Origin of the sequence: Cytobacillus massiliigabonensis (genome assembly GCF_900199725.1) — a bacterium.
Taxonomy (GTDB): Bacteria; Bacillota; Bacilli; order Bacillales; family Cytobacillaceae; genus Cytobacillus; species Cytobacillus massiliigabonensis.
Genome location: NZ_LT904904.1, coordinates 2,268,609 through 2,383,951, shown reverse-complemented (window position 1 = coordinate 2,383,951; position 115,343 = coordinate 2,268,609). Strand labels below are relative to the sequence as shown.

120 protein-coding genes and 2 pseudogenes (1 of these 122 only partly in view) are annotated in these 115,343 nt (G+C 36.9%); 34 read left to right on the top strand and 88 right to left on the bottom strand.

What is annotated here, in order from left to right:
- From C1726_RS22930 to C1726_RS22910, 5 genes are all read left to right on the top strand, one after another.
- Window positions 1-1,727 carry the 3' portion of a heavy metal translocating P-type ATPase gene (locus tag C1726_RS22930; RefSeq protein WP_102275275.1) on the top strand. 172 nt of this gene lie to the left of the window's left edge, so only the last 1,727 of its 1,899 coding nucleotides appear in the window; its start codon lies off the left edge, out of view; the stop codon is at window positions 1,725-1,727.
- A 2-nt stretch (window positions 1,728-1,729) separates the two neighbouring features.
- Entirely contained in the window at window positions 1,730-2,419 is a 690-nt protein-coding gene (locus C1726_RS22925) for a Crp/Fnr family transcriptional regulator (protein ID WP_216629080.1), read from the top strand.
- 214 nt (window positions 2,420-2,633) lie between these two features.
- Window positions 2,634-3,002 carry a GntR family transcriptional regulator gene (locus C1726_RS22920; protein ID WP_102275274.1) on the top strand — a complete coding sequence of 123 codons (369 nt, stop codon included), beginning with the start codon at window positions 2,634-2,636 and terminating at the stop codon, window positions 3,000-3,002.
- Window positions 2,995-3,873: an ATP-binding cassette domain-containing protein gene (locus tag C1726_RS22915; protein ID WP_102275273.1), complete on the top strand. Its 879-nt coding sequence runs from the start codon at window positions 2,995-2,997 to the stop codon at window positions 3,871-3,873. The genes C1726_RS22920 and C1726_RS22915 overlap by 8 nt, the downstream gene beginning before the upstream one ends.
- Window positions 3,870-4,586 (top strand): hypothetical protein, encoded by a 717-nt coding sequence (locus tag C1726_RS22910; protein WP_102275272.1) that lies wholly within the window; start codon window positions 3,870-3,872, stop codon window positions 4,584-4,586. Before C1726_RS22915 ends, C1726_RS22910 begins: the two co-directional genes overlap by 4 nt.
- A 54-nt stretch (window positions 4,587-4,640) precedes the next feature.
- Here C1726_RS22910 and C1726_RS22905 read toward each other — a convergent pair whose 3' ends face one another.
- Window positions 4,641-5,396 carry an exodeoxyribonuclease III gene (locus C1726_RS22905; RefSeq protein WP_102275271.1) on the bottom strand — a complete coding sequence of 252 codons (756 nt, stop codon included), beginning with the start codon at window positions 5,394-5,396 and terminating at the stop codon, window positions 4,641-4,643.
- Between the two features lie 157 nt (window positions 5,397-5,553).
- Between C1726_RS22905 and C1726_RS22900 the strand changes: the two genes are divergently transcribed.
- The 3 genes and pseudogenes from C1726_RS22900 to C1726_RS22890 all read left to right on the top strand — a co-directional run.
- Complete coding sequence (locus C1726_RS22900) at window positions 5,554-6,000, top strand: OsmC family protein (protein WP_102275269.1); 447 nt, start codon at window positions 5,554-5,556, stop codon at window positions 5,998-6,000.
- Window positions 6,001-6,109: 109 nt separating this feature from the next.
- Entirely contained in the window at window positions 6,110-6,538 is a 429-nt protein-coding gene (locus C1726_RS22895; protein ID WP_102275268.1) for a cell wall hydrolase, read from the top strand.
- A 135-nt stretch (window positions 6,539-6,673) separates the two neighbouring features.
- Window positions 6,674-7,402 (top strand): annotated as a pseudogene (locus C1726_RS22890) (MFS transporter); the annotation flags it as partial.
- Between the two features lies 1 nt (window position 7,403).
- Here C1726_RS22890 and C1726_RS22885 read toward each other — a convergent pair.
- A pseudogene (locus C1726_RS22885) lies at window positions 7,404-7,682 on the bottom strand (exodeoxyribonuclease III); the annotation flags it as partial.
- A 157-nt stretch (window positions 7,683-7,839) separates the two neighbouring features.
- On the opposite strand from C1726_RS22885, the gene C1726_RS22880 reads away from it, so the two are divergent.
- The 3 genes from C1726_RS22880 to C1726_RS22870 all read left to right on the top strand — a co-directional run bounded on the left by C1726_RS22880 (window position 7,840) and on the right by C1726_RS22870 (window position 10,453).
- Entirely contained in the window at window positions 7,840-8,286 is a 447-nt protein-coding gene (locus C1726_RS22880) for an OsmC family protein (protein ID WP_102275269.1), read from the top strand.
- Window positions 8,287-8,395: 109 nt separating this feature from the next.
- Window positions 8,396-8,824: a cell wall hydrolase gene (locus C1726_RS22875; protein ID WP_102275268.1), complete on the top strand. Its 429-nt coding sequence runs from the start codon at window positions 8,396-8,398 to the stop codon at window positions 8,822-8,824.
- Between the two features lie 135 nt (window positions 8,825-8,959).
- Window positions 8,960-10,453: a nitrate/nitrite transporter gene (locus tag C1726_RS22870; RefSeq protein ID WP_102275267.1), complete on the top strand. Its 1,494-nt coding sequence runs from the start codon at window positions 8,960-8,962 to the stop codon at window positions 10,451-10,453.
- A gap of 169 nt (window positions 10,454-10,622) precedes the next feature.
- Here the strand turns inward: C1726_RS22870 and narI are convergent, their stop codons facing one another.
- The 10 genes from narI to C1726_RS22820 all read right to left on the bottom strand — a co-directional run bounded on the left by narI (window position 10,623) and on the right by C1726_RS22820 (window position 20,722).
- Window positions 10,623-11,315, bottom strand: coding sequence for a respiratory nitrate reductase subunit gamma (gene narI, locus C1726_RS22865; protein WP_102275266.1), 693 nt, complete (start codon window positions 11,313-11,315; stop codon window positions 10,623-10,625).
- A gap of 83 nt (window positions 11,316-11,398) precedes the next feature.
- The gene (narJ, locus tag C1726_RS22860) at window positions 11,399-12,001 is read right to left on the bottom strand and encodes a nitrate reductase molybdenum cofactor assembly chaperone (RefSeq protein ID WP_102275265.1); all 603 of its coding nucleotides are present in this window, start codon (window positions 11,999-12,001) and stop codon (window positions 11,399-11,401) included.
- Complete coding sequence (gene narH, locus C1726_RS22855; RefSeq protein ID WP_102275264.1) at window positions 11,998-13,500, bottom strand: nitrate reductase subunit beta; 1,503 nt, start codon at window positions 13,498-13,500, stop codon at window positions 11,998-12,000. Before narH ends, narJ begins: the two co-directional genes overlap by 4 nt.
- On the bottom strand, window positions 13,490-17,173 hold the full coding sequence (locus C1726_RS22850) for a nitrate reductase subunit alpha (RefSeq protein ID WP_102275263.1): 3,684 nt from the start codon (window positions 17,171-17,173) through the stop codon (window positions 13,490-13,492). The genes narH and C1726_RS22850 overlap by 11 nt, the downstream gene beginning before the upstream one ends.
- Window positions 17,154-17,450: a hypothetical protein gene (locus C1726_RS22845; RefSeq protein WP_102275262.1), complete on the bottom strand. Its 297-nt coding sequence runs from the start codon at window positions 17,448-17,450 to the stop codon at window positions 17,154-17,156. The genes C1726_RS22850 and C1726_RS22845 overlap by 20 nt, the downstream gene beginning before the upstream one ends.
- A gap of 14 nt (window positions 17,451-17,464) precedes the next feature.
- Complete coding sequence (locus C1726_RS22840; protein WP_102275261.1) at window positions 17,465-17,776, bottom strand: hypothetical protein; 312 nt, start codon at window positions 17,774-17,776, stop codon at window positions 17,465-17,467.
- Window positions 17,777-17,816: 40 nt separating this feature from the next.
- Window positions 17,817-18,242 (bottom strand): hemerythrin domain-containing protein, encoded by a 426-nt coding sequence (locus C1726_RS22835; RefSeq protein WP_102275260.1) that lies wholly within the window; start codon window positions 18,240-18,242, stop codon window positions 17,817-17,819.
- A 224-nt stretch (window positions 18,243-18,466) separates the two neighbouring features.
- On the bottom strand, window positions 18,467-19,195 hold the full coding sequence (locus C1726_RS22830) for an AAA family ATPase (protein ID WP_102275259.1): 729 nt from the start codon (window positions 19,193-19,195) through the stop codon (window positions 18,467-18,469).
- An 82-nt stretch (window positions 19,196-19,277) separates the two neighbouring features.
- On the bottom strand, window positions 19,278-20,048 hold the full coding sequence (locus tag C1726_RS22825) for a CPBP family intramembrane glutamic endopeptidase (protein ID WP_102275258.1): 771 nt from the start codon (window positions 20,046-20,048) through the stop codon (window positions 19,278-19,280).
- A gap of 14 nt (window positions 20,049-20,062) precedes the next feature.
- Window positions 20,063-20,722 carry a TetR/AcrR family transcriptional regulator gene (locus C1726_RS22820; RefSeq protein ID WP_180968278.1) on the bottom strand — a complete coding sequence of 220 codons (660 nt, stop codon included), beginning with the start codon at window positions 20,720-20,722 and terminating at the stop codon, window positions 20,063-20,065.
- A 240-nt stretch (window positions 20,723-20,962) separates the two neighbouring features.
- On the opposite strand from C1726_RS22820, the gene C1726_RS22815 reads away from it, so the two are divergent.
- Entirely contained in the window at window positions 20,963-21,871 is a 909-nt protein-coding gene (locus C1726_RS22815) for a MerR family transcriptional regulator (protein ID WP_102275256.1), read from the top strand.
- Window positions 21,872-21,955: 84 nt separating this feature from the next.
- On the opposite strand, the gene speD is transcribed toward C1726_RS22815, so the two are convergent.
- On the bottom strand, window positions 21,956-22,768 hold the full coding sequence (gene speD, locus C1726_RS22810; protein ID WP_102275255.1) for an adenosylmethionine decarboxylase: 813 nt from the start codon (window positions 22,766-22,768) through the stop codon (window positions 21,956-21,958).
- Between the two features lie 198 nt (window positions 22,769-22,966).
- Here speD and C1726_RS22805 point away from each other — a divergent pair, with 198 nt between their 5' ends.
- Entirely contained in the window at window positions 22,967-24,106 is a 1,140-nt protein-coding gene (locus tag C1726_RS22805; protein WP_235822828.1) for a CAP domain-containing protein, read from the top strand.
- A 34-nt stretch (window positions 24,107-24,140) separates the two neighbouring features.
- On the opposite strand, the gene C1726_RS22800 is transcribed toward C1726_RS22805, so the two are convergent.
- From C1726_RS22800 to C1726_RS22760, 10 genes are all read right to left on the bottom strand, one after another.
- Window positions 24,141-24,416 (bottom strand): hypothetical protein, encoded by a 276-nt coding sequence (locus tag C1726_RS22800; protein WP_102275254.1) that lies wholly within the window; start codon window positions 24,414-24,416, stop codon window positions 24,141-24,143.
- Window positions 24,401-24,661, bottom strand: coding sequence for a CGCGG family putative rSAM-modified RiPP protein (locus C1726_RS22795; RefSeq protein ID WP_102275253.1), 261 nt, complete (start codon window positions 24,659-24,661; stop codon window positions 24,401-24,403). The genes C1726_RS22800 and C1726_RS22795 overlap by 16 nt, the downstream gene beginning before the upstream one ends.
- Before the next feature lie 169 nt (window positions 24,662-24,830).
- Entirely contained in the window at window positions 24,831-25,466 is a 636-nt protein-coding gene (locus tag C1726_RS22790) for an FMN-dependent NADH-azoreductase (protein WP_102275252.1), read from the bottom strand.
- Between the two features lie 33 nt (window positions 25,467-25,499).
- Window positions 25,500-25,649, bottom strand: a complete 150-nt coding sequence (locus C1726_RS26365; protein ID WP_180968277.1) for a hypothetical protein — start codon at window positions 25,647-25,649, stop codon at window positions 25,500-25,502.
- Window positions 25,650-25,850: 201 nt separating this feature from the next.
- On the bottom strand, window positions 25,851-26,549 hold the full coding sequence (locus C1726_RS22785; protein WP_102275251.1) for an ABC transporter ATP-binding protein: 699 nt from the start codon (window positions 26,547-26,549) through the stop codon (window positions 25,851-25,853).
- A 1-nt stretch (window position 26,550) separates the two neighbouring features.
- Window positions 26,551-27,504, bottom strand: coding sequence for an ABC transporter permease subunit (locus tag C1726_RS22780; RefSeq protein ID WP_102275250.1), 954 nt, complete (start codon window positions 27,502-27,504; stop codon window positions 26,551-26,553).
- A gap of 38 nt (window positions 27,505-27,542) precedes the next feature.
- Window positions 27,543-28,016, bottom strand: a complete 474-nt coding sequence (locus C1726_RS22775) for a nitrous oxide reductase accessory protein NosL (protein WP_102275249.1) — start codon at window positions 28,014-28,016, stop codon at window positions 27,543-27,545.
- Complete coding sequence (locus C1726_RS22770; RefSeq protein ID WP_102275900.1) at window positions 28,006-29,367, bottom strand: right-handed parallel beta-helix repeat-containing protein; 1,362 nt, start codon at window positions 29,365-29,367, stop codon at window positions 28,006-28,008. The genes C1726_RS22775 and C1726_RS22770 overlap by 11 nt, the downstream gene beginning before the upstream one ends.
- Before the next feature lie 166 nt (window positions 29,368-29,533).
- Entirely contained in the window at window positions 29,534-30,598 is a 1,065-nt protein-coding gene (locus C1726_RS22765; protein WP_102275248.1) for a multicopper oxidase domain-containing protein, read from the bottom strand.
- Between the two features lie 528 nt (window positions 30,599-31,126).
- Window positions 31,127-31,714 (bottom strand): DUF1836 domain-containing protein, encoded by a 588-nt coding sequence (locus tag C1726_RS22760; protein ID WP_102275247.1) that lies wholly within the window; start codon window positions 31,712-31,714, stop codon window positions 31,127-31,129.
- A 141-nt stretch (window positions 31,715-31,855) separates the two neighbouring features.
- Between C1726_RS22760 and trhA the strand changes: the two genes are divergently transcribed.
- Window positions 31,856-32,503, top strand: a complete 648-nt coding sequence (gene trhA, locus C1726_RS22755) for a PAQR family membrane homeostasis protein TrhA (RefSeq protein ID WP_102275246.1) — start codon at window positions 31,856-31,858, stop codon at window positions 32,501-32,503.
- 40 nt (window positions 32,504-32,543) lie between these two features.
- Here trhA and C1726_RS22750 read toward each other — a convergent pair whose 3' ends face one another.
- Together C1726_RS22750 and C1726_RS22745 are read right to left on the bottom strand one after the other, a co-directional pair.
- Entirely contained in the window at window positions 32,544-32,801 is a 258-nt protein-coding gene (locus C1726_RS22750; RefSeq protein ID WP_102275245.1) for a hypothetical protein, read from the bottom strand.
- Window positions 32,802-32,893: 92 nt separating this feature from the next.
- Window positions 32,894-34,264: an aldehyde dehydrogenase gene (locus tag C1726_RS22745; protein ID WP_102275244.1), complete on the bottom strand. Its 1,371-nt coding sequence runs from the start codon at window positions 34,262-34,264 to the stop codon at window positions 32,894-32,896.
- 130 nt (window positions 34,265-34,394) lie between these two features.
- Here C1726_RS22745 and C1726_RS22740 point away from each other — a divergent pair, with 130 nt between their 5' ends.
- The 5 genes from C1726_RS22740 (at window position 34,395) to C1726_RS22725 (ending at window position 39,779) form a co-directional block, all read left to right on the top strand.
- Complete coding sequence (locus C1726_RS22740; protein WP_102275243.1) at window positions 34,395-35,927, top strand: spore germination protein; 1,533 nt, start codon at window positions 34,395-34,397, stop codon at window positions 35,925-35,927.
- Window positions 35,928-35,937: 10 nt separating this feature from the next.
- On the top strand, window positions 35,938-37,047 hold the full coding sequence (locus C1726_RS22735) for a GerAB/ArcD/ProY family transporter (protein WP_180968276.1): 1,110 nt from the start codon (window positions 35,938-35,940) through the stop codon (window positions 37,045-37,047).
- Window positions 37,022-38,272 (top strand): Ger(x)C family spore germination protein, encoded by a 1,251-nt coding sequence (locus C1726_RS22730; protein ID WP_102275241.1) that lies wholly within the window; start codon window positions 37,022-37,024, stop codon window positions 38,270-38,272. Before C1726_RS22735 ends, C1726_RS22730 begins: the two co-directional genes overlap by 26 nt.
- A 1-nt stretch (window position 38,273) precedes the next feature.
- The gene (locus C1726_RS26360) at window positions 38,274-38,432 is read left to right on the top strand and encodes a hypothetical protein (protein ID WP_180968275.1); all 159 of its coding nucleotides are present in this window, start codon (window positions 38,274-38,276) and stop codon (window positions 38,430-38,432) included.
- Between the two features lie 147 nt (window positions 38,433-38,579).
- Window positions 38,580-39,779 (top strand): MFS transporter, encoded by a 1,200-nt coding sequence (locus C1726_RS22725; RefSeq protein WP_102275240.1) that lies wholly within the window; start codon window positions 38,580-38,582, stop codon window positions 39,777-39,779.
- A 68-nt stretch (window positions 39,780-39,847) separates the two neighbouring features.
- On the opposite strand, the gene C1726_RS22720 is transcribed toward C1726_RS22725, so the two are convergent.
- The 5 genes from C1726_RS22720 to C1726_RS22700 form a co-directional block, all read right to left on the bottom strand.
- Window positions 39,848-40,933 (bottom strand): Ger(x)C family spore germination protein, encoded by a 1,086-nt coding sequence (locus tag C1726_RS22720; RefSeq protein WP_102275239.1) that lies wholly within the window; start codon window positions 40,931-40,933, stop codon window positions 39,848-39,850.
- The gene (locus tag C1726_RS22715) at window positions 40,917-42,014 is read right to left on the bottom strand and encodes a GerAB/ArcD/ProY family transporter (RefSeq protein ID WP_102275238.1); all 1,098 of its coding nucleotides are present in this window, start codon (window positions 42,012-42,014) and stop codon (window positions 40,917-40,919) included. Before C1726_RS22715 ends, C1726_RS22720 begins: the two co-directional genes overlap by 17 nt.
- Before the next feature lie 30 nt (window positions 42,015-42,044).
- Window positions 42,045-43,520, bottom strand: coding sequence for a spore germination protein (locus tag C1726_RS22710; RefSeq protein WP_235822827.1), 1,476 nt, complete (start codon window positions 43,518-43,520; stop codon window positions 42,045-42,047).
- Between the two features lie 193 nt (window positions 43,521-43,713).
- A complete protein-coding gene (locus tag C1726_RS22705; protein WP_102275236.1) occupies window positions 43,714-45,198 on the bottom strand; it encodes a class I adenylate-forming enzyme family protein in 1,485 nt (494 codons plus the stop codon).
- A gap of 14 nt (window positions 45,199-45,212) precedes the next feature.
- Window positions 45,213-45,596 carry a MerR family DNA-binding protein gene (locus C1726_RS22700; RefSeq protein WP_102275235.1) on the bottom strand — a complete coding sequence of 128 codons (384 nt, stop codon included), beginning with the start codon at window positions 45,594-45,596 and terminating at the stop codon, window positions 45,213-45,215.
- A gap of 96 nt (window positions 45,597-45,692) precedes the next feature.
- Between C1726_RS22700 and C1726_RS22695 the strand changes: the two genes are divergently transcribed.
- Window positions 45,693-47,306: an acyl-CoA dehydrogenase family protein gene (locus C1726_RS22695; protein ID WP_102275234.1), complete on the top strand. Its 1,614-nt coding sequence runs from the start codon at window positions 45,693-45,695 to the stop codon at window positions 47,304-47,306.
- Between the two features lie 61 nt (window positions 47,307-47,367).
- Here the strand turns inward: C1726_RS22695 and C1726_RS22690 are convergent, their stop codons facing one another.
- Together C1726_RS22690 and C1726_RS22685 are read right to left on the bottom strand one after the other, a co-directional pair.
- The gene (locus C1726_RS22690) at window positions 47,368-47,826 is read right to left on the bottom strand and encodes an SRPBCC family protein (protein WP_102275233.1); all 459 of its coding nucleotides are present in this window, start codon (window positions 47,824-47,826) and stop codon (window positions 47,368-47,370) included.
- Between the two features lie 22 nt (window positions 47,827-47,848).
- Window positions 47,849-48,421, bottom strand: a complete 573-nt coding sequence (locus tag C1726_RS22685; RefSeq protein ID WP_102275232.1) for a GNAT family N-acetyltransferase — start codon at window positions 48,419-48,421, stop codon at window positions 47,849-47,851.
- 535 nt (window positions 48,422-48,956) lie between these two features.
- Here C1726_RS22685 and C1726_RS22680 point away from each other — a divergent pair.
- On the top strand, window positions 48,957-50,864 hold the full coding sequence (locus C1726_RS22680; protein WP_102275231.1) for an endonuclease MutS2: 1,908 nt from the start codon (window positions 48,957-48,959) through the stop codon (window positions 50,862-50,864).
- A gap of 240 nt (window positions 50,865-51,104) precedes the next feature.
- On the opposite strand, the gene C1726_RS22675 is transcribed toward C1726_RS22680, so the two are convergent.
- The 8 genes from C1726_RS22675 to C1726_RS22645 form a co-directional block, all read right to left on the bottom strand.
- On the bottom strand, window positions 51,105-52,160 hold the full coding sequence (locus C1726_RS22675; protein WP_180968324.1) for a DmpA family aminopeptidase: 1,056 nt from the start codon (window positions 52,158-52,160) through the stop codon (window positions 51,105-51,107).
- A 26-nt stretch (window positions 52,161-52,186) separates the two neighbouring features.
- Window positions 52,187-53,155, bottom strand: coding sequence for a bile acid:sodium symporter family protein (locus tag C1726_RS22670; RefSeq protein WP_102275229.1), 969 nt, complete (start codon window positions 53,153-53,155; stop codon window positions 52,187-52,189).
- A gap of 74 nt (window positions 53,156-53,229) precedes the next feature.
- A complete protein-coding gene (locus tag C1726_RS22665; protein ID WP_102275228.1) occupies window positions 53,230-53,706 on the bottom strand; it encodes an SRPBCC family protein in 477 nt (158 codons plus the stop codon).
- A gap of 69 nt (window positions 53,707-53,775) precedes the next feature.
- A complete protein-coding gene (gene htpG / locus C1726_RS22660) occupies window positions 53,776-55,656 on the bottom strand; it encodes a molecular chaperone HtpG (protein WP_102275227.1) in 1,881 nt (626 codons plus the stop codon).
- Window positions 55,657-55,847: 191 nt separating this feature from the next.
- Window positions 55,848-56,459, bottom strand: coding sequence for a TetR/AcrR family transcriptional regulator (locus C1726_RS22655; RefSeq protein ID WP_102275226.1), 612 nt, complete (start codon window positions 56,457-56,459; stop codon window positions 55,848-55,850).
- 24 nt (window positions 56,460-56,483) lie between these two features.
- Complete coding sequence (locus tag C1726_RS22650) at window positions 56,484-57,239, bottom strand: GTP pyrophosphokinase (protein ID WP_102275225.1); 756 nt, start codon at window positions 57,237-57,239, stop codon at window positions 56,484-56,486.
- 21 nt (window positions 57,240-57,260) lie between these two features.
- A complete protein-coding gene (locus C1726_RS26830) occupies window positions 57,261-57,389 on the bottom strand; it encodes a hypothetical protein (protein ID WP_268877044.1) in 129 nt (42 codons plus the stop codon).
- Window positions 57,390-57,699: 310 nt separating this feature from the next.
- Window positions 57,700-58,677, bottom strand: coding sequence for a ring-cleaving dioxygenase (locus C1726_RS22645; protein ID WP_102275224.1), 978 nt, complete (start codon window positions 58,675-58,677; stop codon window positions 57,700-57,702).
- A gap of 179 nt (window positions 58,678-58,856) precedes the next feature.
- Here C1726_RS22645 and C1726_RS22640 point away from each other — a divergent pair, with 179 nt between their 5' ends.
- The 4 genes from C1726_RS22640 to C1726_RS22625 all read left to right on the top strand — a co-directional run bounded on the left by C1726_RS22640 (window position 58,857) and on the right by C1726_RS22625 (window position 63,344).
- Window positions 58,857-59,552, top strand: coding sequence for a response regulator transcription factor (locus C1726_RS22640; protein ID WP_102275223.1), 696 nt, complete (start codon window positions 58,857-58,859; stop codon window positions 59,550-59,552).
- Entirely contained in the window at window positions 59,545-60,549 is a 1,005-nt protein-coding gene (locus C1726_RS22635) for a sensor histidine kinase (RefSeq protein ID WP_102275222.1), read from the top strand. Before C1726_RS22640 ends, C1726_RS22635 begins: the two co-directional genes overlap by 8 nt.
- A gap of 103 nt (window positions 60,550-60,652) precedes the next feature.
- Window positions 60,653-61,414, top strand: coding sequence for an ABC transporter ATP-binding protein (locus tag C1726_RS22630; protein ID WP_102275221.1), 762 nt, complete (start codon window positions 60,653-60,655; stop codon window positions 61,412-61,414).
- Window positions 61,404-63,344: an FtsX-like permease family protein gene (locus tag C1726_RS22625; RefSeq protein WP_102275220.1), complete on the top strand. Its 1,941-nt coding sequence runs from the start codon at window positions 61,404-61,406 to the stop codon at window positions 63,342-63,344. The genes C1726_RS22630 and C1726_RS22625 overlap by 11 nt, the downstream gene beginning before the upstream one ends.
- Window positions 63,345-63,404: 60 nt before the next feature.
- Here the strand turns inward: C1726_RS22625 and C1726_RS22620 are convergent, their stop codons facing one another.
- The 4 genes from C1726_RS22620 to C1726_RS22605 all read right to left on the bottom strand — a co-directional run bounded on the left by C1726_RS22620 (window position 63,405) and on the right by C1726_RS22605 (window position 67,159).
- On the bottom strand, window positions 63,405-64,568 hold the full coding sequence (locus C1726_RS22620; RefSeq protein WP_102275219.1) for an aminotransferase: 1,164 nt from the start codon (window positions 64,566-64,568) through the stop codon (window positions 63,405-63,407).
- A complete protein-coding gene (locus C1726_RS22615) occupies window positions 64,568-65,068 on the bottom strand; it encodes an Lrp/AsnC family transcriptional regulator (RefSeq protein ID WP_102275218.1) in 501 nt (166 codons plus the stop codon). The genes C1726_RS22620 and C1726_RS22615 overlap by 1 nt, the downstream gene beginning before the upstream one ends.
- 283 nt (window positions 65,069-65,351) lie before the next feature.
- A complete protein-coding gene (msrA, locus tag C1726_RS22610) occupies window positions 65,352-66,311 on the bottom strand; it encodes a peptide-methionine (S)-S-oxide reductase MsrA (RefSeq protein ID WP_102275217.1) in 960 nt (319 codons plus the stop codon).
- A 98-nt stretch (window positions 66,312-66,409) separates the two neighbouring features.
- The gene (locus C1726_RS22605) at window positions 66,410-67,159 is read right to left on the bottom strand and encodes a glucose 1-dehydrogenase (RefSeq protein WP_102275216.1); all 750 of its coding nucleotides are present in this window, start codon (window positions 67,157-67,159) and stop codon (window positions 66,410-66,412) included.
- A gap of 677 nt (window positions 67,160-67,836) precedes the next feature.
- Here C1726_RS22605 and C1726_RS22600 point away from each other — a divergent pair.
- Window positions 67,837-68,736 carry a helix-turn-helix domain-containing protein gene (locus tag C1726_RS22600; RefSeq protein ID WP_102275215.1) on the top strand — a complete coding sequence of 300 codons (900 nt, stop codon included), beginning with the start codon at window positions 67,837-67,839 and terminating at the stop codon, window positions 68,734-68,736.
- Between the two features lie 44 nt (window positions 68,737-68,780).
- On the opposite strand, the gene C1726_RS22595 is transcribed toward C1726_RS22600, so the two are convergent.
- From C1726_RS22595 to C1726_RS22580, 4 genes are all read right to left on the bottom strand, one after another.
- Window positions 68,781-68,963 (bottom strand): hypothetical protein, encoded by a 183-nt coding sequence (locus C1726_RS22595; RefSeq protein ID WP_102275214.1) that lies wholly within the window; start codon window positions 68,961-68,963, stop codon window positions 68,781-68,783.
- A 138-nt stretch (window positions 68,964-69,101) separates the two neighbouring features.
- Complete coding sequence (locus C1726_RS22590) at window positions 69,102-69,659, bottom strand: GNAT family N-acetyltransferase (RefSeq protein ID WP_102275213.1); 558 nt, start codon at window positions 69,657-69,659, stop codon at window positions 69,102-69,104.
- 269 nt (window positions 69,660-69,928) lie between these two features.
- The gene (locus tag C1726_RS22585) at window positions 69,929-71,278 is read right to left on the bottom strand and encodes a radical SAM/SPASM domain-containing protein (RefSeq protein WP_102275212.1); all 1,350 of its coding nucleotides are present in this window, start codon (window positions 71,276-71,278) and stop codon (window positions 69,929-69,931) included.
- A 133-nt stretch (window positions 71,279-71,411) separates the two neighbouring features.
- Window positions 71,412-71,966 carry a helix-turn-helix domain-containing protein gene (locus C1726_RS22580; RefSeq protein WP_102275211.1) on the bottom strand — a complete coding sequence of 185 codons (555 nt, stop codon included), beginning with the start codon at window positions 71,964-71,966 and terminating at the stop codon, window positions 71,412-71,414.
- A gap of 114 nt (window positions 71,967-72,080) precedes the next feature.
- Between C1726_RS22580 and C1726_RS22575 the strand changes: the two genes are divergently transcribed.
- The gene (locus tag C1726_RS22575; RefSeq protein ID WP_102275210.1) at window positions 72,081-72,665 is read left to right on the top strand and encodes a LysE family transporter; all 585 of its coding nucleotides are present in this window, start codon (window positions 72,081-72,083) and stop codon (window positions 72,663-72,665) included.
- Window positions 72,666-72,932: 267 nt separating this feature from the next.
- Entirely contained in the window at window positions 72,933-74,303 is a 1,371-nt protein-coding gene (locus tag C1726_RS22570; RefSeq protein ID WP_102275209.1) for an amino acid permease, read from the top strand.
- Between the two features lie 459 nt (window positions 74,304-74,762).
- Here the strand turns inward: C1726_RS22570 and C1726_RS22560 are convergent, their stop codons facing one another.
- Window positions 74,763-75,089, bottom strand: a complete 327-nt coding sequence (locus C1726_RS22560; RefSeq protein WP_102275207.1) for a general stress protein — start codon at window positions 75,087-75,089, stop codon at window positions 74,763-74,765.
- Between the two features lie 235 nt (window positions 75,090-75,324).
- On the opposite strand from C1726_RS22560, the gene C1726_RS22555 reads away from it, so the two are divergent.
- Window positions 75,325-75,579, top strand: coding sequence for a GlsB/YeaQ/YmgE family stress response membrane protein (locus C1726_RS22555; RefSeq protein WP_102275206.1), 255 nt, complete (start codon window positions 75,325-75,327; stop codon window positions 75,577-75,579).
- Between the two features lie 120 nt (window positions 75,580-75,699).
- Here C1726_RS22555 and C1726_RS22550 read toward each other — a convergent pair whose 3' ends face one another.
- The 6 genes from C1726_RS22550 to C1726_RS22525 all read right to left on the bottom strand — a co-directional run bounded on the left by C1726_RS22550 (window position 75,700) and on the right by C1726_RS22525 (window position 79,419).
- Window positions 75,700-76,131: a hypothetical protein gene (locus C1726_RS22550; RefSeq protein WP_102275205.1), complete on the bottom strand. Its 432-nt coding sequence runs from the start codon at window positions 76,129-76,131 to the stop codon at window positions 75,700-75,702.
- A 223-nt stretch (window positions 76,132-76,354) separates the two neighbouring features.
- Window positions 76,355-77,137 carry an RNA polymerase sigma factor SigB gene (sigB, locus tag C1726_RS22545; protein WP_102275204.1) on the bottom strand — a complete coding sequence of 261 codons (783 nt, stop codon included), beginning with the start codon at window positions 77,135-77,137 and terminating at the stop codon, window positions 76,355-76,357.
- On the bottom strand, window positions 77,103-77,585 hold the full coding sequence (gene rsbW, locus C1726_RS22540) for an anti-sigma B factor RsbW (RefSeq protein WP_102275203.1): 483 nt from the start codon (window positions 77,583-77,585) through the stop codon (window positions 77,103-77,105). The genes sigB and rsbW overlap by 35 nt, the downstream gene beginning before the upstream one ends.
- The gene (locus tag C1726_RS22535) at window positions 77,582-77,914 is read right to left on the bottom strand and encodes an STAS domain-containing protein (RefSeq protein WP_102275202.1); all 333 of its coding nucleotides are present in this window, start codon (window positions 77,912-77,914) and stop codon (window positions 77,582-77,584) included. Before C1726_RS22535 ends, rsbW begins: the two co-directional genes overlap by 4 nt.
- Before the next feature lie 193 nt (window positions 77,915-78,107).
- Window positions 78,108-78,332, bottom strand: coding sequence for a hypothetical protein (locus C1726_RS22530; RefSeq protein ID WP_102275201.1), 225 nt, complete (start codon window positions 78,330-78,332; stop codon window positions 78,108-78,110).
- Window positions 78,333-78,477: 145 nt separating this feature from the next.
- Entirely contained in the window at window positions 78,478-79,419 is a 942-nt protein-coding gene (locus tag C1726_RS22525; RefSeq protein WP_180968274.1) for a magnesium transporter CorA family protein, read from the bottom strand.
- Window positions 79,420-79,573: 154 nt separating this feature from the next.
- Here C1726_RS22525 and C1726_RS22520 point away from each other — a divergent pair, with 154 nt between their 5' ends.
- Window positions 79,574-79,978 carry a hypothetical protein gene (locus C1726_RS22520; protein ID WP_102275199.1) on the top strand — a complete coding sequence of 135 codons (405 nt, stop codon included), beginning with the start codon at window positions 79,574-79,576 and terminating at the stop codon, window positions 79,976-79,978.
- A 65-nt stretch (window positions 79,979-80,043) separates the two neighbouring features.
- Here the strand turns inward: C1726_RS22520 and C1726_RS22515 are convergent, their stop codons facing one another.
- On the bottom strand, window positions 80,044-81,345 hold the full coding sequence (locus tag C1726_RS22515) for a hemolysin family protein (RefSeq protein WP_102275198.1): 1,302 nt from the start codon (window positions 81,343-81,345) through the stop codon (window positions 80,044-80,046).
- Window positions 81,346-81,429: 84 nt separating this feature from the next.
- A complete protein-coding gene (locus tag C1726_RS22510) occupies window positions 81,430-82,938 on the bottom strand; it encodes a mechanosensitive ion channel (RefSeq protein ID WP_102275197.1) in 1,509 nt (502 codons plus the stop codon).
- A 153-nt stretch (window positions 82,939-83,091) separates the two neighbouring features.
- On the opposite strand from C1726_RS22510, the gene C1726_RS22505 reads away from it, so the two are divergent.
- On the top strand, window positions 83,092-83,397 hold the full coding sequence (locus C1726_RS22505; RefSeq protein WP_102275196.1) for a hypothetical protein: 306 nt from the start codon (window positions 83,092-83,094) through the stop codon (window positions 83,395-83,397).
- Window positions 83,398-83,484: 87 nt separating this feature from the next.
- Here C1726_RS22505 and C1726_RS22500 read toward each other — a convergent pair whose 3' ends face one another.
- Window positions 83,485-84,168, bottom strand: coding sequence for a peptidylprolyl isomerase (locus C1726_RS22500; RefSeq protein ID WP_102275195.1), 684 nt, complete (start codon window positions 84,166-84,168; stop codon window positions 83,485-83,487).
- A gap of 256 nt (window positions 84,169-84,424) precedes the next feature.
- Here C1726_RS22500 and C1726_RS22495 point away from each other — a divergent pair, with 256 nt between their 5' ends.
- The gene (locus C1726_RS22495) at window positions 84,425-85,855 is read left to right on the top strand and encodes a hypothetical protein (RefSeq protein ID WP_102275194.1); all 1,431 of its coding nucleotides are present in this window, start codon (window positions 84,425-84,427) and stop codon (window positions 85,853-85,855) included.
- A 107-nt stretch (window positions 85,856-85,962) separates the two neighbouring features.
- Here the strand turns inward: C1726_RS22495 and C1726_RS22490 are convergent, their stop codons facing one another.
- The 24 genes from C1726_RS22490 to C1726_RS22375 form a co-directional block, all read right to left on the bottom strand.
- Window positions 85,963-86,940, bottom strand: a complete 978-nt coding sequence (locus C1726_RS22490) for a 5-oxoprolinase subunit C family protein (RefSeq protein ID WP_102275193.1) — start codon at window positions 86,938-86,940, stop codon at window positions 85,963-85,965.
- Window positions 86,941-87,825 carry a 5-oxoprolinase subunit B family protein gene (locus tag C1726_RS22485; protein ID WP_102275192.1) on the bottom strand — a complete coding sequence of 295 codons (885 nt, stop codon included), beginning with the start codon at window positions 87,823-87,825 and terminating at the stop codon, window positions 86,941-86,943.
- A gap of 19 nt (window positions 87,826-87,844) precedes the next feature.
- A complete protein-coding gene (locus tag C1726_RS22480; RefSeq protein ID WP_102275191.1) occupies window positions 87,845-89,893 on the bottom strand; it encodes a sigma 54-interacting transcriptional regulator in 2,049 nt (682 codons plus the stop codon).
- 101 nt (window positions 89,894-89,994) lie between these two features.
- Window positions 89,995-90,624, bottom strand: coding sequence for a nucleotidyltransferase family protein (locus tag C1726_RS22475; protein WP_102275190.1), 630 nt, complete (start codon window positions 90,622-90,624; stop codon window positions 89,995-89,997).
- Window positions 90,621-91,439 (bottom strand): XdhC family protein, encoded by an 819-nt coding sequence (locus C1726_RS22470; protein ID WP_102275189.1) that lies wholly within the window; start codon window positions 91,437-91,439, stop codon window positions 90,621-90,623. The genes C1726_RS22475 and C1726_RS22470 overlap by 4 nt, the downstream gene beginning before the upstream one ends.
- Before the next feature lie 16 nt (window positions 91,440-91,455).
- Window positions 91,456-91,800 carry an XdhC family protein gene (locus C1726_RS22465; protein ID WP_102275188.1) on the bottom strand — a complete coding sequence of 115 codons (345 nt, stop codon included), beginning with the start codon at window positions 91,798-91,800 and terminating at the stop codon, window positions 91,456-91,458.
- A gap of 69 nt (window positions 91,801-91,869) precedes the next feature.
- Window positions 91,870-92,733 (bottom strand): FAD binding domain-containing protein, encoded by an 864-nt coding sequence (locus C1726_RS22460; protein ID WP_102275187.1) that lies wholly within the window; start codon window positions 92,731-92,733, stop codon window positions 91,870-91,872.
- A 1-nt stretch (window position 92,734) separates the two neighbouring features.
- Window positions 92,735-95,080 carry a xanthine dehydrogenase family protein molybdopterin-binding subunit gene (locus C1726_RS22455; RefSeq protein ID WP_102275186.1) on the bottom strand — a complete coding sequence of 782 codons (2,346 nt, stop codon included), beginning with the start codon at window positions 95,078-95,080 and terminating at the stop codon, window positions 92,735-92,737.
- Between the two features lie 2 nt (window positions 95,081-95,082).
- Complete coding sequence (locus C1726_RS22450) at window positions 95,083-95,592, bottom strand: (2Fe-2S)-binding protein (RefSeq protein WP_322091010.1); 510 nt, start codon at window positions 95,590-95,592, stop codon at window positions 95,083-95,085.
- 26 nt (window positions 95,593-95,618) lie between these two features.
- The gene (locus C1726_RS22445; RefSeq protein ID WP_102275185.1) at window positions 95,619-96,065 is read right to left on the bottom strand and encodes a CoxG family protein; all 447 of its coding nucleotides are present in this window, start codon (window positions 96,063-96,065) and stop codon (window positions 95,619-95,621) included.
- A gap of 25 nt (window positions 96,066-96,090) precedes the next feature.
- Window positions 96,091-96,855 carry a LamB/YcsF family protein gene (locus C1726_RS22440; protein WP_102275184.1) on the bottom strand — a complete coding sequence of 255 codons (765 nt, stop codon included), beginning with the start codon at window positions 96,853-96,855 and terminating at the stop codon, window positions 96,091-96,093.
- A gap of 5 nt (window positions 96,856-96,860) precedes the next feature.
- Window positions 96,861-98,216, bottom strand: a complete 1,356-nt coding sequence (locus C1726_RS22435) for an acetyl-CoA carboxylase biotin carboxylase subunit (protein ID WP_102275183.1) — start codon at window positions 98,214-98,216, stop codon at window positions 96,861-96,863.
- 88 nt (window positions 98,217-98,304) lie between these two features.
- Window positions 98,305-98,553 (bottom strand): acetyl-CoA carboxylase, encoded by a 249-nt coding sequence (locus C1726_RS22430; protein WP_102275182.1) that lies wholly within the window; start codon window positions 98,551-98,553, stop codon window positions 98,305-98,307.
- Window positions 98,546-99,544 carry a 5-oxoprolinase subunit C family protein gene (locus tag C1726_RS22425; RefSeq protein WP_102275181.1) on the bottom strand — a complete coding sequence of 333 codons (999 nt, stop codon included), beginning with the start codon at window positions 99,542-99,544 and terminating at the stop codon, window positions 98,546-98,548. The genes C1726_RS22430 and C1726_RS22425 overlap by 8 nt, the downstream gene beginning before the upstream one ends.
- Window positions 99,541-100,419, bottom strand: coding sequence for a 5-oxoprolinase subunit B family protein (locus C1726_RS22420; RefSeq protein ID WP_180968273.1), 879 nt, complete (start codon window positions 100,417-100,419; stop codon window positions 99,541-99,543). The genes C1726_RS22425 and C1726_RS22420 overlap by 4 nt, the downstream gene beginning before the upstream one ends.
- Window positions 100,420-100,638: 219 nt before the next feature.
- Complete coding sequence (locus C1726_RS22415) at window positions 100,639-102,063, bottom strand: aldehyde dehydrogenase family protein (RefSeq protein ID WP_102275179.1); 1,425 nt, start codon at window positions 102,061-102,063, stop codon at window positions 100,639-100,641.
- 44 nt (window positions 102,064-102,107) lie between these two features.
- Window positions 102,108-103,439, bottom strand: a complete 1,332-nt coding sequence (locus C1726_RS22410; protein WP_102275178.1) for an aminotransferase family protein — start codon at window positions 103,437-103,439, stop codon at window positions 102,108-102,110.
- Window positions 103,440-103,671: 232 nt separating this feature from the next.
- Window positions 103,672-104,625 carry a ribose-phosphate diphosphokinase gene (locus C1726_RS22405; protein WP_407642060.1) on the bottom strand — a complete coding sequence of 318 codons (954 nt, stop codon included), beginning with the start codon at window positions 104,623-104,625 and terminating at the stop codon, window positions 103,672-103,674.
- Between the two features lie 91 nt (window positions 104,626-104,716).
- Complete coding sequence (locus C1726_RS22400; RefSeq protein ID WP_102275177.1) at window positions 104,717-104,914, bottom strand: hypothetical protein; 198 nt, start codon at window positions 104,912-104,914, stop codon at window positions 104,717-104,719.
- Between the two features lie 28 nt (window positions 104,915-104,942).
- Entirely contained in the window at window positions 104,943-106,193 is a 1,251-nt protein-coding gene (locus tag C1726_RS22395; protein WP_102275176.1) for an ATP-binding protein, read from the bottom strand.
- 66 nt (window positions 106,194-106,259) lie between these two features.
- Window positions 106,260-107,102, bottom strand: coding sequence for an ADP-ribosylglycohydrolase family protein (locus C1726_RS22390; protein ID WP_102275175.1), 843 nt, complete (start codon window positions 107,100-107,102; stop codon window positions 106,260-106,262).
- A gap of 13 nt (window positions 107,103-107,115) precedes the next feature.
- Window positions 107,116-108,144: a multifunctional transcriptional regulator/nicotinamide-nucleotide adenylyltransferase/ribosylnicotinamide kinase NadR gene (gene nadR, locus C1726_RS22385; protein WP_102275174.1), complete on the bottom strand. Its 1,029-nt coding sequence runs from the start codon at window positions 108,142-108,144 to the stop codon at window positions 107,116-107,118.
- Window positions 108,145-108,840 (bottom strand): nicotinamide riboside transporter PnuC, encoded by a 696-nt coding sequence (gene pnuC / locus C1726_RS22380; RefSeq protein ID WP_102275173.1) that lies wholly within the window; start codon window positions 108,838-108,840, stop codon window positions 108,145-108,147. It abuts the gene before it with no gap.
- Window positions 108,841-108,900: 60 nt separating this feature from the next.
- Window positions 108,901-109,683 (bottom strand): NUDIX domain-containing protein, encoded by a 783-nt coding sequence (locus tag C1726_RS22375; RefSeq protein ID WP_102275172.1) that lies wholly within the window; start codon window positions 109,681-109,683, stop codon window positions 108,901-108,903.
- 269 nt (window positions 109,684-109,952) lie between these two features.
- On the opposite strand from C1726_RS22375, the gene C1726_RS22370 reads away from it, so the two are divergent.
- Window positions 109,953-110,162: a hypothetical protein gene (locus C1726_RS22370; protein WP_102275171.1), complete on the top strand. Its 210-nt coding sequence runs from the start codon at window positions 109,953-109,955 to the stop codon at window positions 110,160-110,162.
- Window positions 110,163-110,268: 106 nt separating this feature from the next.
- Here C1726_RS22370 and C1726_RS22365 read toward each other — a convergent pair whose 3' ends face one another.
- The 5 genes from C1726_RS22365 to C1726_RS22355 all read right to left on the bottom strand — a co-directional run bounded on the left by C1726_RS22365 (window position 110,269) and on the right by C1726_RS22355 (window position 114,122).
- Complete coding sequence (locus C1726_RS22365) at window positions 110,269-111,330, bottom strand: C45 family autoproteolytic acyltransferase/hydolase (RefSeq protein ID WP_102275170.1); 1,062 nt, start codon at window positions 111,328-111,330, stop codon at window positions 110,269-110,271.
- A 52-nt stretch (window positions 111,331-111,382) separates the two neighbouring features.
- Window positions 111,383-112,240 (bottom strand): MBL fold metallo-hydrolase, encoded by an 858-nt coding sequence (locus C1726_RS22360; RefSeq protein WP_102275169.1) that lies wholly within the window; start codon window positions 112,238-112,240, stop codon window positions 111,383-111,385.
- A 151-nt stretch (window positions 112,241-112,391) separates the two neighbouring features.
- Window positions 112,392-112,529, bottom strand: a complete 138-nt coding sequence (locus tag C1726_RS26355) for a hypothetical protein (RefSeq protein WP_180968272.1) — start codon at window positions 112,527-112,529, stop codon at window positions 112,392-112,394.
- Window positions 112,530-112,796: 267 nt separating this feature from the next.
- Window positions 112,797-112,880: a putative holin-like toxin gene (locus C1726_RS27000; RefSeq protein WP_407642080.1), complete on the bottom strand. Its 84-nt coding sequence runs from the start codon at window positions 112,878-112,880 to the stop codon at window positions 112,797-112,799.
- A gap of 180 nt (window positions 112,881-113,060) precedes the next feature.
- Window positions 113,061-114,122 (bottom strand): LLM class flavin-dependent oxidoreductase, encoded by a 1,062-nt coding sequence (locus C1726_RS22355; protein WP_102275168.1) that lies wholly within the window; start codon window positions 114,120-114,122, stop codon window positions 113,061-113,063.
- Between the two features lie 187 nt (window positions 114,123-114,309).
- On the opposite strand from C1726_RS22355, the gene C1726_RS22350 reads away from it, so the two are divergent.
- A complete protein-coding gene (locus C1726_RS22350) occupies window positions 114,310-114,834 on the top strand; it encodes a DinB family protein (protein ID WP_102275167.1) in 525 nt (174 codons plus the stop codon).
- A 198-nt stretch (window positions 114,835-115,032) separates the two neighbouring features.
- On the opposite strand, the gene C1726_RS26465 is transcribed toward C1726_RS22350, so the two are convergent.
- On the bottom strand, window positions 115,033-115,343 hold a 311-nt coding region (locus tag C1726_RS26465), incomplete at its 5' end, for a hypothetical protein (RefSeq protein ID WP_216629079.1).

Sequence of the window (115,343 nt, the reverse complement as noted above, 5' to 3'; positions counted from 1 at the left end):
AAACTTTCAGTATTGAATTGCTTGTAACGATTGCCGTTATTGGAGCAATATTCATTGGGGAATACATCGAATCAGCTGCAGTGACTTTTTTATTTCTATTCGGTGCATTACTTGAGACACGCACATTTGAGAAAACTCGCTCATCCTTAAAATCATTAATGGATCTGGCACCGCTTGAGGCAAAGGTGATACGAAACGAACAAACAATCAATTTGCCGCTTAATGATCTACGAAAAGGTGATCATGTTCTTTTCCAATCCGGAGACAAGGTTGCAGTTGATGGAGAAGTAATATCCGGTCAGGCATTTATTAACGAGGCTGCTATTACTGGCGAACCCGTACCTGTTAAAAAAAGTACGGAGGATTATGTTTTTACTGGAACAATCGTTGATAACGGGTATATCGAAGTGATAGCAGATAAAGTTGGAGAGGACACAACCTTTGCCAAGATTATTGAGCTTGTTGAAGAAGCACAGGACTCGAAAGCTAAGACACAGAAATTCGTAGAGAAATTTGCCCATTTTTATACACCAGCAATTGTAATCTTCTCAATTTTTGTCCTGATATTCACGAGAGACTTTGAATTAACACTTACCTTTCTCGTGATTGCCTGTCCGGGTGCACTAGTTATCTCTGCCCCTGTTTCCATAGTTGCTGGAATTGGAAATGGGGCCAAAAATGGCATCCTTATAAAAAGCGGAGAAATAATTGAGAATTTAGCTCGTATAGATGCAGTGATTTTTGATAAAACCGGTACATTAACAAAGGGGCAGCCCGAGGTAATCTCTATATTCACTTATACAATGCAGGAAAATAAATTCTTGCAGCTTGCTGCAGCTGCAGAAACAGTATCTGAACACCATCTAGGTCAAACAATCGTTCAAGAAGCAATAAAAAGGAATCTTCCTATTATTGATAAACCATCCGAAGCTGAAATTATTAAAGGGTTAGGAATTACTGGTATTGTAAATGAACAGACATTTGCTATAGGGAATCGAAAGCTTATGCATAAGGAGGAAATTTATATTTCAAAAGAAATGGAAAGAGCTGCTCTAAAAAGTGAAAAGTTGGGTAACACAGTCATCTTCGCCGCTTTTAACAACGAATTATGCGGTATTATTTCCATTGCCGATCAAATCCGGTCAGAAGCAAAGGAAACCATTAGAAATCTGAAATCAGATGGAATTAAAAAGGTGATTATGCTTACCGGTGATAATCCTCATACGGCTGCACTTGTCGGAAATCAGCTTGGCATCGATTACGTTATGGCTGAAATGCTTCCAGATGATAAGGTTGTAAAGCTTAAGGAATTCCAGCAAGCTGGCTATCGTGTGGCAATGGTTGGGGATGGAATTAATGATGCGCCTGCTATTGCCGCTGCAGATATCGGTATTGCAATGGGTGGAGCTGGCACTGATGTTGCAATGGAAACGGCAGATGTTGTCTTAATGTCCGACAGACTGGATCGTCTCCCTCAAGCACGTAAGCTTGCAAAATCAACAGTCAGAAACATGAAGCAAAATACTTATTTTGCTGTTGGCACCGTTCTCCTTCTCCTTGCAGGTGTTTTATTTAAAAAAGTTTTCCTAGCTTCGGGTATGCTGATTCATGAATTAAGCGTCCTTATTGTCATTGTTAACGCCATTCGACTTGTAAGATATAATAAAGACAAAAGAACAGAGCAAAAACAAATAGCTTCTGTATTCCTATCAGAAAAGGGTGCATAAAATTGAGCAGCTGCAGACACGTAGAGGACGAGAAAAATCAGCTTTGTATCTCAGCAGTCCCTATATTTAATCATTTAAAGCAAGATGAGATGAAGGAGATCGTAAAAACTACACATATGAAAAAATTTTCTCGCGGTGAAATTATTTATGAAGCCGGAGAGAATTCTGATTATATGTATATTCTTCATCGTGGTCGTGTGAAAATTTATTACCTTTCAGAAACAGGAAAAGAACAGCTCATTCGCATCATGGAACCTGGAGATTTCATGGGTGAGCTTTCCCTTTTTTCTAAGAGTACGTTTGACCATTATGCAGGAACAATGGAAAACACAGAAATATGTATCATGCGGCAGCAGGATTTACAGGCATTTCTTTTGAAATGGCCATCCATTTCCTTAAAACTGCTTGATGAATTTAGTAAACGCCTCTTGAATGTGGAAAAACTAGTCAGCGATCTTACTTCTAAGGATGTTGAAAAGCGAACAGCATCTTATCTTGTAAACCAGGCAGAAAAAGAAGGCTCCCTTAGCTTTACCCTTCCCTTAAGCAAAAAAGAGCTTGCCTCCTATCTCGGAACAACACCTGAAAGTATTAGCCGCAAACTAGCTGAATTTCAGGAGCAAGGCTTTCTCATCTTATCTGGGCAAAAAAATATTAAACTTTTGGAATTGGATCAATTACGAAATATATGAACAAACATGGGCATCACATATGGTGATGCCTTTTATTATTAAATATGCCAACTATATATTTCCTGTATTCTAGCTCGTTTAACGTCATAATTCATCCTTTCCCCCATTTTCTTTTTTTCTGTAAAAAAAACTTTTCAAATATTATCCAAATATGTTATAGTTGATTACACAAGTAATCAACTAACCAACAATATTAAAAAAGAAGGAGAGAACTGTGAAATCTACTTTTGATGATTCAAAACCAATTTTCCAGCAAATTGCAGATATGATTGCTGATGATATCGTTGATGGACAGTTAAAAGAAGGAGATCAAGTCGTATCGACTACTGAGCTTTCAAAATTCTATCAAATCAATCGAGCAACTGCACAAAAAGGTTTAGCAATCCTTGTAGATGCTGGTCTCGTATTTAAACAAAGGGGTGTTGGAATGTTTGTTGCAGAAGGTGCCAAAAAGACATTGCTTGCGAAACGCAAACAGGATTTTTATAAGCAGTTTGTTCAGCCCATGTTAGATGAAGCAAAACGGATTCATTTAACGGAAGAGGAGATTATTTATTTTATTAAGGAGGATTCCAATGATTAATGTAAAGAACTTATCGTTTTCATATGGAAATACGCCTGCGCTTACAAATGTCAATTTACTTGAGGAAGAACCAATCATTGTCGGATTATGGGGAAGAAATGGTGCAGGGAAAACAACGTTAATGAAACTGCTTTCCGGTCAAGAAAAGCCTGATACTGGTCAAATACTTGTGCATAATGCATCACCTTATAATAATAGCAACAGTATGAAATACATTAGCTATATGCAAGAAAATCACCCATTTTCTGAATTTTGGAATGTGAACGATGCACTTCGATTCGCTTCCTATTTCAATGAGAACTGGGATCATCATTTAGCAGATGAACTTGTTGAAATGTTCGAACTGCCAAGAAGAAAACGAATAAAAAGTTTTTCAAAAGGGATGCAGACAATGACAACGATGGTGATTGGATTAGCCTGTAAATCACCCATTACGATTATGGATGAACCAACAAATGGCCTCGATGCATATATGAGAAAGGTTTTTTACGATGCGCTGCTTGATACGTATGAAGAACATCCACGTTTATTTATTTTATCCTCCCACCATATTGATGAAATAGAACCAATATGTGAAAAAATTGCTATTGTCGATAAGCAAACGATTACTCAATATGATGAGACAGAAAAGATAAAAATGCTCGGAATCATATTAACTGGTGATGTGTCTTCAATCGAACCTCTAACTGCCCGCAGCAGAATCTTAGATCAGCGTAAATTAGGCAATCAGATGAGTGTCATGTTAGATGAACCGTTCAATGATGAATGGATCTCTAGAGCAGTCCAATTGAATATCAATATTGAGAAAGCACCTCTACAGGACTATCTTGTTAATATTACAAAGAGAAATAAGGAGGCAAAAGGTAAATGAATACATTTAAAGGACCTTTCCGTGTCATTTTCGAAGATTTGCGTATTCAGTTTTATATATTGACTGGTGCAACCCTTGTCCTATCGCTTGTCTATTTAATTATAGGAAAAATATTGGCATCACACGATACATTTACTGTTGGCGCAAGCTTTGGACCTTATTATAGCTTGTTTTTGTACTATCCTTTCTTAGCATACACTAAAGCATATAAATATACGATTTCTTTAGGCGGTACGAGAAAACAGTTTTTACTTAGCACAATAGCAAACACTGGAATATTTCTATTAATGACCACATTGATCTTGAATGCATTTTATTTACTTACTGACTATTTAGCTAATAAGGAAATTATTTCAGCTAAACTAATTCATATGGGTGATTTAGTAAAAGGAGCTAGTCCCCTTCTCTATCCTTGGATCGATTTACTTTGGGGGATCATTCTTTTCGGTATCGGATTATTTCTTTGCAGTTGCTGGTATTACTTTGGAACAGTACGAACTATGATTGCTGCAACAATACTTCTCATCCTTGCAATCTCTTATATAGCTTTTGGGGAAATTAGCCCATTCATCCAATTCATGATAAGCAAGCATCTTACTTTTGTTCATATTCTAGCTGGCATTTCTTGTCTTCTAATTTTCTTATCCTATTTCATTATGAGAAACGGTCCTCTTGAAAGATGTACAAAACTAAATTTAAGCATAAAATCTTAACACCAAAAGAAAAGGCTCCATACGATGCCTTTTCTTTTTGGTTACATCAAATTTCTACAATTCCATTTCCAATACAATCGGACAGTGATCACTGCCCATAATTTCACTGTGGATTTCAGCCGCTTGAATCGAATTCTTTAATCGATCGGAAACGATAAAATAATCGATCCGCCAGCCAATATTCCTTTCTCTAACTTTCATCATGTAGGACCACCAAGTATATGCACCCTCTGCATCAGGATAAACATACCTGAATGAATCAACAAAACCGGAATTCAATAGGATCGACATCTTTCCCCGTTCTTCCGTTGTAAACCCGGAATTTCCATGATTAGATTTTGCATTTTTTAAATCAATTTCATGATGAGCGACATTTAAATCCCCGCAATAAATAACTGGTTTTAATTGATCAAGGTCTTGGAGATAGATTCGAAGCTCTTCTTCCCATTCCAATCGATACGAGAGTCGGGCTAAATCCCTCTGCGAATTCGGAGTATATACATTTACTAAGTAAAAATCTTCAAACTCAAGCGTAATAATTCTGCCTTCATTTTCAGTCTCATTATCCCCTACTCCATATTTAACGGAAAGAGGTTTTTTCTTAGTAAAAATAGCCGTTCCAGAATACCCTTTTTTCAAAGCATAATTCCAAAATTGGTAGTAGCCGTCTAAGTCCAGTTCTATCTGTCCCTCTTGAAGCTTTGACTCCTGAATACAAAAAATATCTGCATCAATACTATTAAAATAATCTAAAAAGCCTTTCTTTACACAGGCTCTAAGTCCATTCACATTCCATGAAACAAATTTCATTGTTGAAATACTCCTTATAAAAATTCTATTAGAATACTAGATTAACATGGATCGTTCTTTCATGCATATATTTGATATTCCTAATAGATTTAAGAAAACATGATAAAGCGAATTTTTTAGAAAAATCGTTTATAGTTATAGAAAAGGAGGAATTTACATGGCAGAACATCAATTTCTTTTAAAAGCTCATTGGCCTGGCTTGCGCAATGATGTTGGTAATATTGAAACTGGACAATTGAAAACAAAGGTTTCCATTCCGCCCGAAATGGATGGACCGGGAATAGGAACAAATCCAGATGAAATGCTGCTTGGAGCTGCTGCCACTTGTTACATTATTACGTTAGCTGCGATGATGGAGCGCAGCAAGCTGGAAAAAGTTGATTTAACAATGGAGTCTGTTGGTATAGTTGATGTGACTAAAGGCATTATTACCTATAAAAAAATTATACACCGCCCAGTCATTGTTCTTAAAACAGATGCGACTGATGCAGATTCTGAGCTTGCATTGAAACTTGCAAAAAAAGCGGAAACCTCATGCATGATTTCCCGTGCATTAAAAGGAAATGTGGAAATTGAACTGAATGTTTCAATTTCGAAGGAATAATTATCAGATCTGTTTTTTGAACTCAGCTCTATATGGAATTAAATTAGACAAACATCATTTCATAACCTTAGCAATATGCTAACTGTAGAACATCATTGGTGGTGATTACATGGCAGTTGTTGCACATAATCAATCAGATATTGATTTATTAGCAAGATTGCTTCGGGCTGAGGCTGAAGGAGAAGGCATCCAAGGAATGATGCTTGTCGGTGCTGTAGGCATTAATAGAATTCGAGCAAATTGTTCTGATTTTAAAGGATTAAGAACGATTCCAGATATGGTCTATCAGCCTCATGCCTTTGAAGCCGTTCAAAAGGGATATTTTTATCAAAGACCAAGGGAAAGTGAAAGACGTTTAGCTCGTCGTGCAGTAAGAGGTGAAAGACCATGGCCAGCAAAATATGCTTTATGGTATTTCCGCCCTCCTGGGGATTGTCCGCCAACTTGGTACAATCAACCCCTAGTTGGCCGTTTTAAACTTCATTGTTTTTATGAGCCATTAGCTGTTGAATGTGAAAATGTCTACAATACATTTTAAACATTTATGCTTATTCCGCCTGCGGAGTAAGCATTTTTTTAATTATATGTGTAATGTATGGACAAATCGGTTATAAGTATGAAAAGCGTACATAAACGCAAACTACAAATAGGAATAAATAGAAAGGAGCTTATCATGCAGAAAGGAAATTTCCAGTTAACATTGCAAACATCCAGTCTTGTTCTAGGATTTATGGTCTGGGTCATTCTCTCGTCTTTGATGCCCTATATTTCTGCTGATATTTCACTTACAGCCAATCAAATGACATTAGTGACCGCAACGCCTGTTATTCTAGGGTCGCTCCTTCGAATACCAATTGGATTCTGGACAAACAGATATGGAGCAAGAACCATTTTTACGATTAGTTTTATCATCCTTATCTTGCCTGTATTTATTATTAGCATGGCTAACTCTTTTATCATTTTGATTCTTGGCGGTCTGCTCGTGGGAATCGGAGGAGCTGTTTTTTCAGTAGGAGTCACCTCTCTTCCTAAATATTATCCTAAAGAAAAACACGGCTTTGTAAATGGAATCTACGGTGCGGGTAACATAGGTACAGCCCTAACATCTTTTTTAGCACCTGTCCTTGCTGATTCATTTGGATGGCGCTTAACGATTCAATTTTATATCATCTTATTAATATTAGTGGCACTTTTAAACTTTACACTTGGTGATCGCAAAGAGAAAAAAGTCCATGCCATTTTTTCTCAGCAATTTAAAAGTGTCTATAAAAATCCTAAGCTTTGGCTTCTTAGCCTATTTTATTTTATTACATTTGGATCGTTCGTTGCGTTTACCATATACCTCCCCAATTTTCTAGTTAATCATTTTGGATTAGAAAAAGTGGATGCAGGCTTCCGTACTNCGTAATAATTCTGCCTTCATTTTCAGTCTCATTATCCCCTACTCCATATTTAACGGAAAGAGGTTTTTTCTTAGTAAAAATAGCCGTTCCAGAATACCCTTTTTTCAAAGCATAATTCCAAAATTGGTAGTAGCCGTCTAAGTCCAGTTCTATCTGTCCCTCTTGAAGCTTTGACTCCTGAATACAAAAAATATCTGCATCAATACTATTAAAATAATCTAAAAAGCCTTTCTTTACACAGGCTCTAAGTCCATTCACATTCCATGAAACAAATTTCATTGTTGAAATACTCCTTATAAAAATTCTATTAGAATACTAGATTAACATGGATCGTTCTTTCATGCATATATTTGATATTCCTAATAGATTTAAGAAAACATGATAAAGCGAATTTTTTAGAAAAATCGTTTATAGTTATAGAAAAGGAGGAATTTACATGGCAGAACATCAATTTCTTTTAAAAGCTCATTGGCCTGGCTTGCGCAATGATGTTGGTAATATTGAAACTGGACAATTGAAAACAAAGGTTTCCATTCCGCCCGAAATGGATGGACCGGGAATAGGAACAAATCCAGATGAAATGCTGCTTGGAGCTGCTGCCACTTGTTACATTATTACGTTAGCTGCGATGATGGAGCGCAGCAAGCTGGAAAAAGTTGATTTAACAATGGAGTCTGTTGGTATAGTTGATGTGACTAAAGGCATTATTACCTATAAAAAAATTATACACCGCCCAGTCATTGTTCTTAAAACAGATGCGACTGATGCAGATTCTGAGCTTGCATTGAAACTTGCAAAAAAAGCGGAAACCTCATGCATGATTTCCCGTGCATTAAAAGGAAATGTGGAAATTGAACTGAATGTTTCAATTTCGAAGGAATAATTATCAGATCTGTTTTTTGAACTCAGCTCTATATGGAATTAAATTAGACAAACATCATTTCATAACCTTAGCAATATGCTAACTGTAGAACATCATTGGTGGTGATTACATGGCAGTTGTTGCACATAATCAATCAGATATTGATTTATTAGCAAGATTGCTTCGGGCTGAGGCTGAAGGAGAAGGCATCCAAGGAATGATGCTTGTCGGTGCTGTAGGCATTAATAGAATTCGAGCAAATTGTTCTGATTTTAAAGGATTAAGAACGATTCCAGATATGGTCTATCAGCCTCATGCCTTTGAAGCCGTTCAAAAGGGATATTTTTATCAAAGACCAAGGGAAAGTGAAAGACGTTTAGCTCGTCGTGCAGTAAGAGGTGAAAGACCATGGCCAGCAAAATATGCTTTATGGTATTTCCGCCCTCCTGGGGATTGTCCGCCAACTTGGTACAATCAACCCCTAGTTGGCCGTTTTAAACTTCATTGTTTTTATGAGCCATTAGCTGTTGAATGTGAAAATGTCTACAATACATTTTAAACATTTATGCTTATTCCGCCTGCGGAGTAAGCATTTTTTTAATTATATGTGTAATGTATGGACAAATCGGTTATAAGTATGAAAAGCGTACATAAACGCAAACTACAAATAGGAATAAATAGAAAGGAGCTTATCATGCAGAAAGGAAATTTCCAGTTAACATTGCAAACATCCAGTCTTGTTCTAGGATTTATGGTCTGGGTCATTCTCTCGTCTTTGATGCCCTATATTTCTGCTGATATTTCACTTACAGCCAATCAAATGACATTAGTGACCGCAACGCCTGTTATTCTAGGGTCGCTCCTTCGAATACCAATTGGATTCTGGACAAACAGATATGGAGCAAGAACCATTTTTACGATTAGTTTTATCATCCTTATCTTGCCTGTATTTATTATTAGCATGGCTAACTCTTTTATCATTTTGATTCTTGGCGGTCTGCTCGTGGGAATCGGAGGAGCTGTTTTTTCAGTAGGAGTCACCTCTCTTCCTAAATATTATCCTAAAGAAAAACACGGCTTTGTAAATGGAATCTACGGTGCGGGTAACATAGGTACAGCCCTAACATCTTTTTTAGCACCTGTCCTTGCTGATTCATTTGGATGGCGCTTAACGATTCAATTTTATATCATCTTATTAATATTAGTGGCACTTTTAAACTTTACACTTGGTGATCGCAAAGAGAAAAAAGTCCATGCCATTTTTTCTCAGCAATTTAAAAGTGTCTATAAAAATCCTAAGCTTTGGCTTCTTAGCCTATTTTATTTTATTACATTTGGATCGTTCGTTGCGTTTACCATATACCTCCCCAATTTTCTAGTTAATCATTTTGGATTAGAAAAAGTGGATGCAGGCTTCCGTACTGCAGGTTTCATCGCTCTAGCAACTTTCTTGCGACCTATTGGCGGTTGGCTCGGGGATAAGTTTAATTCTTTTTTAATTTTAGTTTTTGTTTTTTCTGGATTAACATTTGCAGGATTTTTATTATCTTTTACACCCTCCCTTCCTGTTTACACAGTTGGCTGCTTGGCTGTAGCCATATGTGCCGGTATTGGGAATGGGGTAATTTTCAAGCTAGTACCTCTTTATTTTTCAAAGCAAGCTGGAATTGTCAATGGGATTGTTTCAGCAATGGGCGGATTAGGCGGTTTCTTCCCACCAATTATTTTAACCATTTTGCACAATTGGACTGGCCACTATGCCATTGGGTTTATGTCACTATCCGAATTTGCATTAGCAAGTACAATCCTTGTTGTTTGGCTTTATTATCAGGACAAATTGACACTTGCCAATCAAATTGTGGAAAGCACAGGTCAAGGAATTATGGTTACTGATCTCAATGGAGTCATTCAACAAGTAAATCCTGCGTTTACAAAAATGACTGGTTACACATTAGATGAAGCTGTTGGCAAAACGCCAAATATTTTGCATTCTGGAAAGCATAATAAAGAATTTTACAAAAATATGTGGAAAGAAATTGATGAATACGGGTATTGGCAAGGAGAAATATGGAACAAACGAAAAAGTGGGGAAACCTATCTTGAGTGGTTAACGATTAGTACCCTTAAGGACGAAGCAGGTCATCCTCAAAAGCATGTCGCAATGTTTAGTGATATTACACAACAGTGACAATACTAGATAAACTTAAGATATTGCAGGATAAACACAAAGAAATGCTCGATAATTTCAAATTTTTTTTGACAACACCTAACTGATGTTCGATAATGTTTTGTTGCTGTTCGAAAATTTTATCGAATGCAAAAAATAATCACTTTCCAAAACGGAAAGTGATTATTTTTTACGGGCGGCTGTTCTTATATCCATCGCGTGCCCGATATTGCTGTGGTGCACGAGCAGGATAACGGCCAGGAAAGCTGAACATATGAATCAGCTGAGTAAAGGGAATAGCCGCAAATAAAATGAATGAAGATAACACATGCAATTGGAACAATAAAGGAACCGCTGTCATAAGTTCATACTCGGGCTGAAGAGTAAAAAGACTTCGAAACCATGGTCCAATCGTTACCCGATATTCATATGCTACAACCGTTGTATTATAAACAAGAGTCATATACGTTCCTAACCCTGCAACAACAATTAGCCATATTACTGTAAAATAGTCAGCAAATGAAGCATGCACTTTGACTCTTGGGTTAGAAAACTTGCGGATCAGGAGAATAATTAACCCTATTACAACCATCAGACCTGCAATTCCACCGCCTGCTATAGCTCCAAAATGGTAAAGATGATCAGTAACACCAATTGACTCATAAAATTCAATTGGTATCAATACACCCATTACATGTCCAATAAACGCAAAGAGAATTCCCCAATGAAAAAGCAATGAACCGATTCTTAACCACTTTTTCTCAAAAATCTCTGTTGATGGTGCATGCCAGCTCGTCCCGCGAAAGACAAAGCGATAAATAGAAGCAACGACTAATATGGTTCCAAAAATATAAGGAAAAATCCCCCACCAAAAAAATCCCATGTCTGTCCTCCTTAGCAGGTTTCATTCGTATGATTTTAACAATTTCTACCAGTTAAAAGTCCCTGTAATGCGAAAACAAATAATTAACGATAGATCATCGGGTAAGGCAATTCATCTAAATCGGCTTCCTCCCGTTCGTTGAGCAATCGAGCAATCTCTTCTGAACTAGGTGCCTCAAAGACATGGGTCATTAATGAATCAAAAATTTGAAAATATGGGTTGCTGCTTGAAACCTGTGAAAAGATTCGATGGATCGCATAAGCAAGTCTCCGTTTTAAGTGGCGAATTTCCTCGTTTTCAGGAGCTACAGCAAGTAGCTCCATCAGCATCGGAATATAGTCCGTCAATTCTATACCTACCTTTTCAAATCCTAAATCAGCAATTAATCTTTGTAAGCGAATTAACGCATCCCCGCGTCTTCTGCTATCCCCTAATTCTTGGGCTGTTAAATACAATCCTGTTTTCTCTTTATAATCAAAGGTTTCTACATAAAGTTCCTGCAGTTCCTTCAATTCTAATGAAAAAAGCGGCATTAATCGCTGAGACATTTCCTTTTGCAGTTCTTCAGAGGAAATGTATTTTTTTAAATACACATCAATATTTGAACATTCCTCAAAAAATGTTCGGTCGGGGTAATCCAAGAAGCGTGCAGTGACAATAAGCAGCTCTGCTAGTTCTTCTTTCATCCTAGATCACTTCTTTCATAAGGATACGTAACCATTCCTTCAGCAGGTGCTAAACCTTCGATACTGCAAGCCCCTTGACGATAATGTAGGTTAACGTCCATTTCACGTCTTCCTGTTGGGATGACAAAACGTTCATTATATTTTGCTACCCCGAGAAGTCGCGCCATATCCTCTAATTCTTCCATTGTTGTTCCAGCTTCCTGAAGCAGTTTGCTTGTCTTCATTTCATCCATGCCTCCGACCGTTTTCGCTCGCATGTGAACGCGCATCGCAGCCATTTTTAGCAGAACCCTGCGAATGACAGTTGTATCATCAGCAGATAATAACGAAGCTAAATATTCCATCGGTATTCTCATATCATCTACCGCAGGAATATAGCCATCCATGCTTAAATCATGCTCATTTGTAATATGATTCATAATTGGACTTAGCGGCGGTACATACCAAACCATTGGAAGTGTACGGTATTCTGGATGGAGCGGCAATGCAATCTTCCACTTCATTGCCATTTTATAAATTGGTGAATCCTGCGCACTTTTGATCCAGCTCTCATTAATACCTGCTTCACGTGCTTTTTCAATCACATCTGAATCATTTGGATCAAGGAAAACAGATAGCTGTGCTTCATATAAATCCTTAGGATCTTCAACTGATGCAGCTTCCTTTACACGATCCGCATCATACAGCACAACACCAATATAACGAATCCGTCCAACACATGTTTCGGAACAAACTGTTGGCAGCCCCGCTTCTGTTCTTGGATAACAGAAATTACATTTCTCCGCTTTATGTGTGTTCCAATTATAATACACCTTATGATACGGGCATCCATTCATACAGAAACGCCATCCGCGGCAAGCCTCTTGATCCACAAGGACAATCCCGTCTTCATCTCTTTTATAAAGCGCCCCGGATGGACAGGAGGCAACACAGGATGGATTTAAGCAATGCTCGCATATTCGCGGCAAATACATCATGAATGTTTTCTCATATTCCATCGCAATATGTTCCTGCAGCTTTTGCACATTCGGATCCATTGGGACAATTTCACTGCCGCCTGCAAGGTCATCATCCCAATTTGATCCCCATTCTGGCTTATCTATATATTTACCGGTAATCATCGACTTTGGACGTGCAACTGGTAAATTATCCTTCTTCGGAGCTTTATGAAGATGCTCAAAGTCATAAGTCCATGGCTCATAATAGTCATCAATTGTTGCCATGTTTGGATTGTAAAAAATATTAGCGAGCTTTGAAACAGGTCCGCCTGCCCGTAAATGAAGCTGGCCATTTCTCAGCGTCCATCCGCCTTTATAGCGGTCCGTATTTTCCCATTCCTTTGGATAGCCTGGACCAGGGCGGGTTTCGACATTGTTATACCAGACATATTCCATGCCAGGACGGTTTGTCCATGTGTTTTTGCATGTCACAGAACAAGTATGGCAGCCAATACATTTATCCAGGTGCATTACCATCGCTACTTGAGCTTTAATTCTCAAGCCAATCGACCTCCTTCAACGGACGGATCACGGTCATTGTATCTCTATTGCTTCCTGTCGGTCCATAATAGTTGAATCCATAACTTAGCTGTGAATAGCCGCCAATCATATGAGTCGATTTCGGATTAATTCGTGTCACACTATTATGGGTGCCTCCGCGTTTTTTATTAATTGAATTCCCGGGAACCCCCATAGTCCGATCCTGCGCATGGTACATGTAGGCAACACCGCGTGGAAGCCGGTAAGTTAGAATGGCTCTTGCTGCAACTACTCCATTGCGGTTATAAACCTCTATCCAATCATTGTCTTTAATACCTGCTGAAGCAGCATCCTTTTCATTAAGCCAGACCACTTGCCATCCGCGGAAAAGCTGAACCATCTGATTTGTGTCTGTAAACATCGTGTGAATGCCCCATTTTTGGTGAGGTGTCATATAGCGGAGTGTTAATGATTTGCCTTTGTTCTCTACTTCTTTCTCTCCTTTTAAAAATGGAGATAGATTTACAGGAGGCAAATATAATGGCAGTCCTTCCCCATAATCAAGCATTACTTCATGATCGATGTAAAAACTTTGGCGTCCTGTTAATGTATGCCAAGGGATATTGTATTCTTTATTTACTGTAAATGGTGAATAGCGCCGATTATCATTTTCTAATCCGCTCCAAACTGGAGTTGAAATGGTTTGGCGAGGCTGAACACTTAAGGCATCTAATGTATAATCTTCCTCTTCTCTCGCTTCTGAAATATGTCCAAGCTTTTTACCGGTTTTTTCTTCCATGGACTTCCAGCCTTCAACCGCCCTTTTCCCATTTGTTGCGCCAGACATAAGGAGAATAGCGTTAATAGCTTGCTTGTCAGAATAGAGATCTGGATGACCTTTTCCCACACCTTCACGCTTGGAAACCCCAAGGCGATTAAGCAATTCTTGGTATGCCTTCTCTCCATTCACCTTTACGCCTTTTGTCCCATAACCGTTTCGTATATTTGGACCGACTGTTGTCCACATATTGTAAACATTTGGATAATCGCGTTTGACGATGTTTAAGTTGGACATCGTTTTACCAGGGATCGCTTCCACTTCTCCATTTCGCCAATCCTTTACTTTGCCCAATGGCTGAGCAATTTCATTAACCGTATCATGGGCTAATGGAGCCATCACTATATCCTCCTGTGCAGAAAGATGCTCTTTAGCAAGCTCAGAAAATTCCTTCGCTATTTCTCTAAAAGCATCCCAATCACTCTTCGTTTCCCAAGGGGGTGAAATTGCAGCATTAAATGGATGCACAAATGGGTGGAGATCTGTTGTACTTATATCAAATTTTTCGTACCAAGTTGCTGCTGGCAAAATGATATCTGAAAATAACCCTGAGCTTGTCATCCGAAAATCCATTGCAATAAATAAATCGGTTTTTCCTTCTGGCGGTTTTTCATCAATATTTATCTTTTCAGGCTGCCAAGAATGTTCGGTATCTGTCAGAACTGAATCATCTGAACCAATTAAATGCTTAACAAAGTATTCATGCCCTTTCCCGCTGTCTCCTAGTAAATTGGAGCGCCAGTTAAAGAAAATATGAGGGAAATTCCGCTGATCATTTGGATTCTCGATTGCATAATTAATTTTCCCATCTGAAATTTGTTTTGCGATATCTTTAAAAATCGCCTGCTCATCGTCTTTATATTTTTCCCGCGCTTCCTTCATCACATCGAGTGAGTTCTGGGTCCATTGCGGAAAACTCGGGAGCCAGCCTAACCTTGCGGACATCGCATTGAAATCAGCTGGATGCATATTGCTGTATTTGCCGCCCCATTCATTTTTCTCGCCGTCTGCCAAATATTCATACCTAAACTGTTCAGTTGCAAAATAGAAAAATGATGTCCCATTCATAAATCGTGGTGATTTTACCCAATCATTGGCAAAGGCAATTTGGGAAAATCCTTCGATTGGGCGCACCTTCTCTTGTCCAACATAATGGGCCCAGCCGCCGCCATTCACACCTTGTGAGCCTGTTAGTAAAACAAGGTTTAAAATGGAACGATAGATTTGATCACTATGGAACCAGTGATTTGTCCCGCCACCCATCGCAATCATTGACTTACCATTTGTCTGAGCTGCATTTTCAGCAAATTCTCTTGCTACTTGTATAACATGTGCCTTTTTCACACCTGTAATACTTTCCTGCCATGCTGGAGTATACGGTTTGTCCGGATCGTTATAGTTGGATGGATAATCCCCCTCTAACCCGCGATTAATGCCGGTATGAGCCATCATTAAATCGTAGACGGTTGTAACTATCAGTTCATTCCCAGACTGGTCCTTGATTACTTTTACAGGCACACCCCGTCCAACCTTTGAGCCTTCCTTTCTAGCGAAATATGGGAAATCAACCATGGCAACCTTATCTGAATCCTTCAGAAAGCTCAGCTTCGGATTAATTTCTTGCCCATCTTCACTCTTTAAATCTAGATTCCACTTATTGCCGCTATCCCAGCGAAAACCTTGGCTTCCTGTAGGAATAACCATTTGATTCGTCTTTTCATCCCAAACAACTGTTTTCCATTCACCAAGCTCATGATTCATTTCAATATCGGAAGCTCTTAAGAATCGATCGGATCGAAACCCTCCATCCTTTTTATCTAAAATGACGAGGAACGGAAGATCTGTATATTGCTTTGCATAATCAATAAAATACGGCGTTTCTTTATCAACATAAAATTCTTTTAAAATCACATGAGTCATCGCCATTGCAAGCGCACCATCTGTACCAGGCTTTGCTGGCAGCCAAATATCGGCAAATTTATCGTATTCAGCGTAGTCTGGACTCACTCCGACAACTTTCGTGCCATTGTAGCGGGATTCAACCATAAAATGTGCATCTGGTGTTCTTGTTTGCGGGATATTTGTTCCCCAAATGATGAAATACTTTGTGTTATACCAATCACCACTCTCTGGAACATCCGTTTGATCGCCCCATACTTGTGGAGAAGCAGGCGGCAAATCTGCATACCAATCATAAAAACTTAGAATCGTCCCGCCTATTAAAGAGAGAAATCTTGTCCCTCCAGAATAACTTATCATTGACATAGCGGGGATCGGACTGAATCCGACAATCCGGTCAGGTCCATATTTTTTGATTGTATATATGGTAGAAGCAGCAATTAATTGACAGAGCTCCTTCCAGCTCCCTCTGATAAAGCCGCCTTTTCCTCGAGCCTTAACATATTTGTTCCGTTTGTCAGGATTTGTTACAATATTTTCCCATGCCTGGACAGGATTATCCGCTGATTTCAACTCAGCCTTCCACAATTCATAAAGGTCCCCGCGGACATATGGATGCTTAACTCTAGTCGGACTGTACGTATACCAAGAAAAGCTTGCTCCCCTTGGACAACCTCTAGGTTCATAATCTGGAAAGTTTTCACCAGTGGAGGGGTAATCTGTTTGCTGAGTTTCGTAAGCAATAATTCCATCTTTGACATGAATTCTCCAGCTGCATGAGCCTGTACAGTTTACTCCATGTGTGGAGCGAACGATTTTATCATACTGCCAACGCCTTCTATAGAGATCTTCTGAATTACGAGGACGAGGGCTTTCTTCCGTCCAGCCATCATTGATTCGATTCCCGCGCTTCAAATGCCTGAGGGCCTGAATAAGCTTATTTTGTCTTTGCTCCATCTAAGCCTTCTCCTCCTTTTAAGCTATCTCTTAGTGGATTAAATTCTTCTCCCAGAATGCGAAATGAGTCTTTACTAGCCAGTAATTCCTCTTCAAAAACATCCCAATTCGCTGCATTGGCTGCCGCAAGAATAAGCCGCTGCAACGTGCTATATTCATTTATTTCATAAATTTTCTCGATTATTTCTCCTGATAGGGATCCGAATCTCATGCGTAAAACTGCAATTAGGTCTTCTCGATCATCTACAAGTAATGCATCTGTTTCAAATGAAAACACGCGATCAGCCCTTTCTAAAGCTTTATCATTTTAAAATAGTCAGTAATTAATTGGTTCTTGCATTTTTCAGCAGCTTGTTCGAAGAAGCAAGTTAGTTTCTCATCAGGCTGGAGTGCTTGCTCAAAACTAATTTCTGTTCGTGCAATCTCAGTAAAGCTATTTGAATGCCTAATTGTAATTTCTAGACAATCTTGCGTTTTGATTACAGTTCCATGGGCATCATATGGATGAATATTATATTTTTCAAAGGTTTCTATCATCCTTCTATATAGAATTGGAGCGGCAATACGTATTGATTCTTCCTTTTGAAGTTTGAATTCTCCCATTTAGATCCTCCTTGCTACTATTTTCCTTAATTTCCCTGCGTTAGTGTTTGCTATTCGGCAGCAATTTATTCATTTCATCCTCGTTATGAATTACATCAACAATGATGACGCCGTCCATTAACTTCGTGAACTTCTCATTAACCTCTTGTTTATGCAGCATTTCTTTCATTTGCTGGACAATTCGCCTCATGATGTCATGATCTCGTGTAAGTTGAACAACTAATTCATTCAATTCAGGATTTTCCATGACCATCTCTTTGTATAAACCCTCTTCTTCCGATTCTGCATGCTTAAGTGTTCTCGTTTCCCAATGTTCAATAATAACTTCAGCCACTTGGAGTGCTTTTTCTGTTTGCCCATCCTCCAAACAGCGCTGAAAAATATCCCTCAGTTCTTTTGCTTCATTTAAAGCTGCTTCATGGATCGATGAATGGGCATCCGGTTTTTTTAAACTTGGTCCTGACATTCGCTTTCCCTTCCTTCCAAACTACTGTCTAGCAGTCCTGGTAAATTTATTAGACAGTTTCCCCACATTAGTAGTTACTAAACTTGTCAATACGACTTAAATTGTGAACTTTATTAGTTTTTGACAAAATATGCAAAAAAAGAAGATGAATGTTTCCAGCTCGGAAATATCCATCTTCTAATAAAAATTTTCAATTTTGTTCACTGCAAATAAATGATGATTCCTTATTCACCCTCTTCTAAAAAAAGCTCCTTTAAAAACCTTTCTCGGTTTTGCAGGAAGTATTTTGTTATTTGGAAATGATCTGTATCTTCATAGGCTACTTCAGCAATCACCCCATGATCAAAGCTAAATATTTTTGCATTCGGATAGCCTAATAGAATAGGTGAATGACTGGCAATAATAAATTGAGCATTTCCATTACTTGTTAAATCATGAATAATGCGCAGGAACGATAGCTGTCTTTGTGGTGAAAGTGCTGCTTCAGGCTCATCTAGAAGATATATTGCATTTCCCTTAAAACGATTTAGAAATAAAGAAAAGAATGATTCCCCATGTGATTGCTCATGTAAAGATTTTCCACCATAATGCCTAAATCCTGTATTATCTACCTCATCTAAATAAGAGGCAAAATGGTAGAAAGATTCCGCTCTCAGGAAAAATCCATTTGTCACCTTTGGCATCCAGGATAAACGGATATAATCTGTCAAAGAAGAACCTGATGCATGCACTTCATATGTGTTATTTCTTCCGCCACCAGCCGTATTAAAATCACATTTATCAGCAATCGCTTCTAATAAGGTCGATTTACCAGATCCATTTTCACCAACAAAAAAAGTAACAGCATGATCCAACTTAATTTCTTCGATACTGCTGATGGAAGGGATTGAAAACGGATACTGATTAAAGGATGGGATTTGGTCACGTAAAAGGCAAATCCTCTTTAAAAACATAATGAAAGAAACCTCCTCAATTAGAATATATTTTTTGAAACATAATGAATTATGATCAGAAACTTGCTTGTAAACTTCGGCATCAAAGTCGTAAATTATGCCCTTTTGTACTAATTCTTTTTTGATGAAATTCATATACGGTAAAAATAAATAGGGCGAACAAAAGTATATATAATCCAGACGGAATATTCGTAACCGGTATATATACATCCCAGAATGAATTGATTAGTGCATGAAAAATAATACAAAGAAAAATGCTATTTGAAGATAAATAAATGACCGTTAGAAGAAAAGACAATCCCAGTGCACAAAGAGTGAACCAAAGAAAGTTCATACTCATTTGATTTGAACCAACGACGAACCATAATGGTAGATGCCAGATTGCCCAAATACATCCAACAATGAGCGTACTAGTAAAGGACGAACGCCTTTTTTGCAAAGCAGACTGTAAATAGCCACGCCAGCCGATTTCTTCCAATCCGCCTCCAATAATCATGATTGGAAATTCAATTAATGCCAAATATAAAGGGTTTTCCATAGTTGCTCCATTCCAAAGAGTCGGCAAAAAACAAGCTGCAAACGCAAGTCCAATTGTAAATAAGTACATTCCTAATGAATGTCTTGGATTTTTTATATTATTTACAAATGATTGAAATTCTTCTTTTGAACTATGCCTTTTTTTCAGCCATAGCTCACAAATGGCTGGAGTAACTCCGCCAAAAATAAATAGCATCATCGAAAATGGAGTTCCAAAGGTGAGCAGATTAAACTGCGTTAAAATGGCTAAACTGCCCCATAATATCCATGAGGAAACAAATGTGTAAACTAGAAACCTTCTTATCCCCTTTCCCAAACGTGACCCTCTCCTTATTTAGAACCTAAGAGTAATAACACAGACTTGCACAGCGTATCCAATAGACGAATTTCATCAAGCGGCTTTTCTGCATTATGGAACATGCCATAACATTTTTGTAAAACCACATCTCTTACAATGCCATCAATAGAAGTCATAATAAACGGAAATATGTCTTCTGGTGAAATTACTGGCTTAAAACTCCCATTTGAAATTCCCTCATGAATTGTACTAAATAACCGCTCGATCAAATATTGTCCGCTTTCATTTTCAGAAATGCTTGATAACATTTTCTTCTGTCTTTCAGGATTGTTCGCAAATATGATAGTAAGCTCGAATTGAATTTTACCAACTATAGGTAGGTTTTCTTTTATGTATTTACCAAGGAAAGTAAACAGATTTTCTATTGTTTCTTTGGGTGAATTGCTATTATCGTTGATTGCATCAATTTCTTGAGTATATTCTACATTTGAATTGGATTGATTAATCACTGCAACAAGTATCTCATCCAAATCTGAATAATAGCGATAGATTCCACCTTGACTTAACCCTGATGCATGAATAATATCTTTCATCGTAATTTCATATAGAGGCTTAACTTTACACACTGATAAAGCTGCTTCTATAATGCTGTTTTTCTTTCTTATCACATATTCATGGTTGACCTTTGGCATAGTAATCACCTTCCGAAATAAAAATGACACCATTGTCATTTTTATAATATGGCATGTGAAAATCATTGTCAATAAATAAATGACACAGTAGTCATTTTACAAAAGCATCTTTTTTGCAGAATTCCGTCTTCTTTTGATAGCTTTTGTCACGATGCAGGAAAATCAATGGGTCCATGCTGAATTAGTAAAAAAAGAATCCTATATATAAATTTCATATCTTAGAAAGGGCTGGAAAACAAGATGACGAAATCATACGCAATTAAAGAAGCAGCAAAAAAACTAAGCGTTTCACCTGGTAAACTAAGACAGTGGGAAAAGGAACTGGAGGGGCTGCTCGTCATTCCCCGTACGAAACAGGGAGCACGCTATTATACAGATGATGAATTGAGTCTGCTGGAAACAATTAAACAGCTATATGATAAAAGTCTAAGTAAGGATATGATCAGAGGAATTATCGAAAAAGATTTTCAATTGCATAAAGTAGCTAACATGGAAGCAACATTATTGCCGGCAGTGCCAGACAAAGCGGAACCCGCAGCGACTAAGAATAATATTGATGAATTCCTTGCGGCGATGAAATTATGGAAAGATGAAATCATTGGTGATGTACGAGATGAAATCAGGCATGGTGTTCGCAAAGAAGTTATAGATGAGGTAAAAAAGGAAATCCTCAAAGGTTCCGTGCACACGGTTAAAAGTTTATCAGACTCCATTTATAAATCAAACGAAAGAACGATCACTGAAATTGATCATCTTTCATCAGACTTACATAAAATTTCTGAGCATACATCTGAAAAACTTGGGACACTATCAAAAAGGATCGCAAAGTCTTCAAAAGGAACTACAGAGCAAATTCGTCATCTTTCACATCGCGTGGCAGATTCCTCTGAAGCTGCTGCAGAAGAATTTAAAACGATGATTCACTATATTTCTAGCTCTGCTGAGGTTACACATACAGAAATAAGCGCACTAATTGAGACTTTAAATACAGATCGGGAATTTTATTTAGAAACGATTCATAGAGAACGTGAAGAATATTGGAAGGATGTAAACCAGCGTGAAGTGATGTTTCAAGACATGATTCTTAGCTTTAGAAGTGCTGCTGCAGCGGAAGAAAAGAAAGAGGCATGGTGGAAGTTTTGGAAATAAACCTCAGCCAATATTTGTAATAAACATTTGTAATGAAAATATGAAGAGCCTGACACCCCTTAGGGTGTCAGGAAAATATATGAGTTATACAGATTCAAAATTTGTTCCGTAAAAGATTTCATCCATCTCGGTTGTCAATCTTTCTGTAATTTCTTCTACCTCTTCTGGATCAAGCTTTTCCTTTGTATAGCCAAATAAATAATTATTAAGATCAAAGTCACGAATTCTGCATTTCGTATGAAAAATATGTGATTGGTAAATATTCACATCTATCATATCAAATTCATTTTTTACTTCTTCTGGAATATAATTTTGAATGGAACTAATATTGTGATCAATAAAAAGCTTGTGCCCATCTTTATCCCGTGTAAATCCTCTTACACGGTAATCAATTGTCATAATATCGGTATCAAAAGAATGAATTAAAAAATTTAATGCCTTCAGTGGGGATATCTCTCCACAAGTAGAAACATCAATATCTGCACGAAAAGTACTAATCCCTTCAGAAGGATGATATTCTGGATAGGTGTGTACGGTTATATGACTTTTATCAAGCTGCATAACAACTGACCCTGGAAGGGGTCCTGGAGACTCATTGTATGATTCAGTCGGCACCTCAACAACTGGACCTTCTGATACAAGCATTGTTACACTTGCACCTTGAGGTTCGTAATCCTGTTGGGCAATATTTAATACATGTGCCCCAATAATGTCTGAAACACTTTTTAATATTTTTGTTAATCTCTCTGCACTATACTCCTCATCGATATACTCAATATAAGCTTCGCGCTCCTCCTTCGTTTTTGTATAACAAATATCATACATGTTAAAGCTCAACGATTTCGTTAAATTATTAAAGCCATGCAGTTCAATTCGCTGTTCGGGCGTTAATTCCAATTCAGTTTCCCCCTTATAAAGATTTTTCCCTCTAATAAATATTGTTATATTGCCCAATTTCAGGATTTAAAATCAAGGATTTTTCTTTATAAGAATCAAAATTAAGGAAAAGAGCTCCTGCTATTCAATTTTCTTATTAAAACTTATAATATAGGGAATAAATGATTTTATTAATTGCAAGAAAGGTGGGGTGAAGCATTGAAAAGACTATTCCGTTCTTTAATCCTGCTGTTCCTTTTATTTGTTTCATGGCCATTTATTGAGAAGCAAATTCAGAAAACTGATTTTTATCCTGTAATGGAATCCATAAAGACAGAAATTCGCGGTATTGTTGAACATCCAAATGTTGTTGCCACATTAACAACCATTTATCAAACAGTCAACGAATTAACAGGGAGAGGTGATCCCTCCTTAGAGTCCAGTCAGAATAAAGATAATCAATCAGAGACAAATCAAGCGAATAAACCAAATCTAACTATTCCTACTGAACAAGTCTTTTCAGTTCATAACATTATTCTTGGAGAACAGCAGTCAGAAGTGGAAAAACAAATCGGAAAGGCAAAGCGTGTTTCTTTAAATGAATATGGAACTGAATGGCATACGTATCATAATGATTATCAAAATTTTTTAATGGTTGCTTACGATGATAATACGGTTGTTGGGCTGTATACGAATCAAGATTTAATTACCTCTTCCGTCGGGATTGAAAATGGAAGCACAAAAAATGATGTCCATGAGAAATTAGGAAATCCTTTAGACAAAATTCGTAAGGGGATGACCTACTTTCAACTAGAAGAAGATCGTGATTATGATGTGTACATTCTAGATAATAACTATGTGACTATTTTTTACGATAAACACGAGGGATATACTGTCACTTCTCTTCAAATTATTACCCAAGAACTTGAATCAAATAAGAAAGAATTTTATTCTGACGCGAGTCAACAATTAAAAGAGGGTTTTGAATATCAGCTCTTTGATTTAACAAATGCCGCCAGAGTTAATCATCATCTAAATGTATTAGAATGGGATAATCATGTTAAAGAAACAGCTAGAAAACATAGCAAGGATATGGCAGTTAATAATTACTTTTCCCATACAAATCTTGAAGGACTCTCTCCATTTGACCGCATGAGTGAGGATGATATATTTTTTACATTTGCAGGAGAAAATTTGGCAACCGGACAGTTCAGCAGCATTTTTGCACACGAAGGTTTAATGAACTCTCTTGGGCATAGAGAAAACATCCTTCGTCCAGAATATCAATATTTAGGTGTAGGGGTTGCTTTCAATGAGGATTCTCACCCTTATTACACGGAGAACTTTTTAAGAAGATAGATGGCTGGGCTATCAATGGACCCAGCCAATTTTTTTATGTAAAATATAGCTCCACACGTTGACTGTCTTTTTCTAAAGAATAATAATTCTTAAATTCAGTTCGTTGAGAAAACTTCATATATCCTTCAAAAGAAAGAGAAAAAACAATTATTCCGCCCTTGCTAAATTGAACCTGATAATCGACTATTTGTATTGATTCAAAAAAAAGACCCTCTCTTTGAATCAATTCATCTTCTTCATAGAAATTTATAATTACTTGCTGATTTTTAAACTGGATGAGAGAATTTATTATATTTAATGCTGTTTCCATACGCGTAGTACATACCCCCCACATCCACACTGATCGATAAAGTTCATCTGAATCGAATCACCGAAAACCTCTGTTAATAATGGTACAAAATAATCAGTTGGATTTCCAAATCGTCCTGAAGTCACCAAGTTTACATAGTAGCCAGGTTCAGTCTCCTCAACTGCTTTAATCCCGTCTTCAATGATCAATTCTATATTATTTTCGTACTCATTATGCTCAAGATCCATTGACCAATTTTTCCCCACCTATTTTCCCCCCTTGGCCGATAACTCCTTCACTTCTTCTATTGTGGTAATGAAGATAATCTAATCATAGCATATAAGAAAATTAATTCGCATCCCATTAAGAGAGAGATTTTAACTTAATCATAAAAAAACGTCTAGTCGCCTAGACGTTTTTTGACTTTCTCTTTTATTAAAAAATATGGGCTAAATCCTTTGCACGAGCGATCGCATTTGCCTTAATTTCCTCCGCTTTGTCCGGCTGAGCATTATGTCCTTCTATGAATAAACCTTCCAATGACGGTATGCCAAAAAATTGCATCATAATTTGAATGTACCGATGCCCCATTTCCATTTCAGCAGCTGGACCCTCAGAATAATACCCGCCACGCGCCTGTATATGCAATGCCTTTTTATTTGGCAAAAGACCAATCGGACCTTGTTCCGTATATTTAAACGTTTTTCCAGCAACTGCGACAGAATCTAAATAGGCTTTCATAATTGGCGGAAAGGAGAAATTCCATAAAGGAGTTACAAACACATATTTATCTCCTTCTACAAACTGATTGCTCAACTCATCCAAACGACTTACTTTTCCTTTTTCCTCTGCTGTTAAATCGTCAAAAGCAGAACCTGTACGCAGTTTCCCCCACCCGCTGAACACATCTGCATCAATATGTGGAATATGTTCCTTATACAAATCAATCGTTACAATCTTATCATTTGGATTTACCTCTTGATATGCATCAATAAACGCTTTGCCAACTGCCATACTGTATGATTGGGTTTCATTGTGCGGGTGTGCTGTTATGTAAAGAATTTTTCCCATCTTATAATCAGCCTTTCTAAATGTAATAAATTCTTATTCTTCATTGTTTCCTGAATAAGGGTTTTGCCCAATGTTTTTTCTCATTTCCTCTGTTAATTCGAATGGAATTTCATTTTGCACTTCCTTATTGTTTTCGCTCCTTTGCTGAAACCTTCCATCATAATGTACAGGCTGCTGATTCATTATATTCCCCCCTTAATATTTCAGATATAAATATGCTCCCCATAACAGTATGTATATATAATCATCCCTTTATTTATTAAAATTTACTGAAAGGTCATGCTACATATTTATTGAATAAGATGCCTCTCTTTGATTACATATTCTCATCTGTATTAAAAAAATGCAGAAAATAAACAGCCGGAATTCTGAAGTCCCGGCTGTTTAACTTGCACTAATCTCTTTTTGGTGAATAGACAAAAATACTTCTTCTAACGATTGGCACTCGTGTTCACTATATATACAATCCAGTGTTCCAAATGACTTTACCTTTCCATTAAATAAGATTAACACCTTATCTGCAATTTCTATGGCATCCCTCATAATATGGCTGCTGACAATCACAGTTTTCTGCTGCTTTTTCAATGTTTGAATAACCTCTTTAAACTGAATGACCCAATACGGATCCAATCCGTTTGTTGGTTCGTCTAGAATATAGATATCAGTATTCGCTAAAAGACATTGGGCTAAATTCAACCGCTGAGACATCCCTTTTGAAAATCCCCCAACCCTTTGATTACGCTTTTCCCATAATCCAACCTCCATAAGAACCTCTTGAATTCTTTCTTTAGGTGTATTCAAAAATGTTCCATAATAATTTAAAATTTCTATTGGGGTAAATTCAGGAGGAAAATTCATTTGGTCAGGCATATAGGCAAATGGCTTCTTTTTATCTGATTGAAAAACGACCTGACCAGTAGATGACTTTTCTATACCGGTTAAGATTTTAATCATTGTGCTTTTTCCAGCACCATTTCCTCCGCATAATACGATGCATTCTCCCTTATTTACAGTAAGATCTACAGGTGCCAAAGCTACTTTATTTTTATATCTTTTTGAAATATTCCGAAGCTCTAAAATCATATTAAACACCCCTTTTTTTCAATAAATAAGTGGATGAGGCGATGGTTAGAAACAGCAGAATGATGACCGATAGTAAAAGAGCACCAGTTAGCATGCCATTGTCTGCCCATTTTTCAATCATTAAATATTCCGGACCAAATACATATTCAGCATTTAATTTAGAAATCGACCACACGCGAATAGACTCTACAGGGTTTAGTAAAATAAGTGAAAATAAACTTCCCAGCTTCATCGAGTATGGGATCCAATCAATAATTGAAAATATGACAAATTCATAGACGAATACAACAATACTCCAGAAAAATAAAGCAAAAGATAAACCTTGCATTCTTGTTTTGCTTACTGCTCCGATGAATAAAGCAGCTGCTGAAAATACTATGATAAGCAGCATGTTAACAGCCATAAAGACTAAATAGATTGATCCTTCAAATGATTTGCCTATCAATGAAAGAATAAGACCGAATGAGCCGTATGAAATGCCCATTACGACAAATAAGGATAAAACTAATGAAAAAAACTTGCTGCACATATAATGCCAATACGAAACTTGATAGGTCTTAAACAATGAAAACCGGCCACTTTCCTTATCGGCAATGATCGAATTTGCTCCCAATATTAAACAGATGATCGGGATCAGCCATAAGGACAAATTGATTAACATCGCAATAGATCTGTTATATGCGGATTGGTTCACTTCTTCTGATGAGCTAACCTCTTTCTTGATCTCTTTTAATCCATACCATTCCGGATTCACATTCATCGTTTCAATATTTGTATTGACTGACTCTAATCCATATGTCGTTTCGACTGGATCTGATTTAATTGATTGTAAACCGTAAAAATAAAGTAATACAGATAAAAATAGAAATAATATCATAAAGTTTAAAAGCCACTTACTGCGTAATAATAGCTGCAATTCGTGCTTTACCATTGATAATAATAATGTAGGCTTCATATCCATTGCCTCCTAATTGGCTGGTCATCATCCTTTTCCTAATGACCGTGTTCCATGCCGCCTGATTTAAAGCTTTTCATGTCTGCCTTTAAAAGCTCCTCTTTTGAAAGAATATTGCCGTCATGTTCCTCTTTGTATTGAGTGGCTTTTTCTTCTGATTCAAATCCCGCAATACCATAACTCATTGGACTTTCAATTGCTGTCCCTTGGACAAAAGTACTTTTATCAAAATCAATCCATTCCCCAGTTTCAAAATCATGAATAAAAGCTGCTTCATATTTAGGGCTATTTTGCTGGAGATAGTTAATCATACAACCAATATCATCGAATAAGAGCGGTTTTCCATCCTCTAAAATGATTTGTGCGGCAGATTTTAGCTCCTCTATCCCCATTTTACATTCTGCACATGACTCCTCATTTGCTTTTATTTCAACTGGTGCAGCAGCTTTCGACTGGCACCCTGCTAATAAGAGAAAAAATCCTGCCATTAATACTAACACTTTAAACTTCATGCTTACCCCTCCCCAACTTTAATAAAATAGAAACACTTCCTATTAAAACAATAAGAAAGATGACAATCTGCATCATATTAAATGTAGGATTTGAAAAAAACGTTTTCTCTGATTTCCCATCACCCCAGCTGACTGGTGCAGGCTTTACAAGAGGAGATTCATCGATAACAAAGGAATCTGATGGCATTGGAGTGTATTGTTCTATCATATTCCATAACTCCACCGCTGGGCTTTGATAAAAAATACTTAAGTACGGCTCTTCAGACGTCATATTATAAAACACATCGCCGCTTTTATATGCGTAATCAACAAGTTCGTCATTATTCAAATTCAGCGAGCCATGATCATCAAAATAGTTTCCGTAATTATCCTTGGTGAAAAGATTTGTATTTTTCTCATCAGATATAATTTGCCTCGTATTATGATAAAAATTATTTAAATAAATCGTATTCTCATCCGAAGCTTTTCTCAATTCCAGCCCTGTGTGATTTCCGATAAAGGTATTGAACTCAAAAGTATTTCGCTTCGCATTTTCAAGCAATATCCCCTTAAAATTACCCCGCATCAGATTTGAAGAAATTTTTGAATCAAAGGTATCAAAGATAAACATTCCTGCTCCATCAATCTTCGTATTTAAATAGAAAGAATTTGCAACGATAGAAACTTCGTTGCTCTGCATAATCATTAATCCATTTACACTTTCCCGGACCTCATTCTGTGCAATTAATACAGTTTTTGAATCCATTGTGTGTACTCCATATCTCGCCCTCACCATTTGATTCGCTCTAATTTCACAGAAATCCGAATACGAAACATAAATACCATCCTGAGTATCATAAATAAAATTGCCTGTAGCAGCAGAATTTGGCGCTTTAACCAAATAAATGCCATACCCTTTATGATTGCTGCTACCTTTAAAGCTAGTAATTACATTATTCTCCAACCGATGCCCATAGCTTTCCTTTGCATAAATTCCATGGAAGACATCTTGGATGACATTTTTTTGGATAAAGGAACGATTCCCTTTCACATATATTCCGGCGTTTTGGGAGCCGCTGCCTTCTATATGAAGACCTTCAATTGTCACATCATCCGCTTCTATCGTTAGGACATTTCCTTTTTTGGGACCAATCAGCTTTGCCCCTTCTTCGCCAATTAAATGAACGGGCTGACTAATAGTAAATATTCCTTCGTACTCTCCAGGCTCTAATCTAATGATTCTATTTTCACTCGTATTTGCTAATGCTTTTTGAAGCTCATTCGCATTCGTTACTGAAACTTCCTCAGCATTTGCTTTGCCAATAAAAACAAACCATACGAGTACTACGAATATTCCAATCTTTTTATACATGTGAGCCTCACCTGCCCTGTACTTTTCCTCCATTGAAAAGGGCAGCATTTCCATTTGATCTACTTTTTATCAATCAAGGAAAGTACTGCCCATTAATTTGTCAAAAAGGGTTCACTTTTTCGTTATTTTTATATATAATATGTGTGTGTTGTTTTTATAAAATTTATTAATGGCCCATTGTTGCCGTGCCGTCATCTTCTCCAGTTTCAGTCACCTTTAAGATAGCGACGGCTCCTTTTTGTGCATGGTTGAATTGATGTGTTAAGATTGAATAGCTGCCTTCACGTGTAACCGTAAATTCTACAACTGCTCCACCACTAGCTGGCAGCATAACTGTTTGAAGACCTTTCATATGATTAAATGGATTGCCGTCCACATATACATCATCGAAAACAGTTCCAACTACATGGAATGAGCTAACTTCATTCGGTCCTACGTTATTAACATAAATTCTGACCTTGTCACCGACTTTCGCTAATAACGGTTTGTCTTTCAGGCTAAATGTGTCTCCATTTGTGTTTTGGTCGCCTTCTTTTAACGCTTTAGTTGACATGACCACATGACTAGGCACACCATTTGTAAAGTCTTCTAAATCATTGTACTTATACCATTCATTTTGAACGATGACAAATTCTCTATCAATATCTTTATCTGTTGGATAGCCTGCTTTTGGTTTAACAATAATCGTTCCGTGCATACCATTTGCAATATGAGAAAGCACTGGTGATGTACCACAGTGATACATAAAGACGCCCGGTTTATTTGCTGGATAGCTGAATGTTCCAGTTTCATCAGGCTCTACATTTGTAAAGTCTTTTGAAGGTGATGCATGTACTGCATGAAAGTCCATGCTATGCGGAATGGCTGGATCCATATTTTTCAGCGTGAAATTAATGGTATCTCCTTCATTTACAACTACTACTGGTCCTGGTGCCTCACCATTAAAAGTCCAAGCCTTGTACATTTTTCCTTTGTCAATTTCAATATCTGTAATTTGTGAAGTCATTTCCACGTTCACTTCGTTCGGACCTACCCTTTCCATTTTCAATGGAATTGGTTCTTGATTTAGCCCTTGATGCGGCTTAATTACCTCTACCTCACCTTTTTCTGCTGCTAAAACCTTTTGTTCCATTTCTTTGCTGTTTTTTGAATCTGCTGCTTGCTGGTTGCATCCTGTCAGAAGTCCAATGCCTAAAGCGGAAGTAAGAAGAATTTTTACACCTTTATTCATTTGTGTTTCCCCCTCTTTTTGTTTTCCTTTCATACTTTTATAATAATGACATTTTCCTACCAAATAGGTGATTTTTCTCACAATCACGTTTAAATGTGTGAAGGATTTGTGAAGAAGCAATCAATCAAGTGATAAAGGTTGTTTTGTGCTGAAATTATTTCGAAAATATTCCTAGTAGAGGTGAAAACAGGGATGAATGAGATATTTTTTGAAGTATAAAACAAAGAAATACCCAGGTAAATTTGCCATAGTTCACCGATGGGGACCTGCATCTAAGTTATTGGCATTTGATTTTTCTATATTGTCCGAACACCGATTAGCTTCTGACTCGAATATACTGGAATTCCCTATTCTTGTCCGACCTCCTTCACAACCTGGCTAACTAATCCCCGCATTCTTGTTCAAACAATAATCTGCTTTAAACTCAACAGCTCCAGCTATTCCTGATATTCAACATACCTTTGTTGTGCTATATAAAAAAAAGGTATAAAACCTCCAATACGGTTTCATACCCTTTTAATCTGCTTCTCACTTTTCCTTTTTCTTTTGTCCAGTTACTAATTCATCAACGAGCTTTTCTGCAGCTCTTCGATAAAGATTACTCATATTCGCAAGAGAAGCAATCATTAATATTTTTTGAAGATCTTCTTTTTCAGGATCTTCGAGCAAATCGATTTCATTTTTGACATCGATTGACTTTTCCATTACATCCTCTTTGAAGTTTTCGATATTATTGCTCGCAACATGCAGATAGCTTTCATAAAAACCTTCCAGATGAAATTGTTTCATACTCGTTTTTTCATTTATTTTAAAAAGTGTCTCCTTAATATCATTAATAGAAAGTACCCCTTTTAATTGATAAATGAGACTAATTAAAATGAGATGCTCTTTGGAATATTTTTTGTTCTTGATTGGAAAAAACAATTTGCCTTTCGCATAATTATTAATCATCGTTTTTGTAAGAACCTTTTCATCTTCATTCCGTTTAGAGCTGCTGAATTTATTTTCAAATAGTTGGATAACCTGATCCATGTATAAATCGATTTGCGGAATTTCTTCTAAAGTTATTTGATTATTTAATCCAAGTTTATCGATCATTTCCTGTATTTGATCCATTCTATTCCCCTACTATAATATTTAATAATCTTATATTACTTAAAAAAAAAGGTTATGTAAATGTTGACTACTTGATAGAATGGTTATATTATTGTAAGTAGTTATCAATACTACATCATACGCTATTAGGGGGATATACTTATGAATTCTTATATTCGAGAGCCAATTAATGGACTGACCCATCTCGCTGGTGCCATTCTTTCTTTCATTGGGTTGTTGGCTATGGTCATTAAGGCTTCAATGACAACCTCTTCTGCACTTGCTATTACTGCAGTAATCATTTTTGGAATTAGCATGATACTTCTTTATTCAGCTTCGGCAACCTATCATATGGTCATTGCTAAAGACAAAGTAATCGCCTTTCTAAGAAGGCTGGACCATTCTATGATTTTCATATTAATCGCAGGCTCGTATACACCATTTTGCCTGATCAGCTTAAACGGAGTAACAGGATGGTTATTATTTGGAATTGTTACTGCTGTTGCAGTCTCTGGCATATTATTTAAAATGATCTGGTTCAGCTGTCCAAGATGGCTTTCAACTGCACTTTATATCGCAATGGGATGGATTATTATATTCGCATTCTCGCCACTCTCCGAATCATTAAGTTTCCCTGGTTTGTTTTTATTAATTTTTGGTGGGGTTCTTTACACGATTGGCGCTGTCATTTATGCGATAAAACCTAAATTTTTGGAGTTTAAACATTTCGGCTTCCATGAAATCTTTCATATCTTCATCATGCTCGGCAGCCTCGCTCACTTTTTAAGTGTTTTCCTATACGTCATATAGAAAAAACCGTTCTGCGCAAATAAGCCAGAACGGTTCTTTTTTATTGCATATTAAATAGTGCGGCAAAGATTACTGCAAAGAACAATATAATTATGATGACAAGTACAATATAGAGTACAACAATAATCCATCCTAAAACTTTTCTGCCAGTAACTATTAAGTATATTCCAAGTCCTATTAACCCTAAAATAAAGCCGAGTATTCCCCATAATACAGGACTTTTATTATGCTTCGGCGCATCGATAACTAAATAAATAGTTACAGCTACACTAATCAGTAATCCCAATGAAAACTCCAATTTTTTCCCTCCTTTTATAGAATAAGTCCACAATTTAATATTATACTTTTTTTACCGAATTATTACATACGGTTTCTTTCCTACTCAATGTTTTAGTTCAAAATTCTTTTGATAAACTTTAATCCATTTTTCATCGTTGGGTATCGAAAGGGAAGATCAAACATGGTCGTTTGCTTTAAAATACTTTTTTCATGTGTAAATACATCAAAGCTCCCTTTCCCATGATACGCACCTATGCCACTCTCTCCCACTCCGCCAAATGGCAAGTATGGAGAGCTAAGGTGGTAAACGGTGTCATTAATACATCCCCCGCCAAATGAAATCTCATCCAATATTTTATTCTGTATCTTTTCGTTTTCTGAAAAAATATATAAAGCAAGCGGCTTCTGGCGGCTTTGAATTTCACTGATTATTTTCGGCAAGTGTTCGAAATCCAGCACAGGCAAAATCGGACCAAAGATTTCCTCCTGCATCACTTCATCTTCCCAGCAAATTGTATCTAATATCGTTGGCTCAATTGTCAGTTTCGTTTCATCATATTTCCCGCCGAGATATTGTTTACCATTATTTAAAAAGGAAACAAGACGCTTGAAATGTCTCTCACTCACAATTTTTGTGAATTGACCAGAATCAAAAACATTTTCACTATATAACTCATGAATAGCCTCTTTTAGCTCGCGCAAAAACTCCTTTTTCACACGACTGTGTACATATAGATAATCAGGCGCCACACATGTTTGCCCTGCATTCGTAAATTTCCCCCATGCAATTCTTTTTGCAGCTAATTTCAAGTTTGCATCCTCATGAACAATACAAGGACTTTTTCCTCCTAATTCAAGTGTAACTGGCGTTAAATTTTTTGCAGCTGCTTGCATAACAACCTTTCCAACAGCAACACTGCCTGTAAAAAAGATATTATCTACCTTTTCATTCAACAAAGCAGTGCTCACTTCCACACCTCCTTCGACAACAGAAATATACTCTTTAGGGAAATTTTCGCTGATTAGTTTAGCTAAAACTGCTGATGTATTCGGAGTTAATTCCGAAGGTTTCAAAATCACACAATTTCCCGCAGCAACTGCACCAGCAAGCGGAGCTATGGCTAATTGAAACGGATAATTCCACGGAGAGATCACAAGTGTAACACCATACGGTTCAGGATAAATATAGCTTTTTGAACCAAGTGTTGCCATCGAAGATTTCACCCTTCTTGGTTTTGCCCAAGCTTGCAAATGCTTAAGTGTAAATTTAATTTCTTCAAGTACAATCCCTATTTCTGTTAAATAACTATCAAACTCACTTTTATTTAAATCTTTCTTTAAAGCATTCATCAATTCTTGTTCATTTTTTCGAATAAGACTTTGCAGCATTTTCAAAGCTTCTATCCGAAAAGATAGCTCCTTCGTCTTCCCTTGTAAAAAAAAATCCCTTTGTTTTTCTATTAAGTCTCCGAACTTCTCCAATTAAGCAACCCCCGTTCACTTTATAAGTTAATTAAATTTTAGCATTTTCCTCCAGTGAAAGAAATTCGTCCATCACACATTACATAAGTTCATAAAATTGTGGAACACTTATGTTTGGGAGGGATAGAAAATGTTAGGTGATTTACTAAAAAAAGCTTTTTCCACAAATAAAAAGAATAATCCGTTTCAAGAGAAATCAAACACGGAAGAAATTCAAATAAAAGAACAAAAGATTCAAGCCGACCTAGAATATAACATGACAATATTTAAAAAACTCTATTCTTTCCCAGATAATAAGGATGTGAAGTTCCGAACGCTTCAAATTGGCGGATTGAATAAACAAGCCTGCCTTATTTCTATTTCAACCATAACTGATATAAAGCTTTTAGACGAATACACCATTCAACCATTACTAAAAAACGAAAAGCCCTCATCCAGAATTGAAAATTTACTAGCTACACAAGCTTTGTCAACTGTCGAATATAATAAGGAAGCAATCTATGAAATCAATAAAGGAAATGCCGTTTTATTTATTGATGGCTACACTATAGCTTTTAGCATCGCCGCCGCTAATTTTCAAGGCAGAGACGTTAGCAATGCCGATAATGAAATCGTTCTAAAAGGACCTAAAGAAGCATTTACTGAAAAAGCTGAATCCAATATCTCCCTAATTCGGAAGAGAATTAGAGATGAAAATCTGATAGTTGAATCAGCTGTTATATCTAAAAGGACAAATAATGAAGTCTTTATTGTATATATTAAGGATTTAGCAAATGAGCAGCTTCTTGACAACATCAAAAAAAGAGTGAATTCGTTAAATGTTGATTCTGTGCAAAATCTTGCTTTGCTTGAGCAGCACATTGAGGAGAGAAAACTTTCATTATTTCCCTCCATACTATATACAGAAAGACCGGATCGAGCTGCAGCTTTTATCGAAGACGGCTATATCGTCCTAATAATGGATAACTCACCGGATTCATTAGTATTGCCAGCAACCTTTTGGTCTTTCTTCCATATTTCTGAAGATCACTATTTAAGATATATATATGGAAACTTCACAAGAGGATTGCGTATGATTGCTATTTTCATTACATTGTTTAGTTCTTCCATATATGTTGGCATTACAAACTACCATACGGAGATGATACCTCCTGATTTATTGCTCGCGATATCAGCAACACGAGAGAAGGTGCCGTTTCCAGCTCTAATTGAAGTGCTTTTAATGGAATTTGCTTTTGGATTAATACGTGAAGGCGGGCTTCGTGTTCCAACCCCTATTGGACCTACAATTGGAATTGTCGGTGCGTTAATTTTGGGGCAGGCTGCCGTTCAGGCAAATATTGTTAGTCCTATCGTCGTTATTGTTGTCGCCTTAGCAGGAGTTTGCTCATTTTTAGTATCCGATATCAGCATGAACTTTGCAATTCGAATTATTCGATTCTTTTTTATCCTTTCGGCTGGTTTTTTCGGTTTCTATGGCATGACAGCAGTTTTTACAGCTGGACTATTTTATGTCGTATCAATAAAATCCTTTGGGGTACCATATTTATCTCCGATGACTCCAAAATACACCTCATCAAAAGACACCGTATTTAGAAGACTGCTGAAGAATGAAATATTTCGCCCTGGATACGTGAAGCCAAAGGATATGAAAAAGACATAGGAGAATGTGGATGGAAGATTCAAAGGGAAAAATCGGGATTAAAGAATTTATCGCGATCATTATTTTATCAATTGGAACGAAGCTTACAGACGATACAACAGTAATTTTGTACAAGCAAATAGAAAATGCAGCTTGGATGTCCCCTTTTGTGATTGGAGCACTTTCCATTATACCGATTTATCTTTTGATAAAAGTCTTGAATATTTACGAAAGTAAAAATTTAGCAGACGTGATTAATCATTTATTTGGACGATTTATTGGTTTTTTTATTTTAATGATTTTATGGCTTATTTTATTTTCAGCCCTCACAATTGATTCAGCTGTATACACAGATATTATATCCACCATGTATTTTGATAAAACACCTGCGATAATGATTTACGCGCTTTTAATGTTTGTTAGTGCGTTTGGTGCAAAAAAGGGTATTGAACATATCGGATCTGTTGCTTGGTCTGTAATTTTTTGGATAAAATTTTCACTGCTTGCTGCATTAATATTAACTCTTATGCAAGGAGAATATTTGTTTTTATTTCCTATTTTCGGAAATGGTGTTTGGGATATTGTGAAAGAGAGCTCTTATAGAACATCTATTAATGCCGACTTTCTTTACTTAGGTCTTATCTACCCATATTTGAAAAGCAAGAAGGACTTTAAAAAAGGAACATGGATTGCATTATTGTTTATAGTCACTGAGGTTTCCATTTCGTTAGCTGCTTTTGTGATGCTTTTTGATTATAAAGGCATTCAAATGATGGATTTTCCGTTTCATGAAACCATTCGATACATCCAAGTTGGTTTCTTAGAAAATATTGAAACTTTCTTCTTTCCATTTTGGCTTATTGCTTCTTTTATTCGCTTTTCCTTCTATTTATATATGGTAGCGATTTTATTTGGAAGTCTGTTTACGATTAAGAATTTTGAACATTTATTGCCTATAATTGCCACATTAGTTGTTTTCTTGGGGATCATTCCCGAAAATCCAACCTTTACTATATTCAATTTAAGGGAAAATTTACTTTTTATCACTACTCCCATTTTTATATTTCTTCCATGTTTATTATGGGCAGCTGCCAAATTTAAAGGAGATTTTAAACATGAAAAAACAAAAGCATCTAACTAAGATGATTTGTTTAATAATACTATTATTCTCACTTGGAGGATGCTGGGATAAGAAAGAAATCGAAAGAAATGCTTATGTGATAGCAATAGGATTAGACAAAGGGGAAAAAGCAAGGTTAAAAATAACTTATTTAATCGCAAACCCTGAATTTGGAACGATACAGCAAGGTGGTTCAACAAATGAACCCCCGGTAGAAATTATTAGTTTTGAGACGGATGATCTCGTTTCTCCATTATATAAAGCCAATACAGTTATAGCGAAGGAAATTTCTTATAATTTAATGAAAAATATTATTGTCAGTGAGAAACTTGCTAAGGATAAGGATTTTATCAGATGGATGTACGATACAACTAAAGAGAAAGATATTCGCAGAGATACTTTCCTCATTATTACAAAGGAAGACGCGAGTAAATTTATAATAGAAAATGAGCCGAAACTAGAAACAAGACCAAATAAATATTTTGATTTCATAATAAAATGCGGCATAGAAACCGCTAATATTCCTGACTCCACACTTCACCGCTATTTAAGAATTACTGAGGCGGATGCTGATTTATTCTTAGGAATATATGCTACAACCGAACAAGCTGATGAAAATCAAAACCATAAAGGGGATGAAATCTTTGCTGGACAGCTAAGTACGACAGGGAAAACAAATAAAACACAGTTCCTCGGGTCAACCGTTTTCAATGAGGGCAGAATGATTGGAAAACTTACAGCAGAAGAGACAAGGATTTCTCTCCTTTTGAATGTAGCCGAAAAGGCACCGCCTATGTTAATTACTTTCCCAGATCCATTCAAGGAAGAATATCGAATTGCTGCCAAAATAAGCCAATTAAAAGGTTCAAAGGTTGATTTAACTACTAAGAACGGAGCTTCTAAAATTGATGTTACCCTTCCCATTCATATGGATGTCTTAACAGATCATGCCATAGAAAACTATGCCCAAAACACTCAAAAAAGAAATGAACTCAAAAATTATCTGGAAGACAGATTTAAGAATAAAATGATGGAATTTGTTTCAAAAACACAAGAAGAATTTAAAGCGGAGCCATTTGGATGGTCATTAATCGCTAGAAAAAAATTTTCCAGCATTTCAGAATATAAGAGGTTTAATTGGATGGAGGCTTACCAGATCATGGAAGTGAATATTTCTGTAAATATAACATTTGGAGATTTTGGCAGACAAAGCAGATTGCCGAAGATTGAGAAAATAAGGGATTAAAATGAGGATACCTATATGGATTTTTTTAATAATTATCACACTTTATTCTATCGGATTTACAGTTACATTATGGAGGGATAAGAAGAAACTAGGATCCATTGCTGTATTTTCATTGGCTGCTGCAACAGTTGTAAGTGCTTTAATAGGCGTACTTAAATAAATTATTTGACTCCTCCCATAGATAAATGACCATATTTCTAGTAGAATAGACTTTATATTTAGTGACTCTAAATATTACTCACCACTCAGATGCATTTTTAATTGTTTCAGCAATTATTGCAACCTAATATATGGGAGGAAATATTTAATGAATCGTGATTCTCGTTCAGATGCTGCAGCAGCACAGCAGATAGAAACCGAGAAAATATGGACACGTGATTTTGTCCTTATCTGTTTGTCCAATTTTTTTATTTTTCTTGGGTTTCAAATGACATTGCCGACCATCCCGTTATTTGTTGAGGAACTTGGGGGAAATGATCAATTAATTGGGATTGTAGTAGGAATATTTACTTTTTCTGCCCTTCTTCTACGGCCATATGCAGGCCATGCACTTGAATCTAAAGGCAGAAGGTTTGTCTACCTGACTGGACTAGGAATTTTCGTCCTATCTGTCGGTTCATTTGGCTTTGTAAAAAGTTTAGTTTTCTTATTTATTATGAGAATCATTCAAGGTTTAGGATGGGGTTTTTCAACAACAGCTTCTGGTACAATTGCAACAGATTTAATACCTGCCAAAAGACGCGGGGAAGGAATGGGCTATTATGGGCTATCAGGGAACCTAGCTCTGGCATTTGGACCGACATTAGGACTTGCTTTAGTCGGAGTTGTGTCTTTCACCCAATTATTTTTAATCTGTGCGATTCTTGGACTCGCAGCATTTTTTTTATCCTCAACAATCCGATTTAAGAAAGCTGAACCACAAACAATTCAGCTAAAAAAATGGGATATTTACGAAAAAAGTGCCCTTCCGCCATCCATGCTCTTATTTTTTATCACAGTTACATTCGGAGGAATCGCATCATTTCTTCCTATCTATTCTGCACAGAAAGGAATCCCAGGTATTCAATGGTATTTCCTTCTCTATGCACTGGCCTTAATGGTTAGTCGAACCTTTGCGGGAAAACTGTATGATCAAAAAGGACATCAGGCTGTTTTCATTCCCGGAGCATTGTTAATTATAATTTCAATGATTCTTTTATCATGGCTGCCAAATAGTCTATTCCTATATATAGCTGCCATATTGTACGGTCTAGGATTTGGGACTGTTCAGCCTGCTTTACAAGCTTGGTCTGTTAAAGAGGCACCTGCCAACCGCAGAGGTATGGCGAATGCAACCTTCTTCTCCTTCTTCGATCTTGGTGTTGGAATCGGAGCGATCATGTTTGGACAAATTGCCCACTGGTTTGGATACAGTGCAATTTATACAGTTGCAGCTGGTTCTGTTCTTTGCTCAGTTATTCTTTATCTCGGAATACTTTCAAAAATTCGTAAAGTGCAAAGAGCATAAAATTATTTCATCTTCCTCCATTTCAATCAAAAATAGGAGGAAGATTTTTTTCGTTTGTTAACGCTTTCCTACTCAACGATCCCTGATTCAATAATATCCATGGTGACCTGTACTGATATTTTTATATCCGGATAAATATCATCCCATTTTTCCTTGTTCCATTCACGTGTTCGAGTACGAACCTCTTCACCTATACCTAGAGGGTCAATTTCTTTTTCTTGAAATTTTTTTATCATTTCTTCAGAATTCTTTTTTATATCCTCTTCCATCGCTTTTTCTAACTCATTTAACTTACTATCAGTTAATAATCCATTATTATATTCTCTTATCATTGACTTTAATTTTAATTTTATAATAATCTCTGAATTTGTCATTGGTTTTGGAATCTGATACTTTCTTTTTGAACGAATGTTAAAAACTGAAAATTTCGTCTTGTTTTCTAATTGAATGGCATGAGTATCATTTTCCCCTTTTCGGTTCAAGAGGATTTTTAAGTAGAAATAATTTTTCTCTTCAATTTGATCAACTAATTTATCCTCATCAAATAAACCGATCGCTTTAAGATTGATTTTCCCATCCTTTTGTTCAATAATAGGCAGCATCGGGTCTATCCCTTCTGCATAATACTTATATAAAAATTGATGCAAATTCGTTTTATGAATCAAGCCGGATTCAATATTTTGTTCGATAAGATTGGATAAGAAAATACCATTATCCATATTGCCATACTGTTTACTTAACAATTCTTTAGGACTTCCATCTACTACTGCAAGATAAACATTTGATCCTACAGATGGATCTCGCTGCAATGTGTCTAATAAATCTTTTATTCCCCTTTCTGCTGTTTTCCTTTCATATAAAGTTACTTCTATTTTCCCGCTGACCAAAGGTTTTTCTGACTGTAAACTATGTTTATCTCGAATTTCTTTACTTAAGATAGAAGATGCAACTAATGTTTCATTTTTCACAGATTTATCTGGCTGAAAATTCGGGAAAACAGCAGTAACCTCTATTTGATCTTCATCTATGTATTCATATCCAGCTGCTGTCGCCAATTGAATATCATCTAGCACTCTTTGTTTTATATTCATACATCCTGAGAGAAAAACGGTCATTCCAATGAAAAGTATTATTATTTTATGAACTTTTCTCAACCTTTCCCCTCCTTATTTTTGAAATAAAAAAGGATATTATCGTAAGAGAAGGCAAATAGATGAAGACTAAACATAACCCTAGATAGGACATAGAGTTATTTAACAAATCAATATTTTCTCTGCCTTCAACAGCTACAGTAGAGCAAAATAATATGCCTAAAATAACGACGGCAACTTTTTTCGGCTTTAATTTAAAAATTTTCTGGATTCCTTTCGTTGAAGCCCAAACAGAGAAACAAATATTAGGAAGAATAATCAAAACCCATGATGTAATTCCAATATATTCAAACCTTTCCACGAATGGCATCTCAACAATTTTCCACAAAGATAATGTGGCCCAAATTTGTTTGCTTACTTGTTTTTCACTAAAAAAACCGATTGTGATAATTAAAATAAAAAGATATATGACTGCTGTCAGCAAGTTCCCTAAATGTGCCCATTTTTGCGACTGTTTCGGGTGTTTTATATACGGATAATACATTAGCAAGGTTGAAAAACCCAAATAGGATAGAAACATATCTTTAGTAGATAATGCTATTTCCTTAATAGAATGATTCCAAATAGGCAGCAAATTTCTAAAATGCGCGAACTCAACAGGAAAAAAAAACGTAAAGAATAAATAAAATGGAATACAAACACCAAAAAAGCTTAAACCAGTAACGATCCGGAATCCCCCTACTACGCAATAATAAACTAGAATGATAAAAATTAGACAAAACATATAAGTATTGATTGTCGGAAACATCCATACTTCTACAATTTCAATATAGGTTCTCAAAGTAACAATTCCGATCATTAACCAATAGATAATCCAAATTAAACTTATGAGACTCCCAATCCATTTTCCAAATAGTTCTTTTTGGATTTCGATTATATCCTTTTGGTATCTGTTCAATAGAACATACATTAGCCAAATAACAATATTTACCATCAAACCTGCCGCCAGGACAACCATCCAAGAATCGTTTCCAGCGGATTTCATAATAAGCCGCTGGAATCCTAACACTCCAACACCTACTTGGACTGCATGAATGATAAAGAATACAAGAAAAGGTGATATTTGCAGTTCCTTCTTTTCCAATTACAACACCTGCTCCCTTTCTCAATTCCGTTATAAATCATTCTTTTCTTTTGCTTTTTTTGTATTAAACCTCATTGTATCCTCCGTTTGTTCATGTATGGGTCTCTTTGATTGCATGGAGAAAGGAAGCCGTATAAGAGAATCCTTTAAATCCTGGATTCTAAGCGGATAAAACGGCTCAAGAAACGGTCTCCCTAGGGAGGATAATCTTAATAAATGAATCAGGAGGAAACAAAAGCTTATTGCAACCCCTAGTAAACCAATATAGTGCGCCATCAGCAAAAATGGAAAACGAATAAGGCGTATCGTATTGCCCATCTGGTAAACAGGTGTAGTAAACGATGCCAGTGCTCCTAAAGCAACAATAATTAATAAAACATTACTTGTTAGACCCGCTTCTACTGATGCTGTCCCAATAACAATACCGCCAACGATACCAATTGTCTGTCCAACCTTTGTAGGAAGCCTTGCCCCTGCTTCTCTTAATAATTCTATTGTTAATTCTAGTACAAGCGCCTCCAATATCGGAGGCAATGGAATCGCACTTCTTGAAGTGATTAATGTACTTAACATATCTTTAGGAATTAATTCATAATGATAGGTAAGAACAGCAACATAAATAGGCGTGACTAAAATAGAAAATAAAACTGCAAAAAACCGGACGAGCCGGAAAAAAGAGGCAATTGTCCAATTTAAAAAATAATCCTCAAATGCAGAAAAAAATTCAAAAAAGGTCGTCGGTCCAATCAAGCCGTGAGGGGCGCCATCAACTAAGATCGCAACCTTTCCTTCCCCAAGCACAGAAGCAATCCGATCTGGCCTCTCTGTATCAATTAACTGTGGGAATGGCGAATTTTGATTATCCTGAATCAATTGTGTGAGATATGAACTGTCATTAATTTGATCTACTTGTAATTCTGATAATCTTTGAATAACTGTATTGACGTTTTCTTTATTCGCGATTCCTTCTATATAAAGAACCGAAACTCTTGTTTTTGATATTTTTCCAATTTGCAATTCCTTTATAATTAACTCACGTAATGGAAGTCTTTTTCTAACAAGGTTAATGTTCGTATCGAGTGCTTCTACAAATGCTTCCTTAGGACCTACAACACTAAACTCTACCTCTGGCAGTGTAACTTGACGTGTCCTTTCAACACTTGCCTTTGCAAGACCCATTTGCTGTAAGTTATTTGTATCAAAAATGATTACATGCCCTCTTAATAGCTGATCTTGAATTTTTGCTGGATCTTTTTCAAGAGCTACTTCTTCAATGGGAATGACATTAGGCAAGGAAGTAATGTCCTCTAATTCTTTTAAATAGGGCAAAATATCACGATGTAAGATTTCCGTATCAACTAAAGATGAATAATACCCTATACAAAGTGTTGATGACCTAGATGCATACGTAAATTGAGTAAATTCGTCAGATTCCGCTAACTGCTGTAACAATAATTGGAAAGAATGATCCTTGTCATACTCCTTTTCATTTCTGTCTATTTTCATTCTGTTTCTCCATATTCGCATCTAAAGATCACCCGTTTTGAAAATATATAAATGAGTACCTATTTTCATGCTTTACAAGAACCCTCTAAATTATACGCTATTGCTTTTCTTTCCTATTATCATGTCAGATAAATAGAAAAAGCTAACCCAATGATGATTGTTACGATCATTTTGGATTAGCTTTTCAAACTTTTCACATTGATTTCACTTGCTGCTTTAAGATTTTTCCACTAGCATTTCGCGGAAGTTCTTTCACAAAAGCATATTGACGAGGTCTCTTATAATCTGCTAAGTAGGGAGAAACAAATTCACGTAATTCTTCATCTGTCACGATCTCTTTTGCTACAATCACGGCTTTTACAGTTTCCCCCCATTCCTCATTTGGCAGTCCAATCACACAGGACTCTAGTACTTTTGGATGCTTTGCTAGCACTTCTTCAATTTCTCTTGGATAAATATTAATTCCACCCGAGATGATCACATCCTTTTTACGATCAACAATATAGATATACCCATCTTCATCCCGATAAGCAATATCTCCTGTATAGATCCAGCCGTCCCTTATCGCTGCTGCAGTTTCTTCAGGGTTATGATCATATTCGAGCATGATACTATCACCCGTAAGCAGCACTTCTCCAAATTCATTCGGTGCCGTATCAGAGCCATCTGAACGAACAACCCGAATTTCCATCGTAACAGTTGGATTCTTTCCGATGCTTCCCGCCTTTTTTAAATGCTCATATGGACGCAATAGGATTCCATTTGGCCCCGCCTCAGTTAATCCATAAACTTGATAAAAGTTTTCGTTCTTAAAGGCAGATTTAACCCTTTCATAAGAAGCGAGTGCTAATGGTCCGCCTCCATACGCAAATGCACGTATGCTTGATAGATCATATGTATCGAGTTCTGGATCCTTTGAAGATAATAAATAGGCCACAGGAGCAGCAAATGAAAAAGTTGGCTTTTCTTCATGTATCCATTGCAGGAATTTCTTCGGGGTAAATTCACCAATCACGTGGGAAGCACCGCAATAAAGTCCGCTGAGGAAAAATGTATTAATCGGTGCAGAGTGTGTCAATGGCATCAGTGTCAGCATTTTGTCTTCATTAGAAAGTCCAAATTCAATGACAACAGTTGCTGCTAAGGCGATCATACGATCATGATCGAAAACGACGCCCTTTGGAATTCCTGTGGTTCCAGAAGTAAATAATATTTCACTAATATCAGTAGACTGAATGAATACATTTAAATTATCACCACAGTAGATCGTGGCAGATTCAACTGCTTCTTGAATAGAAATTTGGTGGGTTAATCCATATAGATCAGAAATTGCAGCAACAGTACCTTTGACTTCTGTTTCATAGAATACACCTGCAGCCTTTGAGTTTTGCAGAATCACAACTAGTTCCGAGGGAGTCAAACGAATATTAATTGGCATTGGAATCGCACCAATTTTCATGAGAGAAAAATAGGCAAAAAAGAAGTTTTCATTATTTCGTGCCATAATGGCTATCCGTTCTCCTTGCTTTACTCCTTTTTCTTGGAGAAGTCTAGCTACCTGATTGCAGATTCGATTCATTTCAACATATGTTAAACGGTTGGTGGATGTAATAAATGCTTCCTTGTCCGGATATTTTCTTGCATTTCTTTCTATAACCCCATGAATCGTTATACCCATTCCTCCCAGCTCCTTCATCCTTTTTTATCTATATATTTTTCCTTATGTGCCAATATGTCTGCCTTCAGCATTTCCAGCTGCACGATTTGTTCTTCAATTTCTTCTAGCTTTCGATCAGCAAATTCAATGATTCTCTTTTTCTCCACCTCCCCCTCAGGGTTAGACTCATAGAGATCAATCATTTCTTTTATCTCCTGCAAGCTAAAGCCAAGCTTTTTTCCACGAAGAATCAGTTTCAATCTGCGCCGCTCGTGATTTGTATAAGTTCTTTGCTTCGTTAAACTTTCACGATTTTCTGAAGAAAGCAAGCCAACTTCCTCATAATAACGAATCGTTCTTGAACTTATATCAAACATGGCTGCTAACTCACTTATAGAAAAAAGGTGTTCTTGTGTCATGAATTCATCCCCTTAGTTGACGTTAACGTATACTTAGCTTTATAATAATTCTGAATATTAGTATTTGTCAAACAAAATAAAAAAGGAGTGATTATAATGACAGCCATTTCACACGTTCTTGAACAGACAGGCATGAACCCTTATACATTTGATGAATTTATATCAAAGCGTGAAAACTTAGACTGGTACAAAGATGACCCATTTTTACAAAAGGCAGTTAAACAATTTACTGGAAAGAATTTTGATCAAATCCACGAAAATATACTTTCCCTCTCTTCAATTGTTTCTACAAAATGGAAGCGATTAGCAGAGGCTGTTGCCCGTCCAGAGGTTCGTCCTTATATGCTTCATTATGATGCATATAACCATCGGATTGACAGAATTGTCCGTCCCTATGAAGCGCATCTTTTAGAACAAGGCGTTTTCGGTGAAGGGTTATTTTCCAGTAAAATAAATCCTTGGGAAAGCTTCACTAAGCGTTTGATTATTCATCAGCTTGGAGAAGCTGGCGTCACATGTCCATTAACATGTACACATGGACTTGTCGCACTATTAGACCAATTTCCAAATCCTGAAGTAAAAGAGCTGCAAGAGATATTGCAGCATACAAAAGAAGGGATAAATGGAGAATTTGCCATCGGGGCACAATTTATGTCAGAGATTCAAGGCGGATCCGATCTGCCAGCAAATATGCTTGAAGCTATCCATGATGGCAAGAGTTATCGCCTATATGGGAATAAGTTCTTCTGTTCAGCTGCTCATGCTGATTATGCCGTTGTTACAGCAAAAATTGAAGGATCTGACAAAGTCTCTACTTTTATTGTCCCTGCTTGGCTGCCTGGAAACAAAGAGAAAGAAATTAGAAATGGCTATCACATCAATCGAATTAAATGGAAGCTTGGAACAGCTGAATTACCGACTGCGGAAATTCAATACAATGGGGCACTCGCCTATCCGATTGCTCCGGCAAATAAGGGAATTGCCGTTGCGGTTGGAATCGTACTTACTTTATCAAGGCTAGAAATCGGTATTGCTTGTGCCGCATTCATGCTCCGTGCATCACGTGAAGCACATCTATATGCTGATTTCCGAACTGTTTTTGGCAAAAAAGTGAAGGACTTCCCTCTCTCTGCCAGCAAATTGAGAAAAATAGAACATGCAGCCAAGCGGACGACAGCAGGAGCATTTAAAATCTATGACCTTTTCTTATCACTTGAACAGCCATTAAACCCTGGCATCTCAACAGATGTTCCGCTTGAGCTGCGAAAGCAATTATTCAATTTAAGAGAGTTAATATTGCTTCAAAAAATATGTACAACAAATGAAGGTGCTGATGTTTTGCGGGAGGCAATATCTGTCTTTGCTGGGCACGGGGTAATGGAGGAATTTTCATCATTGCCGCGAATATTCAGAGACGTTGTTGTAAATGAACAATGGGAAGGACCTCGAAATCTTCTGTTGACTCAAATCTTCCGTGATATTCAAAAAGTATCGGATTGGTATTCTCCTGCTGAATTTGTTGCGAGTATTTTAAATGGTGCATCAGAGGAGAAGAAAAAGAATTTTAGCATACAGCTGAAAGAAATATTACAAAGACCTGTACTAGGTGAGGTTAATGACGATTCGATTGACGCAGCCATAGAATGGGATGAATTTTGCACTGCTATTTTCAGGGAATATCAGGAAATAGCTTTAAAGGAGCTTGAATAAACGAGAATGAGGAAGCCGTCCATCTTAAATAGCAATTACTTAAAATGGACGGCTTTATTATTTATGAAATTGAAATTGGCGGCAGGGTATGGCCAATTTCAAGCAAACTCTTTAAATTACTTAATATTGCAGGCCATCCATTGTTAAATCCTTCAAACGTATCTTCCTGCTCCACCATATCAGACCGAATTAGATTTTCATGCTTCAAGGTTAGTTTTACAATACTATCCATTTGTACTAATTTAAACGTCACAATAGTCGGCTCGTCGCGGATGGCTTTATTATTTACATGCGTCCATGTAAATGATAGCATGTGCTCTGGCTCATATATAAGGATTGTTCCATAGTCACAAACTGCCCCATTTCTGGAATAGGTCACCTCAGACCCCTCTTGCCATTTAGATTCAATCTTGCTGCCGAAGAAATACTTCTCCGTAATTTCTCCTTCTGTTAGAGCACGCCAAAGGTTTTCTGGTGTTGTTGCAATATAAGTCACATAAACAAATGATGGGTTAGTCATGTGTACCCTCCTCATTAATACCTCATTTTTCTTTATGCTTTAACCATTCATTTTTTGTAAGTTTGTAATGATGATATTTTTGATTATCTATTACAACATCTGTTATATAATGAAAACCGCATTTTTGCAGGACTTTATTTGAACTTATATTTTCTATTAGAGCAACCGCATTTAGAACTTCAAGATTCGTGTGTTCAAACAAATATTTCATCAGCCCTCTCGCAGCCATTGTTGAATAGCCTTTATTTCTATAATCCTTTGAAATCGCATATCCAATTTCCCTGTTTGGAGCAAGTAATTCATCCTTTATTCCTGTATTGCAAAAGCCAATAAATTGACCAGTTTCTTTTAATATTATTCCTAAGTTCAGATAATTTTGTCCTTCAATATTAGGAATGGCAGCTAAAAACTCCTTGTTGGAAGGAATTTCGTACTTCTCCATCCAAATGAGCCGCTGTTCCCTAGTTGCATTGCTATTCGGGATAAATTCATACACTTCAGGTTGTGAAGTCACTTCATATAGTGCATCTACATCTTCTAATTGATATTCTCGAAGGAGAATATCTCCACAGTCTATTGTTAAGATTTCTTTCATGTTGCTTTCAGCTCCTGCATCATAAATTCCCTTTTAAATTCAACTTACTTATCAATATTTCCTGCTTGATCGATATAATTTAAATGTGCATACTTTTTAATTATCCTATTGACTCATGATTTTATGAATGCTATATTTTATTTATTCTAAAAAAAGGTGTGGGGATTTATGTCGGGTGTAGGTATCAACTAACTTAGTTGAATAAGGTTTTTAATAGCTGGTTTACCCAGTTTATTAAGTATGCCTTTTTTCACAATGTGTATCATTGTGAATACCTACCTAAAGACTGCTTCCTTTTCCATATATTCGTGTAACATATAAGCATGTTATGACGAAAAGCATGGCGGGATTTGTCCTGTCATGCTTTTATTCTTCATTCCTCTTATTGTTGACGATATTTATGCTTTGTTTCGAACAAAGCAGATGCCCGCAGGAGCTTTCTATTCAAAAAACGGATGTTTTTACCGTTATTTGGAAAGGTAGGAGCGTTTTTGCGGGCATTTTTTTATCGAAAAACAATACAATGGAGGCAAACATGAACACAATGACTTTTGAAAAATTACAATATCACGAGCTTAAAGAAATCGTGAAAACTTATTGTATTAGCAGTCTTGGTAAGGAGCTGCTTGATAAACTTCTTCCAAGTACAAACATTAAAGTTGTAAGAAACCGTTTAAATGAGACAACAGAGGCTCGGAATTTATTGAATGCTGAAAACCATATTCCATTAAAGGGGATTACAAATATCGGCAATCACATCGAAAAGCTTGAAAAAGGCATGATGCTAAGTCCTTCAGAACTTATTGCAACTTCAGATTTTTTAAGAGGCTGCAGAAATATTAAGAAATTTATGGCAGATAAAGAGTTTTTCGCTCCCATATTATACTCTTATGCACACTCCATGACGGAGTTCAGAGGGATTGAAGATGATATTAATTTCTCGATTAAAGGAAATAGAGTGGATTCCGAAGCAAGTAAAGAGTTAAAACGGATTCGCAATCATATAACAAAGACAGAAGAAAAAATTGAAGATCGTTTAAATAAATTTTTAAGAAGCAGTGCCAACAAAGAATGTATTCAAGAGTTTTTTATTAGCAAAAAAGATGACCGCTTTACAATTCCAATTAAAGCTTCGTATAAAAACAAAGTGGCTGGATCGATAGTTGAAGTGTCTTCGAAAGGATCCACAGTGTTTATCGAACCGGCAGCCGTTGCAAAGTTAAATGCAGAATTAGCTGTTCTTAAAGCCGAGGAAGCTATCGAGGAATATCAAATTTTAGCCACTCTTTCAGGAATAATCCTTGAACAACTAAGAGCGATCAAGATTAATATTGAACTAATAAGCCAATACGATATGATCTTTGCAAAAGCAAAGTTTAGTAAAAGCATCGATGGCATAGAACCAAAATTGAATAATCATGGATATATCAAATTGGTAAAGTGCAAGCATCCCCTTTTACGAGGGATGATTGTGCCTCTAGATTTTGAAATAGGAAAAGAATATCGCAGTTTAATCATTACTGGTCCTAATGCAGGCGGAAAAACGATCGTTCTGAAAACAATTGGGATCTTGTCACTAGCAGTCATGTCAGGGTTTCACATTGCTGGTAAACAAGGAACAGAGCTTTCCGTGTTTGAACATATTTACGTTGATATCGGTGATAATCAAAGCATTGAAAATTCACTCAGCACTTTTTCATCACATATGAAAAACCTTTCAGAAATTTTGAACGCATCAAATAATCATACACTGCTGCTCTTCGATGAAATTGGAAGTGGAACAGAACCAAATGAAGGTGCTTCTTTAGCTATCGCCATTCTTGAGGAATTTTACAAAAAAGGTTGTATTACCGTTGCGACCACACATTACGGAGAGATTAAACGATATTCAGAAATTCACAGCGATTTCATGAATGCCGCTATGCAATTCAATAGTGATACATTAGAACCATTGTATAAGCTTTTAATTGGGAAGTCTGGAGATAGCAATGCACTTTGGATAGCGAGGAAAATGAATATACCTGAACACATTTTACAAAAGACTCAGCAATACATTGACAATAAAACATACGATTTAGAACGAGTAAGAGATAGTAAAATACGTAAAGCTAAGGAAGAAACCTTTGAAGAGGCAGCCGATTATGATTTCGAAGTTGGAGATAAAGTAAAGCTAAAGGAATTTGATGATTTTGGGATCGTATACAAAAAGAAAGATTCGTTTAATAATGTAGCTGTCCTTTATAACGAAGCATTTCTAGAAGTAAATGCAAAAAGACTGGAGCTTGATATTAAAGCAAGCGAATTATACCCTGATGGATACGATATGCATTCATTATTTGTCAGTTATGAAGAGCGGAAATTCCAGCGAGATATTGAAAGAGGCTCCAAAAAAGCATTGAAAAAAGTAAGTGCTGAGATAAAGAAGCGAAAAAACGATAAATAATAGGCACTCCGCTTTTACACACTGTATATATAGTGACCAGTATTTCCTTTTACTGTTAATACTGGTCACTAAACATATTTTTAGCACCCTCTATTCCCTATTTATGTAACTTTCGGTCTCCTTTTTACTTTTTCGAAATCACTTATTCCTTTTATTGTAGAATCAAGGTCCTTATAGTTTATTACGAAACCCATCTTCCATTAATTTTCTTTTTCATCCTATTTTGTTTACATAATATTATTATTGTCCTAAATATGAAGAAAACATGGATTCTACCACTAACCCGTTTCTGCCTTTTGTTGTTACAGCTTGCGAGAGCGAATTTAAAATCGCTTCCTCTGTTGCTTCAGCAGCACCGGCAAATAGCTGGTTCATTAATGGATGATCCTCTCTAATATGTGTTGTTGTTTGAAGAAGGGTTTCGCTATTGTGTGGAATTATTGTAGCAGTTGAAAAGGCAATAACGATATCCCCGCTGCCATGGCTAAAATGACTGCCTGTTCTGCCTAAACCAATGCCGCATCGTTTGGCGACACGTAACAGCTGTCTGTCACTTAACGGGGCATCTGTTGCTAGAACCATAATGATGGATCCATCTGATGTTTCATCGATCTCTTTCCTGACATCTTTAATCCCAGGATACTTTTCAAATGGAAACTCGATCTTTCCGCCAAAATTACTAAGCACCATACAGCCGATTGTATATTTTTGTTTGTCCTCCTCAACCACTCTAGACGAGGAACCAATTCCCCCTTTATACCCAAAACAAACCATGCCTTTCCCTGCACCGACTGCCCCCTCCAAAGAGATATCCGCTGTTGCAGTCTGTATCGCTTCAATCGCATGGTTCGGCTTTACAGGAAATTCCCTAATTGAATTTAACTGACCATCGTTGCACTCGCCAACAACAATATTAATTGTACCTGTAGTATCTCCGATCTCAGGGTTTTCCCGAAGCATATACTCAAGAGTCCCCTGCGTGACTGCAGGAACTCCAAATGTATTTGTTAGCATAATAGGTGATTCAAGCACACCTAACTCGTTTACTTGAACGAGACCAGTTGTTTTTCCAAATCCATTTAATATATAGCTTGCTGCCGTTACCTTTTCTTTGAAAAGATTTCCTCCATGAGGCAAAATTGACGTCACACCAGTGCATGCATATTCTCCTTCATCCAAAGAATAATCCAATGTCACATGTCCAACTTTTACTCCTTTTACATCCGTAATGCAATTCTTTTTTCCCGGTAAAAGGGTTCCAATTGTTATCCCACGATTTTTTATTTTCACACGTATTTCCTCCTTTCATTCATCTCAATTGCCTACATCGCTTGCTTTTCTTTGACCATATTTATTCGGTTAAAATGACGGTTCATCATCAATCCATAAATTGAAGCTAATACTTGCTGAAAAAGCATTCCAATTACGACTGGAACTGCAACCTGAGGAGGAAAGTAGGAAACAGCAATAACTGCCCCTGCACTTATATTCCTCATTCCACCGGTAAAGGTTAGGGCAATGATTGTCTCTTTATCACACTTACACCATTTCCCTATGAAAAAGGAAAATAAATAGCCGGTAAATGCAATGCAAAAAACAGTTATAGTAATAATGACTAATTTAATATTTATTTCTTGTAAATACGGAGCAACTACTGCCCCATTTAACATAACAACCAAGCCCATGCCAATCTTTGAAAACGGGGCTAAACGGGAGCTCCATACTTCCTTTGCCTTCCCCTTTGACCATTGATTCAAAAACATCCCAAGAAGTGATGGAAGTACAATCATGCCAATTAATCCTTTCATCATGCTGAATACATCCATTTCTACTTTTTCACCGACTAGGATGGATAAAGTAAATGGCACAATAAATGGAGATAGGAATGTATCAATTAAAATGATTGCTAGAGTAAAAGGAATATTTCCTCGGTAAATTGATACCCATATAAAGCTTGATATTCCAGTAGGAATTGCCATTGCTAAAATTAAACCGGTAATCGTAAATAAATCCCCGCTAAATACAATATGCCCTACTCCCCAAGCCCAGGCAGGCATTAATATATGTAAAATAAATAGAACTAAGAACAAAGAAAATGGATGATTCAAAGTTTGTTTCAGTGAGGAAAAATTGGAACTAAGACTGCCTGCAAATGTCATGAATGCAAAAATCCATGGGATAAAAAAAGAATAGTCTTTAAGAAAGCCAGCTAGTAATACACCTAGTACAACTCTAGTTGGCGTGATTAACGGCATCATTTTTTCTAGTTGTTTGTTTAATTTTTGTAACAAGATCTATTCTCCTCATCAAATTATTAGAAGAAAACGATTTTTCCTGTCATATGGAAAAATCGTTAATTAAGCTGTTAATTTAATACAGCTACTGACTTTACATATTCCTCATACCATTTTTGCCATTCATCTTTTCTGGAATGGACTGCTTTCCCATCGAGGAGTTTCCCGATTACATCTAAACATACATGCCAGCCAGCAAGATCTCTTGGAGTATGATCGGTGAGTTTATTAATTTTTTCATTTAAGACTAGCTTGCAGCCTTCAGATTCTTTTGACAATTCGAAACGGACGATGTCCTCACCCCATGTGTATTCTAAAACAGCTTCTTCTGTTAATTCGAGAATTTCCATTTCTTCAAATGTGCCATCACCCATATCAAACTTAATATATCCGCCTTTGCGCAAGTCATCTACCTTTAACTCAGTAAACCAGGCTGCTAATTTTTCATTTTCAGTCAGCATCGCCCAAACTTGTTCTACTTCATGGTTGAGATGACGTTCATATATGGCACGATAACCGCCTTCAACACGTTCTAAAACAGCAAGCATTTATAAATACCCCCTACTATAATACAACAGCCCTACTTCATTCAATTAGTAGGGCTGACTTTTTTTATATTATACCATTACTTTACAAATATCATTTGTAAATTCAACTGGATCTTGAATTGGCAAGCCTTCGATAAGAAGTGCTTGATTATAAAGCAGATTTGTATATAAGCTCAGTTTTTCTTTATCTTGTTCAAAAGCTTCTTTCAATGACTTGAATACATCATGATTTACATTGATTTCTAATACTTTATCTGCCTTAACATTTTGATTGTCAGGCATCATATTTAATACTTTTTCCATTTCAATCGTTACTTCTCCATCAGCCGATAAGCAAACAGGATGAGACTTCAACCTTTTTGAGGCTCTTACATCTTTGATTTTTCCTGATAAAATGTCTTTCATTGCACTAAAGAGCTCTTTATTTTCCTCTTTCTGCTCCTCATTGTTTTTATCATTTTCATCCGCTTCAATGCCTAAATCACCGCTAGAGACCGATTTAAATTCCTTCTCTTTATAACTCATCAGCATTTTGATAGCAAATTCATCGATGTCCTCAGTAAAATATAAGATTTCAAAGCCTTTTTCAGCAACAATCTCTGTCTGAGGCAGCTTATCAATTCTTTCGACTGAATCGCCAGAAGCGTAGTAAATATATTTTTGATTCTCTGGCATTCTTGAGACATATTCATCAAGCGTAACCATTTTCTTTTCTTTTGATGAATAGAACATTAATAAATCCTGCAGCATCTCTTTATTGCTGCCGAAATCGCTGTATACGCCAAATTTTAATTGGCGGCCAAAGGATTTATAAAACTCATCATATTTTTCGCGATCATTTTTTAGAAGGCTTTGCAGCTCGCTTTTGATTTTCTTACTAATATTTTTTGCTATTAGCTTTAACTGGCGATCATGCTGCAAAATTTCCCTAGAAATGTTGAGAGACAAGTCTTCAGAATCGAACATTCCTTTAACAAAACTGAAATAATCAGGAAGTAAATCTGCGCATTTATTCATAATTAACACGCCATTTGAATAAAGCTCTAATCCTTTTTCAAATTCCTTAGAATAGTAGTCGAAAGGAATTTTCTCTGGAATAAATAGAATGGCATTATAGCGAATCGTTCCATCAACACTCACATGAATATGCTTTAATGGCTTATCAAATCCATAACGCTTTTCCATGTAAAATTTCTCGTAATCCTCATCTGTCAACTCGCTTTTATTTTTCCGCCAAATTGGCACCATGCTGTTGATTATTTGTTCTTCCATAAACTCTTCAAATTCATTCTCACTGCCTTCTTTCGGACGGCTGCTGCTCATATCCATCTTGATCGGGTAGCGAATGAAATCAGAGTATTTTTTGATGATCGATTTTAATGAATATTGTTCTAAATACTCATCATAATTATCATCCTCTGTGTTCTCTTTAATCTTTAAAATGATTTCTGTTCCTACAGAATCTTTTTTAACGGGTTCAATAGAATAGCCATCCGCTCCTTCAGATTCCCATTTGTAGGCTTGATCGCTTCCTTGAGCTTTACTGATGACAGTTACGATATCCGCAACCATGAATGCTGCATAAAAGCCAACACCAAATTGACCAATAATATCGTGACCATCCTTAATTTCATTCTCATTTTTAAAAGCTAAAGAGCCACTTTTCGCAATGACACCAAGATTGTTTTCGAGCTCCTCTTTCGTCATTCCAATCCCGCTATCAATAATTTTCAAAGTTCGAGTTTCTTTATCAGGAACTACCTTTATGTAGTAGCTATCCTTTTCAAAGGTTAACTGGTCGTCTGTTAATGCCTTATAATAAATTTTATCAATTGCATCACTTGCATTTGAAATCAATTCCCGTAAAAATACTTCTTTTTGGGAATAGATAGAGTTAATCATCATCTCTAATAGTCTTTTAGATTCAGCTTGAAATTGCTTTTTTTCCATGTACAGAGCTCCTTTCAGGTTTTTTAATTATAATTAGCACTCTATCAGTCAGAGTGCTAAAACCTATCATTTATTAAATAACATATCCTATTTTCCCAGTCAAGATTAAATTAATGCTAAGCAATTTTTATGAAAAAAAATAAATTGTGCTTGTCCAAAAGGAAATCATTTGGACAAGCACAATAAAAATACTATTTAGTATCTCGATAAAGTCCTTTCTTTAACAAGTTCATTTCTATTAAATACGTATTCATCGCTTCTTCAATAGAAAGATCCCGGGCAAATTTGTCGACGAAATTTCTGAATGTGACTGCTGCAATAATTTGCAGGATATGGAATAATTCACTTTCATCTGAAATATTTAATGTAGATTTATTAATTAATGAACTGAACTTCTCAAAGTTTTCATTTCTTTCATTCGGACTAAAGCTCCTTGAAAAATTGCTTTCGATTCGATGAGTCATATTCAGAAATGTGTTTTTTAAGAAATTGAAATTTTCTTCTTCAGAAATAATAATTCGAAAAAATTCAATCATTGTTTCGAAGAGATCTCCATTATTGCTGCTTAAAAGGTGGATAAAATTAAATTTATTTTCTTTCATTAATTCATTTAATAAAAAGAAAAAAGCGTCTTCCTTGTCTTCGAAATATTGATAAAAGCTGCCGCGAGGGATTCCAGCTTCCTTTATAATATTCGTAATCGAAGCATCGTATAAAGGGACCCTGGAAAATTCCTTTTTTGCTGCTTGGATTAATGTTTCCTTCTTATCTTTGGGTAAGTTAAAAAACGTAATTTTTGGCAATTTGCTCGCTTCCTATCCTACAAATTATTCAATTAAATTGGCCTTTTTCATAATCGGCAATAAAAAGTCCGCAGGGAGACGGAATCTTTCATTATTGATTGATAGTTCATTCATATCTTCCTCAAAATTCATAAGCTCCTTGATTTTATTCATTTCTTTATGAATGCCTTCCATTTTCTTATCCAATTGTGTAGCAGTCATTGCTGCTTCTAGCAGATCATCTTTTATCTTTTGCGGGACTTCTTTATTATATTTGTAGTAAATTTTATGCTCTAAGCTTGCCCAGAAATCCATGGCGATTGTACGGATTTGTATTTCTACATAAATATGATCCTCTCGATCGGACATAAAAATTGGTATTTGTAAGATTAGATGAAGACTTTGATATCCATTCGGTTTAGGATTTTTGATATAATCTTTACAATCTATAACCGTTATATCTTTTTGATTCTGTAGCATCTTACTAATTTCATAAATATCAGAAATGAAAGAACAAGTGATACGAATAGCCGCAATATCCCTAATATTTTCTCTAATTGACGGCAAGGAAAGCTCATATCCTTTCCTCTGAATCTTTTTTAAAATACTTTCCGGAGATTTAATCCTCGATTTCACATGTTCAATCGGATTATAGTCGTGAATATATTGGAATTCTTGTTTTAATATGTCAATTTTCGTATTCATTTCATCTAGTGCAAATTTATATGACATCATGAAACGTATGAGTTCTGTTTTTAATGACTTTAATTGCATTAAATTGCTTGGTGTCTTATCCTCCATATTTATCTCCTTTACATGTGTTCAACGACCAATGGCAGGTATTGGATTATTCATTGGTTTTTGAATGATTGCTGGTCTTTTACATAAAGAAGCATTTACACCTTTTGTTTTTAACTCATTAATGAGCTTCTTTAATTTTTCAATTTCCATTGTTGGCTTCACTCCAATATGACAACGTGTCATCTTATATTTTTATTTTATATGACACCATGTCGCATGTCAATCATTTTATGACACGTTGTCACTTGTGAGTATGTCTTACAATTCTATCTTCTCTTAGGCACATGTCGCCAACTCTTGTTATTATAAAATACCTTCCTCCATTTAATATGGGTACATGTGCCAACCTCTTGTTACCATCAACTCTTATTTCCCCTTACATAACATAGGCAAATGACACTTTCTTTTAACTGAATAAAAAACCTTACTACACAAATAAATGCATAGTAAGGTATCTTACTTATTCTTTCGCAAATTCAATTGTACTTCTAACCGTATTAATCGGGCGAACTAGGTTTTCAATTTGTTCTCGTTTATGTTCAAGGAATGGGGGCAGTGATAGTTTCTCTCCTAATGTTTCATAGGGTTCATCCCCCATAAATCCCGGACCATCTGTAGCAAATTCAAAAAGTATTTGTGGTGCTACTCTTGCATAAAGAGATGCGAAAAAGAAACGATCAACGTAGCCAGAAGTATGGAATCCAAAGCTATCCATTCGTTCAATCCATTCTTCCAAAACGGAGCGGTCTTCAACTCTAAATGCAGCGTGGTGCACTGTGCCGAAGCCTTGTCTTGCTTGAGGGAGAATGGTATTGTACTCTACAATAACCTGTGCACCATTTCCTCCTTCTCCAACCTCAAACAAATGAAACGATCCTTTTTGATCAATTTCTTTAAATAATAGCACTTTTTCCATCATTCCCTTAAAGAAATCAAAGTTAGCTACCCGAATAAAGATGGGACCTAATCCTGTAATTGCATACTCTAATGGAATCGGACCTTTTTGCCATGGGATTCCAGATTCTACCCCTACATTTTTCTCATCAGAGATTAGCTGATAGTGCTGGTCATCAAAATCTACAAACGAAAGGGTATTCTTGCCAAATTGTTCTTTTATTCCTGTATGCTTTACATCTAACCGATCAAAACGCTTTACCCAATAATCTAGTGCCGCATCACTTGGAACTCGGAAAGACGTTTTAGAAATTTCATTCGTTCCGTGTACTCCTTTTGGAATTCCGGGAAAATCGAAGAAGGTCATATCTGTACCAGCATTTCCCTTATCATCTGCAAAAAATAAATGATAAGTCTGAATATCATCCTGGTTGACAGTTTTCTTTACTAATCGCATTCCTAATACATAGGTGAAAAACTCATAATTTTTCTCTGCACTGCTTGTAATGGCTGTTACATGGTGTATTCCCTTTAATCCATTCATTTTTATTTCCTCCATTTATCAAAATACACTTAATTAATATATTTTTAATTCGAGATAAATATAACATGAAATATATTCAATGTAAAGTTCTCTTCCTATCCTTACCTTTCACTTGTAGCACTTAGCAAGATTTTCCTTTACAATCAATGTAGGTACTAAGAAAAAGTGTGGTGTTTGCAATGTTTAAATTGTTATTGATAGAAGATGATCGTACTTTATTTAATGAAGTGAAAGAACGATTAACTGGGTGGTCGTATGATGTATACGGTATTCAAGATTTTAGTAAGGTAATTCATGAATTTACAGCTGTGGATCCTGATTTAGTCATTATCGATATTCAATTGCCGAAATTCGATGGGTTTCATTGGTGCCGCATGATTCGAACACATTCCAACGTTCCGATTATTTTTCTTTCATCACGTGATCATCCAACTGATATGGTGATGTCCATGCAGCTTGGCGCTGATGATTTTATTCAGAAGCCTTTTCATTTTGATGTTCTTGTTGCGAAGGTACAGGCGATTCTCCGCCGTGTCTATAATTACAGTACAACGGTGAATAAATTAAAAACCTGGTATGATGCAAAGATTGATTTTGAGAAAAATACAGTTACAAATGACGCTGGAATAGTGGAATTGACAAAAAATGAAATCTTTATATTAAAATTGCTTATTGATAGAAAAAATCAAATCGTAAGCCGTGAAGAACTTATATCAAGCCTATGGGATGATGAACGTTTTATTAGCGATAATACATTAACTGTTAATGTCAATCGTTTACGGAAAAAATTGGATGAAATTGGATTAGGCTGCTATATTGAAACGAAAGTCGGACAAGGGTATATAGCAATTGAAGTGGACAATTACCATGATTAGAACCTATCTCAAAGAAAGGCGCAGCTGGATCCTTTTTTTTGTTTCTCTCCAAATGCTTGCGCTCATCATCGGTTATGTAGATTCTGCAGCTTCCTTCCGATCCGTCCAATATTATGTCTTTTTATCATTTATTATTTTTATCGTATTTGTTACTATTCGTTATCAAATAGAATCTCGCTTTTATAAAAGCTTAGATGAACGTGAAGATGATTTTGATGTTTCAAGCATACCAGAGCCGGAAAGCCCCTTTGAATGGATCATTGAAAATAGCATCACAAATCATGTAAAGCGATTAAAAAATGAATCAGAACAAAATCTGCTTTTGCTTGAGCAAGAAAAGGATGACCTGCTTTCATGGATTCATGAGGTAAAAACACCGCTAACAGCCATACATTTAATGATTGATCGGTTGGAAAATAAAATGCTGAAGTCTCAGATGACTTACGAATGGCTTCGGATTCATTTTTTACTTGATCAGCAGCTTCATCAAAAGCGGATCCCCTTTATTAAAAATGATTTATATATCGAACAAACAAATCTTGAAGAACTTTTAATCAGGGAGATTAAAACATTACAATCCTGGTGTATGCAAAAGGGCATTGGTTTTGAAATTGATTTAGATGCAGAATCTGTGCTTACAGATGCGAAATGGCTTAGTTTCATTATCCGCCAGCTGTTAACAAATGCGGTGAAATATAGTGATTCATCTGATATTATTATTAAAAGCTATCAGCAGGATGGGCAAACGAAGCTTGAAATAAAAGACTATGGCCGAGGCATCGATCAGAAGGACATTTCGCGTATTTTTGATAAAGGATTTACCTCAACTGCCAATCATCATGATACTTCCGCAACTGGTATGGGACTATATTTGTCCAAAAAAGCGGCAGAGTCACTGCATATACGTATCAATGTCCAATCGAAGCTTAGCACCGGAACAACCTTTACGCTTATTTTTCCGAAAAAGAATGAATTTGTAAACATAACAGGCATGTGACAAAATTGTCACATGCTCTTATTATTTGTTCGGACAATCGAAGGAATTGGTAAATGAAGAGATCTATAATTAAGATAGAATTTCACTATTAAAGGAGAAGAACATGAATATTCTTGAAGCGAGTAAAATCCATAAAAGCTATGGAAATAAATTTAATAAACAAGAGGTTTTAAAGGGAATCGATGTAAAAATCGACAAAGGAGAGTTTGTCAGTATTATGGGCGCATCAGGCTCAGGTAAAACCACCTTGCTAAATGTGCTTTCCTCCATTGATAAAGCAAGCTCAGGTTCAATCACGATTGAAGGAAAAGAAATGACAAGCATGAAGGAAAAACAGCTAGCTATCTTTCGGAAGCACTATTTAGGATTTATCTTTCAAGATTATAATTTGCTTGATACGCTAACAGTAAAAGAAAATATTTTATTACCGCTTTCCATTCGAAAAATATCAAAAAAAGATGCAGATAAAAAATTTAATGAGGTCGCAACAGATTTAGGCATTTTAGAGTTAAAGGATAAGTATCCAAACGAAATCTCCGGCGGACAAAAGCAGCGGACTTCAGCGGCAAGAGCCTTTATCCATGAACCAAGCATTATTTTCGCAGATGAGCCAACTGGCGCACTTGACTCTAAATCAGCATCTGATTTATTAAACAAACTAAGTGAATTGAATAAGAAGAGAGAAGCAACCATTATTATGGTTACTCATGACCCTGTTGCAGCAAGCTATTGCAATCGCGTTATTTTTATTAAGGATGGGCAAATTTATACACAATTAAATAAAGGAGAAGAAACTAGGCAAAGCTTCTTCAATGACATCATGAAAACACAGGCAATACTTGGCGGTGTGCAAAATGAGCATTAATCATCTGATCATCCGCAATCTGAAGAAAAATCTTAAGAACTATTATCTTTACGTCTTTGCCCTTATCTTTAGTGTTGCCTTATATTTCGCGTTTGTCACATTACAATATGATCCAGCCATGACAGAAACAAAAGGATCTATGAAGGGTGCTGCAGCCATCCGTGCGGCAACGGTCTTGCTCATCGCGATTGTCACAATCTTTCTTTTATATGCTAATACGATCTTTATTAAAAGGCGCAGCAAAGAAGTTGGATTATTTCAATTAATCGGGATGACGAAAGGGAAAATCTTTCGGATTCTTACTTTAGAGAACATGATTCTATATTCTGGATCATTAATACTTGGAATCCTTTTAGGGTTTTCAGTATCAAAATTAATCATTATGATATTATTAAAAATTACAGGCATTGAAGGCATTGCTTCCCTTCAATTTTCTATAAAGGCGCTTGTCCAGACAGTTGTCGTTTTCGTTGCGATCTATCTTCTCATCATGCTGATGAACTATTTATTTATAAAAAGGCAAACCATCCTTTCTTTATTCAGGGTCAACTCAAAAACTGAAGGAAAAGTGAAGAAACTGTCCATTTTTGAAATTTTCATTGGAATAGTAGGAATTGCTTTAATAGTTATGGGCTATTATATTTCCTCTAAGCTATTTGGCGGGGATTTTACAACGATGATTGAGCTGCTTCTTGCTATGCTCTTCATTCTTGGATCAGTCATTATTGGGACGTATTTATTTTATAAAGGGTCCGTCAGTTTTATTTTTAATCTCATTCGAAAAAAGAAAGACGGCTATTTAAATATTAATGAAGTATTGTCCCTATCAACCATTATGTTCAGAATGAGATCGAATGCCCTATTATTAACGATCATTACGACAGTGTCAGCCCTTGCCATCGGTTTACTATCATTAAGCTTTATATCCTATTACTCTGCTGAAAAAAATGCTGAGAACAATGTTCCATCTCATTTTGCCTTAACAAACAAGCAGGATGCAGAACAATTTAAATTAGCATTGAATGAAAATCAGATTAAATATACAGAGAAAGCGATTGAAGTCATTCAGATTGGAGCTAATATTAAGAATATAGCCGATTTTAACATGGAAGGGATGAATTTTAATCCAGATATCATGCAGATTCCCGTTGTTAGTGACAATGAAATTGATGAGCTGGATTTATCGTCAAATGAAACACTATTTACTGGCTATAATGATTTATTAGAAAAATTCATGACACTTAAAGATTCTGGTAACATCACTCTCCTAGGGAAGTCTGAAAAAATCCCCCAAAAATTTATAGGCTTGAATAAAGATTTTATTGTTCCCTATTATTTCACTGGTGGCGGCTTGCCTGTTGCAATTGTGGATGAATCCATATTTGAACGAATGAAAAATGATCTGAATCCAGAAATCCAACTGAAATCAAATTTGTATATTGGCATCAATCTGAACAACGACGAAAACCTTGAAAAGGCAAATAAGCTTTTCCAAAATATCAATTTTACTGACCGAGCTGATTCCCAATTAGAAATGAGCTTGAATCAAAAAATAAATATGGGACTCATCATGTTCATTGTAGGATTTTTAGGGTTAACTTTCCTGATTACATCCGGCTGTATTCTCTATTTCAAGCAAATGGATGAGAGTGAAGATGAGAAACCAAATTATACAATTTTAAGAAAGCTTGGATTTACACAAGGTGATCTATTGAAAGGAATTCAAGCAAAACAATTCTTTAATTTCGGCATTCCTCTTGTTATCGGGTTAATGCACAGTTATTTTGCAGTTCAATCTGGGTGGTTTTTATTTGGGTCCGAGGTATGGACTCCAATGATTATTGTCATGGTTCTTTATACAGCATTATATTCGATATTCGGCATCCTTTCTGTGTTATATTCCAAGAAAGTAATTAAAGATGCTTTATAATTAGACAAAAACGCTTGTTCCCTCTAGAAAAATAGGAGGAAAGCAAGCGCTTTTTCTTTTTTAGCTTATTTTTTCAATAAATCGTTTCATCCGTTTGACCGCTTCCTGCAGCTGCTCCATAGAAGTTGCATAAGAACATCGAATATGCCCTTCCCCACTTCCACCAAAGACATTTCCAGGTACTACAGCTACACTTTCTTCTAATAATAGCCGTTCTGCAAACTCCTCCGAGCTAAGACCAGTGGACTCAATTGAAGGAAATGCATAAAAGGCTCCACCCGGTGTATGGCAGGTTAAGCCCATATCATTAAATGACTGAACAATATAGTTGCGTCTGCGGCGATAGCTTTTCACCATTTCATCTACATCTGAACGTCCATTTTTCAATGCTTCAATAGCTGCAAATTGGGCCATTGTTGGTGCACACATAATCGCATATTGATGAATTTTCAGCATAGCTTGAGTAATCTCTTCTGGTGCACAGACAAATCCAAGACGCCAGCCTGTCATTGCAAATCCTTTTGAAAAACCTGATATTAATATTGTTCTTTCTCGCATTCCATTGATCAAAGCAAGACTTGTGTACTCCTCATCGTATACAAGCTCTGCATAGATTTCATCAGCTATGACAAGTAAGTCATATTTACCCGCAATCTCTGCAATTTCTTCAAGTTCCTTTTTATTCAGCATGGACCCAGTTGGATTATTAGGCGAACAGAGCATGATGGCTTTTGTCTTTTCTGTTATTGCCTTTTCTAATTGGGAGGGCAATATTTTGAAATCGTTCTCTTTTAAAGCCTGAACATGAACTGGGACACCACCTGCCATGTCAACCATCGGTGAATATGAGACAAAGCATGGTTCAATGATAATAACTTCATCGCCAGGATCTAGAATGGTCCGCATCGCAATATCAATCGCCTGACTGGCGCCGACTGTTACAATAATTTCTGAACTTGGAGAATACATTACATTAAATTGCCTTTGCATATAGCCTGCAATTTCTTTCCTTAGCTCTAGCAAACCAGCATTTGCCGAATAGGAAGTATAGCCTTGTTCAATAGAGAGAATGGCTGCCTCCCTTACTGTCCATGGGGTGACAAAATCAGGCTCACCTACGCCTAGTGAAACGACGCCTTTCATACCAGCAGCTAAATCAAAGAACCGGCGAATGCCTGAAGGTTTTAATTCTTGAGCTTTTCTTGATAAATAGTTTTTCTTCATTATGGGGACACCACAATTCGTTTGTCATCGTCATCTGATTCAAAAATGGTGCCATCATGCTTATATTTTTTCAAAATAAAATGAGTAGTTGTGGAGATGACAGAGTCAAGAGTTGAGAGTTTTTGTGAAACAAAATTCGCAACTTCATTCATGGATTTCCCTTCAATTTCGACGGATAAATCATAGGCACCTGACATTAAATAAACAGACTTTACTTCTTTATAACGGTAAATTCTTTCAGCTATTTCATCAAAGCCTACTCCACGCTTAGGTGTTACCTTTACATCTATCATAGCGGTTAAGCCTGAATGGTCTTCTACTTTCCCCCAATCTATCACTGACGTGTATTTAACAATTACCTTTTGTTCTTCCAGCTTCTTGATGATCTCTTTTGTTTCCATTAAGCTTAATTGGACCATTTTTGCAAGATCGTCCGTATGTATGCGCGCGTCTTTTTCCAAAATCTCAACAATTTCCAATTCTTTATCTGTCAGCTTCATTGTTGAACCTCCATATTCCTTAAAAATACGTCTTATTATATCAAATACGAACGGATTCGAATAGAATCCATTTCCATAAAATAACCGTCCTTTTTTTACAGTATCTTCATTTTTAGAAGAGATATGAATAGTTCTATTATTTATATGGAGGAGCTAAGCAACAGTAGCAATTAAGGATTATCCATTTTAATATCTGCAGCGATCATATCTTCCTAATAAAAAATAGCGCTAATCCCCATCGAATACAAAGGAGATAAGCGCTATAACAAACTGCATATAATTTTTAGTTTTCAAACAAACTCATATATTCTCCATAGCCCTCTTCCACCAGCTTATCTTTTGAAACAAATCGAAGAGCTGCAGAGTTAATGCAATAACGGGAATAAAATGGTCCTGGACCATCATCAAAAACATGACCTAAATGAGAGTCTGATGTTTTCGAACGAACTTCGATACGGCGCATGCCATGTGAAGTATCCAGCTTCTCTTCGATTTCCGAATTGCGCAGTGACTTTGTAAAGCTCGGCCACCCACAGCCAGCATCATACTTATCCTTAGAGCTGAATAACGGTTCTCCAGAGATAATATCTACATATATTCCCTCATCTGTATGATTCCAAAATTCATTTCTAAATGGCGGCTCTGTTGCATTATTTCTTGTCACTTCATATTGAATTTCAGTTAATTCTTTTCTCAGCTGTTCATCGCTTTTTGTTTTTTTCCAGTTTTTGCGAATAAAAGGTGCACGTCCAGAACCTTCTTTATACATGTTGTAGTGGAAAGCGTTCTTTTTATAATAATGCTGATGCTTTTCTTCTGCTCTGTAAAATGGAGACGCAGGCAGAATTTCCGTAACAATTGGCTTCAGGAAGCGCCCGCTTGCTGCAAGCTCTTCTTTTGAAGCTTCAGCTATTTGTTTTTGATTTTCATTATGGTAAAAAATGGCTGTTCGATATGATAGACCACGGTCATTAAACTGGCCGCCTGCGTCAGTTGGATCAATTTGCTGCCAAAAAAGCTCAAGCAGCTTTTTGTACTGGAATATATTTGGGTCAAAAGTAATCTGGACTGCCTCATAATGACCTGTTGTATCTGAACAAACTTCTTCATAGGTAGGATTTTCAGTATGCCCACCTGTATAGCCAGATATTACTTCTTTTATCCCTGGCTGCTCATCAAATGGCGCTACCATACACCAAAAACATCCTCCAGCAAATGTTGCTTTTTCATAATGATTTGACACTTTTATCCGACTCCTTACTCAACAAAGTATAATTACTACTCAAATATATATTCTAAGATTACCACTATATCTAAAAGAAAAACAAAGATGAAGCTATTTTATTCTTCATAAATCATTTTCCTTGTCATTCCTCCATCAACAACCAGATTCACACCGGTTACAAAATTATTATCTGATGCTGTTAAATAAAAGCATGCTCTTGCAATATCATCTGGTTTTCCAACTCGCATAGATGGATGCTGTTCATGGTCAACTTTTCTTAAGTCGTAATAATTGCCTGTTTCTATCCATCCTGGGGAGACGGCATTAACAGTTATTCTGTCATTGCTTAATGAAATTGCCAAGGCATGTGTTAAGGAAACGATTCCGCCTTTTGAGGCAGCATAAGCTTCTGAATTCGGTTCGGACATTAATGAACGAGTGGAAGCAAGATTGACGATGGCCCCGCCAGTTGTATTCTCTCTCATATACTTTGCTGCTTCTCTTGAACAAAGAAATACACTGCGGAGATTTGTGTGAAGAATATCATCCCATTCATCAGCAGTTATTTCATACAATGATTTCCATCTGGAAATGCCCGCATTGTTTATAAGGATATCAATTTGCCCAAACTCCTCTTTCGCTTTTTGCATTAATCGAATGATCTCAGCTTCTTTCCGAACATCGGTCTGAACAAAAATAGCCCTTCCTTTAAGGTTGTTTATTTCTTCCACAATTTTCTTACCGGCCTTCTCATCCATATCAGCAGCAACAATTTTAGCCCCTTTTTTAGCATAAGCAGAAGCCAGTCCCTTTCCAATCCCATTTGCTGCTCCTGTTATTACAATGACTTTTTCACTGAATTCCATTCCTGTAGCCCCTTTCCAATTATATTTATATAATTATTGCATTTTTAGTAAAAAAAGAAAAAGTACTCATTCTTTTTATGAGTACTTCTTAAATCTATTATTCAATTATTTTAATATCTGAAATAGAAACCAATTCTACATTACAAAGATGTTTGACATCTTTTATTTCTACAAATCCGGATTCATAAATATGAACAATAATATATATATCTTCATTATATTTAACCTTATTGCCTAAGGACACCAAACCATCCCCACCTTTAAAAAGGATGCCCAATAACCAGGGTTGCATGTATAACTTGTTAATCTATTCTTTTACCTTTTTTATCAGATGTCTTTACCTTATAAAAAATGTCAATATCCAAAGCAGAATTGCCTTGGATATTGACATTTAATTGATCAATGTTCGAACGGTAATGTAACATCCTCTCCAGCCGCGCTAACAGCAGGTGCAGATCCACCAACCTGTGCAAATAAAATCCCTGCTAATAATAAAACTGCTACTAATTTTTTCATTTTTCATCACCCTATCCTTTAATTTATAACCTTATTCTAAAAGATTTCATATTTTGTTGCATTCTCAATCCTAGGCTGTTTAAAGGGGTATGCTATAATAATAGTTGGAAATGATAGTTATTTCTAAAATATTATAAAATTTTTTATATAATGGTGAGAAAATGATCGTTTTAAATGCTAAAGCATTAGGTGAAGAAATTAAAAGATTGAGGAAGACAAATAATTTGTCGCAAGCTCAGCTTGCAGAAGGGATTTGCACGCAAGCAACCATTAGCGGAATTGAAGCTGGAAGAGGATATCCAAGCGTTGATATATTATACATTCTCTCGATTCGATTAAAGGTAAGCTTAGATTACTTTTATAAAATTCTATTGAATGATGCACAAGGCTATATCCAAGAGACTGAACGTATACTTGAAGATTTAATGAAAAGAAAGGACTACAAGGAAACGTTTGAAATTACCGCGAATGAATTAAAACAGTCTACCAGGAATTTAGGTTACAAATTCGATCAATTAATTAAATGGGTGTATACCATTTCTAGCTATTATTTAAAAAAGATCGATTGGCAAAAAGCAGTAACTATGCTTGAAGATTTATTAGACAGCAATCATCCTTTATTTGGACAAGACTTTATAGATTTCAAAATTCAAAACAGCCTGGCGATTATTTACGCAGAAAATAAGATGTTTCAAAAAAGTCTGCAGCAATATAATACCATACTATCCTATCATGATTTTCTTAAACAGCATTATCTTTTTCAAATAAAAATTCATTATAATTTGGCAAAGTTATACTTTTTACAGCAGGATTTCAAGCTTTCGCTCATCCATGCTGAATTAGGAATTCAGCTTTCCTTAGAAAATGAAGATATATCAATGGCTGGTCAGCTATATTACCAACAAGGCATATCCTTAGAAGAGTTAGGCGCTAATCCACAAAAAATTAGTGATGCATTTAAAACATCCCTATTTATTTTCCAATTATTAAAAAGACAAGAATACGTTCAAATGATTAACAAGAAAAAAGGAGAATTTGTAGAAACAGAACAAAAGGGATAATAAAAACATTGTCCCTTCCTTTTAGCTATAATAGCTAAATATGCTTATCCCCCTCTAATATATGCAATAAAAATTGCCAGCAGGAGTACTCCAATAATAACAATGGGACCAGCACCAGAACTATACACGATATAAATAGTTATACTGCGGAATACAATCACAGTTAGAAAAATGAAAAGGATGGCACATAAAATAATAATGATTCCCTTATTTTTATTCCTATACATAGCAACCAGCTCCTTCCAAAAGCAGACAGCTAGTTTCTTTCCGTATAATCAATACTCTAATAAAGGCATGTTATAAAACATTATGTAATTTATGTCTTGTATTATTCTTAAAAATGCTAAATACGCTAAATCAACTCATTAACAAAATTCATCCCGTAATAAAGAATATATGAGCAAATCGTCAAATTTACCATTTGTATATTCATATTTTCTAAGAAGTCCTTCTCTTATAAAACCGTTTTTCTCAGCAAGTTTTATCGATGCCATGTTTTCCGGTTCAATCAGTGCCTGTATTCTCATCAATTCCATTTCCTTATATCCGAATGCTAATATTGCCTGAAAAGCTTCAGAAACTATGCCTGTTCTCCAATATTCTTTTGCTAGCTCTGCCCCTACCTCAGCACGGGCATGCTGCTTTGTATAGTTAAGAAACCCACAGCTTCCAATTACCTTATCTGTACCTTTTAGAGTGATCCCCCACCGTATACCGGTATTTTGATGAAAAATCTCGTGATACCATGCAATTTCCCCTAACGCTTCCTTTAATGACTCAAAAGGGGCTAATCCATAGTGCTTCTTCACTTCATCATCTGAAAGATATTGATATATGTCATGAGCATCTTTATTAGTAACCTCCCTTAAAACTAGGCGATCTGTATAAAGGATTGGAAACTCTTTCTTATTCTGATATAACATGTCTAAAAACTCCTTTTTCATTTTAGGACAAGTGAAATCATCATCCTGCCTAATTATAAAACAATGATTTGTATAATTGGGAAAATGAGATGGAATCGCAAAAGAGAATAAAAAAATCCCGCCTCCCATCTTTGAATATGGGGTGGCAGGATTCTACATCTTAGTTTAAGTTTCCAGGTACGGACTTCATTACTTTTCCAGAGTTTGTATTTGTAACTGGTGCTGTTGCAGGACGTAGAATACGCATCATTTCACCCCCTTTTATGTAGTCACTTATATAAGGTAATTTCTTCTTTCAAACTATTTTTCCATATTAGATTTAAAACTTTCTTTATACTTCTTTTTTCGTATGGACAAGGTCTTTCACCCGTTCTCATCCGGTACAAAGGACAATGGTTTCCTTGGCATGCTGGACGATAGAAGCAAGATTGACAGACTGAATCTGTTTCTTCCCCAGATGTCGTCCATATAGCAATTTTGTCGAAATCAAGCGTTACACTTCCATCTTCATGAATTTGTCCGACCCTATTCATTTCTTCATTCAGAGCAATCGTACATTTATATAACTGCCCATTAGATCCAACAACTAAAGAATTGGGTTTCGCAGCATAACAAACCGACCCTGTTGGCATGAGAGAGCCTGAAATCATAGAGCTTATTTCCAATCCATTTGTAACTGCTTCATTTGTGAATTCCCAAATTTTTTTATTGGATGTAATCTGGCTGCATACAGGAAGCTCATCATCATTCGCCCCACCCCATCTTCCAACTGGTCGAAAGATAACGCCAAATCGCTTATCATCGGCAAAATGAACCTTTAGGAATTCGATTAATTTAGACGTTTCATGTAAATTACTTTCGTCGAAATTTACTCGTATCGTCATATCAAAATCACCTGATATATCTTTTAATCCCGTTAGATTTTCGATTATTTTGCTAAAGGTTTTCCCACCGCCTGCTAAATACCTTCTCCTATCGTGAACTTCTCCAATTCCATCAATAGTGACCATCAGTTGCCGAATTTCCCAAGACAGTAGTTTTTGAAACACTTCTTTTGTTAAAAAATAACCGTTTGTTACAAGATCAGATGAATATTGGATTTTATTTTCTTTTGCAATATTTATAAAAGAGGTTGACAACTCTTCAATCACATCTAACGCAAGCAATGGTTCTCCGCCAAACCAGCTTATATTTAAGTTAGATAACCTTGCTGCTTTTTCTTTCACCAATGCATGAAGCCCAAGTATAGTTTCTCTATTCATTTTTCCACGGGGAAATGTTTCATAGCAATAGGAACATCGAAAGTTACAAGCTTCCGTTGGCATCAGCACAAGATGCATGAAATCAGTCCTGTGCATTGATTGATGGAGAAATTGAGCTCTTCTTTTCTCGTCCACTTGTTCTGAAACTAAATACCCATTGTCATATAACTCTTGTTTTATCTCGCTTGCCAATTCATTCGTCCCATTTCTTTTTAGAGAACTTAGTACCTCAGCTTTCTCTTCTTCTGAAAAATAGCAAATAGCCCCGTTATAGCTATTGAATAGGACGATTCCATGATCATCTGTGTGCGTGATGGCATTAAACCTCGAAGGGATATATGTATTGTTGTCTAGCATTTTAAAAACCTCTTTTCGTTAAACAAACAAAAACTAAAAATTTGACGTATTGTCCATTATATAATTTCATTTGAACATTTTCTGTGATTCGCATCAATATATGCAAAAAAATCCTATTCTGCTGAATAGGATTTTATGCTGGATAGTGTATGGTCATGCTTAATCTAGTTATCATTTCACCTGAGTTTTGATAAGTATGGGGTCTGTCGGCTTTGAAACGAATTGAATCACCACTTTTAATTGCATATTCCATATTATTCACTTGAATCTTTAATTCTCCATCAAATACAGTAATAAATTCTTCCGTACCCTCCCCATGAGAATCTGAGCTTAGAAATCCTCCAGGCTCAATTTCTACAGAATAAACCTCAAAGCGCCTTTCATCCTGAAATGGGAAATAGGGATACACTCGATACCTTCCATTATCTTCAGTCAATACTTGAACATCCTTTTTTAACATAACTTTTGTATCCGGCTGCGATTGATTAATGAGGGAAGTAAAGGAAATCTTTAGCCCGTTCGCGATTTTCCAAATCGTTGTAATTGTGGGACTTGACTCCCCTCTTTCAATTTGGCCAATCATCGTTTTGCTTACTCCCGTTAACTCTGAAACCTTTTCTAAACTTAATTTTTTTCTTTCTCTATAAGCTTTCAAATTTTTAGCGAGGATTAATTGTATATCTTCCAAGCATATCACCCTTTCCTTGTGTACAATATAACGTCCGTAATGTACAATAAAAAGTAAGACGTTATATTGATTATTTAGAACATTATAACACACAAAAAAATGGAGGGTTTCAATATGCCAATAGTATCTTTCTTGCTATACGTTTTTATTGCCAGTTTTACTCCGGGTCCGAATAATATCATGGCGATGTTATTTGCCAACAAATATGGATTAAAGAAGACCATTCGTTTTTGTATAGGCGTAAGTGCAGGGTTCTTTGTCATTATGATAACTTCCAGCTATTTTAATCTCGTTCTTAAAAATATTATTCCTAAAATTGAGTTTTTCATGGTGATCATCGGCACAATCTATATGCTTTATCTTGCTTATAAAATACTTACCAGTAAAGCGAATGAATCGAACAATGAAGCAGACAAAAATAACCGGTTCATAACAGGAATGCTTCTACAATTTATTAATCCAAAAGGAATATTATATGGACTGACAGTCGTATCTACCTTTATTCTTCCCTATCACACGTCAAGTCTGAGTTTGCTCTCATTCTCATTATTTCTAGCATTTGTCGGATTTTTAAGTACATTTACTTGGAGTCTTTTTGGCTCATTATTTCAAAGATTTCTAGTAAAATATCGGAGCCGATTTAATATAGTTATGGCCTTGTTATTAGTGTATTGTGCGATTTCAATATTAATTGTTTAACATACTATCGGAACTGCCGGACACGGGGACAGTTTCCTTGTCCCTCTTTCTCAAGGCCACCTATTTACTTTGGGACAGGGGACCTGGCCCTATATTCCACTTTTGGGTCCTGCGACCCTTTCTATTAATTTTTATTTTTCAAGTATTTTGATTTTATATATAGTATGTTACAATCTTTAACAAGCTGTCGTAGTACACAGCTAAAATGATAGAAATAAATTATAGCAGTATATGCAAACAACTAGATAAGAGAAAGTGGGAATACCTATGCAGGAAGAAAAACTAGCTAGAGGTCTTAAAAACAGGCATGTACAGCTCATTGCAATAGGAGGAGCAATTGGTACTGGGTTATTTCTAGGTGCAGGGAAATCAATCCATTTGGCTGGACCATCGATTTTATTCGCATACATCATTACTGGGATCATCTGTTTTTTAATTATGCGTGCACTAGGCGAACTGCTGTTAAGCAATCTGCAATACCATTCCTTTGTCGACTTTGTAAAAGATTATTTAGGAGATATGGCTGCTTTTATTACTGGATGGACATATTGGTTTTGCTGGATATCAATTGCAATGGCAGATTTAACAGCTATTGGGCTTTATACTCAGTTTTGGTTTCCTGATGTTCCACAGTGGATGCCAGGTTTAATCGCCCTTGTTGTCTTGCTGTTTATGAATCTAGCAACTGTTAAACTTTTTGGTGAAATGGAATTCTGGTTCGCTCTAATAAAAATCATTGCCATATTAGCTTTAATTATTATTGGTCTAATCATGATTGTAAAAGGATTTTCGACTGACTCTGGTGCATCCAGCTTTGCAAATTTATGGAGCCACGACGGGATGTTTCCTAATGGGATAAACGGGTTTATCCTCTCGTTCCAAATGGTTGTATTTGCATTTGTCGGTATTGAACTTGTAGGATTGACTGCTGGAGAAACAGAGGATCCGGAAAAGGTAATTCCTAAAGCGATTAATAATATCCCTATCCGAATATTAATTTTTTATGTCGGTGCTTTAATAATTATTATGAGCATCTATCCATGGAATGCGATCAACCCGGCTGAAAGTCCATTCGTACAAGTATTCCTTGCAATTGGGATTGCTGCTGCTGCAGGCATCGTCAACTTTGTAGTTCTTACTTCAGCAGCTTCTGCATGTAACAGTGCAATTTTTAGTACGAGCCGTATGCTTTACTCGCTAGCAAAAGATAAGAACGCACCAATCCCGCTAACAAAACTTACCTTCCGTAAGGTGCCTTCTAATGCGTTATTCTTTTCAACTGTTGTCATTTTGATTGCTGTAATATTAAACTATGTCATGCCTGAAGGCGTTTTTACACTCATTACTAGTATTTCAACTGTATGTTTTCTATTTATTTGGGGCATAACAGTTATTTGTCATTTAAAATACCGCAAAACGAGACCGGACTTGGCACGAGTAAGCAAATTTAAACTTCCGCTTTATCCTTTCTCAAATTATTTGATCCTTGCCTTTCTCGCCTTTGTTCTTGTTGTACTTGCTCTTGCCGAGGATACACGAGTTGCTTTATTCGTCACACCAGTGTGGTTTATCCTTCTAATTGCAATTTATCTCATACGAAAAGCGAAGACTAGCACTGCAAGTATAATAAATAATTAAAAATTATTACAGAATAGCAAAAGGCAGATGCTCGTTAAAGCAATCTGCCTTTTCTATACTTCCTTTTTTAGCGACTATTACTTCCAACTAATTAACTGCCTAAACAAAATTTTTATTAAAAGAAATCATGTTTAGACAGTTAATTCTTCTCTATTTGGATTAAACCTCATTCCAAATCCTATTTAAATTTAGTGGAACATAAATTCTCTCTCCGCTTATCTCCTTATGAACAATAGGATTCCTAAAATAGTCTTCTATGGTGCGCTTCTCACTCTTATTATGTCTAGCAGTTTTCACAGCACCTAATAACGAATCTAAGTTTTGATTTGAAATTTTCATATCCTTTCACCTCATATATTTATAGATTTAGCCCTATCATCAATTAATAGCAAACGATAAAGGCTTACTCTGAATCAAAAGGCTCTTTTTATTTCTTAAACAGTCTGCTTTTATTTCTGCCTACGCAGATCTATTTGCTAAAACTACCACTTTTCCTTGATCTAACTCTCTTTCATACTGCTCAGCATCTGTTGTAGGTACACCAAGTGACTCTAATTTCGACCGTAGCTCATCTCCCCTTGTACGAAAGACATTTGCGATTGAATCAAAAATCCCTTGTTCTTCTACACCGATGTCATTAACATCCAAAGCATTTGTTAGATCATTCGAACGGCTGTTATCATGAGCCAGTATATATATTTCCTCTTTCGTAAATCCTTGATCGATGAATTGCTGAATTTGCTCTTTTGCTTGCACACCATTTTCTACAATGATCACATTTGCCATTTGTTTTCCTCCTAAACTGTATATTTTCTATTGGCTGATTGATAATAATCATCAGCATGTGGTTCTATTAGTTGTATAACCAGTTTAAGAGATTTCAAAACATTAATTTAACTATATTCATTAAATGGATACGAATATTCAGTTAATAGTTTATTTAGCTTTTCTATCAAGTATGTTTATCTTTTATTGAGAAGGGTACACATTTGCTATAACTATTTATAAGGAGTGAAATGATATGGGGTTTATTTGGGCATTAATTATTGGAGGAATTATCGGGTGGTTAGCAGGTCTGATTCTTGGGCGTGATATACCAGGAGGGATTATCGGAAACATTATCGCTGGCTTTATCGGCGCGTGGCTCGGATCACTCATCTTAGGAAGCTGGGGACCTGTTATTGGAGGCTTTTACTTTATCCCAGCACTTATTGGTGCCATTGCTCTAGTATTCATTGTAAGCATCATTTTAAGAAGTGTGAGACGCTCCGCATAAAATAGCTAAAAAAGATGTCCTAGTAACATACTAAATGGTTCTCTATTCGTAGGGAAAACTTGAATTAACATTAAAATAAAATACCAAATCACACTAAAAGAGCAGGTCATTCCTGCTCTTTTAGTTATTCACTAGAGTATTTTTTAATGTTTGTGCGTCTTCATTGACTAATGTTCCTAGAGCATTCTTTTCTCTGTCAATAATCGTTGCTGTTGTGCCGCCTTTATTAAACCATATAAAATATTCAAATAATCTTTCTGGCATATTTTTATCATATGTGAAGAATAAAGTGGATTTTACATCTTCTTTTCTAGCCATTTCAGCCTTTATATTTTCTTCCCATTCAATTTTTGCAAATAATTCTCTTAAAGTTATAATCTTTTCTTCCTCTGCAATTATTATTTCATCAGCATTTTTTTTAACTTTTAATATTTCTACATCAACTCGAGTTAACTGGTTCCAATCAAACTCTTTAGTAAAATTATTTGAACAACCAATAAGATTTAATAGAAAGATAGTAAATATAAAAAATATGATAAAATTTTTTTTCATTCTTGCACCCCATTTTTACTCTTTTTATATTATTCATCATTTACTGCTTAAACCCTTTTAACACAAGCTGAAAGTGTCATTTCTTTTGCATTTCTTATTGTAAATGCCTAGTCTCAAAGCAGAGATAACAAATGGAGCCTCCCAAAAAGATTAATAATACCTTTTGGGAGGCTCCATTTGTGCTATTAAAAATAGCTTACAAGACATTTGCACATTGTTCTTATTAAGAACTATTGTTCAGCTCTATTTGAAGCTCTTTTCTTAATTTTTCAATTGCCTTTTTTTGAAGTCTTGAAACATGCATTTGTGAAATACCCAATTGCTTTCCTGTTTCTTTTTGGCTTTTATTCTCTATAAACGTACAATGGATAATTTGCTTTTCTCTTTCAGTTAATACATGTAGTGCACTTTCAAGCAATAGCTTTCGATCCACATTTTCAAAGCCTATATCTGACGATCCTACTACATCCAAGGTTGTTAATATGCTGCCCTCTCTCCCAGTTTCAATCGGCTGATCGACTGATGCAGCTTGATAGCTTTTGCCCATTTCCATTGCTTCAAGTACTTCCTCTTCAGAAATACCAAGATAATAGGCGATTTCATGTATCTTTGGTGATCGTTGGTTTAGATTAGTAAGTTCGTCTACTATTGAATTTATTTTCGGCCAAATTTCTTTTATACGCCTCGGAACATGGACACTCCATGTCTTATCCCTTAAATATCGCTTAATTTCTCCAATAACAGTAGGAAATAGATACGATTCAAAGGAGCTTCCCTTTTCTACGTCATATCTTCTAATCGCAGATAATAGCCCCAACATCCCTACTTGTACGATATCTTCATGGAAATTTCTCCCTCTTGAGTACTTTCTTGCTAGGCTTGCTACTAGTGCATTATAATGTTCTACTAATATCGTTTGGGCTAATGAGTTTCCGTTTTGAAACTCTAAAATTAGGCTCTCAATCTCTTCTTTAGACCGTCTTACCGATTGGGTTGATTGTGCCATAATTTTCACGCTCCCCATTTAGATACTTCATCATGTAGACCGTTACCCCTGAATGATTCATTACACGCACTTCATCCATGAGAGTTTCGATTAAATACAATCCTAACCCTCCCTCTGCAAGCTGATCCACAGTACTTGATTCTGTATATGGGCCTAGCTCTGCTTTAATCCGGTTAAAATTGAAGCTCCTTCCACAATCGGCGACCATCATTTCTAGCTTGTCCTTATAAATCCCAAATCCTATAACCACTTCTCCACCTTCATTTTTATCATACGCATGCTGTACACTATTCGTACATGCTTCACTAACAGCAATCTTAAGATCCTCAACATCTTCATATGTAAATCCCATGCTGCTGGCGATTCCCGACAATGTTAGTCTTACGATCCCAATATTATCAGGCTTAGCCGGTAACTTCATTTCAATATATTCCATCACTTCCATCATCGCCCTCCATCTACAGAATTTACACGAATATTCATTATGTTTAATAATCCCGTCATTTCGAAGAGTTTAAAAAGTCTGTTAGATAGCTCAATTAGCTTCAACTCTCCATTACTGCTATTTAATCGCTTGAATAATCCGACAAATACACCCAGACCAGTACTATCTAAATAGGTAACTTCCATTAGGTTAATAGTTATGGTCGTGTTTTCCTTTTCTGACAAATGCCACAGTTCCTCTCTAAGCTTTGGAGCTGTATAGGCATCAATTTCTCCTTCTACAAACACCAATATTTCATTCCCTTTATATTGTTTATTGATGTTTATCTTCATATCATCACACCTTTTAAATATTTGTTTTTTTATACCCTCGCCTATTAAAATTGAAACTCTTTTCTATTTAAAAATTACATACTATAAAAAATGAATATGCAGATGATAAAACGAGAGATATCTAGTTAGAAAGACTTGCACGTTTTATTGTGCAAGTCTTTTATTCTTCCACTCAAATGTGCATATGCACATCCTATTTCCGTTGGGACACTTCCCCTTTATTTTCTAGCTTTTCTATTACATTGTCCTCCGAAGTGATATTTCCATATCGAATGCCGCTTTGTTTTTGCATATCCTTATCAGTAACATGTCCGTATGCCTGGCTGTCCTGTACTAGAGGCTCATCTTCTCGATTTTTTGTACCTGAAATATTTTTTGACATCAACATATCAACTTGATTAAGGTCATTCATATTCATTTACTTTTCCTCCCAGGGTTTTGAGTCAGTAAGGTTACCTAATTAATAACCTTGCTAGTGTTTTACCACTAGAAGATACAAACAAAACTATCATTCTGGGAAATTAAACTGTTTGAAATATTTGTAATCTATTAAAATGCCTTTGTTACTTAAAAAATGACCCCTTCTTTTTCCCTTTTAATAGGTCTCCGGTCCAACCCTTTACTTTTAAATAAGCATATAGAAGGAAAGTGGAAAAAACGATTAATATAATGGAGAGAATATAACCAAACTTCCACTCAAGCTCTGGCATATGCTTAAAATTCATTCCCCATAAAGCCCCTAATGCCATAATAGGAGTGAAAATCGTCGTTATGACAGTTAACGTTTTCATAATTTCATTCCCCCGATGCGATGAAATAACTTCTTCAAGATTAATTATCGAATCGATTTCCCTTTCATATCCATCTAATAGTACCAACGCCCGCTCAATCCTCTTACATGTACAGCTAAAGATCTCCCCTTTCCTACTTTCTTGAAAATTCATCTCATCGATAGCCATTTTTAGTTCATTAATTGGAATGAATAAATTCTTCCAAATGAATAGTTCATGTCTGCAGTTAAATACTTGTTCAAGAATCCCTGTGCCATTTCTTGTTCGTATACTCCAAATAAGTTGTTTTAGCGCTTCTTCAAATTGATCAATCTCCACTAACATTTCATTCATCAAATCACCAAGAAATAGTAAAAATCCATCAACTGCATTCTCTGTCAACTCTATTCGTTTTTGAAAGGTTTCGAGATTGATTTGTTTTAGTATGTGGAAATCAAGATTGATCGTGATTAAACAAGTAGACGTCAGATAAAAATGAAAAATTTTAAAGTCCTCTTCTGCTTCAAAATTTTGTTTATAAATGAGTGAACCTTTCATCGCTTTTTCCCCATTCTTTAAGTAGTCCACTCTTATGCAATTCATATTATTATTGTGAACCTCTTTCAGCCATTTGTTTAGCGGATCATCCTCTTCCAATTGTAAATGGGGATGTACATTTTCGGTTTGATCCAATTGAACCCATTTCCATTGATTTACGCCGATAGATTTCTGCAAATCATCCACTCCTTATCGAGATCTTTTATTATTCTTCCCCCGACGTTCAATAAGCCAAACTTGAAACGAATGTTTTAGCACAAATAATGATGGGTATTTATTGGTTTAAATGGCTGTCGATACACAATTATTTGAGAATATTATGAGGTGACCTATGAATATATTATTTTTATTCATTTATTTAATTATTATCTTGGTTGTGATTGAAGTATTTGTTATTTTATTTCGCTTAACAGGGTTAAATGTAGAAGTTTCTAGGTTTCAGGTTATTTCAATGATGACTGGTACTGGATTTACGACTGATGAATCTGAGCTTATATTGGGTCATCCTATACGCCGTAAGTTAGCAACCTTCCTAATTTTATTCGGAGCATTTTCTCTAGCGGTAATCATTTCATCTATCAGTCAATTCCTGGCACAGGATATACGAATGAAAGAAATTTTTACGATAGCAGGAACAGTCATTTTTGTCTTTAGTTTGTTAAAGCTTACAGCCATTCAAAAGATATTAACTAAGTATTTAAATAAAGAATTGAATAATAAAATGAAGAAAAAATAGATTCCAATATCAATCCAAACTGAAGTGTTCACTTTAATTTACAAAGAAAAAAGCCCCATTGAGGCTTAACTCTTTTTTACTTCCAAATAGGAGATGTGATAGCCATCTACTTCCTTAATTGTAAACACATACCCCTCTGCTTCAACTACTGCCCCTTCACTTATTTTGGCAGCAGAATTTTGTGTGAGGAACCATCCGCCAATTGTGTCTACTTCTTCATCAGATAAATGTATTTGAAACCGTTCGTTAACTGAATTAATTAAGACCTTCCCATCCAAAATATAATGAGAATCTGAAATTTTACGAATCTCCGGAATCTCATCTATATCAAATTCATCCCTTACTTCGCCAACAATCTCTTCAATAATATCTTCAACCGTAACTAAACCAGAAGTTCCGCCATATTCATCTATTAATATCGCCATATGGGTGCCTTCCTTTTGCATTTTTATCAGCAGGTCATGTATTGGAATGGATTCTATAACTTGAATGATTGGCTGCATAAAACTTTTGATAGTAACATCATGATTAGAGCCTTTTTTCTTGAACGTTGCTGTTAAAAGCATTTTAATATTTATCATTCCGATGATATGATCTTTATCTCCTTCAACAACTGGATAGCGTGTATATCTCTCAGTCTTTAATTTATTTACAACCTTATTAATTGAATCATTGGCAGAAATACAGCTCATTTCCGTACGAGGAACCATTATTTCTTTTGCAACCCGTTCATCAAACTCAAAAATATTGTTTACATATGTCCATTCATTGTGATTAATTTCCCCACTTTTATAGCTCTCTGCTAAGAGAATTCTCAGTTCTTCCTCAGAATGCGCTAATTCATGTTCTGATGCAGGCTTTACACCGAAAATCCCAACAAGTAATCGTGCCGAGCTGTTTAAAAGCCATATAAACGGATACATTACCTTATAAAAAAGAATAATCGGTTTTGCGAATAGCAGTGTAATTTCTTCCGCTTTTTGAATGGCAATTGATTTAGGAGCAAGCTCTCCTATGACAACATGGATAAAGGTGACTACTACAAAAGAAAGAAGGAAGGAAATTAGATGTGTGATGGATTCATTCATTTGGAATGCTGCTAATATGGGATGAAATAGCTTTTCCACTGTTGGTTCTCCCAACCAGCCTAGTCCCAAGGCTGTCACCGTAATGCCGAGTTGACAAGCCGACAGATATTCATCCAAGTGGGTAACTACTTTTCTAGCCGAAAAAGCACTCTTTTTCCCTTCAGCCATCAATTGTTCAATTCTGGATCTCCGCACTTTGACAATGGCAAATTCAACTGCAACGAAAAAGGCAGTTAGAGCGATTAATAGAATAATCAGCAAGACATTAATTACAAGCAATGTGACGACCTCCTTTAATCCCATTTCTATCAAATATTTACAATCCGAAATCATGAATGGACTTCGGATTGTAAACGTTCAAACTTAAATTTCCTCTGTTTTCTCATCTAACTTCTCATCTAATTTACCTAAATATTTTGCTGCAAAAGATTTTCCTCCCAGCCCAAACGCTAGGCCAAATGCTAATGCCAAACTGCCAAGAATTAGAATAAAGGCAGCATTTACAATCGAATGAGCAACACCAAGCTGGTCTAATGCCATGAATAAAGTCATAGCAAATATAGAATACTTTGCAACCGCTGCGAGTGTACGGGAATATTTTAGTTTTAATAGATTTTGTAGTATACGCTCTACTAAATGCCCTACATATAATCCAATTCCTAAGATTAATACGGCTGTTAGCAGCATTGGCAAATAGGCAATAACACCTGATGCAATATTGACTAAAAAATCTAAATGGACAACTTGTAATGCTTCAGCAAGGAATAAGAATACAACTACAATTTTTGCTAGTAAGCCTACTAACTGCGACAAGGAATTCTTTGATTGCTGCGGTGTTAGAGACCCTATTCCAATCTGGTAAAATACTTGATCAAACTTTATACGCCACAGCATTTGCACGACCATTTTTTCTACCCATTTTCCTATCCATAAACCGATTAAAATGAAGATTACAGCAACTAGTATATTCGGAATCATCGTTAATACATCATGCAGCATCGCAATTGCAGGCTCAGAAATACCTTTTAGTTCTAATTTTTCTATTGCTGTAATAATTGCTGGTATTAAAATGAAGATAAACGCAATATTCCCAAGTATGCTTGAAAGATTAGTTCCTGCTGCACTTTTGATTATACCCATTCGCTGCACGATGCGATCGGTTCCAATACTGCCTAAAAAGTTCGTTAATAAATCTCGAACAAATTTAGCTACTAGCCAGCCGATTAACACAATGACTGTGGCAGCAAATAACTTAGGGAGAAAAGCAAGAATTGCAGACAACATATTTGAAAATGGTTCAGAAATGCCTTCCATTTGCAAAGCTCCAAGTACCCCAGGTAAAAATAACAAAAGGATAAAATAAAAGATTGCCTTTGCGAAACTATTCACTTTACTCGCAGCATCTTGTTCACTCTTTGCCATTTTCCAATTGACTAAACGACGATGGATATGACTTAATTTTGCACCCTTTTCAATGAATATGCGCACAAGGGAAGCAATGATCCAAGCAAATAGCAGAATAAGAGCAGCTTTTAATAGATTGGGAATGGCCGAAGTTAACGTTGAAACCATACTTACGAGTGGTGTTGCGATCAGACTTAAATTAAGCATATTAAAAAAGATAATCCACACAAACACGAATAAAATATAAAAAACTATTTTTCCAATAATCACTTCTGATGGATATTTTCGATTACCTGCATTTGAAAATAAACGATTATCTATACTTGTTTTCTTTAAAGCCCCCTCCACTGCTTTTCCAATTCCTTTAGAGACGAAATAGCCAATTAATAATACAAGAAGTGCTAATAATAGATTCGGAATTAGGTCGGTATATCTATACCATCCAGCCGTAATTTCTTCTACCTTCATAAACATCTCTCCCTTTTTCATATTGAATTGGCAGGTCGGATTATGTAATACCCTGTCCATTTATTTCAAAACATTTCGAAATATCAATGTTTCATCTTGTTTTTAGATGGGAATACAATCAACAGTTCGATTAATAGAAGGAGGAGTTTAGATATGTATAGGAAAATATTCTTAACAGGCGGATTAACTGCACTTCTTATATTAGGAGGGCTAACAGGATGTGGAGATGGTGTTGATCAAGATAATGGCATCAGTGACGGGGAACAAAAAGATGCAGTAGATAACGATACAGAACAGGATGCAAAGGATGCGATGCAAGAAGCAAAGGAGAATATGGCAGAAGCAAAGAAAAATATTGAAGATACATTAAAGGAGAAAGGAATTGGAGATGGTGTTGATCAGGATAATGGCATTGATGATGGAGAAAGAAACGATGAATTAGATTATAAAGAAGAATAAGCTGTCGATTTATGAGGTTTTCATATATATAAAAAGAACGCTCTTTGGGAGCGTTCTTTATTATGTATAAAATCTCATAAAATGATCTTATTGAACTTCAGGCTCTGGATACGTATACCCCTTCGTATCGACCTTTACCGTTTTCATCTTCTGCTCCTTTAACGGCAGATCTGCCCCGTCCCTTTCCACAGAAACAATGGAATCTACAACTTCCATTCCTTCTGTCACCTTTCCAAAAGCAGCATATTGTCCATCAAGCTGAGGAGATTCTTTCACCATAATAAAAAATTGCGATCCTGCTGAATTCGGATCATTCGTACGTGCCATCGATAAAACACCGCGTTCATGCTTTAAATTATTTTCAAATCCATTGGCTGCAAATTCACCAAAAATTGAATAATCCGGACCACCTGTCCCATTACCTGCCGGATCCCCACCTTGAATCATAAAATCAGGGATGACTCGGTGGAAAATTAGTCCATCATAAAAACCCTTATTAATTAACGACACGAAATTCGCTACTGTATTCGGTGCAATGTCTCGATATAATTCAAGCTTAATCTCATCATTATTTTCCATTGTAATAGTAACAACGGGATTTTCAGTTACATCAGACGGATATTTTGATTTTTCACCTGTTTTGTTTCCCGATTCTCCACCATTATTTTCTTTTGAAGCACCTTTTTCTGTTTGTGTTCCACAGCCAGCGATGCTGAATAGAACCAGCAATACCGAAAATAAAAATACCAAAGATTTATGTTTCGATAACATACTCTGCAAAATCCTCCTTGTGAATTAAATATTCTAGTACGACGAATGCCTCTATTATAGCATTTATGCATCATTTGGAAAATGATGATATCTAAAAGGAAGATTTCCTTTTTATTAAGTAGATTTATGATTGCAGTGTTTTTGTAAATTTATTTTTTCCTGCATTCCACCCTCTTTCACCAAAGCCCAAAAATACGCATAACCTACCTTACAAGAAGTTATCAAGTTATTTATCTTGAAAGGAGTGTACTTGCATATGGATTTAACAGCTGCCCATTGGATGTATTTAATTGGAACATGTATTATCATTATTACCATGTTATTTAGGCAAAATGTAGTTGTTCCTTCCATCATTGTCACCTTTTTAGTTGGATGGATTTTTACCGGTTCATTTACGGCTGGTCTGCAGACAATCTTTAATGGCAGCTTAGTAGCGGCTGGTGAATTGTTTAATATTTTTCTCATTATCGCCATTATGACTGCTTTGCTGCATTCATTGAAATCTATAGGATCTGACCAGCAGATGATCACACCATTTCAGAAGGTCATGAAAAATGGACATATTTCATTTTGGGTGATTATTTTTGTTACGTATGCGATTTCTCTATTCTTTTGGCCGACACCAGCGGTCCCACTTGTCGGTGCTTTGCTTATACCAGTAGCTGTTCGTTCAGGGCTTCCGCCAATTGGTGCAGCTATTGCGATTTCACTTGCAGGGCAAGGAATGGCATTATCATCTGATTATGTCATTCAAATTGCTCCAACATTAACAGCGACAGCTGCGGGTATTGATGTTGCACCGGTTGCAGATCGTGCTTTTGTATTGTCGATCATTACAGGTGCTGCAGCGATTGTTATCGCGTATATCATGCTAAAAAAACACATTATAAAACCTTCTATCAAACACCTTACTGCTTGGGAAAATAATGGTCAAATAAATGATGAACTTCAGGAGGAAGCAGAGAATGAACAAGGGAGGAAAAGTAAATACAGTCTCTTCTTTGCTATCCTTGTCCCTGTAACTTTTTTGATCATCGTCATTTATATGGTTCTTGCTAAGTTTTCTGATGCGATCCCATCTATCGAAGGGGGAACAGGTGCGGCTTTAATTGGCGGTGCGTCAGCGGTACTCCTAATTGTGACCTCTGCCTTCCGAAGTGTTCGCTCTTCATTAAATAATGTTAGTGACCATCTCGTAAAGGGATTTGTATTTGCCTTTAAAGCAATGGGACCTGTTATCCCAATTGCAGGGTTCTTCTTTATTGGAAGTGGGGACTTATCGGCAAAAATTTTAAACACAGGTGCAGAAGAAGCACCATCCTTCCTCTTCGATTTAGTCGTAGCTGGTCAGCAATATATTCCTGAAAGCGCCTTTATTGCAGGATTCGGAATATTAATAATTGGCGCCATTACAGGACTAGATGGATCGGGGTTTTCAGGACTGCCTTTAGTAGGCTCATTATCAGGGGCATTAGGGGATAGTGTTGGAGTGGATGCTGCTACTTTGTCAGCGATTGGACAAATGGGTTCGGTATGGGTCGGCGGCGGCACACTCATTGCCTGGTCCTCTCTAGTTGCTGTAGCAGGCTTTGCAAAAGTGCCGGTAATGGAGCTTGTTCGAAAGAGCTTCTTGCCGGTAATTATTGGGTTGATCCTCTCAACAATTATCGGGTTATTAATATTTTAATAGTAATTAAAAACTGTTATTTATCCCTGATGTTTGCCAGAGAATAAGTTTACGTGAACAATGAATAGCAAGATAGGATAAGTGGAAGTCCCCCTTCCCAGCTTGTCCTATCTTTTTAAATTTTCAATCAGTCTTTCTAGCTTTATTCTTCTTTCTGAACGTGCAAGCATCGCTTGATCAATGGTCACAGCAGTAAAACGGCATTTGGAAAATGGTCTTGATTGAGCAATTAAATCTAGATCCTGACTGATGACAGTTCCTATTGTAATGAATCCCCCTCCAGTTGTTGCGTCATTTTGCAATACTATCAGCTCTTCCTCATTTGTAAACAATACGGAGCCGATCGGATAAGCAATGTCAACAACATTTGAAAAACTATTTCCTGCACCAAAAGGCGGATGCTGCTCCGTAAAGGACACTTTTGGACCTTTATAACGGTAGGCAACCCGATTGGATTCATGTGAAACTGTCCATTCTGAATTTAAAAAAGTTTTTAAAGCATGGTCATTCATTAAATAGCCGGTGATTCCCATCATAACCCGTAAATCTTGAAATTCATTAAATTGTGGAACAAATTCCTTTGGGATTGATTTTCCAGTCTGCTTGGCGGCTCCTGGTAACCCCTCATTAATAGGAATCTGATCTCCTCCCCTTAACTTTCTTCCCTGGAAACCGCCGATCTTACTTAATTCATAGGTTGACTTTCCTCCTAATACATCAGGGACATTAATCCCTCCTGAAACACATAAATAACTTTTTACACCACTAGAGCAAGACTTAACTGTTAATAGATCCCCTTCCTTCACCTGATGAGTTTCCCAAATGGCCAAAGGCTGCTCGTTTAAATATGCCTCCATCGGTGCACCAGTTAAAGCAATTAATGTGTTTTTATGAAAAAGGTACTCACCGCCTATTAATGTCATTTCCAGTGCTGCATATTCAAATGGATTGCCGACTAAAAAATTCCCAAGCATAAAGGAATATTTATCTGCTGCTCCTGAAGGCGGAACACCTAAATGGTATTTTCCTAACCTCCCCATATCCTGAACAGTCGTCCATAAACCAGGATTTTTCACTTCAATCATTTAAAAGTCCTCCATTAACTCTTGAATATATCGTTTGCCCTTTCCTGCGTATTCAAGCGGAGATAGGTTCACCTCCTTCATCTTATAATCGTATTTTCCAGTATTAACATCAGTCCTAATCCGATTATATTCAGATTCATTAACGGGACGATATTTCCATATATCACCAGGTCTTGCGAGAAAAGACGCTTCATTCAATTCCTGTAAATCATTTTGTTGACCAACGACAGGAATGGCAGACCTGCCTATTAATTGATAGCTGCCAGGACCATTTACAGGGTAAATCACATTAAATGCGCCTCCCATCCCAATCCCCCTTTCTGGCGTTTCGGTTCGCGGACTATTATATTTAGGTGTTTGCAGAATTTCATCTGGCTGTAATCCGAGGGGAAAATGCCAAGCTGTACCGGGAAGAAAGCCAACCATTGTAATTAGGTAAGGAGTTGATGAGTGTTGGTTAATAAATGCTTCCTTATCTTTAAATCCATTTACCTTCATCACAAATTCAAAGTCCGATAAAATTGGAGAGGGATGTCTATTTTTAAACCTTCGTGAAAACTCCATTGACACAGGATCATCATACCAAACAGGGATTTCGACTATCCGTACGGAAAACAGCAGTTTTGTTGGATCACTTTTTGTTAAATCGATCTCCTTTAAATAATCTAATAAATCTCTTGCAGCAATCATGTCAGGATTATAACGGACTAAATAAGAGGAATTAGATGAAACAATATCTATAATTCCAGGAATCTCTCTTTTTCTTAGCTCTTCCGTGACAGCCAATGCTTTAAAATTACTTTCAATTCTCATATCACGGGATATTTCAGCATAAATATATTCATCTCCACCGAAATTAAAATGCGTTTCAGGCAAATTAAACATTAGAAGACGCACCCCTTCCTTATTTTAGCTTTTTCATTCTCCTGCTGATTGTTGCTGGACTAACACCTAATATCTTTGATAATTGATCAGCTGTTCTGTATTTTTGCATTCCTCGTTCGATCAGCTGAGATTCAACTTCCTCTACCGCTTCTTTCAGCGGCATAAGCTCTAAGACGAATAGCTGCTTTTTCTTTTTTTGAACTTCTCCATAAAGATACTTTAATGCGTGCTCACGCCCAATCCATTCGTCATTCGTCAGGAGGATTAATCGTTCCACAATATTTTGAAGCTCTCTTACATTCCCTGGCCATGCATATGTTTCCAATACTTCGATCGCTTCTGGAGTAAAGCTTTTTTTTATATCGTACATTTGTTTAAATTGCTCCATAAAATATATGGATAGTGGGAGAATATCATCTTTCCGCTCCCTTAAAGATGGGATCCGAAATGGAATTACATATAATCGGTAGTATAAGTCCTCCCTAAACTCTCCTTTGTTTACCATTTCCTTTAAATCTTTATTTGTTGCAGTAACGATCCGAACATTAATCGGAATCGGGTGATTGCCTCCAATTCTCGTTACTTCTCTTTCCTGCAGCACACGCAATAACTTTACCTGCATATTTAGAGGAAGCTCGCCAATTTCATCCAGAAAAAGTGTGCCGTTATGTGCTATTTCAAATAAACCTGCCTTTCCATTCTTATCTGCTCCTGTGAATGCTCCTTTCTCGTAGCCAAATAATTCACTTTCTATTAGATTTTCAGGGATCGCACCACAGTTAATCCGAACAAACTGCTTGTTATAACGTGCGCTTGCCATGTGAATATAATGTGCGAAAACTTCTTTTCCAACCCCTGATTCTCCTTCAAGTAAAATGGTTGAATGAAATTGAGCTACTCGTTTGATTTCCGTTACTAATTGTTCAATCTTTTTCGAGCGATAAACAATTCGTTTTTCATAGTTGGATACATTGCCTCCATTATGTAAGGATCGTTCCTCTTCTTCGTCCGTTTGGTTAATATAGGATGGGCTTTCTGGTGTTATATCCCTTGAAAGCACAACCACCTTTTCTAATTTCCCTTCGTAATATACAGGAGTTGCAATTGACCAAACTCTCTTGCCTCCTGCTGAATCCTGAATCGCGGTCACTTTTTTCTTTTGCTTCTGACATAACTCAAACACATTCGGTTGAAAAATATTCCTTTTCGAAAAGTCACTGATCTTCTTTCCAATAATTTGCTCAGGCATTTCTACCTTCCAAAAGTCACCAAGGAACATGCCAGCTACACGGAGGATCTTTCCGTCTCCATCAATCACAAGAATTTGTTCTTGCGAGGAAGCATATACGGCCTGTAAATCGGAATTCAAATTACGCACAAAATCTAACTCTTGTACTGCTTCTTCAAAAACTTCTCTTGAGAAGAAAACATGAACAAGTCCTGTAATCCTTCCCTCCTCTTTTAGCGGATAGAAATTTCCGCTAATTTGTTTAAAGTTAATAGATGAGTTTACACTTACAAGCGTTTCCCCATCCATTACTTTTCCTAAATCTTTATCATTCGTTAATAGAGTTTTATAATTGCGGAAAAGCAAGAATGAACTAGGAATACCCATAATATTTTCTGCTGTTTCATTCATGTATTCAATTTGATATTGGACATTTGTTCGAACAATCCCTACTCCGGCTCCATGCAGCAGGAGATTTATATCTTTAAGTTTTATTTCATTCATTCTATGCCTTGCCTGTTCAATGGTTGTATACCCTATGATGTCTCCTTGTTCATTGATGCCAATTATTAATGTAGCATTATGGTAAAATTCCACTTGAGAAAATTGTGGTACTTTTAAAATATCATTTCGATAATTAATTAGCTTTTTTAAGTCTGAGGTTTTCGCGATTTGATTTATTAGAAGCTCTCGAGTACAATAACCTACCAGTGATCCCTTTTCCTTCACAAAGATAATATCTACATCATGTTCAAAGAAATAGCGAATAACTGCTCCAATTGTTTGATTTACATCTACAAAAATTGAAATTGGTCTTAATATGTCCTTCCACAAAATCAATCTATCTGCCCCTCCTCCGTTAAAGAACAATGCCTATACCAATCTATTATACTTTTTATTTCAGCAGATAGAAATCAATTTGTTTGAAAATATAGACTTTTCTATTTATTGAAACTCTTGGCTTTCAAATATGTTTCCGGCGTATCTACATCAAATAATATTCCTATATCATTCACTGCCATTCGCTTTCGGATGGAGAATTTATCCATAATCACCTTTGCACCTGTGTCACCATGCAGCTGCATCATAATTTCTCTATTAAAATTCCCTATAAATACTGGGTGGCCAGGCTTTCCTTCGTACTCCGGCTGGATAATAAAACTTTCCGTCGTTTCTTGCATCATTTTCACCCCTGCTCGATAAATCTTTAGAATGGTTTCATGTAAAATAAAGGGGAGATCACCAAGAAAAACCATCACACCAGCAGACTTTTCCCCGACATTTAAAATACCAGTCTTTAAAGATGAGCTTTGTCCTGCTTCATACTTTTCATTTATGGCCCAGCAAAAACGACGATCATCAATTAAGATTTCTTTTTGGATTTTGGATGCTTGGCAGCCGATGACTGTAATAATTTCAAAAAAATCTACAGATGCTGCTGCCTCAATAACATGAATTAAAAGCGGCCGTCTATTTAGTAACAACAGCTGCTTTAGCTGCCCCATTCTTGTAGACATTCCTGCTGCAAGAATAATTGCAGAAACCGAATGATATCCTATCTTCTCTTTCATACAGGCTCTTTAACTGATGCTTTATGAATATGATCAGAATCCTGCAAAAAGCCACCTGAATGTCCATTCTTTTTCGCAACAACCTCAGCTAAAATGCTAAGTGCAATTTCATCTGGGGAAACGGCACCGATATCAAGTCCAATTGGGCTATACATTCTTTCTAGCTCTTTTTCATTAAAAAGAATGCCCTCTGCTTCAAGTGCTTCTAACATACGAATCCGGCGGGAACGAGGACCTAGGACACCAATATATGGAGTTGCAGAGCGTAAAACAAATTTTAATGTCTCTTGGTCTTTTTCCATATGATGATTCATAACGACAATAAACGTTCGATGACCAATCTTTATTTTTTCTTTAAAATCAATAGGACTAACTATTAGTCTATTTGTAGAAGGAAAGCGTTCCTCAGTATTATAAAACGCTCGCTGATCAATAATTGTGGTTTTAAAGCCTAATGAAACTGCATATTTCGCTACTGGGATTGCATCATGACCTGCCCCAAAAATCATTAGCTCACTAGGAGGAATGTATACATCAATAAATACATGAATATCGATTCCACTTGGTAAAGTAAATGTACGTGTTTCTGACTTCGGATTTGATTCTTTCAATTTTCTCCGCCCAATTTCCAGCACCCGTAAGTTTATTTCTTCATCTCCTAGATCTCCGATAAGCAAAGTTTCTTTAGAGAAAAATAGACGTTTCGGTTCATTTTCTGTTTGGTAGGCTCCCATTGGAAGAACAGTCGCAAGAATGCCTTCTTGTTCATCTTCCATACTCTTTAACCACGCATCAAATGGAGATAGTTTGAACATTATATCCCTCCAGCCATTATTTGCACTGCAGCACTGCTACAGGCTCGACAGGTTCAATGTATATTTTCACTGTACCTGGACATCCAAGACCAAGCCCCCAAACAAGGTCTTCATCAAGATGGTATGTTTTTAAAATGGGAGTTCCTGACTCTATCACCAATTTTGCTACTTCTGCAACATCTGATTCTAAACAGCCGCCTGAAATCATTCCAAAAATATTGTTCTCTTGGTCAACAAGCATTTTTGCCCCTTCTCTGCGATAGGCTGAACCGCCAACACTGACCACAGTTGCTAAAGCAGACTTCCTCCCCGATTTTCTTGTCCAGTTTATGGCTTCAATAATTTGTTCATTTTCAATCATATTTTTGCCCCCTATTCATGTTTTTGTCTATTTAAAAAGGAGCATTCAAAAAGAAAGCCCCTTTATCACTCAATTGCCATAGAAAACAGATTTTAACGCTCGTTCTGTGTATACCTTGCATAAATTTCGGCGATATTCTTCAGTCGTAAATAAATCGCTTGCCATTTCACCATCTTCTGCGGCCAATTGGGCTGCTTCTTTCAGGATCATTTCAGATAATGGCTGACCTAGTAGCATACCCTCAACAGATGTTGCCCGAAAAGCGACATCCCCAACCCCCGTAATTGCAACCCTTATATAATCTATTACATGATTCTCCCCAATACCGGCTACTACAGCTACTCCTATGACTGGATAGCCTGATGCTGGATGGGAAAATTTAAGATAGACTGCTTTTGTATGAGCTGGAGGAACAGCAAAAGAGATGCTAGTTAATACACTGTTTTCAGGCAGCAAAGTAATGAGTGGTCCTACAATGAAATCTGCCACATTCATTGTTTCCGGACCGTCCTCCCCATGTATATTGATTACTGCATCGAGGACAAAAGCTGCTGCTGGCAAGTCTGCTGCTGGATCTGCGTGAGCGATGTTTCCTCCAATTGTTCCACGGTTACGGACCTGCAAGTCACCGATTTGACGAACTGTTTGCGACAATACAGGAATATATTCTTGTACTATTGGATCATTTGCAGCTTGGAAATGGGTAGTAAGTGCACCGATAATGATGCGATCCCCAGCCTTTTGAATCCCTTTTAGTCCTGTAATCCGGCTAATGTCAATTAATACCCCTGGTTCAGATAATCTAAATTTCAATAGTGGTATTAAGCTATGTCCGCCAGCAATTAGTTTCCCTTCCCCATTAAACTCCTGTAATTTTTGGATCGCCTCATCAATCGAATTTGCGCGTACATAATCAAATTTAGAAGGTATCAAATCACTTGACCTCGCTTTCTGAAATTGCCCGCCATACTTTTTCAGGCGTCAGCGGCATGTCAATATCTTTAATCCCATAAGACTCTAGTGCATCTATGACTGCATTCATAATCGCTGGTGTAGAGGCAGTTGTTCCTGTTTCACCGATTCCCTTTGCACCTAAAGGGTTTACAGGCGATAAGGTTTCAGTAAATGCCGTTTCAATTTTAGGGAAGAACCGAGCCTTTGGCAGCGTGTAATCCATAAAAGTACCCGTTAAAAGCTGTCCCTCTTCACTATAAACCGCCCCTTCCCAAAGAGCCTGACCAATTCCTTGGGCGATGCCGCCATGGACCTGCCCCTCAGCAGTCATTGGGTTAATAACACGGCCTACATCATCTACAGCGATATATCGTTTGATTTCAATTTGCCCTGTTTCTCTATCAACCTCTACGACAGCGATATGTGTACCAAATGGATAGACAAAGTTTTCCGGATCAAAAAAGGCTTGTGCTTCAAGTGACGGTTCTAGGCCATCTGGCAAATTCCATGCCATATTAGCTGATTTTGCAATTTCCTGAAATGTCCGTTTATAGCTCGGTGTGCCTTTTACTGAAAAAACACCTTTCTCAAATACTAATTCATCTACACTTACTTCTAGCTCATGTGCAGCAATGATTTTTGCTTTTGCTATGATACGGTCTGTTGCAATAGCAACAGCTGTTCCTCCAACAGCAACTGAACGTGAACCATAGGTTCCCCATCCCATCGAAATTGCCTTTGTATCACCAAAAACGAGTTCAATATCCTCCATAGGGATACCTAGCTTTTCTGCAACAACCTGACCGAATGTGGTCGCGTGTCCTTGCCCATGAGGGGATGTACCAGAATAGACTGTTACCTTTCCCGATGGATGGACTCTAACAGTTGAATTTTCCCATACTCCTCCTTGAAATCCAATTGCACCTGCTACCTTTGATGGACCAAATCCGCATAACTCTACATAAGTTGAGAAGCCTATGCCAATTAACTTGCCTTGTTTTTGCAGCTCCTTTTGTGTTTCGCGGAATTTTTTATAGTCAATCATTTCGAGTGCCTTCGTTAACGGCTTTTCATAGTCCCCGCTGTCATAGACCAAACCTTGTGCATTCGTATATGGAAACTCTTCTTTCTGGACAAAGTTTTTCCTTCTAATCTCAAGCGGGTCCATTCCAATTTTTTTTGTAAACAAATCAATCGCCCGTTCAATTTGATAAGTTGCTTCCGGCTTTCCTGCCCCGCGATACGCATCTGTCGGAGTAGTATTTGTATAAACTCCGAATGTCTCACATGATGCATACGGAATTTTGTAAGAACCAGTAACCATTAAACCAAAATCAATTGTTGAAACGCCCGGTCCCATTGTTGATAAATACGCACCAACATTATGTGTATTTTTCACTCGAATCGCACTTAAAGTTCCATCTTTTTTTCCGTATAGCTCGACATCAATCACCTCATCACGTCCATAGTTGGAAGCAATAAAGTGTTCATTTCGCTCTTCAATCCATTTCACTGGACGGCCAAGATCACGAGCTGCATAGCCAACAAGCGCTTCATCGGGATAAACGCCTATCTTCCCTCCAAAGCCACCGCCCATATCTGGTGCAATCACACGCAGCTTCGCTTCTGAAATGGTAAGAACTTCCGATAGTACCATTCGATGGATATGGGGATTTTGAGATGTACACCATAACGTTAATTCTCCGCTTCCTGGATTATACTGTCCAATTGCTGCACGTGTTTCGATCGGGCTTGGGGCTACCCGCTGAATATAAAAGCTTTGTTTGACAGCAACCTCAGCATTTTCACAAACCTCTTCTGGTATTTCTCCTGCTTTCCAGTGAAAAGCAATGTTCTTCTCAATATCATCATGAACTAGTGGTGCATGATCCTGCATTGCTGCCTTTTGTCCTACTGCTGGAGAAAGCGGTTCGTATTCGACATCAATTAAGTACAATGCATCTCTTACTGCATAGCGCCCTTCTGCAATAACAAGTGCAACTCCATCTCCGACATATCGGACACGGTCAATTGCGAGCGGGTATTGTGGCGCTTCCTTCAGGTTACACCCTGGGACGAGCCAGGATGATGGAACACGGCCGATTTTTCCCTCTAAATCTTTTCCAGTGTAAATTGCAACTACTCCAGGGGCTTTTAATGCATCCTCTATATGAATGTTTTTAATCATCGCATGCGCATGGGGGCTCCGCAAAATGGCTGCATGCAGCATGCCAGGCAGTTGAATATCATCTGAAAACTGACCATTGCCGGTTATTAGCTTTGGATCCTCTTTTCTCTTCAGCCGAGCACCTACAACCTTAGTCATCATCAATGCTCCTCTCCAACCAACTGTTTTTCTGATTCCTTCATTAGCTGTGCAGCATGCTTGACAGCTTCAACAATAAATTGGTACCCAGTACATCGGCAAATAACGCCTTCAAGCCCTTCGCGGATTTCTTCATCACTTGGATTTGGATTTTGTTTTAACAGACCGATCGCTGCGATCATCACACCAGGAGTACAATAACCGCATTGCAGCCCATGCTTCTCCCAAAAGCTCTGCTGAATCGGATGCAAACGATCTACTTGTCCGATTCCTTCAACCGTTGTTATTTCCGTACCATCCGCTTGCACGGCAAGAAGGGTACATGATTTTACCACTTCGCCGTCAACCAAAACGGAGCATGCGCCACATTGACTTGTATCACATCCGATATGTGTACCAGTCAATCCAAGTTCATCCCGAATATAGTGGACAAGAAGGGTTCTCGGCTCAACTTCTGCACATCGTTCTTCTCCATTGATGGTTACATTAACACTTACATTTTTAATCGCCAATTCCTACACCTCCCATTTAATAGTTGCTAGACTAGCTGTTTCGCTTCTTTATCAATATCTTTAAAAAATTGACCAATAACTACCTTTGCCACTCCGCTCATGACCCGTTGACCTACAGAGGCTAAAATCCCTGTTAGCTTGACCTCAGCTTGACAAAGCAGGAGGGTTCCTTCCTCTGTTTCTGTTAAGATCATTTCAGCATCTGCATCAATTTCTCCAGGCTTTCCCTTCCCTGTAACTAGCAGTCTATAAAATTCTGGTTCCTTTTTATCAAGCTGCCGTACATCTCCAGTAAATACACCTTTCACTGGTCCAATGCTTATTCCAAGCTCTGACTCAAATACATTATCTTCTACTTCAACAAACGACTTACAGCCTGGCAATGACCTTTTCAACACCTCCTTATCCTGAATCGTTTGCCATAATACTTCTCTTGGGATACTCTTAAATGTATAGGAATGCTCAATTTTCAAAACTCTCGCTCCTTTTATAACAGGCTTAAATGATTCGATTTATTGGAACAATTTCAACCCCGCATTTTGTTAATGCTTCTACGATCTTTTTTGCCAAGATTGGGGCTCCTGGGGTATCTCCATGAATACAAACGGTTTCTGCTTTAATAGAAGCATCTTTTTGATCAAAGGTTATCACCTTTTGTTCTTTGACCATTCGTACGACCCGCTCAGCCATAGCATCATAATCATCAATTTGTGTTCCTTTTCTGGTTAGAACGATTGATCCGCTTTCTGTATGCTCACGGTCCGCATATACTTCCTTAGCAACTGGTACACCCATTCTGATCGCTTCTTCCATAACTTCAGACTGATTTAGTGCAAAAATAATCATGTTCGGGTCCATTCTATGGAGTGTTTCAAGTATGGCACGAGCAAGCTCTTTATCCTCTGCTGCTTTCATAAACAATGCTCCATGCGGCTTACAATGCTGAATACGTACTTCTGCCGCTGAGCAAAACTCCCTAAGTGCACCTATTTGGTATAAGAGATAGTCTTTAATTTCTGATGGGGTACACGTCATAAAGCGCCGTCCAAATCCTAATAAATCAGGGAATCCAGGATGTGCCCCAATACCAACATTGTAGTTCTTTGCTAGCTCAACTGTTTTCCTCATGACATGAGGGTCTCCGCCATGAAAACCGCATGCGATATTTGCAGACGAGATATACTTCATCATTTCTTCGTCATTTCCTAATTCATAAAGTCCAAAGCTTTCCCCCATATCACAGTTCAAATCTACCTTATACATTTTCCTCACCTTTCAAGTAATTGCCCTTTATTTTCCGAGAGAAATTCAGTCGTATAGCTTCCAGCGATAAACTGCTTATTTTCCATAATTTTTTGCAGGAGCGGCAAGTTTGTTTTAACTCCTTGTATATCCATCTGTTCAAGCACATTTTGCATCTTTGAAATGGCATGATCTCGAGAGAGACCATGAACGATTATTTTTCCAAGCATCGGATCATAAAAAGGCGTCACCGTACTGCCGTTTTCAAATCCGAAATCGAATCTTCCTTCATTTTCTGGTAACACCATGTTTGTAATAACCCCTGGACTCGGGAAAAAGGTAATTGGATCTTCTGCATAAAGCCTGCATTCTATGGCAAAGCCTGTTTTTTTGATTTCTTCCTGAGTGAGGGTTAATGATTCTTTTGCAGCAATCTTAAGCTGCCATTCGACTAAGTCTATTCCGGTTATCTCTTCGGTTACTGGGTGCTCTACCTGTAAGCGAGTATTCATTTCTAAGAAGTAGAAATTTTTATTTTCATCAAAGATAAATTCCATTGTTCCTACATTTGTATAATTGATTTGCTTGACACCACGAACCGCAGCTTCCAACAGCTCTTTTCTCAGGTCATCATCAAGGAAAGGGGAAGGACTTTCTTCTATTACTTTTTGATTTCGACGCTGGATCGAGCATTCTCTTTCAAACAAATGCAGAATATTCCCGTAATTATCCGCTGCAATTTGTACCTCAATATGACGTGGCTTGGATATAAATTTTTCTAAAAAGACAGTGCCATCATTAAAAAATGAGCTGGCTTTCTGCTTTGTTGCATCAAATGCCTTTGTTAATTCGTCCTCATTATGAACCAGCTGCATCCCAATGCCGCCGCCACCCGCACTGGCCTTTAGCATGAGCGGGTAGCCAAGTTGGTTTGCAAGCCGAATAGCTTCCTCAAGTGAATCTATGCTTTCATCAGAACCTGGCACAACTTTAACGCCTGCCTTATTCATTTGTTTTCTAGCCGCAAGCTTGCTCCCCATCAATCGGATCGTTTCTGCAGAAGGACCGATAAAGACAATATCTTCTTCTTCACATCGCTCTACAAATACTGGATTTTCAGATAAGAAGCCATACCCTGGATGAATTGCATCAGCATTTATTTCTTTTGCTACTTGGATTACCTTTTCAATATTAAGATAGCTTTTTTTAGCCTGAGCTGGTCCGATGCATACAGCTTCTGTTGCCTCACTTACATGAGGAGACTCTGCATCTGCCTCAGAATAGACAGCTACCGTATCGATGCCGAGCTTTTTACAAGTACGTATAATTCTTCTAGCGATTTCTCCGCGATTTGCAATTAGCACTTTTCGAAAATAGCCCACCTTTTTTTATCCTCCTCTTCACAAGGTCTTTGATATCAGTCAAGTGAACTTCGCCTATGTCTCCTATAACAAAGCCCTTATTCCCAGATTATTGTTCAATGATGACAGCTATTTCCTGCCCTGCATCAAGAAGGGCCTCATCTTCAACAAAGAATTGAGCAAGAATGCCTTCTGTTTCAGCTTTAATTTCATAAAAGTTTTTCATAACCTCTACAAGCGCAATCACATCTCCCGCTTTAACAGCTGCTCCCTCCTTGACATAAACATCTTTGTCAGGAGCTGGTTTTCGGTAAAATACCCCAGGGATTGGTGTTAACACTGTTTTTTGTTCAGCCATTTTTTATTCCTCCTACATTTTCTAAAACTTGCTGCTTCATTTGATTGATTTTAACCTGATACTTTTTTCGAATTTCAAGCGCTTCATGAATATCAACAGCAATAAAACGAACCTTTTCATTCGTTTTAATCTGTGCCATTTTGTTAAGATCTGTACTAATGATGGTGCAAATGGTCGCATAGCCTCCACCAGTCACCGCATCGTTTAATAAAGCAATCGGCTCAACACCATCTGGTACTTGGATAGACCCAATCGGGTAGCCTAAATCCACTACATTTGATGGGTTGCTCCCTGCACCAAATGGCTGGCTGCGCTCCACAAACTTTAAACGCTCCCCTTTAAATCGGTAGCCAACCCGATTCGCTTCCGGTGTAACCGTCCAATCGATTGAGTAAAATCTCTCCTTGCTTTCTTCAGTCAGGCGATAACTGCATAATCCTTGAATAACACGGATTTCATTGGATTTGGAGAATGTCGGAATGAGATCCTCGCTTATTCGTGTGCCAATAGCCGTTTCAAATTCATTGTCATTGCCAATTTTCAGTTCATCACCAGCTTGAAGAGCACGTCCTTCATAGCCACCTATGCCACATAATGTATAGGTTGACCGTGACTCCATAATTAGCGGTACATCTATCCCTCCAGCAACAGCTAAATAGACACGCGCGCCTTGTTTGATGAAATCAAATGAAAGTACATCTCCTGCATTTACTGCTAATGCCTCCCACATAGAAACAGGCTGGTTATTTATTTTAGGCGGCATCTCCCCTCCAGTAATGGCAACGGTTACATTCTGCTGGAATTCTAACACTGGCCCCATGTAAGTAATTTCAAGTACAGCTGCATGCTCTTTATTTCCTACTAGCAAATTGCCTGCAAGAAAAGAATATTTATCCATCGCACCTGACGGCGGCATTCCCACTTCATAATGGCCTATTCTTCCGTAATCTTGAACAGTTGTTTGCAGGCCAGGCTGAATGACTTTAATCATGCATACAACCTCCTTAACACTGAATCTGAAAATGATTTTGGGTTTTCAAGGACATCTTGAGGTTTAAAGGTAATTTCTTTTGTTAAATAACGGAAATTGCCATTTTCAACTTCTTTGCGAATTCTCTCGTATTCATCCATCGTAATGCTCCGATATCTAAAGACATCCCCTTGTCTCGGGAAGGTCATAGAATCTTTAAAGTCATGCAATCGCTGTTCCTTTTCAAAAATCGGTGCTGCAGCAGTTCCGAATAATTGGTAGCCCCCTGCCCCTTGCACTGGATAAATTACTGCAAACGCTCCTCCAAACCCAAAGGCTCTTTCTGGAGTATACGTGCGGGGGCGGACATATTTTGGTGCTTCAATTTGCTGCTCATTTGGAACCATTTGATAGCACCATGGAAGACCAGGAACAAAACCAATCATGGAAACAAGATATGGGCTTTCAGTAATTGCCTGAATCAGGCCTGTTTTTGATTCAAATCCATTCGTCCGAGCAACATATTCGAGGTCTGTTGCATTCGGATCCTGATGACGGTCTCTAAAGCGCATTAGCGCCTCATGCGTCCAAGGGTCTTCGAATAATATCGGTACATCTACTGCTCGAGCAGTTATTTCAAAGTTTTCTAATGATACATCCTGTTCAAGCTCTTTCAATTTTGAAATTAATTTGTCCGGATGAATGATATCAGGATTGAAACGGATCATATAAGAGGCATTCGAAGGACAAATATCCAATATTCCCTGCAGTTTTTCTTCTCTCAATGTTTTTGTAATCGCCATTGCTTGAAAGTTAGTCTCCAGGCTCATTGCTTCAGACAGTTCTACAAAAATAAACTCATCACCGCCATATTCATAACGGGTCAATGGACTCACCTCACAATTCGTATTTAAACTATTACTCTTGCAACATTTGTGCCAAGTTAATATTTATTGATTTTTCTGATTAATTTATAGAATTTTTTTGCTAAAGTGGTTAATGCGTTCAATATTGAAATATCATCTTTCAATATTGCAAGATTGTTGTGGCAGTTAAAAAGATAGAAAAAGGGACTGCAAAATCTTTCATAAAGATTTTACAGTCCCTCATTATTATTAATTTTTATTAAAGACAACGAGCTTCAACTCTGTCATTTCTTCTATTGCATACTTTATGCCTTCCCTGCCAACTCCACTTTCTTTTACTCCTCCATATGGCATATGGTCTACGCGGAAGGTAGGAATATCATTTATTAAAACTCCGCCAACATGAAGCAGCTCAGCAGCAGCTAATGCAGTATGGATGTTTTCAGTATAAATCCCAGCCTGAAGTCCGTAGCTTGAATCATTCACTTGTTCAATCGCCTCTTCAACCGTTTTCACTTTATTAATCAAGACAATCGGTGCAAAAACCTCCTGGCAGGAAACTTTCATTGTCGGTTCTGCTTCGACAATCACCGTAGGCAATAAAACATTTCCTTCAGCTTCTCCTCCAATAACAATCTTCGCCCCTTGCTCCCTTGCTTCTTCGATCCATTCAAGCGTGCGACTAACATCTTTTGGGGTAATTAATGCAGAAACATCTGTTTTCGGATCAAGAGGATCACCAATCTTGAGCTCCTTTGTTGCAGCTACAAATTTATCAACAAAGGCATCATATTGCTGCTCATGCACATAGACGCGCTGCAAAGAAATGCAAACTTGACCTTGAAAGCCAAATGCTCCTGCCACACAGCGCGAAATAATTTTATCCAAATTCGTTTCTTTATCAACAATCACTGCCGCATTCGATCCTAGCTCTAAGGTGACACGCTTTAAACCTGCTTTATTCCGGATGCCAATTCCTACCGCTGGACTGCCAGTAAACGAGATCTTTTGGACGCGATCATCTTTGACAAGCTTATCTCCAATAAGAGAGCCGCTACCCGTAATGACATTTAATGCTCCTGCCGGCAGCCCTGCCTCTTGGAAAATTTCCGCGATAAACAGAGCTGATAATGGCGTTTGTCCTGCAGGCTTGAGGATGACAGAATTACCAGAAGCTATAGCAGGCCCTACTTTATGAGCAACTAAATTCATTGGAAAATTAAAGGGGGTAATCGCCCCAATCACGCCGATTGGCTCGCGTACTGTATAGGCGATTCTCCCTTCTCCACCTGGCGCTGCATCTAATGGAATTGTTTCCCCATGAATCCGTTTTGCCTCCTCTGCAGCAAATTTATATGTCTGTATGGTTCGTGCAACCTCCGCCCGTGAGGCTGAAATTGGCTTTGCGGCCTCCATGGCAATTATCTCTGCGGCTTCTTCTGCCCGCTCTTGTAATAGAAAAGCTACCTTTTCTAAAATTGAGGCACGCTGATGACTAGGCATAACTGCCATTGTTTTCCTTGCATGGTAAGCAGCTTGGAGCCCTTTCTCTACCTCTTCTATCGTTGCTGTCGGAATCTCTGCTATTACCTTTTCACTATAAGGAGAACGAAGAGAAGCATATTGGCTGCCTTCCACCCACTCTCCATTAATGAATAAATTCCTTTTCAATATTGGTCCTCTCCTTTATAAAAAACTATTACAATTATAAGCTTCAATTATTTTAAAACCTCTGCTTCAACTTCTGCAATCGCATCATTAAGAATATCAACCATTTTGCTCATTTCCTCCTTAGTAATAATTAAAGGAGGCGCAAAGACGACTGTATCCTGATCATCAAAAACAACAGATCGGCAAATAAGTCCTCGTTTAGCTGCTTCTGTTACAACTAAAGGTGCAACAGGATTTTGGAACTTTTCATTTGTCTTTCGATTCTTAACTAGTTCTAATCCGCCCATCAGACCTAGACCTTTAACTTTTCCAATGATTTTCCGTTCTCCTTCTATCCATTGAAAGCCTTTAAGCATCTCTGCTCCCATTTTTTCAGCGTTTGCAATTAGCCCCTCATGCTCAATTAATTCTATATTCTTTAAAGCGACTGCACAAGCCATAGGGTGTCCGCTATACGTATACCCATGCAATAGAGTTCCTGTCGAAAGCTCCAACAAATCTTGATGTATCTTTTCAGAAAGCATCACACCGCCTAATTGCGCATATCCGCTTGTTATTCCTTTTGCAAAGCACATCATATCAGGAGAAACGTCATAATGTTCAATCCCAAAGTACTTTCCTGTCCGACCAAAACCTGTTATCACTTCATCCGTAATAAATAAAATGCCATACTCATCACAAATGCTTCTAACTTCTTTAAAATAGCCATCAGGGGCAACATGAAGACCTCCTGCTCCTTGTACAGGCTCTGCAATAAAGGCGGCAATTGTTTCTGGTCCTTCTCCTTCAATAACACACCGTAAATCATCCGTTGAAAAATGATCAGCATAGCAGAAATCTGGATCAAAGGAGTTTGTAAACTCACGAAACGGCTTCAATCCTGTTGCATTTGTTGAACCCATGGCAACGCCATGATAGGACTTCGTTCGAGAAATAATTTTCTTCCGATTCGGCTGACCTTTTAAAATCCAATAATGCCGTGCTAATTTATATGCCGTATCGTTTGCCTCTGAACCGCCAGAGGTAAAAAACGTGGCATTTAAATTTCCTGGAGCAATTTCTGCAAGCTTTGCAGCTAATCGAATCGCCGGCTCATTGCTAAACGTCGCAAAACACGAAGAGAATGCAAGCTTTGACATCTGTTCCATTGCCACTTTTCCTAATTCCTCTCTTCCGTGACCAACATTCACATTCCATAAAGAGGACATCCCATCAATAACCGTATTACCAACGATATCTGTAAGCAAGACACCTTTTCCTTCAGTAAAAATGAAAGATGGTCCTTGATCCTGCTGTTGTTTAATCGGAGATGTCGGGTGAAGAAAGTATTTTTTATCTAACTCCATTAATTCTTGTACGCTATGTTCAACTTTTGTCATAATTGATTCCTCCTGAAATAATAGTTTTATACTTATATAGGTTTTAGATGCAATTTTTATGCCATTTTTCCATAATTCTTCTAATGAGCTGATGATGTTTGATGTTCTATCAGAAAATATAGACAAGTCAATTTAAATAGATTTTCGAATCGTACAATATTTTCATTTTTGGAATTCCACAGAAATGAAAAAAGACCGAACACGCTGTATGCGTGTTCGGTCTCAAACTTCTCTATTCAAATAATGGACTGACTGCCTTTTGGTTATGAATCCGATCAATCGCCTCTACAAGTAAAGGAGCAACAGATAAAACAGTAATTTTGTCAATTTGTTTTTCTTTAGGTACATTAATCGTATTCGTTATTACTAATTCTTCAATGGATGAAGACTGAATACGATCGATAGCTGGACCTGATAGTACTGCATGTGTACAGCAAGCATAGACCGCTTTTGCTCCATTTTCGATCAATGCATTTGCTCCAGTCGTAATGGTGCCTGCAGTATCAATTAAATCATCGACAATAATGGCATTTTTCCCTTCAATATTTCCAATAATATGCATAATTTCAGTTTCATCATGTTCCGGACGACGGCGATCAATTAAGGCAAGAGGCACATTTAATATATTTGCCACCTTTCTCGCCCGAACCACTCCCCCATTATGCGGAGCCACAATTACTAGATCCTCTATGGATTTTTTCTTAAAATAATCCGCAAGAATAGGAATCCCGGTTAAATGATCAACGGGTATGTCGAAAAATCCTTGTGCTTGTGGTGAATGGAAATCTATCGTTAAAATTCTTGATGCTCCAGCCGTCTCCAAAAGGTTGGCAACGAGCCTTGCCGTGATCGGTTCTCTAGATCGTGCTTTTCGATCCTGGCGGGCATAGCTGAAATAAGGCATGACAACATTAATCATCTTCGCAGATGCCCTTTTTAAGGCATCAATCATAATAAGGAGCTCCATGATATATTCATTTGTAGGCTCTGAAGCAGATTGAACCAAAAAAACTTCACTTCCTCGCACACTTTCCTCAATATGAATTTGAAGCTCTCCATCACTAAACTGCGTACTTGAACATTTCCCAAGTTCACTGCCTAATATCTTTGCGATCTCTTCAGCAAGATCTCGATTCGAATTAAGTGCAAACATTTTGAAATTCTCTTTAAGTATGTATGACACCATTTTTCCTCCAAGCATAATTACAATAATTTTATTTCCTTATTCTATTTTACATGAAATGGACTCCTCAAGATACTATATAAGGCTTTTCCATCTATCGCAAATGTGCATCATCATAAATTCTTAAAAAATTATTATTTAATTCATCTTCATTAATGATTATCCTGCGCATTAAATCTTGCGTACGCAGGACAAATTCCTTTACTCCAATGAATTCAGATTCCGCTACAACATAAAATACTGTTCCTTTCTCGTAGCTTTTAAATTCTTTTGTCAGCCGATATCTTTTCATTCTGAATCCCCTGTTGAATATTAAAATTTTATTTCTTAGCCTGCGATGCAGGAATAGAAATAATAAAAGTCGTTCCTTTCCCTTTCTCACTCACAACTTTAATTTTTCCATTAAGTTTGCTAATCGTACTATAAACCATCAGCATACCGAGACCAGTTCCTTCTTTCTTCATAGAATAGTATGGTCTTCCTAATTGGGCAATTTCTTCATGAGACATGCCAGTTCCAGTATCACTTATTTCGATGATAACAGTCTTCTTCCCTTCACTCACATCGATTGTGAGCGTACCACCTTTTTCTTTCATGGACTCAATAGCATTTTTATACATGTTTACAAAACATTGTTGAATTTGATTTTTATCATATCTCAGTTTTAATTTGTTTTGAAAACTAACTTGAATCCGAACATTATGCATATTTGCATAGGGGATCATAATATTCTTTACATATTCGGTCTCCTCCTCAAAATTGGAATAAATCATATTTTCAGATTGAGGTCCAGAGTATGTTAGAAAGTCGCTTACAATGCTTTCAGCCCGGTTTAATTCAAGTAAAGAAAACTCAACATACTTTCTTTCCGCTTTCGTAATGGTCTCTGATTGATGCAATAACTGCAGAAACCCACTTGTTACCGTAAGCGGATTTCTAATTTCATGTGCAACACTCGCAGCTAAATTACCCATCATTTCAATTCTTTCCGATTGAAAGATATGTTCACGTGCCTCACGATTAGCATGTATTGTCTCTATTAAAAATGTGATAATCCCCATTACTAATGCATAAGTAAATAATGTATATATGGCCATCGACCAATATTCCCTGTCAAGCTCAGGCAAAAAAGCTGTAAGAGTAAGAAGATAGAAAATCATTGTCAAATTGGCAGCTATGACTGCCCAAATCATTCGTTTCTTTGGTTCTTGATTGATAAACCATTTATGCATTAATGGAGCTATTGCAAAAATAATCGTCGAGAAAATAAAAGATTGAAAGAATCCTTCTTCAGAAATAAAAAACCTGCAGACATTTAAAGCAATATAAAGTAAAAACGTATTGTTGTATCCTGTATAAAGAGCAAAAATCAGAAACGGGATATATCGTAAATCTACTATATAGCCAATTTCTAATTGAATGGGAAACTTCATACAAAGAACCATAGAAATCATAGATAAAAGTACAATGCTTAATTTATTATAGATAAATGATCTATTTTCAAAAAATATTAGAAAAATCAATACCGGTAAAAGCAGAAAAAAGAAATTGATAAGTAAAGATTCTAACAAGTAGAGGCTCCTTTCAAAACTGATGCAAATAGAAACAATATCATGACTATTATTATACTATCTCATCTAAAACAAACAATCATCAATCAGTGTCTTATTTGCCAGCTTGTCTACCCATACAGATGGAATCTGTTCAAATCCATACATGATGCCTGCAATGCCTCCAGCAATCGCAGCTACGGTGTCTGTATCTTCACCAAGATTCACCGCTTTCAATACACAATCCTTATAATTGTCAGTAGTACACGCACTCCAAAGGGCTGCTTCTAATGTATCTATAACATAGCCTGATGACTTGATGTCTAGTTCGGATAGCTGTACTAGCTTTCCCATTCTTTCAAATGGCTCTTTCCAAGACCCATTTGAAAGAATGGATTGAATTGATTCTCCCTGTATTAATTGTTTTGCGATATTAACATATATCACACATGCCTCTTTTGATAGGCAATGAGCATGTGTAATGCTGGATACTTCCCTAATGTCATCCTCATTACATGGAATAAAAGCTAGAGGTAATATACGCATGAGCGAGCCATTTCCATTTGAAAAGATGTCGGTTAAACCACAATTCACTGGGGCTGTCCCAAGAAGATATTGTTCAAGTGCTGCAGCAGTTGTATTTCCTATATCGAATCGTACGTTATGAGCAGTGTATTTGGACTTTGTATACCACTGTTCGAATTTTCCCATCATATCATATAAATGAATAGCTGCATTGTGTTCCTTAAGGGAATCACAAGTTGCCAAAAGCATCGAGGTATCATCCGACCATGTCCCCTCCACCTGATTCCAAGTTCCATCCCCAACCATATCCGTACATTTAAAGGATTCTCTTCGTTGAAATTCAAAAGGCACCCCTAATGCATCGCCTACTGCAAATCCATAAACAGCGTCTTTTAATATTCTCACCTAAGCACCACCTTTAATTCCCTTCAAATACTTTGCCTATAAGCTGTACTGCTTTTTCAAAACGTTCTTGATATGTTCCGCCAACACTAACATAATCAATCCCATTTTCCTTTAATAAATCCTTCAATCGGTCATTATTTTCCTCTCGCACCTTTTGATCCCCATGTACTCTTAATCCATCATCGACCCATTTGACATCAGGTTCTAGATATATGCATAGATCATACTTTTGAATTTGAGCGATCTCATCTAGGACAATTTGATGTTTTTGATTGTATAGCTCAGAGTAAAACTGTGTAACCACTGCCTCGGTGTCGATGAAGACAATTTTATTAGCATTCCTAATCGCTTCATATTCTTTCAGTTTATGACCGTACGCTATCATCGGGTAATCTTCCTCTAAAATAATTCCATCGCACCCACCTAATTCCTCACAATAATCTCTGCCATATTCTTTGACAAAAGTCGTGTTATAAATAAGTGCTAGATTTCTAGTTAATGTGGATTTTCCGCAGCTTTCCGTTCCTAAAATAACAACCTTTTTAATAAAATATGGTTTAGCCACCTCAGGAATGTAATCCCAATATTCAAACACTCCTTTTTCCCGTATTTTTGTTGCTGAAATGGGGAACAGCTCTCTATTTTCATCAATTAATATGTGTTTTGCTTCAGGATACAGTTCCTTAAAAATAGGAGCGTATTCGACCTCAGAACTGAAAACAACATTGATTTCTTTCCCGATCGCTTCCCGAATTTTCACGGATCCTTCCTTCCAATTATAATCATCATTGCCTTCCTGGTCTTTTACTCCCACAACCTTTACATTGTCCATCTCCTTTGTCAATTGAGAGAGCCAGCGCAGCCTAATCTGACCTGGGATATAGGGTAGCTTTCCACCTTTACATAATTCCAGATCCCTCTTATCACTATGCGAAAGCACAACATATAATTTATCTACCATTGTAGAGGCTTTTATAATTGAATATACATGACCTTGGTGCAAGGGCAAAAACTTTCCGCCAAAAAATCCAACTCTTTTCATTTACTTTCCTTCTCCCTTCTGTTTCTTATAAACTTTAGTCCAGTTGTAATACCCATATATGCTATTTATTAGAAAGGCTGACCACATCACAAGCATGGATACATCGTTGCCACCTTGTAAAATCAATGCCTTCATCCAGAGTACAATTGATAAAACGTTTACTGCGATCCAGAATAACCATTGCTGCGTGTATCGTCTTAACATGAGAATTTGAGCGATAACAGATAAGGTTGTGGTAGCAGAATCAATCCAGACCACATTCCCTCCTAGTTTTTTCAAAAGAAGCCCATATAGAATAAAAATTGCCAGAAAAGACACAATCGTTCCGATCCATCCCTTTTTCGTTAATACCTTGATTTGAATATCTTCCCCTTTTATCTTGCGGTCTGCTGTATGACGCTTCCATAAATAAATTCCGACAAATTGGAGCGGGAAATAAAACAGGGCATTGAGCATCACCTCACCATAAAGTCCATACCCGTATGCGATGTAGGCATAGGTTCCAGTTTGAATGATGCCAAAATAGTAGTTGCTCACTTTTCCTTTTGCAACTAATACAACACAGAGCATCCCAGAAATGGATGTAATTAAACCAAGAATGGTATCGTCCCAGGCAAAAAATAAGTAAACATTTATTAGCGTAAAGGATAGAAGCCATATCCTTTCAAAAATAGTCCAATCTTTCATGATCTTCATTATTATCACTCCTATTAGAAAATCAATTAACAATTTGTTAATTGTAACCCTTAAAAAAAATTAATATTTAGCATTATAAATGGAAACATATGGCTCATAATCATTAAATCGATACAGCTGCGCTTTATTTTTCGACCAACGATTGGTCTTTTGCGGCTCTCCATCCTTCACAACTTTTTCAATAAATGGTAAAGAATGAGCTTTCCTGAAAAATTGAGCATCAAGCTTGAGCCAAGGCTCATCCAAAACGGTTAATAAGACTCCTTGTAATTCTGAAAGAACAAATTGTTTTGGCAAAAAACTTTTGGCAAGAGTTGTTAAGGACATATCCTTTCTAATGAACCATAAAGCTTCCTCAATAATTTGCCTATGATCGAAAGCCAAGTCCAGCTGAAACACTTCGTCCATAGAGAAAAGCTCTACCTCAGCGGCATCATCTGATGCTCTTCTATTAACAAGCTTATTTTCAGGAACAATCGCATAATGGGCATTTGAGATAATCCATCCCCGCTTATCACGGCCAAATTGATCATACACTCCAAAATGCTTAATTCTTAAACCAGTAATTCCTGTCTCCTCGCCTAATTCTCTTACCGCTGCATCATAAGCGGTTTCGTCCGGTTGTATAAAACCACCCGGCAATGCCCATTTTCCTCCTTCTATATTGGAGTCGCCTTCTTTTGTCTTCTCTGTCCTTTTAATAAGCATAATTTTTAATGTTTTTTCAGGTGGCTTATAAGCACCGACTTCAGTTGAAATAATTGTGAATACGGCTATATCACTCGTATATCCATCAGGCGTTCGATAGTTGCTAACATTATAATTTAAAATAGTATCGCTCATCAGCTTCTCACCTTTTGTTTTTTAATTAACAATATGTTAATTGTTATTTACATATTATCACAGTAATTAAAAACTGTCTCTAGCTAAAATTACCTAATTTTAACCATTTCTAATAAAAATTATCCTAAAAGAAAGAACACCTATAGATTTCTTTAAATATGGGCATACACATGCTATAATAAAAAACTTAGGATAATTACGACTTTAACTCATAATTGAACGGAGCCAAAACAGCCTCCGCCTAGTAATAATATTTGGAGGGGTATTAAATGAATAAACGATGGACAATCGATAAAATTAAAGAATTTGTTGAGAAGAATTCGGATAGCAAATTATTGACAGCCGAATATCACGGTTTTTCTCAAAAGTTACTATTTGAATGTGCTTGTGGCAGCAATTTTGAAAAAACATTTACAAAATTTAAAAATAACCATCAACGAAAATGTGATGTTTGCCAACCGCCAAAAACATCAAGATAAATAAAGTGCCAATTTCTATTGAATAGAAATTGGCACTTTATTTATCGAAGTAATATGATGGATCAATCGCTTTGTCGAAATAATTTAATAGTTTCACTAAAAAGTATTATCGATACCAATCTGCTTGTTCCATATTTACAAAAGGGATATCCGTTTCCACCATGCCTTCTAATCGCTTAAAAGGAAGATCCTCTTTATTCAACCATTTAGAAAAATCGATTTTTGTTGGTTCTTGATCTCCACCTAGCGCAATCCATGCCTGCAACTCTTGTGGAAGATAAGCGGAGGTATGAATCGTACCTGCCCAGCTTCCATAAAGTTTGGAGAATATCCCTTTATCAGTATCGTTTAATAACCGGAATGCATCATGACCACTTAACCCATCTCCTTGGTGATCTTCGATTACTTGCATTCTTTTTTTCGAATCATCTAAGACATGACGATTCTCTTCCGTCATGAGCTTAAAATGATTCGTACAAGCGTATCCCTGCCTAACCTCTACTCTTCTAGGCGAAGTCTCAACAATATATGGCAACTTGCCTGTTGAATCGAATAAAACGTAACTGAAGGAACCTCGATGTGAAATCTCTTTCAACAAATCAACAGCCTCTTCGGTATTCGAGCACAATTCAAGTATAATCCTGCCAATCATGTGACAAATAAAGCCATCGCCTGGGCGTTTCCGATTCATAAATGTATAGCCCATAGTTAAGCCTTTTTCATTCATCCCATCACATCTTCCCGTAATTTTCTGACTTAAGCCGATTGTCGCATATCCACTATCCATAGGTTGGAAAACTACACAACGTCCGTCATACGTTTTCGGATGATAATCATAATTACGAATCATGTAATGGTCACCCACAAAAATGGAACACCCAGATGGATTGATATTAACTCTGTACCCGCCAAATTCCTGTAATACCCTTTCCATTGGCCATTCCAAAGCATCGCGCAATCCTAGTAATTCTTCCCAAATCATCGGTGCCAGCCTCTGGAAAACCAGTTTAGTTTCATTAAGGTCAATTTTAAAGAGCGGTTTTCTTACCTTCCACTGTCGCTCCCTATTCTTGATTAATATCGAATCTTTAAGCTCTTCTCCTTGTAAAAAGCCAAAATCGTAATGTGTGCCACGAAATTGAATGACATCTGCAAAAACCTTTTTCATCATAAAATCCTCCACTTTCTACGGTGCCTTTGCAATAAAAACATGAAATTTTTTACCTCTCTACTTCGTACCCATTAATAAAATACTCGATTACTTCAAGCTCATCTTCATTTAAATCTCTCTTAACAATCGCCTGATAAGCTTTCACAATCTCTTCATTTTTTCCAGCAAATCGCTCAGTTAAGCGAGCGACTCTCCTTAACAAATTCGCTTCTTGCTGATATTCTTCCTGAGATACTGGCTTCCAATGCGAAAGAATATAGATTTCCGCATCAAATTGGTCAATATTGTCTAAAAGCTGCAGAGTCCTTTTCACAGTGTGATTTCTTTTGCTTGAATAAAGGTTAGCATATATGGCATCCCCTAAAAATAATATCTTCTCTTCCTTTACATAAACAATGACAGAATCTTGAGCATGATCGCCGCCAACATGCTGAAGTTGACAAGTGACACCTCCAAGGTCAATCTCCATCTTCGTTTCGAAAGTTATTTCTGGAAGAGTAATTGTAATATTCCTTTCCCTTCCATATTCTTTTTTAATGGCATTTGCACAAAATTCTATTTCCACACCAGCTTTTACTCGTTCATCCAATGCAGCATCATTCCATTCGAACGGGACTTGCTTTTCAAGCTCCTTTTTTGTTCGACTAGAAGCAATTGAAATCATGTCTAATCCGGATAATCCAAAAGTATGGTCCCAATGCCAATGTGTAAGCACTACTATACTTGGCTGAAGAATATTATTCTTTTCTAATTCTCTAAGAAAATATTTCGCATGCTCTTCCGAATTGCCAGCGTCGATCATTAAAGAGCGTTTATCCCCTATAACCACTCCTAAAATAGGTCGATCCGTCTCTGACACAGGTGTCTGATACCAAAATCGTTTACTGATTTTTACTAATGTTTGCATATAGATTCCTCCTGTTCTCTTTTACTTGGTTCTGTCGAAATAAAACCATTTTCCATATTAGAATACTAAACTACCAGCCACCTGTAAGTCTTTGAATTTCCATAAAAAAATTAAAAACAACCAAGTTTTTCTTGGCTGCCTTTTTATTGTATCATTTTGTATTTTTATTACGCGCGTTATCATTGGGTGAATCACCAGTTCCATTCTTACTCTTGCTATTAGGTGTCCCAAAAATTTGATTATCTTTAGTCACTTTAGCTCCCTGTAAAAAATTATCCTTTGTTTTCATTTTTTTCATCTCCTGATATATGTTTGATTCTTCATTGCCTTTATATTATCTGAAGGGGAAAAAAGAAATATACAATATTTTTCAGTTCCTGTTGTTTGCTTTTTCAAGTACATTAAGTATAATAAAAATATAGAACAATCATATAATTAAAAAGACCGCTAGTGCTGGTTACACTAAAACGGTCTGTGCAATAGCTAGGTCCCAAAAGGGGATCAGCAGGATTAAAAAAGTAATCCATCTCTCTTGCTGGGCGAGCTCAAGGGTGGATTACTTTTTCTGTGTTAAAGCGATAATCGATACAATCAAACTTGCAAACGCAATCATAATCATAATTGCCTGAAAGATCGACATAGGCAGCACCCCCTTTCATTAGGGAATGCTAACCACCCTTGAGCTTCCTATACTATTGCTATTAAAATTATAACACAACAAGAACACTTGTTCTATAATTTATTTTATTTGTCTAAAAAATGGATATATTTTCTTATATATCCTTTATGAAAGACTATGTTTTTCCTATAAAAAAGAATATCAATTTTTTTCTTCTCCTTCAGCTTCCCATCTAGCAACCTCTTTCCGAACTAGAGGCGCCACTTCTTTACCTAACAACTCAATTGCTTTTATGACTTCGGCATGTGGCATCGTTCCAACTGGTACGTGCAGCATAAAACGAGTAATCCCTACATTTTTTCGCAGGTAAATGATCTTTTCAGCTACTGTTTGCGGATCACCAACGTATAGGGCACCTTCTAAACTGCGGGCATCATCAAAACTAGAACGAGTATACGGTCCCCATCCACGCTCTCTCCCTAATTTGTTCATTACATACTGAGTGGAAGGGAAAAATTTATCTGCTGCAGTTTCCTTATCCTCAGCAATAAACCCGTGTGAATGGGAAGCTACAGTTAGCTTAGATAGATCATGTCCAGCATGTGCAGCCGCTCTTTTATATAGCTTTACAAGTGCACCAAACTGGAGAGGACGGCCGCCAATTATTGCAAGTACAAGCGGAAGACCTAATATTCCAGCACGAACGACAGATTCTGAATTTCCGCCGCTACCAATCCATACTGGAAGAGGGCCCTGTACCGGGCGTGGATACACACCAAGATTCTGAATGGCTGGCCGATGTCCGCCTTTCCAAGTTACCTTTTCAGAAGCCACAATTTTCAGCAATAATTCAAGCTTCTCTTCAAACAATTCGTCATAGTCATTTAAATCATAACCAAACAATGGAAATGATTCGATAAAGGACCCCCTTCCTGCCATGATTTCCGCACGGCCATTTGAGATGGCATCAACGGTTGCAAAATCCTGAAATACTCGCACTGGATCAGCCGAAGAGAGAACAGTAACCGCACTCGTAAGTCTAATCTTCTCTGTTCGAGACGCAGCTGCAGCTAGAATGACAGCCGGTGAAGATGCGGCATAATCAACGCGGTGATGTTCACCTACTCCAAATACATCCAAGCCAACCTTATCTGCTAGAACAATCTCTTCCACGACCTCACGAATACGCTGAGCGTGACTAATGACCTCACCTGTTTTAATATCTGGTGTTGTTTCTACAAATGTGCTTATACCAATTTCCATTTTTAAGACCTCCTACTTAAACTATGTATTTTTTGTACTTAGGGTTAGCATACTTAACAGATTAGTCTAGTATAATTTATACGTACATATTGTACTTCTTTAATAGTGTTGTTTTAACTTATTTTTAGCAAGAAAAAAACACTAAAACAACATTTACCCAGAATTTATATTAGAAAGGAGCCATACTATGAACTTTAATATGAAAGAAGCAATTGAGGTTTTGGAAAGAACACCACAAACCTTGTCGTATTTATTAACAGGCTTATCAGAAGGTTGGCTGAAATGCAATGAAGGGGAAGGTTCGTGGAATACTGATGAAGTCGTAGAACACCTCATTGAAGGTGAGAAAAATAATTGGATACAAAGAGTTGAATTAATCCTTTCTGAAGGTGAAAATCAAACATTTCCCCCTTATGATCGTTTCGCTCATTTAAATAAAGAGATCCAAGTTTCATTAGCACAAAAACTGCAGGAGTTTCATTCTTTAAGAGCGCAAAATATTTCGAAACTAAAAAGTATGGTTGACCCTGAGAAGCATCTTGAAATGCCAGGTACCCACCCTGCATTTGGTTCAGTGAAGTTAAGAGAAGTGATTTCCACGTGGGTTGCTCATGATTTAACCCATATCGCACAAATCGTACGAGTCATGGCAAAAAGGTACACAACAGATGTTGGTCCTTGGATAGAATATTTAAGTATATTGAAAAAATAGAGCAAAGATAAAAAAGATCCATCTTCTTGGTTAGAGTCTGATCTTATTTTGCGGTATCGAGGTCTATTAGATGATTTTTTAGGGTTTCATGAATCAGATATAACTTCCGATTTTCGGCTTGCTCTGGTTTTCGGTCATCATGAACCCTTCATGGCTACCATTTTTCGGCTTGCTTCGTTTTCGGGATCCATGAGCGCCTCATGGCTGCCATTTTTTCGGTTTCCTTCTTTTTTGGGGGTCCATGAACACCTCATGGCTACCATTTTTCGATTTGCCTCGTTTTTCGGGATTCATGAGCGCCACATGGCTACCATTTTTCAGTTTGCTTTGTTTTTCGGGGTCCATGCGCGCTTCATGGCTACCATTTTTTCGGTTTCTTTCGTTTTTGGGGGTCCATGAACACCTCATGGCTACCATTTTTCGGCTTGCTTCATTTTTCGGGATCCATGAGCGCCTCATGGCTACCATTTTTCGATTTGCTTCGTTTTTTGGGGTCCATGAACTCCTCA

Coding starts and splice junctions, on each gene's coding strand:
- C1726_RS22915 (WP_102275273.1), top strand. CDS start 2,995: ATGATTAATGTAAAGAACTTATCGTTTTCATATGGAAATACGCCTGCG.
- C1726_RS22910 (WP_102275272.1), top strand. CDS start 3,870: ATGAATACATTTAAAGGACCTTTCCGTGTCATTTTCGAAGATTTGCGT.
- C1726_RS22905 (WP_102275271.1), bottom strand. CDS start 5,396: ATGAAATTTGTTTCATGGAATGTGAATGGACTTAGAGCCTGTGTAAAG.
- C1726_RS22900 (WP_102275269.1), top strand. CDS start 5,554: ATGGCAGAACATCAATTTCTTTTAAAAGCTCATTGGCCTGGCTTGCGC.
- C1726_RS22895 (WP_102275268.1), top strand. CDS start 6,110: ATGGCAGTTGTTGCACATAATCAATCAGATATTGATTTATTAGCAAGA.
- C1726_RS22880 (WP_102275269.1), top strand. CDS start 7,840: ATGGCAGAACATCAATTTCTTTTAAAAGCTCATTGGCCTGGCTTGCGC.
- C1726_RS22875 (WP_102275268.1), top strand. CDS start 8,396: ATGGCAGTTGTTGCACATAATCAATCAGATATTGATTTATTAGCAAGA.
- C1726_RS22870 (WP_102275267.1), top strand. CDS start 8,960: ATGCAGAAAGGAAATTTCCAGTTAACATTGCAAACATCCAGTCTTGTT.
- narI (WP_102275266.1), bottom strand. CDS start 11,315: ATGGGATTTTTTTGGTGGGGGATTTTTCCTTATATTTTTGGAACCATA.
- narJ (WP_102275265.1), bottom strand. CDS start 12,001: ATGAAAGAAGAACTAGCAGAGCTGCTTATTGTCACTGCACGCTTCTTG.
- C1726_RS22850 (WP_102275263.1), bottom strand. CDS start 17,173: ATGGAGCAAAGACAAAATAAGCTTATTCAGGCCCTCAGGCATTTGAAG.
- C1726_RS22840 (WP_102275261.1), bottom strand. CDS start 17,776: ATGGGAGAATTCAAACTTCAAAAGGAAGAATCAATACGTATTGCCGCT.
- C1726_RS22835 (WP_102275260.1), bottom strand. CDS start 18,242: ATGTCAGGACCAAGTTTAAAAAAACCGGATGCCCATTCATCGATCCAT.
- C1726_RS22830 (WP_102275259.1), bottom strand. CDS start 19,195: ATGTTTTTAAAGAGGATTTGCCTTTTACGTGACCAAATCCCATCCTTT.
- C1726_RS22820 (WP_180968278.1), bottom strand. CDS start 20,722: ATGCCAAAGGTCAACCATGAATATGTGATAAGAAAGAAAAACAGCATT.
- C1726_RS22815 (WP_102275256.1), top strand. CDS start 20,963: ATGACGAAATCATACGCAATTAAAGAAGCAGCAAAAAAACTAAGCGTT.
- C1726_RS22800 (WP_102275254.1), bottom strand. CDS start 24,416: ATGGAAACAGCATTAAATATAATAAATTCTCTCATCCAGTTTAAAAAT.
- C1726_RS22790 (WP_102275252.1), bottom strand. CDS start 25,466: ATGGGAAAAATTCTTTACATAACAGCACACCCGCACAATGAAACCCAA.
- C1726_RS26365 (WP_180968277.1), bottom strand. CDS start 25,649: ATGAATCAGCAGCCTGTACATTATGATGGAAGGTTTCAGCAAAGGAGC.
- C1726_RS22785 (WP_102275251.1), bottom strand. CDS start 26,549: ATGATTTTAGAGCTTCGGAATATTTCAAAAAGATATAAAAATAAAGTA.
- C1726_RS22780 (WP_102275250.1), bottom strand. CDS start 27,504: ATGAAGCCTACATTATTATTATCAATGGTAAAGCACGAATTGCAGCTA.
- C1726_RS22775 (WP_102275249.1), bottom strand. CDS start 28,016: ATGAAGTTTAAAGTGTTAGTATTAATGGCAGGATTTTTTCTCTTATTA.
- C1726_RS22770 (WP_102275900.1), bottom strand. CDS start 29,367: ATGTATAAAAAGATTGGAATATTCGTAGTACTCGTATGGTTTGTTTTT.
- C1726_RS22765 (WP_102275248.1), bottom strand. CDS start 30,598: ATGAATAAAGGTGTAAAAATTCTTCTTACTTCCGCTTTAGGCATTGGA.
- C1726_RS22760 (WP_102275247.1), bottom strand. CDS start 31,714: ATGGATCAAATACAGGAAATGATCGATAAACTTGGATTAAATAATCAA.
- trhA (WP_102275246.1), top strand. CDS start 31,856: ATGAATTCTTATATTCGAGAGCCAATTAATGGACTGACCCATCTCGCT.
- C1726_RS22740 (WP_102275243.1), top strand. CDS start 34,395: ATGTTAGGTGATTTACTAAAAAAAGCTTTTTCCACAAATAAAAAGAAT.
- C1726_RS22735 (WP_180968276.1), top strand. CDS start 35,938: ATGGAAGATTCAAAGGGAAAAATCGGGATTAAAGAATTTATCGCGATC.
- C1726_RS22730 (WP_102275241.1), top strand. CDS start 37,022: ATGAAAAAACAAAAGCATCTAACTAAGATGATTTGTTTAATAATACTA.
- C1726_RS26360 (WP_180968275.1), top strand. CDS start 38,274: ATGAGGATACCTATATGGATTTTTTTAATAATTATCACACTTTATTCT.
- C1726_RS22725 (WP_102275240.1), top strand. CDS start 38,580: ATGAATCGTGATTCTCGTTCAGATGCTGCAGCAGCACAGCAGATAGAA.
- C1726_RS22710 (WP_235822827.1), bottom strand. CDS start 43,520: ATGAAAATAGACAGAAATGAAAAGGAGTATGACAAGGATCATTCTTTC.
- C1726_RS22705 (WP_102275236.1), bottom strand. CDS start 45,198: ATGGGTATAACGATTCATGGGGTTATAGAAAGAAATGCAAGAAAATAT.
- C1726_RS22700 (WP_102275235.1), bottom strand. CDS start 45,596: ATGACACAAGAACACCTTTTTTCTATAAGTGAGTTAGCAGCCATGTTT.
- C1726_RS22695 (WP_102275234.1), top strand. CDS start 45,693: ATGACAGCCATTTCACACGTTCTTGAACAGACAGGCATGAACCCTTAT.
- C1726_RS22690 (WP_102275233.1), bottom strand. CDS start 47,826: ATGACTAACCCATCATTTGTTTATGTGACTTATATTGCAACAACACCA.
- C1726_RS22685 (WP_102275232.1), bottom strand. CDS start 48,421: ATGAAAGAAATCTTAACAATAGACTGTGGAGATATTCTCCTTCGAGAA.
- C1726_RS22680 (WP_102275231.1), top strand. CDS start 48,957: ATGAACACAATGACTTTTGAAAAATTACAATATCACGAGCTTAAAGAA.
- C1726_RS22665 (WP_102275228.1), bottom strand. CDS start 53,706: ATGCTTGCTGTTTTAGAACGTGTTGAAGGCGGTTATCGTGCCATATAT.
- htpG (WP_102275227.1), bottom strand. CDS start 55,656: ATGGAAAAAAAGCAATTTCAAGCTGAATCTAAAAGACTATTAGAGATG.
- C1726_RS22650 (WP_102275225.1), bottom strand. CDS start 57,239: ATGGAGGATAAGACACCAAGCAATTTAATGCAATTAAAGTCATTAAAA.
- C1726_RS26830 (WP_268877044.1), bottom strand. CDS start 57,389: ATGGAAATTGAAAAATTAAAGAAGCTCATTAATGAGTTAAAAACAAAA.
- C1726_RS22645 (WP_102275224.1), bottom strand. CDS start 58,677: ATGAATGGATTAAAGGGAATACACCATGTAACAGCCATTACAAGCAGT.
- C1726_RS22640 (WP_102275223.1), top strand. CDS start 58,857: ATGTTTAAATTGTTATTGATAGAAGATGATCGTACTTTATTTAATGAA.
- C1726_RS22635 (WP_102275222.1), top strand. CDS start 59,545: ATGATTAGAACCTATCTCAAAGAAAGGCGCAGCTGGATCCTTTTTTTT.
- C1726_RS22630 (WP_102275221.1), top strand. CDS start 60,653: ATGAATATTCTTGAAGCGAGTAAAATCCATAAAAGCTATGGAAATAAA.
- C1726_RS22625 (WP_102275220.1), top strand. CDS start 61,404: ATGAGCATTAATCATCTGATCATCCGCAATCTGAAGAAAAATCTTAAG.
- C1726_RS22620 (WP_102275219.1), bottom strand. CDS start 64,568: ATGAAGAAAAACTATTTATCAAGAAAAGCTCAAGAATTAAAACCTTCA.
- C1726_RS22615 (WP_102275218.1), bottom strand. CDS start 65,068: ATGAAGCTGACAGATAAAGAATTGGAAATTGTTGAGATTTTGGAAAAA.
- C1726_RS22605 (WP_102275216.1), bottom strand. CDS start 67,159: ATGGAATTCAGTGAAAAAGTCATTGTAATAACAGGAGCAGCAAATGGG.
- C1726_RS22600 (WP_102275215.1), top strand. CDS start 67,837: ATGATCGTTTTAAATGCTAAAGCATTAGGTGAAGAAATTAAAAGATTG.
- C1726_RS22595 (WP_102275214.1), bottom strand. CDS start 68,963: ATGTATAGGAATAAAAATAAGGGAATCATTATTATTTTATGTGCCATC.
- C1726_RS22590 (WP_102275213.1), bottom strand. CDS start 69,659: ATGTTATATCAGAATAAGAAAGAGTTTCCAATCCTTTATACAGATCGC.
- C1726_RS22585 (WP_102275212.1), bottom strand. CDS start 71,278: ATGCTAGACAACAATACATATATCCCTTCGAGGTTTAATGCCATCACG.
- C1726_RS22575 (WP_102275210.1), top strand. CDS start 72,081: ATGCCAATAGTATCTTTCTTGCTATACGTTTTTATTGCCAGTTTTACT.
- C1726_RS22570 (WP_102275209.1), top strand. CDS start 72,933: ATGCAGGAAGAAAAACTAGCTAGAGGTCTTAAAAACAGGCATGTACAG.
- C1726_RS22560 (WP_102275207.1), bottom strand. CDS start 75,089: ATGGCAAATGTGATCATTGTAGAAAATGGTGTGCAAGCAAAAGAGCAA.
- C1726_RS22555 (WP_102275206.1), top strand. CDS start 75,325: ATGGGGTTTATTTGGGCATTAATTATTGGAGGAATTATCGGGTGGTTA.
- C1726_RS22550 (WP_102275205.1), bottom strand. CDS start 76,131: ATGAAAAAAAATTTTATCATATTTTTTATATTTACTATCTTTCTATTA.
- sigB (WP_102275204.1), bottom strand. CDS start 77,137: ATGGCACAATCAACCCAATCGGTAAGACGGTCTAAAGAAGAGATTGAG.
- rsbW (WP_102275203.1), bottom strand. CDS start 77,585: ATGATGGAAGTGATGGAATATATTGAAATGAAGTTACCGGCTAAGCCT.
- C1726_RS22535 (WP_102275202.1), bottom strand. CDS start 77,914: ATGAAGATAAACATCAATAAACAATATAAAGGGAATGAAATATTGGTG.
- C1726_RS22530 (WP_102275201.1), bottom strand. CDS start 78,332: ATGAATATGAATGACCTTAATCAAGTTGATATGTTGATGTCAAAAAAT.
- C1726_RS22520 (WP_102275199.1), top strand. CDS start 79,574: ATGAATATATTATTTTTATTCATTTATTTAATTATTATCTTGGTTGTG.
- C1726_RS22510 (WP_102275197.1), bottom strand. CDS start 82,938: ATGAAGGTAGAAGAAATTACGGCTGGATGGTATAGATATACCGACCTA.
- C1726_RS22505 (WP_102275196.1), top strand. CDS start 83,092: ATGTATAGGAAAATATTCTTAACAGGCGGATTAACTGCACTTCTTATA.
- C1726_RS22500 (WP_102275195.1), bottom strand. CDS start 84,168: ATGTTATCGAAACATAAATCTTTGGTATTTTTATTTTCGGTATTGCTG.
- C1726_RS22495 (WP_102275194.1), top strand. CDS start 84,425: ATGGATTTAACAGCTGCCCATTGGATGTATTTAATTGGAACATGTATT.
- C1726_RS22490 (WP_102275193.1), bottom strand. CDS start 86,940: ATGATTGAAGTGAAAAATCCTGGTTTATGGACGACTGTTCAGGATATG.
- C1726_RS22485 (WP_102275192.1), bottom strand. CDS start 87,825: ATGTTTAATTTGCCTGAAACGCATTTTAATTTCGGTGGAGATGAATAT.
- C1726_RS22475 (WP_102275190.1), bottom strand. CDS start 90,624: ATGAAAGAGAAGATAGGATATCATTCGGTTTCTGCAATTATTCTTGCA.
- C1726_RS22470 (WP_102275189.1), bottom strand. CDS start 91,439: ATGTTCAAACTATCTCCATTTGATGCGTGGTTAAAGAGTATGGAAGAT.
- C1726_RS22465 (WP_102275188.1), bottom strand. CDS start 91,800: ATGATTGAAAATGAACAAATTATTGAAGCCATAAACTGGACAAGAAAA.
- C1726_RS22455 (WP_102275186.1), bottom strand. CDS start 95,080: ATGACTAAGGTTGTAGGTGCTCGGCTGAAGAGAAAAGAGGATCCAAAG.
- C1726_RS22440 (WP_102275184.1), bottom strand. CDS start 96,855: ATGTATAAGGTAGATTTGAACTGTGATATGGGGGAAAGCTTTGGACTT.
- C1726_RS22430 (WP_102275182.1), bottom strand. CDS start 98,553: ATGGCTGAACAAAAAACAGTGTTAACACCAATCCCTGGGGTATTTTAC.
- C1726_RS22425 (WP_102275181.1), bottom strand. CDS start 99,544: ATGATTAAAGTCATTCAGCCTGGCCTGCAAACAACTGTTCAAGATTAC.
- C1726_RS22410 (WP_102275178.1), bottom strand. CDS start 103,439: ATGACAAAAGTTGAACATAGCGTACAAGAATTAATGGAGTTAGATAAA.
- C1726_RS22405 (WP_407642060.1), bottom strand. CDS start 104,625: ATGGTGTCATACATACTTAAAGAGAATTTCAAAATGTTTGCACTTAAT.
- C1726_RS22400 (WP_102275177.1), bottom strand. CDS start 104,914: ATGAAAAGATATCGGCTGACAAAAGAATTTAAAAGCTACGAGAAAGGA.
- nadR (WP_102275174.1), bottom strand. CDS start 108,144: ATGAAAAGAGTTGGATTTTTTGGCGGAAAGTTTTTGCCCTTGCACCAA.
- pnuC (WP_102275173.1), bottom strand. CDS start 108,840: ATGAAGATCATGAAAGATTGGACTATTTTTGAAAGGATATGGCTTCTA.
- C1726_RS22375 (WP_102275172.1), bottom strand. CDS start 109,683: ATGAGCGATACTATTTTAAATTATAATGTTAGCAACTATCGAACGCCT.
- C1726_RS22370 (WP_102275171.1), top strand. CDS start 109,953: ATGAATAAACGATGGACAATCGATAAAATTAAAGAATTTGTTGAGAAG.
- C1726_RS22365 (WP_102275170.1), bottom strand. CDS start 111,330: ATGAAAAAGGTTTTTGCAGATGTCATTCAATTTCGTGGCACACATTAC.
- C1726_RS22360 (WP_102275169.1), bottom strand. CDS start 112,240: ATGCAAACATTAGTAAAAATCAGTAAACGATTTTGGTATCAGACACCT.
- C1726_RS26355 (WP_180968272.1), bottom strand. CDS start 112,529: ATGAAAACAAAGGATAATTTTTTACAGGGAGCTAAAGTGACTAAAGAT.
- C1726_RS27000 (WP_407642080.1), bottom strand. CDS start 112,880: ATGTCGATCTTTCAGGCAATTATGATTATGATTGCGTTTGCAAGTTTG.
- C1726_RS22355 (WP_102275168.1), bottom strand. CDS start 114,122: ATGGAAATTGGTATAAGCACATTTGTAGAAACAACACCAGATATTAAA.
- C1726_RS22350 (WP_102275167.1), top strand. CDS start 114,310: ATGAACTTTAATATGAAAGAAGCAATTGAGGTTTTGGAAAGAACACCA.